Origin of the sequence: Protofrankia sp. BMG5.30 (genome assembly GCF_001983005.1) — a bacterium.
Lineage (GTDB): Bacteria > Actinomycetota > Actinomycetes > Frankiales > Frankiaceae > Protofrankia > Protofrankia coriariae.
Genome location: NZ_MOME01000010.1, coordinates 230685 through 345128, shown reverse-complemented (window position 1 = coordinate 345128; position 114444 = coordinate 230685). Strand labels below are relative to the sequence as shown.

The window sequence follows — 114444 nt, the reverse complement described above, 5'->3', positions numbered from 1 at the left end:
CTGATGGTCCGGTTTGGCCGCGCCGAGTTCCAGGGCCAGCTCTTCCATCGCATCGAGGTCGTCAGCGCGGAAATCCAGGTGGAACTGTTGTGGCACGTCCTGACCCGGCCACTGCGGAGCCCGGTATCCGTCAACCCTCTGGAATCCCAGATCACAGCCGGAGTCGTCCGTCAGAGCGACGAACTCGTCCGTACTGAAGAGTTCGCGCATCCCGGTCAGTGCACCGTAGAAGCCCGCCAGCGTCTGCGGGTCGGCACAGTCCAGAGTCACCCCTCGCAGTACAGCGCCTGGCACCATTCGCTCCTTCGCGTCCGCGCGTCTGTCTCCGTGACCGCCGCTGCACGCGATCACCGGCCACAGCCACACCGTACTCGCCACATCCACCGCTGAAGTAGCGGTTTACCCCTGCCTCAGAGCAACGGGTGGCTGTGACCGGCGCTTTCGATACACGCCCTAGGCGTTCAGGGCGCCGGCGGCCAGCAGCGCGAACAGCGCCACGCCGACGGCGACGCGGTAGGTGACGAACGCGTCGAAGGTGTGCCCGGCGACGTATTTGAGCAGCCACGCGATCGAGGCATAGGCGACGGCGAAGGACACCAGCGTGCCGACGGCGACAGACGCTACGGACACGCCGCCGCCGACGGCGTCCTTGAGTTCGTAGAGTCCGGCACCGGTCAGCGCCGGGATGGACAGGAAGAACGACAGCCGGGTGGCCGCGACCCGGTCGAGGTCGCGGATCAGCCCGGTGGAGATGGTGGCGCCGGAACGGGAGAACCCGGGGAACAGCAGCGCGAGGATCTGCGACGATCCGAGGATCATGGCATCGGGGAGTGAGATGTCGTCCTCACCTCGTTTGTGGCGTCCGAACCTGTCGGCGAACCACATCAGCGCGCTGCCGGCGAGCAGCGAGCCGGCGACGACCCACAGCGACGCCAGTGGCCCGTCGATCAGCGGTTTGGCGGCGAGTCCCACGACGACGACAGGGATGGTCGCGTAGATCACCCACCAGGTGAAGGTGTAGTCCGGGTTCTGTCGGGCCCGCGGGCTGGCCAGGCCGCAGGCCCAGGCTGTGGTGAAACGGCGGATATCGGCGAAGAAGTACACCAGGACGGCCGCGATCGCGCCGACCTGGATGATCGCGGTGAACCCGATCACGGACGTGTCGTCGACGGGTATCCCCATCAGCCCCTCGGTGATCTTCAGATGGCCGGTCGAGGAGATCGGGAGGAACTCGGTGACTCCCTCGACGATGCCGAGGAGGGCGGCCTGGCCGACGCTGATCGCGCTCATGTGATTGAAATCCCTGATGGTCCAGGTGCGGCGGCATGCCCGCACGGTCGAGTCGTCGGCGGTCACACGCTGTGAGATTCGCCCTGTCGTCGTCGCCCGTCACCCGTGCCGGTCCGAGCGTGACGACCGCGACGGCAGACAGTAGGCCGCGGCGCATGTGAGGACGATGTGAGCGACGGGCCGTCACGCCGCGCGAGCGAGTGTTGCCGGGCGTCGACGTCTGGCTGGAAGCCTGCCGGTCGCCGGTTCCGGGGTTCGGCTTCCGTGCCGGAATGATGACGTTCGGTTCACATCATCTTCACATGACAGGGCGCCTATCGTGCGGTCATGCGGGTGCTGGTGGTGGAGGACGAGACGCGGGCCGCCGCGCTGCTGCGCCGGGGCCTGGTGGAGGAGGGATTCGCCGTCGACATCGGCTCGGACGGCGTCGACGCGGTGTGGCAGGCCAGCGAGGTGGCCTACTACGTGATCGTTCTGGATCTGATGCTGCCGGGGATCGACGGGTTCGAGGTGTGCCGGCGCCTGCGGGCGGACGGTCGTTGGGCGCCGGTGCTGATGCTGACCGCCCGCGGAGAGATCGCCGACCGGATTCGCGGTCTGAACGTCGGCGCGGACGACTACCTGCCGAAACCGTTCAGCTTCGGGGAGTTGGTTGCCCGATTGCGGGCGCTGATGCGGCGCGGGGCGGTGGCCCGGCCGGCCGTACTGGAGGTCGGCGGTCTGCGGCTGGACCCGGCCGCGCGGACGGCGAGCCGGGACGAGACACCGCTGGATCTCTCATCGAAGGAGTTCGCGCTGCTGGAGTACCTGATGCGTCACCCGGGCGAGGTTCTGACCCGAACAGTGATCATGGAGTACGTGTGGGACTTTGCCTCTGACGCCACCTCCAACGTGGTCGACCAGTACGTCGCCTACCTGCGTCGCAAGATCGACAAGCCGTTCGGGGTGCCCCAGGTGGAGATGGTGCGCGGGGCCGGCTACCGGCTGCGGGCCGGCACCGGCCAGCAGCGGCTGGGCTGAGGCGTCGACATGCCACTGCGGGTCCGGCTCGCGGCCGTGTTCGCGCTCGGGACGGTGTTCGTGCTCGCCGGCGTGGGGGTGCTGTTCTACCTACAGCTCCGCTCCAGTCTCCGGACGTCCCTGGACGCCGGGCTGGCCGCCCGCTCGGAAGGGCTGCGGGTGCGGCTGACCGGGGCCGATGTGCCGCTGGACGCGACGCTGGCCTCCGCCGGCCCGCTCGGCCAGTTGATCGGCGCCGATGGCCGGGTGCTCGCGGCATCCCCACCCGCTCGGACATGGCCGCTGGTCGGCGGGGACGTCCTCGCGTCGGCCCGGTCCGGGCCGGTGCTGGTCACCGTGCGTGTCGGCGAGGAGGGCACACGGGTACGCGCCGAACCACTGACACTCACCCCCGGCCGGCGGGTGGTGCTTCTGGTCGGCTCCCCGACGAAGATCATCGATGCCGCCGAGGACCGGGTCCGCGACGTGATGGTCCTCGCGAGCGTGCCGATGGTCGCGGTGTCCGCGCTTGCCGCGTGGGTCCTGTCCGGGGCAGCGTTGCGGCCGGTGGAACGGATGCGCCGCCAGGCCGCCGCGATGGGGGTCGCCGACACGGGCGGACGTCTCGAGGTCCCGCCGACCCGGGACGAGATCGCCGCGCTCGCCGACACCATGAACGACCTGCTGGACCGGCTGCACGCAGCGCGCGCCCGGGACCGCGCCTTCGTCGCCGACGCGGGCCACGAGTTACGCACCCCCCTGACGATCCTGAAAGCCGAGCTGGAGCTCGCGTTACGGCCCGGACGGAGCATCGGCGAGCTCACCGAGGCGGTGTCCGGCGCGGCGGGCGAGACCGATCGCCTCATCCGGCTGGCCGAGGCGCTGCTCGCTCTCGCCCGCTTCGACACCGATTCCGGCCAGCTCGTCCACCGGGAGCCGGTCTGCCTGGCGGACCTGCTCCGCCAGGCCGTCCGCGCGGCCACACCCGCGGCGCACATGAAGGGAGCACGTCTGCGGCTCACGGTCGAAGGGCCGTTGCTGGCCGATGTGGACCCCGACCGGGTGCGCCGGGCCGTCGACAACCTGCTCGGTAACGCCGTCCGGCACGCGCCTCCCGAGACCGAGATCGAGGTCAGCGCCGCGCTGTCACCAGAGGAGACCGTCACCGGGACCGGTCCGGCCGCTGTCCTGCTCCAGGTCCGTGACCACGGCCCGGGGTTTCCAGCTGACTTCCTGCCCCGCGCCTTCGACCGGTTCAGCCGTGCCGACGCCGCCCGGACGCGCGGCGAGGGTGGCGCTGGTCTTGGGCTCGCCATCGTCGCCGCGATCGCGGCGGCCCACGGCGGACGGGCCACCGCGGCCAACCACCCGGACGGCGGTGCGCTCGTCACCCTCGTCCTCGCCACCGATCGGCTCCTGGCTGGTTGGGACGGAACCTCGAGCGACGGACGTCCAACGTCCCCGTGTTCCGAGTCGTCAGATAGACAAGGATGACGATGACAAAATCGGAAATCTTCACCGAAGTCGATGTCGCCGGTGGCGGCCGGCAGGTGATGAAGAAGCTACCAGAGATCACCCTGGCCTTCTGGGTCATGAAGATTGCTGCGACGACCCTCGGGGAGACAGCAGGTGACCTGTTCGCGCAGACCCTCGGGCTCGGCTACTTCCTGACGACGACGGCACTTTTCCTGATCTTCGTAATCACCCTTGTCGTGCAGCTCAGGTCCAGGCGTTACAATCCGTTCTTCTACTGGACGGTCATTCTTTCCACCAGTACGGCCGGCACCACGATGTCCGACTTCATGAACCGTGACGCCAGCGCGAAGTACCTGGCCAAAGGGGCCAGTTCGCTGGGTTGGGGGCCACAGGGCCTGGGGCTGGGATACTCCGTCGGCGCGGCGATCCTGGTCTCGTTGCTGGTCGCCATCTTCATAGTGTGGAAGCTCACCGGGCTGACGTTTTCAATTCGCGACATCGATACCTTCCGGGGAGAGATCCTGTTCTGGTCGGCCATCCTCGTCTCGAACACTCTCGGAACCTCCATGGGAGACTTCCTGTCCGACAGTTCAGGGCTCGGTTATGCCGACAGCGTCCTGCTCATCGTCGGGCTGCTCGGTCTGCTGCTCGCCATCAGACATGCGTCCGCGGTATCGAACGTGACGCTGTTCTGGCTTGCCTTCGTGCTTACCCGCCCCCTCGGCGCCACCGCCGGTGACTTCCTCACCAAGCCGCTCGCCAAGGGCGGCCTCGACCTCGGGACTCCCGGGTCGTCGGCAGTCCTGCTCGCGGTCCTGTTCGGCCTCATGGCCCACGCCCATGTCCAGGAACGACGCAACGTCGTCGGATCCAACTCCGGCACCGTCGCGGCGAATGCCTCCTGACGGCTGGGCCCGCCATCACGGGTGGCCGACGACGGGTCCTGGACAGGACGGCCCCCGGCAGGGCGGCCCTCGGCCCGCTGGGCAGGCTCCGAGCGACAGCCACGAAAACCGGCGTGACACTGGCGAGGTGACGTTGACACGGAGGGTCGACACAGCGGCTCGTCCGGTTCCCTGCCGTGGGCCGGCGGGGCGGCCGAGGCGACCGGCATCCATCCCGGTCGCGCTGACGGCGGCGCTCGTTTACATCGTCCTTCTCGGCGGGTGCGGCGGTGGCACACCGGCCGCGGACGGCCGGCGGGTGCCGGGCCGTGCCGTGAGCACCGCCGCCGGCCCAGTGGGTGGACCGCTGTCGGCGGCGGGCCCGGCCGGTGGGTTCGACGTCCACGCCGAGAACGCCAGGCCCGGCAGCGACTGCGGTCTTGCCCGGCTCGGCTACAACCATGCGGTGGAGGGCTGGCTCGACCGCGCCAGCGTCCGGCCCGGGGACAGCGTCCGCCTGTTCGCCTCCACGACCGCTGCCTCGCTCAATGCCTCGGTGTTCCGGATCGGCTGGTACAGCGGTCGGACCTGCCGTCTGGTGACCGAGGCCGGGCCTTTCCCCGGCCGGGTGCAGGCTCCTGCCTCCCGCGACCCGAAGACGAACACGGTCACCACCTCCTGGCAGCCGACCACCACGTTCGACACGGGCGGCTGGCCGCCCGGCGCCTATCTGATCCGGCTGGACGACGCCGACGGGCTCCAGACGTATGTTCCGTTGACGGTCCGCAGTCCGACGACCGCCGGGCGGCTGGTGATGCTGAGCGCGGTCACCACCTGGCAGGCGTACAACGCCTGGGGCGGCTACAGCCTCTATCACGGCCCAAAGGGCTTTGATGACCGGGCCCGGGTCGTTTCGTTCGACCGGCCGTACGACTATGGTGACGGCGCGGCGGACTTCACTGGCAACGAGGCCCCCGTCATCATTCTCGCGGAAAAACTCGGCCTGCCCGTCGCGTATGCCACCGACATCGACCTGCATGCCGATCCGCGGCTGTTGGACGGCGCGCACGCGGTCATTTCCATGGGGCACGACGAGTACTACTCACCCGCGATGCGGGACGCGTTGACACGAGCCCGTGACCACGGGGTGAACCTCGCCTTTCTGGGGGCGAACGCGGTGTATCGCCGTATCCGGCTCGGGCCGACCGCCTCCGGGCCCGACCGGCTGGAGACCGCTTACAAGGTCGCCACCGAGGATCCGCTGTACGGTGTGAACGACTCCGCCGTGACCGCGAACTGGCCCGCCCCACCGGCGGCCGCTCCGGAGAGCGCGCTCACTGGCGGCATGTACCAGTGCAATCCGGTGCACGCCGACCTTGTCATTCAGGATCCCGGGCACTGGTTGTTCGCCGGCACGGGGGTGACCGCCGGTACCCGGATCCCGGGGATGGTCGGGTCCGAATACGACCGGGTCGACCTTTCGTATCCGACACCATCGCGGATCGAGGTTCTCGCTCATTCACCGGTCGTCTGCCACGGCCGGCCCGACCACGCCGACATCAGCTACTACACGGCCGACTCGGGCGCGGGGGTGTTCGACTCAGGGACCAGCGCGTGGGTGTGCGCGGTGACCGACGTGTGCGGGCCCGGGGCGACCGGCCCGGCGGTGCGGAATTTCGCGACCACCGTCACAACCACGTTGTTGACGACGTTCGCGCAGGGTCCGGCCGGGCGGTTGCATCCGGGCGGGCGTTCCGTGCCGGCTGACGACGCCGGCGCGCCCGGCCCAAATACGGGCAACGAGCGTTAGGGCTGCCTGATGGGTGCTGGTCGATGCCGAGCGGTGATGTCGGCGTCGGCGAGGACCGCGTCGAATGGTGGGGTGAACTGCCCGGCCCGGTCACGGTGGTGTCAGGAGGTATCCGACGAGGGCGCGTTTGAGCTCGTTGGAGGCCTCGGGCCGGGCGGCTGCCGGGGCGGCGAGGATCATCGGCATCAGGGCCTGCACGATGTGGATGCAGACCTCCGCGGTTCGCGCCCGCTCGCGGGGGGTCAGGGTGGGGGCAATCGCGGCGACGACATCCTCGGCGCGGTCGCACATCGCGCCGTGCAGCGGTGTTGTGATCCTGGCCAGGTCGGGGGAGATGCCGGCCCCGCCGAGCAGGGCCTTGGCGGCCGGATTCGCGGCGTGGAACGCGACCAGCGCCTCTATCAGCTGGTCGATCGTCTTCGAGGCCGCGGCCGGGTCGCCCGGGCCGATGGCGAGGGCGTGGTCGTAGATGGCGTTCAGGTCGTCGACGTAGCGGGCGGTGAGGGCCTCGGCGATCGCCGGCTTGTTGGGGAAGAACTGGTAGAGCGAGCCGGGTGAGATCTTGGCGGCGGACGCGATCGCGTTGGTGGTCGTCGCGTCGTAGCCGGCCGCTGTGAACAGGGTCGCGGCGGCGTCGAGGATCGACGCGATGCGCCGCATGCCGCGGGCCTGGCGGCGGGGGCCGTCCTCGGTCATCCATGCTCCGTTGCCAAATACGAGCATCGGCTCGTATTCTGTGGATCGCGAGTGTTCGCTCGTATCCAGGATAGGCGAAGGGGTCCCCTGTGACCGTTGACCACGATCTTCTCGGCAGGACCGCGGTCGTGACCGGTGCGTCCAGCGGTATCGGCCGCGCCGTCGCCCAGCGTCTCGGCGCGGCGGGCGCCACCGTCTATCTCCACGGCCGCACCCGCGCGCCGATGGAGGCCACCAGCCTGGCGATCGAGGCGGCCGGCGGGCACGCCCATATCGCCACGTTCGACGTTCGTGACTCGGTCTCGTTGCGCGGCCTGTTCAGCCAGGCGGCCGCCGACACCGGCCGGTTGGACATCGTGGTCAACAACGCCGGCCTGGCCACCCGCGAACCGGTGCTGGCCGGCGACGACGAGACGTGGCGGGCGCTGTTCGAGGTCAACGTGATCGCGCTCCTGGTGGGCACCCAGGCCGCGGTCCAGCAGATGCGTCGRCTCGGGCACGGCGGCCACATCGTCAACGTCTCCTCGACCAGTGCGCTCGAGTCCGACGGCGGCGTCTACGGGGCCACCAAGAACGCCGTGAACCACCTGACCCGAGTGCTGCGAACCGAGCTCGAGGACGAGGACATCCGCGTCGGGACCGTCRCTCCCGGCCCCGTCGCGACCAACATCGTGCGCAACTGGGACCCGCAGACCGTCAAGGGCGTGGTCGCCTTCTCGGGCCTCGACGTCGACGTCAGGCCTGGTGAACGTCTCCCGGACGAGGTCCTCGACGCCGCCCAGGCCGCGCTCGAGCGGCTGATCGCCAAGCCGGGCGACATCGCCGAGGCCGTGCACTACATCGTCCGCCAGCCCCTGCGTCTCAACATCGCCGAYCTCGTCATCCGCCCGGCCAAGCAGCTCACGTTCTGACCACCGGCCAGCGGGCCGRCCTGCCAGGGGACGGCCGGCCCGAGCAGGACGGGATCGCGGTTCGCACCGTGGTCGGTCACCATCGGAGGGTTCGTGTCCGAACCCCTGCCAGTAATCTGGCGGGGGTTCACCTTTTCCGCGGCAGGTGAGGGCAGTGCTGAAGCCTTACGCACTCGGAGGCCCGAGTTCTTCGAACCACAGGGCAGCCTGCGGTTCGCCTTCACCCGACAACGCTCGCGGGGGCCAGGCCGAGCATTCCATCAGGAGGGCACGGACATGCGGCAGCGCACTCTCGGTCAACAGGGTCTGGTCACCTCGGCCCTCGGGCACGGAGCGATGGGTATCTCGCTTGCCTACGGGCCTGGCGACGAGGGGGAGGGCATCGCGGCCATCCAACGCGCCTACGACCTGGGCATCACCTTCTTCGACACCGCCGAGCTCTACGGGTGGGGCGAGAACGAGAAGATCGTCGGCAGGGCCGTCGCAGGCTTCCGTGACGACATCGTGATCGCCACGAAGTTCGGCTTCACCCGCAGCTACGGCACGGACAGCCGGCCCGAACACATCCGCGAGGTCGTCGACAACAGCCTTCGCTACCTCGATGTCGACTACATCGACCTCCTCTACCAGCACCGGGTGGACCCCGACGTGCCCATCGAGGACGTGGCGGGCACCGTCGGGGAGTTCGTCCAGGCCGGCAAGGTGAAGTACTTCGGTCTCAGTGAGGCCGGGCCGCAGACCATCCGCAGAGCACACGCGGTGCAGCCGGTCTCCGCGCTGCAGACGGAGTACTCGCTCTTCGAGCGCGACGTCGAATCGATCTTCCCGACGTTGGCCGAGCTCGGCATCGGCTTCGTGGCCTACTCCCCGCTGGGCCGAGGGTTCCTCACCGACGCGGTGAAGCCCGCCGGGCAGTACGACAGGACCGACATGCGCAACGCCGACCCCCGCTGGCAGCCGGGCAACTTCGAGAAGAACGTCGAAGCGGTCCGTCAGCTCACCGAACTGGCCGCTGCCAAAGGCGCGTCCGTTGCCCAGCTGGCCCTGGCCTGGCTGCTCGCTCAGAGCGAGAACATCGTGCCCATTCCCGGGACGCGCAGCCCCCGGCGTGTCGAAGAGAACGCGCGCGCCACCAGCATCACACTCACCGAAGCGGACCTCACCAGAATTCGGGAAATTCTCCCCACCGGCGGTTTCGGCGCCCGCTATGCCCCGGGACGGATGCCCACCTGGACCTGATCCGAACCCTCGCGGACCCGGTGAAAACGCGGTGTGCCGCCGAATCACCCGCTGGCGGGGAGCTCCGAGGCCGGTGCCGAGACGGGGAGGGCGTACAGCGCCGCCGAGGTGAACGAGCTGGTCGCGACGGTGCTCAAGCGGCGTGGGTGACATCCCTGCCGTCTTCGACGTGAACGTGCTGAGTCGGCTCCGGAGACGACTCGAAGGCCGCGTGACTGTGCCGGACGAGTTCCCGCAACGCGGGATTCTTCCCCGTCTTCCAGATCAGAGTCAGCAGGGCGGGGGAAAGGATGTCATCGACAGGTAAAACAGTCACGCCGTCGTGGCGGGTGGCAGCCATCGACTCGCTGAGGATCGCGACGCCGAGCCCGCGAGCGGCAAGATCTGTGATGGCTCCCGGGGCGCTTGCCTGGAGCGCGATGGTCGGTTCTATTCCCATGGCCGAACATGCCTGGTCGAACACCGCACGGATTCCCGTTCCCGTGGGCAGGCACACGAGAGGGAAGGCTGCGATATCCGCCAGGAACGTCCGGGGACGCCCGGCGAGCGGATGATCGTTCGAAACGACCGCGACCAGCCGGTCACTGATGATCGGTAGCGTTTCCACGCCCTTCGGCGGGGCGCTGCCCGTGCCGACGAGGGCCATGTCGGCCACCCCGGTCCGCACGCTCTCGACGAGCCGGTCCGAACTGTCCTCGAACAGGGTGATCTCGACACCGGGATGGGCCGTGTGGAACGAGGTAAGCGCGTCGAACAGCGGGGTGACGGTGCAGGCCGTGACCATGCCGACCACGATCCGGCCCCGGATCAGGCCGTTCACGTCGTCCACCGCCTGCCGCAGAGCGTTGACCGACGCGAGCGCGTCACGGGCGTGTCTGAGCGCGGCCGCTCCGGCGGCGGTCACCGTGCRCCGGCGACCAGATCTGTCGAGGAGGACGGCCCCGAGTTCGTGTTCGAGCTGCCGGATCTGGGCACTGACGCCGGATTGGCTGATGTATACCCGCTCGGCCGCACGGGTGAAGTTCGCCTCCTCGGCGACCGCGACGAAGTACTCAAGCTGCCTGAGTTCCATATCTGTGGATTCTAGCTTCGAGCAGCGACAGATGTTGGACTTCTGGCGCCGGCTTGTGTTCACTGAAAGCGAGAGCTTCCGGCCTCGTATTGATATGAGATCGTGTCGAAGGGAGCGTTTATGTCCGCCAAAGAGAAGGCACAAAAGCCAGAAGACCTTACGCGCCTGTTTGTGGAACGCGCCAACGAAGGGGACGCCGCGGGCCTTGCGGCGCTCTACGAGGAGAACGCGGTCATAGYCTACCCACCCGGCAGCCAGACGGTCGGCCGAGCCGCTATCCAGGCCCTGTGGGAGAAGATCCTGGCCAACGCCCCCCGCTTCGAGCAGGAGCCGTCGCTGCCGACCCTCACAGCTGGCGACATCGCGCTCACATCCACCCTGGCCAGGGACGGCGCGGGCGCTCGCGCGCAGGTGGCCCGCCGGCAGCCCGACGGCAGCTGGCTCCGTCTGCTCGACCAGCCCGAGTTCGTCACACCGGCTCCATAGTGCAGGAACCGGTGCTGCCCGCTCCGATTCGACGCGCATGGGAGGAACGCGTCGACCTACGATGATTATCTGTTTGCGGCGTGCGGCGGCGCGGGTGTTCTTCGCGACATGATCGGAACCATCGGGCGGTTCACCGATGGCGACCTGCACCTGCGCTCGCCCCCGCACCGACGCCGGCCGGTTCGCTGGTTCTTCCACGGCTGGCGTCAGGAGATCCTCGCGGACGAGCCGTGAACGACTGCCTGATACATCAGCCCGGTCATACCGGCTCTGCGGGGCACACGTTTTCTTTTTGGTTGCGGCCGTCACGCTGGATGATCACATCTGCCGGTCTGGCCACGACGGATCGTCTCCAGGGCTTCCTCCCGGAGCTACCTCGGACCGGTCAGGCCGTTTCCGGCCGTCCCACGAGCCGCGAACCGGGCACGGGAAGAGCCCGCTGGCCGAAAAGCAGGGGCATTGAGAAGCCGGTTGTCGCTACTGTGGCAGAAGGGAGTTTCTGGCAGCCGGTTTCGGCGGGTGAGATACGAGTCGGTGAAGCGTGCGGTGACGGAAGGACGATGGTGAGCGACGATCGTGACGAGTTCGCCTTTCTCGCCGAGGATGCGGCGGAGGTAGGCGCCCCGGCCGGCCTTCCGGCGGTACGCCGCGTTGGTGTCACGACCGCGGCCGGCGCGGTCAGCGCGCTGCTCTGGGGTGACTCTCCGGATCTCACGCTGCTGCACGGGGGCGGCCTGAACGCCCATACCTGGGACACGACGATCCTGGCGCTCGGCCGGCCGGCCCTCGCGGTGGACCTGCCGGGCCATGGTGACTCGGCATGGCGCGATGACTTCGACTACGCTCCGCGTCCGAACGCGCGGGCCGTGGCCACCATCCTCGACGCCGTCGCGCCGGGGACGCGGCATACCATCGCCGGCCAGTCACTGGGAGGCGTTACCGCGATCGCCCTGGCCGAGTCGCGTCCAGATCTGGTCGAACGCCTGGTCATCGTGGATGTCAGCCCTGGGCTGCGCGCCGAGGATGCCACCCAGGTGGCCGACTTCCTCGCCGGGCCGCAGGTGTTCGGCTCCCGTGAGGAGATCGTGGAGAAGGCCCTCGCCGCCGGGATCGGATTCTCGCGGCGAGCGCTCGCCAGAGGCGTCGCGCTCAACACCCGGGTGCGCGACGACGGCACGATCGTGTTCAAGCACCATCTCGCCGACCCTCCTCCCGGCGCACGGCTGAACATCGACTTCCGCTACCTGTGGCCGGTGCTGGAGAACACGACGGTCCCGGTGCTCCTGGTCCACGGCACGCACGGGTTCCTCGCTCCGGAGACGGTAGGCGAGTTCCGTTCCCGCGTCCCACGGGCCGAGATCGTGGAGATCGAGGCGGGCCACAACATCCAGGAGCATCAGCCGGCCGCGTTGGCCGCCGCGCTCGCCAGCTTCCTGACCGGGTCGGCAGCCTGAGCTGCCGCTGCCGGCGTTGGTCAATATCRCCTGCCAGTTCGTCCGGCTCGGGATCGCCATGTACGGGGGACGGTGCGCCCACGGTGTGTGGTTCACGGGTGTGGCTGCTTCGCGGAGGGGCGAACGGAGGCCGGCCAGGCGTGCCGTGCCGTCGGCGAATATGTGTCGGGGTGACCGGCAGGTAGGGCCGGGTCCCGATGGCGCGCAGCGGGACGCGCGGCTGTCATTCCGTGCACAGCGCCAGATAGTTCGCTTCACGAATTATATCGATACCCGGATGTTATCCTGGTCGCGTGGGTAAGCAGGATTATGGTCCGATCGGGATTGCGACCGCGCTGGTGCGGTCCTCGTTTCTGGTGAATGCCGTGTACGCCGAGTCGAGCCGGGAGCATGGCCTCACCCCCCAGCAGGGGCAGTTGCTGTGCGTGCTGATGGCACAGCCATACGGCATGGGCGAACTGGGCGCGATACTGGGGCTGGCCAAGTCGAGCCTCACTGGCCTGGTGGACCGCACCGAGCGCAACGGTCTGGTTCAGCGCGAACCGAACCCGCAGGACTCGCGTGCAGTGCGGGTCGGGCTCACCTCGCAGGGCGGCAGGCTCGTACGGGAGTTCTATGCCGAGACCTGCCGGCGGATCGAGAAGCTGTCGGCGGGACTCAGCGCCACTGACCGCGACACGCTCGCCAGCCTGCTCGGTCGCGTCGTGCTGGACAACCAGGTTCCGATGGTCTTCATAGAACCGGATGAAGGAGCCCCCGCCGCTCGCAGGTACTGATCCGGGCTGTTCGCGACAGCGGCCAGGCGGTTCCCGTGATGTTGGAAGAAGCTTCTCCGCATGTGGAGCCGGCGCCCACCCGGCGTGACAGGCGGAGGAGCCGGCCGGCCCGGACCCGCAAACGAACATCAACACGAACGTCAGCGAAGGCTGGTGGCCGGATCGGAGGATCTCGTGGCCACGGCGTGACGTCGAGGCCGGGGCCACGATGCCGAGCCCGGCGGGACAGGGGTTGCAGTTCGTACTACGAACTACTATCGTTCGTAGTACGAACTAAAATTTCTGTCCGTAGGAGCGTGAAATCATGGGTCGTACCGTCGCGGTCATCGGCGGAGGTTACGGGGGTTCAGCGGTCGCCAAAGCGCTGGACTCCGATGCCGACATTGTCCTCATCGATCCCCGGGACGCGTTCGTCAACTCGGCGGCCTCGCTACGCGCGCTGGCTCGGCCCGACTGGGCACCGAACCTGTTCTTCTCCTTCGACACGCTGCTCACGCGGGGCACGGTGATCCGCGACCGAGCGGTCTCAGCGGACCCGGTCGGCGTCACCCTGGCCTCAGGCCGGCGTGTCGAGGCGGACTATCTGGTTCTGGCCTCCGGCTCCAGCTACCCCTACCCGGCCAAGCCCAACRCCGGCTCCACCGCCACCGGCGAGGCGCTGGACGACCTCCGCCAGACCCACAAGGAACTGATCGATGCCGAGAGGGTGCTGATCGTCGGTGCCGGGCCGGTCGGTCTGGAGCTGGCCGGGGAGATCAAGGAGGTCTGGCCACACAAGCATGTGATCATCGTCGACCCGGCTGAGCGGCTTCTGCCCGGCTTCCAGCCGGAGGTACGCCAGGACCTGCACCGCCAGCTCGACGAGCTGGACATCCAGCTGCGGCTGGGCACCGGCCTGGCAGCGCCGCCGACGACCGAGCCCGGCCAGGCCGAGACCTTCACCGTCACCACCACCGGCGGTGACGAGATCACCGCCGACATCTGGTTCCGCGCCTACGGAGTGCGGGTCAACAGCGACTACCTTGCTGACGGCCGGCTCACGCCCCGCACACCGCAGGGACAGGTCCCCGTCACTGAGACCCTCAACGTCCACGGGTACGATCATGTCTACGCGATTGGCGACGTCACCGATGTCGCCGAGGCCAAGATGGCCGGGTACGCGATGCGGCACGCCGAGGTCGTGGCGCGGAACATCATCTCTCAACTGCGTGGCGAACAGCCCACGGCCATCTATCGGCCCCTGCCCTACCCCATGATCCTGCTCCCGCTCGGTCGGCGTGGCGGTGTCGGCCAACTGCCCACACCCGATGGTCCGGCTGCCGTCCCGGCGACGACGGTCGCCGAGTACAAGGGCGCCGACCTGTTCACCGGCCGCTTCGCGAAACAGTTCGGTATCGCCTGAACCTGTCCCGTAACTGGTGAGCCATGTGAATCCGTAGCGCTTCATCACCGTCGCCCGGGCTTCGGTCCGGCGGGTTCACCGGCAGCCCCCCGAATGAAAGGCAGGGCAGTGTCCATACAAGAGGTCGTCTTCGGGTTCGGCGCGCACAGCGGCATCGACGACGTGCCGGAGTTGCTGCGGGCGGCTCAACAGGCCGACCGTGACGGGCTTGACATCTTCTCGCTGTCGGACCATCCCTACGTCGGCGACCGGTTGGACGCGTACGCCTCCGTCGGATTCATCCTCGGACGTACACGGCGGATCTCAGGCCTCGTCAACGTCACCAACTTGCCGACCCGGCCCGCTCCCATGCTCGCGCGGACGGTGACGTCGCTGTCTGCGCTTTCCGGCGGTCGCATCGTGCTCGGGATGGGCGTGGGCGGGCTATGGGATCGGATCTCCGACATGGGAGTGCCGCGGCTTTCACCGGGCGATGCCGTAGACGCCTTCGAGGAGGCGATCGTCCTGGTCAGGTTGTTGTCGGGTGGCGGTCCGGCGGTCACCTATCGGGGCAGGCACTATCAGGTGGAGCAGATCGAGCCGGCGCCGGTGGCCGCGCCTGACGTGTGGACCGGATCGGTCGGCCCGAAATCCCTGGCCGCGACCGGCCGGGTGGCCGACGGCTGGATTCCCGGCCATGCGGCGGACTGGCGCAGCGAGCGATACCGGGTGTCGCGGCCGGTTATCGACGAAGCAGCGGCGGCCGTGGGCCGCGATCCGCGCGAGATCCGCACGGTCTTCAATTTCCCCGGACGCATCACCGACCGGCCGCTGGCCGCCACACGTGATCACACCGGTCGCTGGATCGGTGGTTCCGTAGGCCAGTGGGTCGAGGAACTGACCGAGGCCGTACTGGAGCATGGCGCGGCCGGCTTCGTGCTCTTCTCGGCCAGCGGCGGCGCGCAGGATGTCGTCTCCCTCGGCCGCTGGGCCAGCGAGATCGTCCCGGCCGTACGCGAAGCGATCGCGAAGGGAAACGACTGAAAAGCTGTTCCGTCGATGCGTGGTCGGTAAGCGCCGGCCCCGAGCAGGCCGGTGAGCCTTGCCCCGTAGCCACTGGCTGCGGGGCGTTGTCCGCAGCAGCGTGTGTCCGTGATGGTCGTCAGGTGGTGCGGCGCTGCTCGGCGTGGAGGGTGGTGGCCCGTCCGCCGTCCGTGTATGGCATGCCGTCGTATCACCGCAACACCTCGGACGAGTCCGAGCGCCGCGTTGTCGACCACCTGCGCGAGTACGGGACGATCTCCAGTCAGACGGTCCAGAACCTGCTTCTCGTCGGCATCCAACGGGCGAGCGTCGTCCTCCGGTCGCTCGCCGAACGAGGAGTGATCCAACGGACGGCGGGCTCCCCGAGCCGGAGGCCGAGCGTCCGCTACGAACCGGGCCCAGCATTCCCCACCAGGAAGCGGCGGCACTGGCCAGAATTGTTCCGTCGCCGCTTTTTATATCCTGAAACGGGCGGAGTCAGGACGACGGCTGAGCGGCCGGGAAGATCCCGTCGCCTGGGTGGCCATGATTCGGGAATGTACAGAGTTTTCGTGTCATCCGATCGAAAACATGACTCGATCCGTTCGAGTTCCCGTGTTTTGCGGGCTGCCCATGGGGTAGAAGGCGCTCAGGTACGAATATTGCTGAAACGTCAATAACCAGGAGGAGCGAACAAATGGTGACACAGACCCCTGAGCGGACACTCGGCGCGATCGCGCAAGGCGATTCCCCGGTGCTTGAAGAGCTCGTTCAGATGCATCTGGACACGCTGGAGAGGTCGGGCCTCGACGAACGTACCTACCACCTTGTCCGGCTGGCCGCGCTCGTCGCCATGGATTCGGCACCCGTCTCCTACCTGATGAATCTCGCCGTTGCCCGGGACGCCGGGCTGACCGCCGCCGACGCCCAGGGTGTGTGTACCGCCATCGCACCGATCGTCGGGAGCGCCAGGGTCGTGTCGGCGGCCGGGAGCGTACTGCGTGCACTGGGATTCGAGGAGGCTCTTCCGAAGAATTAAAGTCCGAAGAATTAAAGGCCGTGGTAAGGAGCTGCTTCGTTCGGGTAGTGGATCAGCATCGACGCTCCTCGCCAGGGACGGCCGCTCACCAGGGTGAAGTGGATTACGAAGCAGCTCGCGGACGCAAATGGTAATCTGCGGGTCGAATCTTTCGGGCAGGGGTCGCGCGGGAGGCTACTCGAGCCGAGCCCCCTGCTCTGGTCCGGCAGAAGCCGGAGATTCTGATCGCTGGTTCGGACTACAGCATTCGAGCCTTTCGTATTTCCTTGAGCGCGCCTCCTCGGCACGAAACGCAGTGCCGGAAAGGGCACATTTGTCACATCGGTGATGGAAACGTTGGAGAAGTTCTACGAAGAGGTGGTACAGAACCTGCGCGAATGGCGTGACTCCACTGATCCCGGCTCGGTGTCAGGTAGTGCTGCCGGTATCTCGGCGGGAAAAAGATAGCATCCACCGCACGAGTGGACACGCTGTATTCTCTGAGGGGATGGTCGGTGTTCGGGGTCCCGAACACCGACCATCCCCGTTCGTCTTTGTTATCTCGTGGTAGCAGCGCCCCGCGGACCAACCCGTCCTCTGGCCGGCTGTCTCGAGCAGTTCTGCTGGGCACCGCAGGGCCTGATCGCGCCTGATGCTCGATTGGCCAGGTGGGCTGATCGTCCGTGTGGGCGTTCTCGTCCGATGGTCATGATGTCGGTCAACTTTCCGGGTCTGCTGTGGGCAGGCGGGTCTGGCCCACAGCAGACCCGGTATCACCCGATGGTCCGGGAGAGGATCGCCGGATCGCTCTTGTCAAAAGGCGGTCGACCGGGTCCCTTCGGCGCCTTGCTGTATGGGTGTTGCCCGACAGATGATCTTCATATTCATGATCCAGAATGACTCTGAGGCGGCGCCGTCTCGGTTGTGGATCGTGGGATCGGTCGTCGGTGTCAAAGAGTCGACAGTGCGGAGAGTGACCAGGGCTGGAGAGCGGCCCGCGCCGAGGGATGGTCGGTGTCGGAGAGTAGTCAGCGCTGGGAAGTCCTTGGTTTCGGAAAGTAACTGATGCGATCGGCTTCATCGTCGACGGCATCCTGCGGCGGGCTGGCGGATGGCGCTGAGTCAGCTTCTGGATGCGTCGCGTCGAGCATGGCCCCGGCGTCCGCCCGACTGGTCGATGATCGCCGGTCGCCCGCAAATACCCCTTGCATTGTGTATRCATTATGCCTAGTCTTCCGGACGTAACGAAGGTCACACATCGGGTCTGACCTGCACATCGGCTGCCAGTCGGCATCAGAACTTGGAGAAGCGGTTGTCGCCCGATCGTGTTGTCGGACTCGCCACTGCCAGGTCGGCGCATACCGACGGCTGTGGTCATGGCGTCATCGATGGCTTGCCCATCGCGCCGCGGTGCCCCTGGGGGGAGGAGGTGCCTGATGTGCTGGATGATCGACGCGCAAGCAGTGCCCGTCCGCACGCTACTGGACGCGACGGATCCCGACCCGGCCCCGGTCTAGCCGGATCCGTGGTGTCGTCCTGGCCGTGCCGCCCGTTGCCGGCTCCGGGCCGGTGCGTCATGGGACGCCGGTCACGGCAGGGCGCGATCACGCCCCGCCATGGGACGGCCGTGGTCACGGGGCCCGGGCCGGTGCGGCCGCGGACTGCCCGCCACAGCGAACTGAATGCATGACCGGCTGACCGGCGCTCCCGCCGCGGCTGTCCGCGGGTGACCAGCCGTTTTCGGTGAGTAGAACGCGAAATTCCGAACACCGACTGATCACCGGCCGTACGCCGACCGCGTGTCCGGGTAGCCCAGTTGTCCACCAGCGGATCGCGACCATGCCACGGCGACCCGCACCGTAGCGATCTGTGCCAATAGCGACCCGTGCCGTATCGAACCGTGCCGTATCGAGGTGCCGGCACCCGTCCGAAGCCGACGCTGGCGACCTGTCGTCAGCGACGTCGACCACCCAGGGTCGACCACCCAGAAAGGTGAGCCGCAGAAATGCCGACGACCCATAGCGCATGTATCGGAGAACCCACCGGCAGATCACGCTGGTCCGCCGGTCGTATGCGTTTACGTCTCATGCTGGTCGCCTGCGTCGCATTAGCCACGGCTGCCACCGCCTGCGGCAGCTCGTCCTCGGACGAGAACCCCGGGCCGTCCAGCGGCTCCTCGTCGGTGGCCGCGGGCAGTGAGGTCGAAAAGGCCAACGCCTTCATCAAGACCTATCTCACGCCGCCGACGAAGATCTCCATCACCGCGCCGCTGAACTCCGCGCCGGAGGCGGGCAAGACGCTGGTGTACCTGCAGTGCGAGCAGCCGCAGTGCCAGGTGGTGGGTGTCGGCGTGCAGGCCGCCGCGGAGGCCGCGGGCTGGCAGTTCAGGAGCATTCCGTTCCAGTCGACGAACCCGTCCACGCTGACCGCCGGCCTCACACAGGCGCTGCGGTACAACCCCGTCGCGGTGTCCGTCGTCGCCGAGCCGTACCCGCTCTGGTCGAGCAGCGTTCCGCAGTACCAGCAGGCCGGAGTCCCGCTCATTCCCGTGTTCGTCGGCCCCACGGACAACAATCCGACGCTCATCGCCAACGTTTCGAATCCCGACTACTCGGCGCTGCAGGGCCAGCTCCTGTCGGCCTGGTTCATCGCGGACTCGAACGCCGAGGGGAAGGTGCTGTCGGTGAGCATTCCCGACTACCCGTACCTCGGGGCGGTGTCGGCCGGGTTCGAGGCCGCTGTTGCCAAGGACTGCTCCAAGTGTGAAGTAACCAAGATCAAGGTCGGTGTCCCGGACGTGGGCAGCGGCGCGATCAACAGCACCATCGTCTCGGCGCTGCGCAAGGATCCCTCCATCAAGTACGTCGTCGTCTCGAACGTCGCGTTCGTCCACCCGCTGCCCGCCGCGCTGAGCGCCGCCGGCCTGAGCGGCAAGGTCAAGATCGCGGGCTGCTGTGGGACCAAGACGGACGAGGAAGGTCTGAAGACCGGGCAGTTCGCGGCGGTCACCGGCACCGGCGCCTACTACGCGGGCTGGCTCGTCGTCGACGCGGCGCTCCGCCACAGCCAGGGCCTGCCGATTCCCCCGGAGTCGGGCTTCCCCTCGCTTGGCCTGCTGACGAAGGACAACCTGGTCCAGCCGACCGACAGCTATGACGTGCCGGCGGACTACGCCGACCAGTTCAAGGCCCTGTGGAAGCTTCGGTGAGTGCACGATCTGAGTCCGTCGCGGATCGCGAGCCGTCTGCGCTCGCGGTCCGCKGCGTCTCCAAGACGTTCTTCGGCAACGCGGCCCTGTCCGGCGTCGACATCGACGTCGCCGCCGGTGAGGTCCACGCGCTGCTGGGTGAGAACGGCTCGGGCAAGTCCACGATCATCAAGATCCTGGCGGGGTACCACCGGCCCGACCCGGGCGGCGAGATCCTCGTTGCCAGCCGTGCCCTGGAGCCGGGCYCGCCGGACTCCGCATATGCCCTTGGCTGCCGGTTCGTCCACCAGGACCTGGGCCTGATCGACTCCCGTTCGATCGCCGACAACCTCGCGCTGGTTGCCGGGTTCCCGCTGAAGTGGGGCACCGTCCGGGACGGGGAGCTGCGGCGTATCGCACGTCGGGACCTCGCCCGCGTCGGGCTGGATCTCGATCCGGATCTCCTGGTCGGTGCGCTCTCGCCCGCCGAGCGCACGGGTGTCGCGGTGGCCCGCGCGCTTCGGGATGACGCGTCCGCGCCGCCGGTGTCGCTGCTGGTGCTCGACGAGCCGACAGCCACTCTGCCCGACGCGGAGGTGCAGCATCTGCTGTCGATGGTGCGCACGGTGGCGAACCGCGGGGTCGGGGTTCTCTACGTGACGCACCGGCTGGAAGAGGTCTTCCAGGTGGCCACGACGATCACCGTGCTCCGGGACGGCCACCGGGTGGCTCGGGTCCCGGTCTCCTCGGTGAGCCGGGCGGAGCTGATCTCCCTGCTCGTCGGCACGGAGTTCGACGACGTCCACCGGGTGTCGGCCGAACTGCCGGTGGAGCACGACGAGCCGCTGCTGGTCGCCGACGCGCTCTCGGCCGCCCCGATCGACCGGATCTCGCTGGAGATACGGGCGGGTGACGTCGTCGGGGTCGCCGGAATCACCGGCTCCGGGCGGGAGAGCCTGCTGTCGGTCCTGTTCGGGGCCCATCCCAGACAGGCCGGCACGGTCCGCGTCGGGCAGACGAGCCTGCCGCCGTCACGGCCTGATCTGGCGATGAGGGCCGGCGTCGCGTTCCTCCCCCCGGACCGCAAGACACAGGGCGGCTTCCTCGACCTGAGCGTGCGGGAGAACATGACGATCAGCGATCTCGGGCCGTTCTGGCGTCGTCTGCGGCTGTCGCGGCGCCAGGAGAAGACCGAGGTGACGAGCTGGATCGAGCGTCTGAGCGTCAGGCCGCCGGCCGCCGAGGCGCCGCTGTCCTCCCTCAGCGGCGGCAACCAGCAGAAGGTTCTGTTCGCGAAGTGGTTACGCCGTTCACCGAAGGTGTTTCTGCTGGACGAGCCGACGCAGGGCGTGGACATCGGCGCCAAGGCGGAGCTGCACCTGGAGATCCTGGAGGCCGCGAGAGCCGGTGCCGGCGTCGTCGTCAGCTCGTCGGACACCGACGAGCTCGCGGCGCTGTGCCACCGGGTGCTGGTCCTGCGCGAAGGGCGGATCGTGACGTCCCTGGCCGGCAGCGCCGTCACGGCGGCGGCAATTTCACACGCGTGCCTCGGAGCAGACCTCGGGGCGGGCGTCGGAGTGGACGATGGGGGGATTTCATGAGCGCGACAGACGGGCGCAGGTTCAGCTTCGGTCTGCAGAGCTACAGCGGGCTCTACCTGTGGGCGACGTTCATCATCGTGTTCGGGGTCTGGAAACCAGATCTCTTCCTGACGAGTGCCACGTTGCACTCGGTGGCCGCCGCTCAGGCGGTGTCGGCGATGCTGGCCCTCGGCCTGCTCATCCCGCTCACCGCCGGTGTGTACGACCTGTCGGTCGGCGCGGTGACCAACGTGTCGGCGGTGCTCGTGGTCACCCTGCAGACCGTGCACGGCGTAAGCATGGGCCCGGCGATTCTCGCGGCGATCGCCACGTCGGCCGCGATCGGGACGGCGTCCGGGTTCATCGTCGTCAAGCTGAAGGTCAACTCCTTTGTCGCCACGCTCGGTATGGCGACCGTCGTCGCCGCCATCCAGACGATCATTTCGGGTGGGACACAGCCGTTCCCGCCGTCCGGTTCGGCGTGGACCAGCTTCACCCAGCAGACCGTGCTCGGTTTCCAGATCATCGTCCTCTACATGCTCGTACTGGCGTTCGTCGTCTGGTGGGTCCTCGACCACACACCGGTGGGCCGCTACCTGTACGCGATCGGGGGYAGTTCGGAGGCCGCGCGGCTGACCGGGATCAGCGTGGGCCGCTGGACGTGGCTGTCGCTGATAGCGTCCTCCACCATCGCCGGAACCGCTGGGATCTTCTACGCGTCCCTGTCCGGGCCGTCCCTGACCTTTGGTCAGGCCCTGYTGCTGCCGGCGTTCGCCGCGGTCTTCCTCGGCTCGACACAGTTGCGGCCCGGCCGGTTCAACGTCTGGGGCACGCTGCTGGCCGTCTACGTGCTCGCCACCGGCGTGCAGGGCCTGCAGTTCGTCACCGGGGTCCAGTGGCTCAACGACATGTTCAACGGTGTCGCTCTGCTCGCCGCGGTGTCCTTCGCGGTCTGGCGGCAGGGGGCGAAGGGCCGGCGTCGTGAGCGTGCGACAGCCACCGACACACAGGCCGAACACCCTGTCGACGCGGACGTCAAACAGCCGGTCGGGTCCTGACGTCCCAGGTGCAGCGACACCCGGCCGTCATGGCAGCCGGATGCGCTATGACGGCCGGAGGTCCCGGAGAGCTCTGGGACGGCGTAGGGCGCGACGCGATCGGTCGCGATCGGTCGCGATCGGTCGCGACAGGTGATGCGTCCCCGGCGAGACCGGGAACAAAGCCGTGCTGAATGCCCGTGCCGTCCGCCGGGCCCCGACGTTCGCCGCGGGCATCGGGGCCCGGCGTTATCCGGTCATCTTGGCCATCGGGGCGCGCGTGCCAACGGCGGAGATTTTTCTGATATCCGGGGACCGATGCGGATCGTTGGTCCGAATCAGGTCGTCGTTGTGGAGTTTCATCGCCCTCTCGAACGCGAAGCGATTGCGGGTGCGGATCGCCTCGATGATGTCGGAGTGCACGTTCAGGCTGTGCCGGAGCATCGCTTCGTGGCCGTCGATGAACGTCGCTCGGCTCAGCGTCGCCTCGAGCAGGGCCACCACGCTCTGGTGCATGCCRTCCAGCACCGGGATCCGCGCGGCGGTGACCAGCGCACGGTGCATGCGCATGGTGCCCTTGACGTAGCTGTGCGCGTCCCGGGCCGAGGCCATGCGGTCGTAGGCGTCCTGGATCGCGTCGACGTCACCGGTGGTCGCGCGGTCGAAGGCGACGGCGGCCAGACCGGCCTCCAGATGCATCCGGGCCTCGAACAACTGGAGGGGATGGGTACCGGAGTCGTRAAACCACAGATCCATCGCCCCCAGCCGGACCTGTGGGGGCAGGCTGGCGACGAAGATGCCGCCGCCGGCGCCCGGACGTACACCCACCAGGCCCCGGTTGCGCAGGATCCGCAGGGTTTCGTTCATGACCGTCGGACTGATGCCGAACCGTTCCATGAACTCGGCGCGCCGACCGAGGTGCGCGCCGACCGGCAGCCGTGCCTCGAGGATCTCGTCCTCGATGTCAGCGGCCACCTGCTCGGCGCGCGATTTGCGAGCAGCCGAATCAGGTCGTCGTCTGGCCACGGGAACCTCTCCTCGGACGTGGCGATGTACCGCTCGAGCAGCTGATGTAAAGGACAAAATTATATACACAATATCTTATGTCAGGGGAGGCCTCCGCGCACCTGAGGAGCGGGAATGAAGCGCCTATATGATACGTAAACCCGTTTCGGCGGCGGTGCGCGGCCGCGTGGGGCGCGCCATCCGGAGGAGCTTCGGGCCTGCCCCGCGGGAGGTCCTGTGGGAGGTCCCGTGGGAAGTCCTGCGGGGGGTCGAGGCGGGGGCGAGGCGGGGGTCGAGGCGGGCCAGGGCCGCGGTAGGGCCGTGGGCCGCCCTTGTTGGGCCAGATGATCGATAAAGGGGCGAGTCGTACGGCGAGCGGGCTCGACGGCGGCCCGGCTGTTACGCGCGGCATCGCGGGAGTGGAAGACAGCGGCCCGGCCGGCGGACGGGAAGCGGCGGCCGCCACGGCGAGTTTTTCCTGCCGGTCCGCCGCTCACGGGCCGACCGCTGGGAAGCCCTACCAGTCAGATTACCCAGGGCATTCTACCGGTTTCAGAAGAATTTCCCGGATTTCATCGGTGTGGACGTATGGTCCGAAGAATCTGCCACCCGGCGGGCGTCCGGGAAGTGGGTGTCGGTGGTGCGTTTCCGGGTGCGGCATCATACTTGTGGACACCGGAGCCGCCGGCCGGATGGCGGGACCGTCGGACGCAGGAGGAAGCATGGCTGCCATCGATCTCAACAAAGTGTTGGACAAGGCATGGGCGGACAAGGAGCTGCCGGAGATCCTGGCCGCCCCGGTGTCAGCACTGAAAGGGGTTTCCGACCGTGACGGCGAGCTGCTACGAGAGGCATTCAACATCAGAACGGTGGCCGATCTGGCCGATCTGAAGTATTTTCGCTGGGCTTCGGCGCTCGCCGCGCTGAACGTCTCGGCCAAGTAAGCCGACCCCGGGCCACGAATCCAGACAGCCGCCGGCCGGGTAACCCGCCGGCCGATAATCCCGCACGGCCGTTGTGGCCCGAACTGTTCCAGGGCCGGTACGGCCGTGCCGGGTCGCGCCATGTCGGCTGTCCCATAATGTCGGCTGTCCCATAATCCTTGTCATCCCCTCTGTGAACCGTGCTCATCCGTACACCGTGCTCATCCACGCTGCCCCGCCGGCTACCCGGCCGGGACAGTGCGCCGCCGGCTGTCGTCTGTTCGTCCTCCGCTGTTCTCCGGATGTCCCTCGTCCGTCGCGGAGCGAGGGTGGAACAGATGGATCAATGAAAAGTTTCCGATATCTCCGGTAGCGTCACGAATATTTTCACCGTCAGGAATCTTCTGCTCTCCCGCGCCGTCCGCCGGTGATCGCGGCCGGGCCGGTCCGCCGCGTTTGCCGATGTTCTTGTGACGGTGGCCACGTGTTGATGATCATAGCCGGCGGGATCGTGCACCGAACAACACGACCGGGCGCCGGGCGGGGCGGACGGGCGATGAATGCAACCGGATGCCCTCGTGACCATTCATCCGGACACCTCTGCGTGTGGCGGGGCCGCGCCGTAGACTCCGGCTCGTTTGGCCGCGTTGTGTCGCGCTTCCTCAACAGGTCGAACATCGCCAACAGGTCGAACATTGCTCTTCGTGGTGACTCACGGTCGACCGATGGGCCGCCTGGCGACTACGGGATGTGGTTATGAGCGAACCCTTACCCTTAACGCGACTCCGTATCCGATGGAAGGCACTGACAGTGACCGTCGTAGAGCCTCTCCGGAGAAGCCAGCGCGACCAGCGTCTACGTACCTGGCTGCTCCAGGGCCTGGCCGAGCGGTCGCGGCAGCACGCAGGACCGCACACCCAGCCATCGGTCGAGCATCGGCTGCACCCGTGGTGGCGTGTGATGTGTCTCACGGGAGTGGACTACTTCTCCACCCTTGGTTACCAGCCTGGCATCGCCGCTCTCGCCGCCGGCAGCCTCAGCCCGGTCGCGACCCTGATTCTCGTGCTGCTCACCCTCTTCGGGGCACTGCCCGTCTACCGCAAGGTGGCGTCGGCAAGCCCCCACGGTGAGGGCTCCATCGCGATGCTGGAACATCTGCTGCCGTGGTGGTCGGGGAAGCTGCTCGTCCTGGTCCTGCTGGGGTTCGCCGCCACCGACTTCCTCATCACGATCACCCTGTCGGCCGCCGACGCCACCGCACACCTCATTGAGAACCCGTACGCTCCGCACTTTCTGCACGGCCACAACCTGCTGGTCACGCTGGTGCTGCTCGCCCTGCTCGCCGCGGTGTTCCTCAAGGGCTTCACCGAGGCCCTCGGTATCGCGGTCGCCCTGGTCATGGTCTATCTGACGCTGAACCTCGTCGTCGTGCTGGCCGGCGTGGTCCAGGTGCTGCGCACCCCGCACGTCGTCGACGACTGGCGCGCCCTGATGGTGGCCGAGCACCCGAATCCCCTGCTGATCATCGGGGTGGCGCTCATAGTATTTCCCAAGCTCGCGTTGGGCCTTTCCGGTTTCGAGACCGGGGTGGCGGTGATGCCGCTCATCCGCGGGGACGCGTCCGACACCGAGGAGCGTCCCGCCGGGCGGATCCGGGGAACCCGGCACCTGCTCACCACGGCGGCGATAATCATGAGCGTTTTTCTGCTGGCCAGCAGCATGGTGACGACCCTGCTCATCCCGAAGGCGGAATTCGAGACGGGCGGTGCCGCCAACGGCCGCGCCCTGGCCTATCTCGCCCACGAACTGCTGGGCAACGTCTTCGGGACCTGTTACGACGTCAGCACCATCGCGATCCTGTGGTTCGCCGGGGCGTCCGCGATGGCGGGGCTGCTCAATCTGGTGCCCCGTTATCTGCCGCGTTACGGCATGGCCCCGCACTGGGCGCGTGCGGTCCGCCCGCTGGTCCTCGTGTTCACCGTGGTCGCGTTCGTCGTCACTGTGCTGTTCCGGGCCAGCGTCGACAAACAGGCCGGTGCCTACGCGACCGGCGTGCTCGTCCTCATCACGTCGGCGTCATTGGCAGTGACGCTGGCCTCGGCGAAACGGCATCGGCGCGCGTACACCGTCGGGTTCGCGACCATCTCGACGGTTTTCGTCTACACCACCATCGCGAACATCATCGAACGACCGGACGGTCTGATCATCGGATCGTTCTTCATTATGGCGATCATTGTCGTGTCGTTCGCGTCGCGTGGGATACGCGCGTTCGAGCTGCGCGTCACGGACGTCCGCCTGGACGACACCGCGACACGGTTCGTCACCGAAGCCGCCAACGCCGGTGAACTGCGGCTGATCGCCAATGAACCGGACCTGCGCGACGCCGCCGAGTACTCCGACAAGGAGCGACAGGAACGTCGCGACCTGCACATCCCCGTCGGGGATCCGCTGCTCTTCGTCGAGGTGACGGTGCCGGACGCGTCCGAGTTCGAAAGCGAGCTGGACGTCCGGGGTGAGGAACGTCACGGCTATCGGATCCTGAAGCTGACGAGTACCTCGGTGCCGAACGCGATCGCGGCGCTGCTGCTGTACCTGCGTGACCTCACCGGCGAGCGACCACACGTCTATTTCGAGTGGGGCGAGGGAAATCCGCTGCTCAACCTGTTGCGATTTCTCTTCGTCGGGGTCGGCGAGGTCGCACCCGTCACCCGCGAGGTGCTGCGCGAGGCCGAGCCCGAACCGGCCCGGCGGCCCTTCGTCCACGTCGGCTGACACCCGTGGCGGCCGGTCCGCGACTGGCTGGCCGGCTGGTCGCATGACCAGCCGGCCGATTACGGACAGTCGGTACGGCTGATCGTGATCACCGCGTCCGGCGCAGGAGGAAGCGGTCGCGCAGCCGCGGTGGCAGCCGGGCGACGGCGGCGGCGATGTGGGCGTCCCGGCCGACGAGATAGCGGGTACGGGGCCGCTGGGTGGTCAGAGCGTGCACGATCACCTTCGCGACCTCCGCCGGGGGGATCCCGGCGGCCTCGTTGCGCTTCGCGCCCGCGCGGGCGGCGGCGATCTGCTTGCCGTACAGCGTGTCGACCGCCGGGGGCAGCGTCGCGAACAGCCGTTCGGCGGATACCGCCGCCGACTGCCAGATCGGTGTGGTGACCGCGCCGGGCTCGATGAGAATGACGTCGATTCCCCAGGGCGCGAGCTCGATGCGCAGCGTGCCGGTGAGCGCGGCCAGCGCGAACTTCGACGCGGTGTAGGCACCGAGCAGCGGTGCGACGATCCGGTCGCCGACCGAGCCCACGTTGACGATCCGGCCGTGCCCGTCCCGCAGCAGCGGGAGTACCGCCTGGGTGACGGCCACCTGGCCGACGACGTTGACATCGAGCTGGCGGCGCAGCTCCGCCGGGGGGAGGAACTCCACCGGCGCGGCGACCGCGATACCCGCGTTGTTGACCAGGCCCGCGAGGCCTTCGGCCCCGACAGCGTCGCGGATGGTGACAGCCGCCGCTGCCACCGCCTCCGGATCGGTGACATCGAGTTGGACGGGCACGACCCGCTCGCCGAGTTCGCTCTTCAGCGCGGTCGCGTCCTCCTCCCGGCGTACGCCGGCGATCACCTGTCTGCCCTGGCCGGTCAGGTGGCGCACGGTCGCCGCGCCGATCCCCGTCGACGCTCCGGTGACCAGGACAGTCCCCGGGGAGGTGGTCATCTGCGGTCCCTTCTGGATGTTCCGTTGCGGGCCCGCGCTCGAACGAGCCCGCCTCGTGCGGACCCGCCGCGAGCGGGAGCAGGCTCTGGGTGGGTGGTGTGGTGCGCCCTGCGGGCAGGGTAGTCCCCTGACGACGCTTACGGAAGATTACTGCCAGACCGGTGGAAGCTTCATCGCTCTCTGTATCAAAAATGGTTACGAATAATCCGTCCCGGTATATCTGGGTCCCGCTGCCGGGGTCCGGTAGCGGGCGCCGGTACCTGGACGGAGCGGGTGCCGGGGAGCCCGCTGGTCAGTTCGAGGGAAGGTCGGGCGGGCCGTCGGGCTCGGTCTGCTCGGCGAGGAAACGCTCCAGCGCCGCGGCGAGCTCGTCCGCGGTGGGTAGCTCCTCGTCCTCGGCCGCCGGAAGATCACTTTCTGTCCGGCCCTGGATGAACGTGTCGTACTGTTCCTCAAGGGCAGTGACCAGCGCCGCGGCCTCACCGCCGTTCGCCAACTGCCGGTCGATGTTGCTGCGGACGGCCGCCGACGCGGAGCGCAGCCCGTCCAGCGGGAGCATCAGGCCGGTCGCCTTCGACAGCGAGGTGAGCAGGCTCTCGGTGGMCGCCGGATAGTCGGTCTGCGACAGGTAGTGCGGGACATGGGCGGCGAACCCCATCGCGTCGAGGCCGTCGCGCCCGCGCAGGTACTCGATGAGATGACCGGCGCTGCCAGGGGCCTGGACCCGCCGCACCCACGGCTCGTACCCGATGATGAGATCCCGGCGGGTGGCGTGCGCGGTGACGCCGCACGGGCGGGTGTGCGGAACGGCCATCGGGATCGCGTTGAGGCCCACGGTCAGCCGGACACCCAGGCGCTCGGCGAGGATGCCAACAGCGGCGATGAACCGCTTCCACTGCAGATCGGGCTCTGGGCCGGACAGCAGCAGGAAAGGCGTCCCGGCGCTGTCGTCGACGAGGTGCAGCCCGAGCAGTGGTTCGTCGTAGTGCTCCCAGTGATCCTCGGAGAAGATCATGAATGGACGGCGGGAACGGTAGTCGAGCAGCTGGTCGACGTCGAAGGTCGCGACGAGGCGGTTGTCCAGCGTCGTCAGCAGATGGTCGCGGGCCAGCCGGATCGCGCCACCCGCGTCGACAACACCGGTGAGGGCCTCCACCAGCACCGGTCTGCCGATTTCCGGCAGATCGTCGGCGACCTCATACAGCTCACGAGGGTCGAGCACTGGTCGGAGCCTCCTCACGGAAGTCTGTTGGCCGCTTCACCAAGGATGAAGCGACGACGGTGCCGATCTGTTCCTGCCGTGTGACGTCTCCTGAAAACCTGGCGGAGCGCTCGCGGTAAGTATCGCAGCCGGGCCCGTCCGGGCGGGCGGGGCCGTGGCGGGAGATCGTGACCTCACTCCGCGTGAGCTCCGGCTCTGCGCGCTGCCGCGTCCGCGCTCTGTGTGCTCCCGCGTCCCATGTGTTGCGGTGGGCAGGGTGGCCCACCGCCGCCGCCGGGCACGGCGGGGAAGGCAAGGCACTGCAGAGAAGGCATGGCACGGCAGGCACGGCAGGCACGGCAGGCAGGCAGGCACGGTAAGGCAAGGAAGGCACGGTAAGGGAGGCCCCATGCGTGACGCGCTGCCGGAGCTGGCTCACTGGTGGGCGGCGGGGACGCCGTTCGCGCTCGCCACCGTGGTCGGGACCAGCTCGTCCGCGCCGCGTCCGCCCGGCGCGGTGCTGGCCGTCGGCACCGGCGGGGATGCGGTCGGCAGCGTCTCCGGCGGCTGCGTCGAGGGCGCGGTGTACGAGCTGGCCTGCCAGGTGCTCGCCACGGGTGAGCCGGCGCTGGCCACGTACGGCCCGGACAGTGGCGATGACCTGGGCGGTGACAGCGGGCCGGGCGGTGGCGGTGAGCTGAATGGAGGCGGAAGGCCGGGCGGTGACGACGTGCTGGCGACCGGGCTGACCTGCGGTGGGACCATCAGCGTCTTCGTGCAGCGCATCGACCGTCGCGGCGCGCCGGAGTTCGGCGACGTGGCGGCAGCGGTGGCCGCGGCCGAACCGGTGGCGGTGGGTACCGTCGTCGACTCGGCCACCGCGCCGGTGCGGCCGGGAGCCCGGCTGGCGGTCTGGCCGGACCGCGTGGCCGGCACCCTCGGCACCGACGGGCTCGACGCGGCCGTCGCCGACGACGCCCGGGGAATGCTCGCGCGGGGGCACGGCGGACGGCGTGACTACGGGCCGCGCGGCCAGCGGGGCCGCACCGAGATCGGCGTGTTCGTGCAGGCGTTCGCGCCGCCCGCCCGCATGCTCGTGTTCGGCGCGGTCGACTTCGCGGCCGCGCTCACCCGCGTCGGGACGTTTCTGGGGTTTCGCGTCACCGTGTGTGACGCCCGGCCGGTATTCGCCACCCGTGAGCGTTTCCCGGCGGCCCACGAGGTGGTGGTCGAATGGCCGCATCGCTATCTCGGGCGGATCACCGTCGACCCGTCCACGGCGATCTGCGTGCTCACCCACGACCCGAAGTTCGACGTGCCGCTGCTGATGGCGGCGCTGCGCACCCCGGCGGGCTACATCGGCGCGATGGGCAGCCGGCGCACCCATGCCGACCGGCTCGCCCGCCTGCGGGCCGCCGGGCTGACCGAGGCGCAGCTGGCCCGGATCCGGGCGCCGATCGGTCTCGATCTCGGTGGCAGCACGCCCGAGGAGACCGCGGTGTCGATCGCGGCCGAAATCGTCCAGACGCGCTGGGGCGGAAGCGGCCGGCCGTTGTCGACGACATCCGGCCGTATCCACCCCATACCGTGACGCGCCGGTTGCTCGACGTGGATCGGTGGCGGGACCGGATCGACGGTGGACTGTCGACAGTGAACATGGACGAGTAAACATGGATAACGGTGGATATAGACAGTGGGCGAGGCGTCGGGCAGTGACTGGTCAGTACCAGATCAGCGCGTTCGCGTTCGACATCGTCAGGCCAACGATCCACAGTGCGACGTCGATGACGCCCAGGACGAGCCCGGYCGTTGCCAGGCGCCCGCCGCCACGTCGCCCACGCACCCCGAAGGCGATCGCGGCGATCCCGAAGATGATCCCGAGGAAGAACAGGCCGATGATCCCGCAGACCAGGCTGATGATCGAGTCCCGCCGAGCAGTCGGGGTCCTGGTTGATCCCGGTGTCTTTGTTTGTCCGTAGCGCACCCCTGTTCCGTTCCCACCGAACGCCGCGGAACACACCACGCATGCCGTCCTGCCCGGACCGGGCACGGTCCGGGACCCCTCGTCCGGGTCCGTGGCCAGCCCGGGGGCCTGGTCACCATCCGGACGCCGGTGCGTGATCCCGCTGTCGTGCCGGTGTTCGGCAACTGGGGAGCCAGGCTGCCAGCTGGCCTCGGGGCAGCTCTGGATCAGCGGCTACCCGGGCCCGCCGTCGACGGCCGGCCGCCGCTCGGTGGCCAGTCGGCYCAGGATCGCCGGCAGCGGGCCCGAGTGGACGACGGTCAGCGTCCGGGTGGCCCTGGTCAGTGCCACATACAGGTCGGCGAGACCGCGCCGTGAACCATCAATGATCATTTGAGGCTCCGCCACGACGACCGCGTCGAACTCCAGGCCCTTGGACTCCGCGACGGTGAGCACCGCGATCGGGGCGGCCAGCACGTCCGCCGCGCCGATGGGGACGGCCGGGGCGACCGCCGCGCCGACGGAGGCGGCCGCTGGCGCGGCCGCGAGCGCCGCGCGGACCCGCTCGGGCAGACCAACCGGGCAGATCACCGCCACTCGGCCCTCGCCCACTGCCTCGGCGGCGCGCAGCGCCCACGCGGCTGCCGCGGCGACCAGCGCACCGCCGCCGGGCTGGTCGGCATCGACAGCCACCGCCGTCGGCGGCGCTCCGATGGCTCGTATGGAACGCGGCGGCCTGGCAGAGGGATCCTGCGCGACGAGGACGTCAGCCGCCACGTCCATGATCTCCATGGGTGTGCGGTAGCTGACGCTGAGCCGTTCCAGCCGCCAGCGATCGCCGATGTGCGGGGCCAGCGCCTCGGCCCAGCAGCCCGCCGCGGCCGGGCCCGAAGCCTGGGCGAGATCACCGACCAGGGTGGCCGAGCGCATCGGGCAGCGCCGCCACAGCAGCCGCCACAGCATCGGCGATACTTCCTGCGCCTCGTCGACGATGAGATGGCCGAAGGTCCACGACCGGTCGCCGCTGGCATGCTCCACGGCGCTGCGCCGTCGGTGAGGGCCGTACCAGCGTTCGGTCATGCCCGCGGTCATCGTCTCCACGTCGACCGCCCCGGTCAGGCCGAGCCCGTCAAGGACCTCACGGGCGTACTCCCGCTCGGCCTGCCGCTCCTGTGTGGCTGCCCGCTCGGCCGACTGCGCGGTGTCGACGTCCGGATCCCCCAGCAGTTCGGCGGCCTCGTCCAGCAGCGGCACGTCCGCCGGCGTCCACGGGGCGTCGGCCGGACGGCGCAGCAGGTGACGCTCGTGAGCGGTCAGTTTTGCCGCGCGCGCCGCCGGGGCGAGCCGGGCCGGCTCGGCGAACAGGTCGGCGAGCAGACGCCGCGGGGTCAGCCGTGGCCACAGCGCGTCGAAGACCGCCCGCACGGCCGGGTCGGCGCGCACGTACCCGGCGATCTCCTCGCGTTCGTCGTCGTCGAGCAGGCCACCGGGAAGATTCGCGATCACCTGGTCGGTGAGCACGGCCGTCAGTTCACGGACGAAGATCCTCCGGGCTGGATTGTGCGGGCGGCGGCTGCGCCGGGCCCGGGTACGGGCGTTCTCCACGGTCCGCCGGGGCAGGTGGAGYACGGCGCCGTCGTAGCGGACGTCCACCCCCTCCGCGGGCACGTGCTGACGGTTCTTCACCGCCTCGGCCACCAGCGTCGCCATCCGCAGGTCACCCTTGAGCGCGCTGACGCGGGCGTCCTCGTCACCGGTGGCGTCGACGCCGGGGAACARCCGCCCCGGGGTGGCGAAGACCACACCCGTCTCGCCGAGTGAGGGCAGCACCTGCTCGATGTAGCGCAGGAACACCGGGCTCGGGCCGACCACCAGTACACCGGAGCGGACGAGCCGTTCCCGCTCGGTGTACAGCAGGTAGGCGGCCCGGTGCAGGGCCACCGCGGTCTTGCCCGTACCCGGCCCGCCGTCGACGACCAGGACGGATCCGGCGTCGGCGCGGATCACCCTGTCCTGTTCGGCCTGCAGCGTCGCGACGATGTCGTGCATGTGGCCCGAGCGGGGCGCGGACAGCGCCTCCAGCAGCGGGGTGTCACCGCTCGCCCCGGCCACCTGGGCGGCGTCGGCGGCGGTGGGGTCGAGCACGTCGTCGGTGAAGCCGCATAGTTCGCGCCCTTTGGCCCGCAGGTGGCGACGCTGCAGCAGTCCGTGCGGGTCGGCGAGGGTCGCCCGGTAGAAGGCGGTGGCCACCGGGGCCCGCCAGTCGATCAGGATCGGTTCGTGTTCGGTGTCCGACAGGCCGATCCGGCCGATGTAGACGCGCTGATGGTCGGTGCGGTCCATGGCGCCGAAGCACAGCCGTTCCTCGGCGGCGTCGAGCCGGTCGATCCGGTCGGAGTACGCGTCGGCGAAGGCCTCCCGCTCCACCCGGGACTGCGGCGTGCCGGTGCCCGCCGTCACCAGCACCGCGCGCAACTGCTCACGGGCCTGGTCGCGCAGGTCGTCCAACCGGTTGTACAGGACGTCGACATACGCCTGTTCGCGCGCGAGTTCGTGCTCGTACGTCGTCGGCACCTGTGATCCTTCCGGTTTGTGGGCGGTGAGCACACCCGGCCGCGCAGCCGGGCCTCTGACCGGCAGCCGCTGGCGGGCATCCGCTGACCGGCATCCACCGGCCGGCATCCACGAGTGGAACGCGAGCGGAACGGAACATGGATCCTACGACCGGCTGCCTCACCAGCGCCCGGCGGGCCGAAAAAATCTCCCTGCCGCTGCGGCCGGTGCGCCGATGTCCGGCCGCACCATGCGTGCCCGAAGCATGCGTGCCCGAAGCATGCGTGCCCGAACTATGCGCACCCGACTATGTGCACCTGCTCGGACGGCACACCGCTGAGCAGCGCCGCGTCCCGGACGGCCTGCGTCCACGCGTGCGGACCACAGACGAACACGTCGTGGTCAACGATACCGGGGACGATCTGGCGCAGCGCGACGTCGTCGAGCAGGGCGGAGAAGCGTTCCGGCAGCCACGACGAGCGGTCCGGGCAGCGGTGCCCGGGCAGGTAGATCACCCGGATCCCGCGCAGCACAGCCAGCATGTCCAGTTCGTAGCGAAAGGCTGGGCTCTCTTCGGTCACGGCCCGGTAGATCAGCACGGCCTCGGTGGGGGAGCGGTCCTCCTCGTCAAGAAGCGCTCTGATCGGGCCGATGTCGACGCCGCAGGCCATCACGGTCAGCGGTCGTGGGCGGCGGCCGGCGGGCGGCACGGCCGGGTCGACGCCCGTGCCCGGGGCCAGCGTCGCCACGGCCAGGTCCAGCGTTGTCGTGGTCATGGTGTTCGTCCTCCATCGGCTCAGGAAGTCCAGGGCCTGTCCGGGTGTCTGCCGGAGCAGGGTGCGGTACGAGCACGCGGAGAAGAAGCAGAAGAGCATGGTCACGGCTTTCGGCTCCGCGTGATCCTTTAATGATCCTTTGGTGATTCCGCTGGTCCGCTGGGTCGCGCCGGCCCTGCCCTGCCCGGCGGGGTCCCTGCGGCGCGCCACCATCCACGGTGGGCCGGCGGACTTCACCGTTGCTGAATCCAACCTGTGAGGTTGCTGGGAGTTCACGTCGCCGTCAGGGGAGGTGGATGTGCTCAGATAGAACAACATCGGACGATCAACACGGAGCGGACGTATGAGCGGTGAGACGATTGTCGATCAGTTGGTGAACCTGCGTGACCTGGGTGGGCTGCCCACCAGCGACGGCAGACTGACCCGGGCCGGTGTGCTCTACCGCAGCGAGGCACCCCTGCACGGTGACCGGCCACCGTCGAACGGTCTGGCCTGGCCGCCTCGCACGGTCGTCGACCTGCGCTCGCCGGTAGAGCAGGACGGTCCGCACCCGCTGACCTCGGAGGCGACCGACATCCACCTGGTTCCGCTGCTGGGCGACGTCGATCCCCACGATCCGACATCCCAGACCACTACGGCGCTCGCCGGYGGTCTGCGCACGCTCTACCAGTCGATCATCGTTTCCGCTGGCTCACTGGTGGTCAACATCCTTCATCTCGCGGCCCGGACACCCGCTCCGCTGCTCGTCCACTGCGCGGCCGGGAAGGACCGGAYCGGTCTTGTCGTGGCGGTGCTGCTGCGTGCCGCGGGCGTCAGGGCGGACGCGGTGCTCGCGGACTATGYGATCACAGCCACGAACATGCCCGCGGTGCTGCGACGGATGGGTGACAGCCCGCTGCTGCCGGGCGGGGGCAGGAACGCGCGCGATCTTGCCAGGACGTCGTCTTCGGCCGTCGAACAGGTGCTGGGTGTCATCGACGGCCACGGCGGTGGCGTGGCGGGCTGGCTGGCCGACAACGGCGCGGATCCGGACGCGGTATCCGCCTGGAAGTCCCGTCTGCTGTCCTGACCGTCCCTGTCCCTGTCCTCCGGCCGACCCGGCTTCGGTCCCGTCCAAACCCGGCGTTGCCGGTCTCGCAAAAATTCGCTGGGTATTCTCCGATGCCCTTTTTCTCGTCCTTACCGTTTTTCTTGCCGGTCATCGCCGAACGGTCGCGGGCCCACGTGGTGGACCGTCTGCCCGGGGACGGGAGCATGGATCTCGATTGTGAAGGACGCGGTCGGACGGGCGCCGTGCGGCCAACTGGCCTCGATGGCCGCACGGACCTCCGGCGCCCGCCGGTGGTGGGCGGTGGGCCCCATCATCACCAGATTCAACAGGTCGTCCGGTGACAGGGACAGCTCGAGGTCGAAGGTCAGCTTGTCCTGTCGGACGAAGAATCCGGCCAGTTTCGCGCGCAGCCGCTCGGATTTTCTTTCGTCCACGGTGACCAGGCCGAGCGGGCCCACGATTTCGGCAAGATGGCGGGCGGTGGGTGTCACGATGGCCAGCCGTCCGTCCGGGCGCAGGACGCGGTGCATCTCCGCGACATTTCGTGGCGCGAAGACGTCGAGAACAAGTGTCGCCGTCGCGGTCCGGATGGGTAGTGGGTCGCGTACGTCCGCGCCGATGGCGCCGATGCGCGGATGAGCCCGGGCCGCCCGTCGCAGTGCGTAGCGTGACGTGTCTACCGCGATACCGACCGCGTCCGGAGCGGATCGGAGCAGATGCGCCAGGTAGTAGCCGGTACCGGCGCCGACATCGACGACGACCGGTGCGCGGCCGGACGTACCGTTGTCCTTGTCCTTGTCCTTGTCCTTGTCCTTGGCCACGGCCACGCCGCTGTCCTGGGGCGCGCCGCTGGCCGCCTGACGACCGTGGCTGGCAGCGGGTGCGCCCACGAGTCTGCTCGCGGGCTGGCCGGTGAGCCCGTCGGTGATCTTGTCAGTGAGCCTGTCGGCGAGCCGATCAGCAAGCGCGGTGTAGTGGCCGGCGCCGAGGAAGGCATCCCGCGCCYGCACCATGTCCGCGCTGTCGCCGTGGAGCGCCTTCGCCCGCCCGGCAGTGAGCGTCAGGTAGCCCGCCCGGGCGAGGTCGTAGCCGTGACCCGCCGGACAGCGCACCTGCCCTGGCCCCGCGGTCAGCCCCTGGTGACACATCGGGCATGTGAGATGGGCAAGAACGGTATGAATCATGCCGGGCCCGCCGTCATCATCGGCCGCATGGTAACGACAGTACGTGYCTGGTGAGCCGGAACGATCGACCGTCGACCCGGCGGTGCCAAGGACGGTGGGCGTCCGAACGGTAAGGGCGCCAGAGCAGCGGAGCTACCAGATCAGTAAGGGCACAGCAGCGAGGGTGGTGAGGTGGCGTGATCAACCGTTCTGGCGGTCGTTCCTCCGGCTCGGTGACCGTCCCGGCGGCCAGCGCTGTCATCGGATCCCGGTACCGCGCGCCCGAGCGGGTGGGCATCGTGGGTGCCGGCATGGTCGGCCTGTCCACCGCGTGGTTCCTTCAGGAGCACGGGGTCCAGGTCACGGTACTCGAACGTGATCATGTTGCGGCCGGCTCGTCCTGGGGCAACGCGGGGTGGGTCACGCCGAGCCTGGCCACACCCCTGCCGGAACCCGCGGTGCTGCGTTACGGCGTCCGCGCCGTGATGAGCCCGGCATCTCCGGTGTACGTGCCGCCACGCGCGGATCCGCGCCTGCTCCGCTTCCTCGCCGGGTTCACGCGCAACAGCACGGCGCGGCGGTGGCGGGCGGCGATGGAGCACCTCGTGCCGGTCAACCGCAGGGCTTTCGAGGCCTTCGACCAGCTGGCCGCCGGGGGAGTGCGGGTGCCGACGTCCTCGGCCGAGCCGTTCCTGGCCTGTTACCGCAGCGCACGTGAGCGGGAGACGTTGGTCACCGAGCTCGCTGAGATCCGCGCGGCGGGCCAGAAGGTCGACTTCGAGCTGCTCGGCGGTGCGCAGGTGCGCGCCCTGCAACCGGTGTTGACCGACGAGATCAATGCCGCGGTCCGCATCGACGGCCAGCGTTTCTGCGACCCTGGGCGTTTCGTGGCGGCGCTCGCCGACAGCGTCCGGGTACGCGGAGGTGAGCTGCGGGAGGGCGTCGATGTCCGCGGGATCCGTGACCGTGGTGCTGACATAGCCGTGGAACTCGCGACGGGGGAGAGCGCCTTGTTCGACGCGGTCGTCGTCGCCAGTGGCGCGTGGCTGAGCGAACTCGCCCACCCGTTCGGAGTTCGCCTCCCGGTGCAGGCGGGGCGGGGGTACAGCTTCAGCGTGGCAGCCCATGCCGTGCCCGCGGGCCCGCTGTACTTTCCGGCCCAACGGGTGGCCTGCACACCGTTGGGCGACCGATTGCGCATCGCCGGGATGATGGAGTTCCGAGAGCCTCGGGCGCCGCTGGACCAGCGTCGGATCACCGCGATCGTCGACGCGGTCCGCCCCCTGCTGGCCGGTGTTGAGCTGGCCTCCCGGAGGCAGGAATGGGTCGGCTCGCGTCCCTGCACGCCTGACGGTCTTCCGGTGATCGGCCGGACGACGTCCCCACGGCTGTTCGTGGCCGGCGGGCACGGTATGTGGGGTATCACGTTGGGGCCGGTCAGCGGACAACTGGTGGCGCAGGCACTTGCCACCGGCCGTCTGCCGGCGGAACTCGAGCCTTTCGACCCGCTACGCTGATCCGCGCCCGCGCCCGCGCCCGCGCCCGCGCCCGCGCCCGCGCCCGCGCGGCCGATGGTGGCGGTCTTGAAAACCGCCACAGCCTCGCGCCCGCGCCCGCGGTCCGCCGCTGCCTGGCCTCTGATCCGCGCCCGCACCCGGCTGGCTGATGGCCGTCAGGAGCAGTTCGCTGGAGCAGATGGCCGATCACGGAATGTTTACTTTCTGTGATCAGTTCATCTCAGCCTGCCCCCTTGGGCAGGCTGGTCAACTGGCTTCGCTCCTGTTGGAGGTCCGCCTTTATGTACCAGCTGGTTTCTCGGGATGGACGATCGGGTTTGCTCCTGCTCGGGTTCCGTCATCGCGCGCCAGCCTGCTCCTCGGGTCGGTCGATCATCTGGGCGGCCGATTCTCGCGGCTTTCGCGACGCGGGAATGTCGTTCCCGGCCGATCTACCGACTGTAGCGTGTCCAATTCGCTTTGTGTCCATATGAATACCACCGGCAATGTGCGTCAGGCCGAAGTCGTCGGTGTCATACCGTGGATACGGTACGTGTTTTGACAACACCGGTGATGGATGCAACTCTGCCTGAGTGGTGTGGCGTGGGGCCGCACCGTCGGTGGATGGTCGAATGACCGGGCACCGCGCACCGAGGAGTGGAYGGACCATTGACGGCGCTGCACTATTCATCTTTCAGGCATCGGAGCGCTACCGGTCGTCGGCGTGTCCAGGCTGATCCGATCCGTTGTTCCGGTAATGCCGCCCAGGTCGTCTGTGATGAGGGGCACCGCTGGTGGGCCGTCCGCTGGTCGCTTGTCGGCCTGCTCGCCGATGGCCCCTTCGAGACGCGGGCAGCCGCACTGGAACGGGCGAACAGCTCACCTCAACTGTGACGACATGCGACAGCCGTCCTGTCCGGGGCGGCTTCCGTCGACCTGTCGGTAACCGATTCTCCAAAAATAACTAAATGATATGCCGTATTTGACTACCGGCCGGAAACGACACGATCATTTTTTCTCGCGTTCGAGATCCGTATCTCGTGGCAGGCTGGCTGGGCCGCGGCATGCCCGGTTGCCCGGGCCACGGACGGGCCAGCGGTCGTGGTGTGCYGACAACCTCGCCGGTCAGCCGAGCAGATCGAGCACGGTTGTGGCGACCGGGCCGTTGGTCAGGTCCTGGCTCGTCTCCAGCAGGTGCGTACGCCACAGCTCTTCCGCGGCCCTGGCATCACGCGCCTCGATGAAGTCCACGACCCGCTCGTGCTCGAGGAGGCGCCGACGGCTGGCGAGCCGCTGTTCGGCGCTGCGTTCCGGGTTCGGGTGGGACAGCGTCGCGAGATCGAGAATGTGACGCAGCATCCCTGACAGCACCGACAGYGTCGTGTTCCCGGCAAGCTCGACCAGCAGGACATGGAAGGCGAGATCGGCCTGCAGGTACTGGCCGGGGTCGTCGCTGCTGACGGCGGCCGCTGTCTCGCTCACCRCCAGCCGGAGCTTGTCGAGGTCTTCCTGGGTACGGTTTGCCGCCAGCAGCGCCACGCACGGTGGTTCGATCACCGCGCGAGCCTGGTGGATGTCGGCAAGGGTCGTCCCGCGGTATTCCAGGACCAACGCGGCGTAGCGAGCCGCGATGTCTCCGTTCGGGGTGTGTACGCGCGCGCCACCATGCGCGCCGCGCCTGACCGTGATCAGGGCTTCGGATTCCAGGACCCGGAAGGCCTCGCGTAGCGTCGGCCGGGAGACACCGAACTGCTCCATGAGGGTGGCCTCGGGCGGGAGGGCGTCGCCCTCGACGAGCTCTCCTCGCACGATGCGGCGGCGAAGGTGTGCAGCGACGAGCTCGGCGGTCTTCGGGACCCGGACCTGCTGCCCGATCGCGACCACCGTGCCGGCCCTGCTAGTAGCAGGCATCGCCAGCTCTTGTACAGCCATCGTGGGCGCCTCCGTCGACGACGAACAGGTAGGTCTGTGTAAACGTGGAACTGGTGAACCAGGTGGGGTAGGTACAAATGTTGTTGGTGCTTGAGGTTACCAATGGGTCGTCCGGTTTCCCTAGAGAGCCTTGACACATTTGGGGTCTGGATGTTGTCCGCTAGTAGCCTTTGCCTTGTCCTGGTGCGGCCTCGGGCCGCGGGTGTGGGCTGGACGGTCGCGGTGCCGAAATGTCTGAGTACCCTTCTTCCAACTACTTTTGGCCCCGTGCTATAAGCCGGTCGGGACGTAGGCGTCTGCCGCTGGGCCAGCCGCCACCTGCGACCGCCGCTCGCCGCCGGTTGTCGTCATTGCGACATATCACCGTTGTTGACACATGGGACGTGGTTGACCGGGTGAAGCGCACGGCGCTGCCTGTCGCCTCCCGGACAGTTCCTCCCACGGGCGCTGGTCGATAGTTACCAGTTGATCCAGTGGGCTTCAGTGGCCGCTGTGGTCAATCGATGGCCATGGGTTGCTCAACCCATGGTTGTTGCTTGGTTGATTCGTGGCAGGAGATCGTTCGGCTCACGGCTGGGCTGCCGGCTTGTCGGGCCGGCGGATCCCCGGCGTTACCGGGTGAAATTGTTCGTGCTGCTTCGGATGTGCTGGCGGTGCGACGTTTCCGACAGGGAAACGGATGCGTTTTCGGGCTGCTCCGAGAAGATCCGGCTCTCTTCGCATCCCCGCGGGTGCCGTATGCGGGACGTTACTTCTTGTCGCGTGACTCGGCCTGCTCCCGGGCGGCCGTCTCGGATGCGGGCGCGCTGCCACCGAGATGAGCCGGCAACCACCATGGCGATTCACCCGGGGGCGGCGGTGGATAGTCACGCTGGGCATCGGTCAGCAGCTTCAACACGGCATCCGAGAGCAGTTGGGTGCCAGTCGCCGCGGGTGTGAGCTCGGTGGGCGGAATCGGTTCGCCGACGATGATCGAGACCGGGGTGCCGCGGGCGGCACGGAAGTTGCGTGGCCGCCCCTTGGCCAGAATGCGCTGGCTGCCCCAGATGGCTACCGGCAGCACCGGGACGTTGGCTTCGACGGCCATCCGCGCTGCCCCGGTCTTGAAGGGCTGGAGGCAGAAGCTGCGGCTGAGCGTCGACTCGGGGAAGACTCCCACGAACTCGCCGGCCCGCAGCGCCGCTACCGCGTGGTGGTAGGAGCCCGAGCCCGATGACCGGTCCACAGGGATATGACGCATCCCACGCATGAGGGGTCCGGCGATCGGGTGGGAGAAGACGTCGTGCTTGGCCATGAAGCGGACCAGGCGGCGGTGGGAGCGCCAGAACGGGATGCCAACGAGGGCGAAGTCCAGGTAGGAGACGTGGTTGATGATGACAACGCATCCGCCCGTAGCCGGTACGTGTTCCTGGCCCCGGACGTCGATCTTGAGATCGAGAGCCTTGAAGAACCCGAGCGCGAAGCGGATCACTGGCTTGTAGACGAGTTCCGCCACCCGCTCCTGCCCTCCGACCTATCTGTGTTGTCCCAACTGTSCCATGTTGGGATGATCGATTTCGACCGGCCACGGAAAGTGGCTGGCTGATCGTACCGTGAGTCGTCGTGGGCCGTTGGAACGCCATGCCGCTGGAAGGGCGGGCAGGTCGTGCCGGACAGGCACCCGACGATCGTTTTCCGCAGCATTGCATACTCAGGTCCACCTGAGCCACATCGGCATCCCAGAGGCCGTCAGCGGCACCAGTTGGACACGATCGGATGGGAGACGTACGACGCCTGACGAGTGGACGCATCTGCTCAGTTCGGGGGATCCGCCRCGTTGGACGGCGCTGGTAGGTGCTGTGATCGCCTTTGTTGTGGTGTTCGACAGCCGGTTGTGGCCGCTGGCCCGGCATGTGATCACCATTGCCCATGAGGGAGGACATGCGCTGGCCGCGGTCGRCAGTGGCCGGCGGCTCGGTGGTATCCGGCTGCATTCCGACACGTCCGGTGTGACCGTGTCGGCTGGGCGGCCGACCGGGCCGGGTGTCGTCGTCACGGTCGCGGCCGGCTATATCACGCCTTCGTTGCTCGGCCTCGGCGCCGCCGCCCTGCTTGCGGCCAATCAGGTGAGTCTGATGCTGCGGCTGAGTGTCATCCTGCTCCTGGGGGTGCTCGTCGCCATCCGCAACGCCTTCGGTGTGTTGTCCATCGTGCTCAGCATCGGGACTGTCGTGGCGGTGTCGGTCCTGGCGTCGGACCGTCCCCAGCAGCTGTTCGCCATGTCCATCACCTGGTTTCTCCTCTTCGGAGGACTGCGGCCGATCATCGAGGTGCAGCGGACCCGCAGCCGGGGCCGTGCGCCGACGTCGGATCCGGATCAGCTGGCCCGGCTGACCGGTATGCCCGCGGGACTGTGGGTGGTCTTCTTCGCCTCGGTCTCCCTGTTCTGCCTTGTCATGTCGGCCGAATGGCTCGTGTGGTAGCAGCCCGTATGACGGCAGCCCGTATGGTGACTGTGCGGCGCAGGAATACCGCGCTCCGCGCCCGGCCAGCCATGCTTCCGACGGACGTGGCCCTGGTGAGCATGGCTTCGGCGGATACGGCTGTGCCGGGTACAGCCTCGGTGGGTACAGCCTCGGTGAGCGGTTACCGCCGGCGGCCGTCCGATATTGGGCGGTCGCGGATGGGCACCATGCGGTACGGACGGTTGTCTGGCACACTGCGAACACATGTGCGGTCGCTACGCCAACGCCCTGGGTGGGCAGCAGCTCGCAGAGTCGTTCTCCGCATGTGACGAAACAGGCGGCGTACAGCCGAACTTCAACGTCGCGCCGACCGCTTCGGCCCCGGTGGTCGTCATCCCGCCGGGCCAGCAGCCGACACCGACCTCCCGGCTGCGGCTGGCGCGCTGGGGCCTGGTGCCCTCGTGGGCCAAGGATGCCGCCATCGGCAACAAAATGATTAACGCCAGGGCAGAGACGGTGGCGACCAGACCCGCGTTCCGCGCCGCGCTGCGGGCCCGCCGCTGTCTCGTCCCGATCACGGGTTACTACGAATGGCAGCGGACCGAAGGGGCCCGGCGCGCGCAGCCGTACCTGGTACGCCCAGTCGACAACGAACCTGCCGCGCTCGCGGGGCTGTACGAGCTGTGGCGCCCGCCCACGGGCGGTACGCTCGCGACCTTCACCATCATCACCACTACGGCGCCGGCCGGTCTGGAGTCCCTGCATCCGCGGTCGCCGGTCGTCCTTCCCCCGGTGGCCTGGTCGCACTGGCTTGATCCTGTCCTGGCCGATCCTGCGGTGCTGACCAGCATGCTCGGGCCCGCGCCAGCCGGGGTGCTGCGTGCCTACCCGGTCGACACCCAGGTCGGCAACGTGCGTAACAACGGTCCGCATCTGCTGGAGCCGGTCACCCTGGCCGACGACGTGGACGGAGCGGGTTCGCGGGCCGTCCACCCCGGTGCGGTCCCGATCGACCATGATTGACTTCCGTCCGCGGGCCACCAGCCGGATGACGCGCTCCAGGTGCGTCCGTGAGAGCGTCCTGAAGCTGCCGAAGAGGCTCCTCACGCGGCCCACCGCCAGGACGCGCTGATCCGCGGGCCGCAGGAAGCGACTTTCGGGACCGCATGCTCCCAGTCGGCCTGGCAGCGGCCACCCATCACCAGAAGATCTCCGGACGCGGGGAGCAGCGTCCGACCGGCACCGCCACCGCGCGGACGGAGCCGGAAGGGGCGCCGCGCCCCCAGCGTCACGATCGCGATCAGGGTGTTACCGAGCCTGCGCAGTTCACGGTCGCGATGGAACGCGACGCTGTYGTCGCCGTCGCGGTAGAAGTTGAGCCCGACCGAGCCGAACGGCACCTGATAATGCGCGCACAAAGAGCTACATATCGTGGCCAGGATGGGGTGGGGGAGAGGCTCGGTCGCCTTGTACCACCGTGACAGTCGTGGATCGTCCACCATGCGCTCGTACATCCACCGTCGACCCTGCCGCCAGGGGACCTCGCTGGCGAGGGTCCCGTAAAGGTCGTCAGCGCCGCGCAGCCACCCCGGCGCCACGTCGACCCATGACGTCCCGTCGAGGCGGATGCGGCTGAACGTGGGGTTGATGGAGACCGCGGGGTCGCCGCTGGTCAACAGGCTGCACTGGAGGGGCATAGAGATACAATACCCGAACATACGTTCGATATCGAGCGTGTCGGGCAGGCCAGCCGTCGTGCGCCGCGCTCTGYTTGCCGCGCTCTGGTTGCCGAGCGTCTGGCAACGCGGATGACCGGAGCGGCCCCGTGGTGCCCGATGCTCGGCGGGGCCGCTCCCGGGGTGTCAGGCCCGTGACTCCCGGCGGGCCGCGAGAGCGAGCGCGATCTGGCCGATGCCATGCACGATCAGCTCGATCCCAAATAGCACCGCCAGGATGAAGACGGTGGCCGCTGGCCACGCCAGGGCGAGAATGCCGATGCCCATCGCCAGGAGGCCGATGAACACACCCCACCCCCATGAGCGTCCGTGCCCGCGCGCGTAGCCGGCCATGGCGATACGCGCGACGCCAGCCACCAGCAGGCAGATTCCGACGATGAGGGCCACCGCCCGCAAGGTGACACCCGGCCAGGCGAGYACGACGATCCCGCCGATCACGAGCAGGACGCCGAAGAAGCTGGCAGTCTCCTCGCCCGCACGGGCTGTCGCGACCATATCCATGATCCCGGCCAGCACCAGCCCAGCGCCGATCAGGATCGCCAGTGTGCGCGCGGCGGCGAAGGGGTGGGCGACCAGGAGCACGCCGAGAACCGTCACCGCGATCCCCAGGAAGAGTCCTGCCATCCAGACCGCGCTCGAAGCTCCGCCGTGGTGGCGGTGCGTCTCTGCCGTCGTCATCATGATCGCCATCTCCAGGGCCGCTCATACCTTCCGACCTGGACAAGGGGTTCCCCGCCCTGGACAAGGGGGTTCCCCGCGTCGGGTGCCGCCAGTCCTCGATACCGGCCCTGGCCGGCGCCCGCTCCTTACCGCTACGGTCCTTCTCCGATACTCAGCGGCGTCCCGGCCGTTCGTGTCGCGCCCGCCCGCCGCCCGCCGGCCCGGTGACGGGCGGCTCCGGCCGGGTGCACCGGATATACCGGGATGCCCTGGCCGGAGCGGTGCTGCCGGCCCGTCGGCGGCCTCGCGCGGTCCTGGATTCTGGATCGAGGCAGTTCCTGACCACCACGCGGCCACCGGTCATTGGCCCTGCGCAGTTCTGATCAGGACGTCCTGATGGCCGAGATGTCAACGTCGATCTTGACTGTGTCGCTGATGAGGACACCCTCGCCTCCAGCGGCGCGTTCCAGGTGAGGCCGAAGTCCTTCCGACTGAGGGAGGACGTGGCGGCGAACCCCACCCGGCTGTTGCCGAACGAGTCCACCGCGCTGCCCTGGAACTCGACCGCCACCTCGACCACATGCGTGGTGCCGTGAATGGTCAGGTCGCCGGTGACCACATAGCTGTCCGGATCGTCCCCTGGTTTGATGCCCGTGCCGGTGAAGGTGATCGTCGGATACGTGTCAGCGTCGAGAAAGTCGGGGGAGCGCAGGTGGGTGTCGCGGTCGGAGTTCCCGGTGTCGATACTGTCGGTGTTGATGCTGATCGTGGCATGCGAGGCCGTGGGCCTGGAGCCGTCGAGGTGCAGGGTGCCYTCGAAGGACCTGAAGCTGCCCCGGACGGTCGCCACCATCGCGTGTCGGACGGCGAAGCCGAACCGACTGTGAGCGGGGTCGATCGTCCAGGTGCCGGTGAGGTTCTCGATGGCGGTGCCCGGTACGGTCATGATGATCTCCTCTTCAGGCCTTCTCCTACGAGTCGTGTTCCCGCGAGCGGGTTCTTCCCAGGACTTCGCAGACTCTGCTCACATGATCATTTTCATGCGGCCCCGAAGTCAGTTGTGCGGGCAACAATCTATTCCCTGGAGGCGCTGGCCGTCGATCGCTTCGCTCCCGGCCCGGAGCCATGGCTGCTGTCGGTGAGGTCGGCTCCCACCGTGTCGTCCGATGCGTCGGTCCGGGAGATGGCGGTCGATCCGCGCAGTTCGGCCTCCCGGAGGAACAGACTGATCGCGAATGCTGCGATCCCGATCGGAACGGCCACCAGAAAGACCCGGCCGAGTGAGTCGGCATAGGCGGTTCGTACCGCTTCACGTATCGGTGCGGCCAGCCCCGCGACATCGCGCGGAGTTGAGACAAAACGGTTGGCGGCGGCATTTCCGGGCTGCGCGCCGGGTATTCGCAGGGCGATGTTCGTGGCCAGTTGGGTGGTGAGCACCGCCCCCAGGGCGGACGCGCCGATGGCGCCTCCCATGGTGCGCAGGAATGTCACGCTGGAGGTCGCGGCGCCCATGTCCCKCGGATCGACAGAATTCTGTACGGCCARCAGGACGTTCTGCAGGAGGAAGCCGAGGCCGAGCCCCGTGACAAACATCCACAGGCCGAGCTCCAGCGCGCCCGTGTCGGCGCTGACACGACTGAGCAGAAAGAACCCGATGGTGACCCCGACCGTGCCCGCGACGACAAACCGCTTGTAATGCCCGGTAGCGCTGATCAGCCGRCCGGACCCGATGGACGTCAGCAGAATACCGGCGAGCAGCGGGAGCATTCGCAGCCCGCTGACGGTGGCACTCGCGCCATGGACGATCTGTAGATACTGCGGGAGAAAAATAATCGCCCCGAACATGAAGGTACCGGTGACAAGGCTCAGCAGAGCGCACACCGTGTAGATGCTGTTGCTGAACAGCCGTGGTGGGAGAATGGCTTCCGGCGCCACTCGTTCACGCAGCGCGAAAGAAACGATCAGTACGACTCCCGCGGCGATCAGCGCGGCGATCTGCCAGGAGAGCCAGGCGAAGCCCTTGCCTCCACTCTGAGTAGCGAGCAGGATGGCGCTCAGACCCGTGACCAGCAGGATGGCGCCGGCCCAGTCGATGGCCGCCCGGCGTCGCCGGAACGGTAGTCGCAACGTCCGGTTGATGACGACGAGCGCGGCGAGCCCGACCGGAAGGTTGACGAAGAACACCCAGCGCCATGACCCATGATCGACCAGGAAACCGCCGACGAGCGGGCCGAGAATGCTCGACGCGCCGAAGACCCCGCTGAAGTATCCCTGGTAGCGCCCCCGTTCCCGGGGTGCGACGATGTCGCCGATGACGGCGAAGGCCAGGGAGATGAGGCCGCCGGCACCAAGGCCCTGTAGAGCGCGAAATCCGACGAGCTGGTACATCGACTGGGCAAGCCCGCACAGTGTGCTGCCGATCAGAAAGATCGTGATGGACAGCTGTAGGACGGTTTTGCGCCCGTAGAGGTCGCTGGCTTTCCCGTACAGCGGGGCGGAGATCGTGGAAGTCAACAGGTAGGCTGTGACCAGCCAGGAAAGCATGTCACTGCGATGGAACTCACCGACGATGGTCGGCAGTGCGGTCGCGACGATGGTCTGGTCCAGCGCTGCGAGCAGCATACCCGTCATCAGCCCGATGATGATGGCGACGATCTGCCGGTGGCTCAGGTCCGTACCGGTGTCGTCTGGTGGATTCCGGTTGCGGCTGACATTGTTCCCGGTAGTCGTCATTCATCCTCCGTCAGGCGGACCGCTCAGGTGATGCCGGCACAGTGAGAACGCAGGGCGGCCACGGGCATTCGAGGCAGGTCGCAACGGGATGTATCCCACGGCTCGACATTTCGCTACTTGATTGTGCGATACAACTATACGTGATCATTTCAGTTGGGCATCGGGTGTGTTGCTGCGTGTCGACCGTGGTACCGAACATAGCCGGTTTTGTCCGTCACTTGCCGTGTCCTGTGGACAGAGCATGGTTGTCCACAGATGCGGGATACACGATGTACCGCCACGACACGGGGTCCTACCGTCACGGGCATGGCTGATCTTTCTTTTGTCCCCGACATCCGCGCCGCCACCCGCTCGGGTGTGGCTGCCGTGGTTCGGCCACGTGTTCCGGTGACCCATGCCCCGGTCACGGGAGAACACGACAGTCTGGAGCCCGACCGGCCGTACCCCGCCAGCCCGGATCCGGTCGCTTCCGACGGGGAACCGAGCCGTGTCGGGCCGGACTCCCGTCCGGGGGAACCACCCGTGTTCGGCGAGCACAGCCGGTCGTCCCGGTCCGACGCGGCCGGCACGGCATCCGTCGATTCCTCCTTCCTCGACGAGATACTGGCCGAGCGTGCCGGCCCCGGCGGCGGGGAGCGGCAGACGATCATCCAGCGGGTTGGATCCGGCCTGGCCGGACGCCTGCCGCATACTCTGCGCGGCGGGCTGGTCGACCCGGCCATCCGTGGCGCGTTGCTGATCGCGCTCGTCGCCCTCGTCGCGGCGCTGGCGGCCGGCTGGTTCGCCTGGCGGGGCAGACCGGTGCCCGTGCTGGCCCTTCCGCCGGCGGCACAGGTGACGGACCTCGCGAACCCGGGGCACGGCACGGTGGCCGGCGCCGTGGCGACGGCGGCACCGCCGTCGTCTGCCGCCACCGGGAGCCCACAGGCACAGGTCGTCGTCGACGTCGCGGGCAAGGTCCATCATCCCGGGGTGCTCACCCTGCCGGGAGGATCCCGGGTGGTGGACGCGGTGGCCCGTGCCGGCGGGGTGCTGCCCGGGACGGACACCTCCGGCCTGGCGCTTGCGCGTCGCCTGGTGGACGGCGAGCAGATTCTCGTGGACGGCCGCCCTGGACCGGCGCCACCCCAGCCCGCGGGCGGTGCCGCCGGAGGTGACAGTGGCGGGGGCTCGCCGGGCGCCGCGCCCGGGGCGCCGGTGAACCTCAACACGGCCACGGTCGAAGCCCTCGACGCGCTGCCCGGCGTGGGCCCTGTGCTGGCCCAGCGGATTGTCGAGTGGCGTGCGGCCCACGGCGGTTTCGCCTCCCCACGGCAGCTGGGGGAGGTGACCGGAGTCGGTGATCAGCGGCTCGCCGACCTTCTTCCGCTCGTCACCGTCTGACGGTCAGTACGCAATGGAGAACGTGTCGGTTCGCCGGTGGCCGTGTGGCATGGAGCACGAACATGACCGTTGTTGGTCACGATCCACAACGTCAACCGCCCGACCTGCGCCTGGTTGCTCCGGCCCTTGCGGCCTGGGCGGGAGCAGCGGGCACCGGGCTGGCCGTGCCACCGGTGGCTGTGCTGTGGATCGCCGGGATGTTGCTGTGCGTGACACCGCTGTGCGCGGTGACCCTGCTCCGCCGCCGGACGGTCCGGCGGCCGGTGGGCGCGGTTCTGGCATGTCTGGCCTGTCTTGCCGCGGGTGTGCTGGCGGCGGGTCTGCCGGCCCGGGCCCGCGCGCTTGGTCCGCTCGTGGCTCTCGGCGCGGCCCGGGCGGCCGCCGACATCGAAGGCACGGTGACCGGCGACCCGCGGGTCAGCCAGGGGGGCAACGGCAATCTCGTCATCGTCCCGGTGCGGGTGGAGCGGCTGGCCGCGGACGGGCACGATATCCGGCTGCGGCAGCCGGTACTGGTGCTCGCGACCGCGTCGGACTGGGAGGATCTGCTGCCGAGCCAGCATGTCAGCACCTCGGGGAAGCTGGCGCCGCCGAGGGCAGGCGACACCGTCGCGGCTGTCGTCTTCGTCCGGGCCGCGCCGGCCTCGGTCGGCCCGCCCTCATCGGTGCAGCGGGCGGCCGGTCAGCTGCGGGCGGGTCTGCGCGACGCCGCGTCGGGGCTTGCCGGCCCGCGCCGCGGGCTGCTGCCGGGTCTTGTCCTCGGCGACACGAGCAACCTCGACGACGAGGTGCGGGAGGACTTCCGGACCGCCGGGATGTCACATCTTGTCGCTGTTTCCGGGGCGAACTGCGCGATCATCATCGCCGCGGCGACCGTAGTCGTCCGGCGCAGCCGGTTGGCCCCGTGGGTGCAGGCCGGCTGGGTCGCGATGGCCCTGGTCGGTTTCGTCATCCTGGCCCGGCCGTCACCGAGCGTCCTGCGTGCCGGTGTCATGGGGCTGATCGGGATCGTCGCGGCCGGCAGCGGACGGCCACGGCTGGCCATGCCCGCGCTCGCGGCCACCGTGCTGGTGCTCGTCCTCAGCAGCCCCGATCTTGCTCGTTCGGTCGGTTTCACCCTGTCGGTTGCCGCCACCGCCGGCCTGGTGATCCTCGTTCCGGGCTGGCGGGACGCACTGGCGGGCCGGTTGCCGAGGTGGCTGGCCGAACCGCTCGCGGTCGCCGCGGCGGCACATGTCGCCTGCTCGCCGGTCCTCGTCGCCATCGGCGGCGGGGTCAGCCTGGTAGCCGTTCCCGCCAACATGCTCGCCGAGGCCGCGGTCGCACCAGCGACCATCCTCGGGGTCCTCGCCACGGTGGCGGCGGTCGTCCACGATCCGCTGGCCCGGTTCCTGGCGACCCTCGCGGGTGTGCCGTGCGGATGGTTGATCACGGTGGCGGACGTCGCGGCGCGCGTACCCGGCGCGGAGATCGGCTGGCCAGCCGGCCCGGCCGGCGCCGTGGCCCTCGTCGCCGCCACGGTCGTGCTGCTCGCGACCGTCCGTCGGCGCCGTGGGCGTCGTGTCCTCATCACACTGTCCGTCATTACTTTGGGTGTGCAGGTGATATTAATGTCACGTATTGTCGGAATCTGGCTCACACGTTGATGGCGGATCGTAATCATTTGATGTTCCTGACCAGGTCGTGCGGTCCGGGTACCGTCCTTGTGACATGCTCGCCAGCGTGCCGCCGACATCCGCGCCGCCACGGTTGGTCCTTGTCTCCGGTGACGAGGAACTGCTCGTCTCCCGCGCTGTCCGGGACGTCATCCACGCCGCCCGGCGCCACGACCCGCAGACGGAGATCGTCGACCGAGCGCCGGGTGAGTTCACCGAGAGCGATGTGGTCGATCTGGCCAGCGTATCGATGTTCGGCGGGCTACGGGTGGTCGTGGTCCGCGGCGCGCAGGAACTCGCGGATGATCTACGGGAGGCGCTGCTGGCCTATCTCGCCCGGCCGCTGGACGACGTCGTGCTCGTCGTCGTCCACAGCGGTGTCGTACGCAACCGCAAACTGGCGGAGGCGATGAAGTCGGCCGGTGCGACGGTCGTCACGGCGGCGCGTATCACCCGTCCCCGGGACCGCCACGACTTCGTCGCGGCCGAGGTCCGCCGTCTCGGCGGCCAGATCAGCGCGGGCGCGGTGAAGGCGCTGGTGGACGCGGTCGGTAGCGATCTGCGCGAGTTGGCGATGGTATGTGATCAGATGGTCGCGGACGCCGGTGGGACGATCAGCGAGGCCCTGGTTGCCGGATACCGTCGCGGCCGGGCTGAGGCCACCGGTTTCGCGGTGGCGGACGCCGCGATCGCGGGAGACCTGCCCGAGGCCCTGACCGTGCTGCGCCAGACGCTTGCGGGCGGCGTCCCACCCGTCCTTGTCGTGAGCGCCATGACCACCGGGCTGCGTGACCTGGCCCGGGTCGCGGCCGCCGGCGGTGGCTCCACCTGGGAGCTGGCCCGCAGCCTCGGCATGCCCGACTGGAAGGTGGAACGTTCCCAGCGGGCGGCCCGCGGCTGGAGCGACGAAGGGCTGGCCTACGCGATGCGCGCGGTCAGCGCCGCGGATGCGGCCGTCAAGGGCGGCGCCGTGGATCCGGTCTACGGGCTGGAAAGGCTTGTTACTCAGATCGTGTCGGCCCGTGGCCGTCCGGCGGGAGCCCGGCGGTGACGTTGCGTGCGCCCCAGCCCGATCAGGAGGACTCCTCCGGCCCGAACGGAGACGACCCGGACGAAGCCGGCCCGAACGGAAGTGATCGGGACGGAGGCGGCGAGGACGGCCAGGACGGGGAGGAAGAGGAAACGGACAGGGGTGCCCAAGACACGGACGGAGCGGCGCAGGACGACCAGAGCCGGGGTGATCCGAGCCGGGGTGATTCGGGGCGGGGTGGTCTGAGCCGGTGTGATCTCAGCCAGGGTGATTCGGGGCGGAGCGCCGCTGAGTACCGGATCGGCCCGGAGCGGGGAAGCACACCGATGTCGGAACCAGCGTCATCCTCGGTCACCAGCGACCCGGTCGGGCGACCGCACAGGTTCCTCTCCACCAGCCGCACCCTGRCCGGCAGCAGCCTGCTCGGTGTCCTGATCGCCCTGGCTGATCTGGCGAGCGCATGGGTGATCGTGGTGCTGCCGCTGACAGCGGCCGTCATGGCGGCCTACAACGACGCAATCAAGAAGATGCTGGCCGCGGACGACACACGGAGCCGTCCCGCGGAGAACGAACCGCCGGCCTCCGGAACGCCGCCGGACTGACAGCACGGATTCCGGCGCTCCTCGGAAGCCATCCTGGGAGATCCGGCATGCCGCGGGTTTCCCCGGCCGCCATCAGAACGTCGACGTCCCTGGCAGCCAGCCGGTAGCACCAGGTACCGGTAGCACCAGGTATGTGTACCGGCTCTCCGGGCTGCCCGCAGGATACCGACGAACCTGTGGGAGGTTGGGCGGACGGGCATCCCACGGACAGACGCCTCGCGCCGCCCGCTCAGCCGAACCGGCCCGGCTCCGGTCGGAGCCCGGTCGGGGAAGGGACGGGCGGACGGCGTACGAGTGGACGCGTCGGACGGGTGGCGTCAGACCTTGGTCAGCGAAGCGTACCGGGTGGCCAGCGCCGACTTCTTGTTGGCGGCCTGGTTCGCGTGGATGACGCCCTTGCTCACGGCCTTGTCCAGCTTGCGCGACGCGATGCGCAGCTCCAGGCCGGCACGCTCCTGGTCGCCCGCCTCCACGGCTTCCCGGAAGCGGCGGATGAGCGTCTTCAGTTCGGACTTCACGGCCTTGTTGCGCAGCCGTCGCTTCTCGTTGGTGAGGTTGCGCTTGATCTGCGACTTGATATTGGCCACGCGAAAGAACCCCTGGTCGTCGAAGTCGAATCGGTATGAAAGTCGGTTGAGCCCCGGCGTCGGCCCAGGACTGGCCTGCTCGCGACTGGCCTGCCGGCGTCCGGCCGGTGCGTGGATGGCACCGGGGAAGCCGGGTGGCCCCGGGAAACATCGGTAACCTTACCAACTTACCCACGAACGGTGTCGGAGGGCGTGCCAGTGGCGCCCACCGGCCGGGACTGACCGCGGTGTCCGGGGGCTGTTGCGGCGGGTGGGTACCGATGTGACCATCGGCGTCCGACGGGTGAGTCCGGCACACCAGGGCCGCGCCGGGCCTGTGTCGGGCCATGGTGCGCCGGGCTTTGCGCGGCCAGCGCCCTGGCGCGTCAGTGCTTGCTGCGCCGGGCCTTGCGCGCCGGCGCTCTGGTACGTCGGTGCTTGCTGCGCTGGGCCTTGCGCGCCGGCGCTCTGGCGCGTCAGTGCTTGCTGCGCCAGGCTTTGCGCGCCAGCGCTCTGGTACGTCGGTGCTTGCTGCGCCGAGCCTCCTGGTATGCCGAGCCTTGCGTGTCAGKGCCTGGCACGATGACACAGTCCATCCCGACGAAACGAGAAGACTCCGCGTGCCCCCAGCCTCCGACCCCCGTCGTATCAACCAGGCATYGGTCGACCAGGCGTCGATCCGCAACTTCTGCATCATCGCTCACATCGACCACGGCAAGTCGACGCTCGCCGACCGGATGCTCGGTGTCACCGGTGTCGTCGAGGCTCGTAACATGCGTGCCCAGTATCTGGACAAGATGGACATCGAGCGCGAGCGCGGCATCACGATCAAGGCGCAGAGTGTCCGGCTGCCGTGGCAGGCCGACGACGGCCGCGACTACGTCCTGCATCTGATCGACACTCCTGGCCATGTCGACTTTACCTATGAGGTCAGTCGGTCGCTTGCGGCCTGTGAGGGCGCGGTGCTGCTCGTCGACGCGGCTCAGGGTATCGAGGCGCAGACGTTGGCAAACCTGTACCTGGCGCTGGAGAACGACCTGCAGATCATCCCGGTTCTCAACAAGATCGACCTGCCGGCCGCACAGCCGGAGAAGTACGCCGCCGAGCTGGGGCAGATCATCGGCTGCGACCCCGTCGACGTGCTGCTGGTGTCGGGCAAGACCGGCCAGGGGGTGCCCGAGCTGCTCAACGAGATCGTCCGGCGGGTCCCCGCGCCGATGGGCGACCCGGACGCCCCCGCGCGAGCCATGATCTTCGACAGCGTCTACGACACCTACCGGGGTGTGATCACGTATGTGCGGGTGGTCGACGGCCGGCTGACCGCCCGGGACCGCTGCCTGATGATGTCGACGCGGGCGAGCCACGAGACCCTCGAGGTCGGGGTGATCTCGCCGGAGGCGATCCCGCGGGAGGGACTGTCCGCCGGGGAGGTCGGCTACCTCATCCCGGGGGTCAAGGACGTCCGGCAGGCCCGGGTCGGGGACACCGTGACCTCGGCGGCCCACCCGGCCCAGGCGCCACTGGCCGGTTACCGTGACCCGCGTCCGATGGTCTACAGCGGCCTGTACCCGATCGACGGCAGCGAGTATCCCGCCCTGCGGGAGGCCCTGGACAAGCTGCAGCTCAACGACGCCGCGCTGACCTACGAGCCCGAGACGTCCGCGGCGTTGGGCTTCGGTTTCCGCTGCGGCTTCCTCGGGCTGCTCCATCTGGAGATCGTCCGGGAGCGTCTGGAACGGGAGTTCAACCTCACGCTCATCTCCACCGCGCCGAACGTGGTCTACCGGGTGGTCATGGAGGACGGCAGCGAGACGATCGTCACCAACCCGAGCGACTGGCCGGCGGGAAAGATCTCCGAGGTCCACGAGCCGGTCGTGGATGCCATGGTGCTGCTGCCGTCCGACTTCGTCGGCCAGGTCATGGAGCTCTGCCAGGGTCGGCGCGGCACGCTGGACGGGATGGACTACCTGTCGACCGACCGGGTCGAGCTCAAGTACCGGCTCCCGCTCGGAGAGATCATCTTTGACTTCTTCGACGCCCTGAAGTCGAAGACCCGGGGGTATGCCAGCCTCGACTACGAGCCGGCCGGCGAGCAGGTGGCCGACCTGGTCAAGGTCGACATCCTGTTGCAGGGAGAGACCGTCGACGCGTTCTCCGCGATCGTCCACAAGGACAAGGCGTACGGCTACGGGGTCGCGATGACCTCCCGGCTGCGGGAGCTGATCCCGCGCCAGCAGTTCGAGGTGCCGATCCAGGMCGCGATCGGTAGCCGAATCATCGCCCGGGAGAACATCCGTGCCATCCGCAAGGACGTGCTGGCCAAGTGCTACGGCGGTGACATCACCCGCAAGCGCAAGCTGCTGGAACGGCAGAAGGAAGGAAAGAAGAAGATGAAGACCATCGGCCGCGTCGAAGTCCCGCAGGAGGCATTCATCGCGGCCCTGTCCACGGACGCGTCCAAGAGCGGGAAATAGTCCTGCCGTCCGTGGCCGGGCGGTGACTCCGGCCGGCCGTCTCTCGGCCGCCGGCGCGGCCGTGACCCTCTCGTCTCCGCGGGGTTCCTCCCGGAGCCGGCGGCTGCGCGAGCCGGTCCGGGAGGCCCGGGCCCCTGGGCGGTTCGGGTTGCCTGTTCGGGCAGCTCAGGGGGTTCGTGCGGACGAGGGGGGTAGTCGGATGGGTTCGGTGGCGGGTTCGTCATGGCCGGCGGGACCGACCGATCCGGCCAGGGTGCCGGATCGGTACTCCGTCGCGTGAGGGGGGAGAAGATCCTCGATGTTGTCGAGGACACCGCGCACGGCGTCGTCATTCATGTGATTGAGTTTTCCGGACGCGGGACCACGAACTCACGACGCTTCACCTATATTGACCAGTCGATTATCAATGTCAGGTCAACGTCACTGCCGGCTGGTGCTCCGGTGGGGTTCCAGGCCCATTCGACGGGCGTATTGGACGGTTGAATCCGACAAATCCGATAACTGAATACAAAGATCATGAGGCGGCTGTCGTCCGAACGTCCGGTGGGTGGGACGCGCGATCGCCGGAACGGCAGGTGGGTGTTGAGGGCAGGCTTGGAAGCGGGCTTGAAGGCAGGCACAGCGTTGCGAGTCGGGCACACTATGGCCATGCCGCACATCTCGACGGCCGTGTCAGYCCTCGGCCAGCCCAGCGCAGCCGGTCCCGGTGAGCCGGACAGGCCGGACAGGCCGGCAGGCCCGGTTCACGCGGGAGGCCCGGCGGGCCCGCGGGGCACGGGCTCCCCAGCCGCTGACGGCAGCCTCCAGGCGTGGGATGGCGTGCTCCCGGCGCGGGCCACGGACACCCTTGGCAGCCGCCCGTTCGGGGTCTACGTGCACGTCCCGTACTGCGCGACCCGCTGCGGCTACTGCGACTTCAACACCTACACCGCGACCGAACTCGGGCCGGGGGTCGCGATCGGCACGTTCGTGGAGACGCTGGCGGCCGAGTTCCGCCTGGCCCGGTCCGTTCTCGGCCCGGCCGACGTCGCGGTCTCGACGGTCTTCGTCGGCGGCGGGACGCCGACCCTGCTGCCCGCCGAGGACCTCGAGCGGCTGCTCCGGATGATCGACGCCGAGTTCGGCCTCGCCGCCGGCGCCGAGGTGACCACGGAGGCGAACCCCGAGTCCGTGGACGCCGGTGCCCTGGAGCGGCTGGCCGCCGCCGGGTACACGCGGATCTCGTTCGGGATGCAGAGCGCCCGTCCGCACGTGCTTGCCGCGCTCGACCGCCGGCACACCCCCGGACGCGTCCCGGACGTGGTCAGCTGGGCGCGCAAGGCCGGCTTCGCCCACATCAACCTCGACCTGATCTACGGCACTCCCGGCGAGTCCGCCCGGGACTGGCAGGCGAGTCTGGACGCGGTGGTCGCGCTCGATCCCGACCATGTCAGCGCGTACGCGCTGACCGTCGAGGACGGTACCCGGCTGGCCCGGCGGATCCGGCGCGGCGAACTGCTCCCGCCCGACGACGATCTCATGGCGGACCGCTACCAGCAGGCCGAGGAGACCCTGACCGCGGCCGGCCTGAGCTGGTACGAGATCAGCAACTGGGCGCGTGGGCCCGCCGCTCACAGCCGGCACAATCTCGGCTACTGGCGGGGTGCCGACTGGTGGGGTTTCGGGCCGGGAGCTCACAGCCACATCGGGGGTGTCCGCTGGTGGAACGTGCGCCATCCGGCCTCCTACAGCGCCCGGCTCGCCGCGGGCGCAAGCCCCGCGGCGGCCCACGAGGAGCTGGACGCCGCCGCCGCGCGCATGGAACGGGTCATGCTCGAGGTGCGCCTGGCCGAGGGCCTCGTGGCCGAGGAGCTCACCCCCGCGGGGCGGTCCCAGGCCGCCCGGCTCGCCGCCGACGGGCTGGTGGATCCCCCTGCGCTGGCGGCGGGACGCGTCCTGCTGACCCTGCGCGGCAGGCTGCTCGCCGACACCGTCATACACGCTCTTCTATCGGACTAGCCGCGGCCGTCACCGGGAAACACTCCTCAAGCTCCCGGTGGCGGTGACACATTTGTCCGTCTCGCCTGGTCGCCAGGACGGCTACAATTGGCACTCGCGGCAATCGAGTGCCAGAGCGTCCCGCCGGCGGGTTTCTGGCCTCGGCGGCCTCGGTGGCTTCGTGTGGTCGTCGCTGACCTCGCCCGGCGGCTTCAGCGTGGCAAAGGGGTGATACGGCGTGCTGGAGGAACGGCGGCTGGACGTACTTCGAGCCATCGTTGAGGAGTTCGTGCTCAGCAACGAACCCGTGGGCYCCAAGCTGTTGGCCGAGCGCCACCAGCTCGGGGTGTCTCCTGCTACTGTCCGTAACGACATGTCCGCACTTGAGGAAGAAGGCTACATCACCCAGCCGCACACCAGCGCCGGCCGGATTCCCACGGACAAAGGCTACCGCCTCTTCGTCGACCGGCTGTCGGGGGTCAAACCGTTGTCCCGGGCCGAGCGGCGGGCCATCCAGAGCTTCCTGGAGGGCGCGATCGATCTCGACGACGTGGTCCGGCGGTCGGTCCGGCTGCTCGCGCAGCTGACCCGCCAGGTCGCGGTCGTGCAGTACCCGTCGCTGTCGTGCAGCGGCGTCCGGCACATCGAGATCGTGACGATCACGCCGGTGCGCCTGCTGCTCGTACTGATCACCGACACCGGACGGGTCGAGCAGCGGGTCGTCGAAGTACCCGAGCCGGTGGACGACCCGACCGTCAGCGAGCTGCGCACCGTGCTCAACGCGGCGCTGAACGGGCGCCGGCTGGCGGACGCGCCCGAGGCGGTCGCCAACCTGCCGGACGAGGCCCGGCCGGGGCTGCGTCCGCACCTGAACATGCTGATCACGGTTGTGATGGAGGCGCTGGTCGACAAGCCGGAGGAACGGATCGCTCTGGCGGGTACCGCCAACCTGACGCGTTCCGCCATCGACTTTGCCGATACGCTGCGTCCGCTTCTGGAGGCTCTGGAGGAGCAGGTCGTTCTGTTGAAACTGATCGGCGAGGTACGGGACCTCGATACCGTCACGGTCCGTATTGGCCACGAAAACAACGTGGATGCGTTGCGTTCCACATCGGTGGTAGCGACAGGGTACGGTCGCGGGGCGTCCGCGTTGGGTGGCCTGGGGGTGGTCGGTCCAAGGCGGATGGACTATCCGGGAACCATGGCGGCCGTCCAGGCCGTCGCCAAGTATGTGGGTGATCTCTTGGGTGCCGACTGATGGCCACCGACTACTACGAGGTGCTCGGCGTACGCCGGGACGCCTCGAACGACGAGCTCAAACGGGCCTACCGCAAGCTTGCCCGCGAGCTGCATCCCGACGTCAACCCCGACCCTGAGGCGCAGGCTCGCTTCAAGGCCGTGACCGCGGCCTACGAGGTCCTCTCCGACCCGGAGAAGCGCCAGATCGTCGATCTCGGCGGGGATCCGCTGGCGCCCGGTGGGGGAGCCGGCGGGTCGTCGTTCGGAGCCGGCTTCGGCGGACTCRGCGACATCATGGACGCCTTCTTCGGCGGCGGCGCCAGCCGTGGGCCGCGTTCGCGGGTGCGCCGGGGCAACGACGCGCTGCTCCGTCTTGAGCTCGACCTCTCCGAGACCGCCTTCGGGACGACCCGGGACATCACCGTGGACACCGCCGTGGTGTGCGGTACCTGCTCCGGGGACGGCGCGGCGCCGGGCAGCCATCCGGTGACCTGCCCGGTCTGCCACGGGCGCGGGGAGATCCAGCAGGTCACCCGCTCCTTCCTCGGGCAGATGGTCACCTCCAGGCCGTGCACCCGCTGCGGCGCCACCGGGACGGTGATCGAGCACCCGTGCCGGGAGTGCGGCGGCGACGGCCGGGTCCGCAAGCGGCGCAACCTCACCGTCAAGATCCCTTCCGGGGTCGAGGACGGGATGCGCATCCGGCTGTCCGGCGAGGGTGAGGTCGGCCCGGGCGGCGGCCCCAACGGCGACCTCTACGTCGAGGTCCAGGAGCGCCCCCATCCGGTGTTCACCCGGGAGGGCGACGACCTGCACTGCGAGCTGCGCGTCCCGATGACCGCCGCCGCGCTCGGCACCACCTGCACGCTGGACACGCTCGACGGCAGCGAGACCATCACGGTCAAGCCCGGCACCCAGCCCGGCCACGTGATCACCATGAGCGGTCGGGGCGTCCCGCACCTGCGTTCGGTCGGACGCGGCCACCTGCACATCCACGTCGTGGTCGAAACACCGACCAAGATCGATGCCGAGCAGGAGCGGCTGCTGCGCGAACTGGCGAAGCTGCGGGACGAGGAGCAGCCGGCGGTCATCTCCGGCGGCAACGGCTCCGCCGACGGCCAGGGCTTCTTCTCCCGGCTGCGCGGCTCCCGTGGCACCCGGTAAGCGTGACCGTCGGTGACCCTCGAAGGGCCTGAGAGCTGACCGCACCCCTGTTCCACCAGGTGTCGGTGCCGGACGTCGCCGAGCTGACGCTGGCCGGTGCCGAGGGTAGGCATGCGGCTACGGTACGGCGGCTACGCCCCGGTGAACGGCTGGATGTCACCGACGGGCGTGGCGTGGTTGCCGAGTGCACGGTTGTGCGCTGCCGGCGGGACGAGCTCGACTGCGCGGTGGAGCGCYGGGTCGTGCACCCGGCGCGGCTGCCCCGGCTCGTGGTGGTCCAGGCGCTGGCCAAGGGCGACCGCGGCGAGCTCGCCGTCGAGCTCATGACCGAGGTGGGGGTCGACGAGATCGTCCCCTGGGCAGCTTCCCGCTCGGTCGTGCGCTGGGCGGGGGAGCGGGGCGCCCGTGCCCATGACCGCTGGTCGGCGACGGCCCGGGAGGCGGCGAAGCAGTCGCGGCGGGTGTTCTGGCCACGGGTCGCCGCTCCCACCGACACCGACGCCGCCGCCGCCCGGCTCGCCGCGGCCGAGCTCGCCGTGGTCCTGCACGAGGAGGCCGCCGAACCGTTGACCCGGGTGCTCGCCGCGGCGACGACGGCCGCTACCGGGTCCTTCGCCACCGCGACGGCTGCCGCTGGGCCGCCCGCCACCACGGCGTCCGTGGCCGGGCCGGCCACCGCTGGGTTGACCGCGACCCGGGCGCCTGCTGCTCCGCCGGACGCCGTCCCGGCAGCGGAGATCGTCGTCGTGGTGGGCCCGGAAGGCGGAATCACCGACACCGAACTGGAAATGTTCACCGCGGCCGGGGGGTGGCCGTCCAGGCTCGGTCCCACCGTGCTGCGGACGTCGACCGCCGGCGTGGTCGCCGCCGCGGTCGTTCTCTCCCGCACGTCCCGATGGGAGCGTTAGATCATGTACCCGGTGTGCCCGCGGCCGGTGTCCCACCGGCCTTCGTTGTGCCTGTCGTGCCGGCTGTTGTGCTGGTACGGCCAGTGCGACGACCGGCCCGGCGGCCGGCCCGGGAGGTCCAACAGGCCCGAGGATCGCTACACTGAAGGACCGTACTGACTCATGTCGTTCGAGAGGTCCCGTGGCCGGCGCCGGCCGCAACCCATGACCGATTCCACCTCCCAGTCCGACCAGCGGACCGTTACGCGCATCGTCGTTCCCGGTGCGCACAGCATGGTGAGCCTGCTCGGCCACCAGGACGAACTGTTGCGCGTTGTCGAACAGGCGTTATCGTCCGATGTCCACGTCCGAGGCAATGAGATCACCATCACCGGTCCTCCGGAGGAGAACGCGCTGGCGGCCAGRCTCTTCGCCGAGCTGATCGCCGTGCTGGAGTCCGGGGCCGAGCTCACCCCGGCCCACGTGGACCATTCGCTGTCGATGCTGCGCAGCGGCAGCGAGGAACGCCCGGCCGAGGTGCTCACCCTCAACATCCTCTCCAGCCGGGGCCGGACGATCCGGCCGAAGACGCTCAACCAGAAGCGTTACGTGGACGCGATCGACGCCCACACCATCGTGTTCGGCATCGGCCCGGCCGGTACCGGCAAGACGTACCTGGCCATGGCCAAGGCCGTGCAGGCGCTGCAGTCCAAGCAGGTGAACCGGATCATCCTGACCCGGCCGGCGGTCGAGGCGGGGGAGCGGCTCGGCTTCCTGCCCGGCACCCTCTACGACAAGATCGACCCATACCTGCGCCCGCTGTACGACGCCCTGCACGACATGGTCGACCCGGACTCGATCCCGCGGCTGATCCAGAACGGCACCATCGAGGTCGCGCCGCTGGCGTACATGCGCGGGCGGACCCTCAACGACGCGTTCATCATCCTGGACGAGGCGCAGAACACCTCCGTCGAGCAGATGAAGATGTTCCTCACCCGCCTCGGCTTCGGCTCCAGGATCGTTGTGACCGGGGACGTCACCCAGGTGGACCTCCCCAGCGGCACCCGCAGCGGCCTACGGGTGGTCCGGGAGATCCTCGACGGCCTCGACGACGTCCACTTCGCGGTCCTGACCAGCACGGACGTGGTGCGCCACCGGCTGGTCAGCGAGATCGTCGACGCCTATGCCCGGTGGGACGCGGCAAGCGCGCCGCGACCCCGACCGGCCCAGGCCGCCCGCCGGGACCGGCGGTGACGGGCACGCCGACCGGCGGGCCGCGGCGCGCACCGGCTCGCGGACCGGCTCGCGGACCGGAGCGCATGCCGACGATGATGGGCCTGCCGACGACGATGGGCCGCGTACGGCGCGGCGCCGGATGAGGATGGATCACTGATGGCCGTGTTCGTGGCGAACGAGTCGGGTGTCGAGGCCGACGAGGTCACCCTTACCGCGCTCGCCCGGTTCGTGCTGGACACCATGAAGGTCAACCCGCTGGCGGAGCTGTCGGTCATGCTGGTGGAGCAGACCGCCATGGAGGAGCTCCACGTCCGCTACATGGGTGAGGAGGGCCCGACCGACGTGCTGGCCTTCCCCCAGGACGACGCGTTCGACCCGTCCGCGCCGGACTCGGGCGAGGACGACCCGACCCTGCTGCTCGGCGACGTCGTCCTGTGCCCGGAGGTCGCCCGCCGGCAGGCGGCCAAGGCGGGGCACTCGACCGAGCACGAGATGCACCTGCTGTGCACGCACGGCATCCTGCACCTGCTCGGTTACGACCATGCCGAGCCGGACGAGGAGCGGGAGATGTGGGCGGTGCAGTCCCGGCTGCTGACCTCCTGGGCCTCCGCCCGTGCCGCCGGCACGCACTGAGCGTGCCTGGAGAGCGCCACGCACTGGGCGGGCCGGAGGAGCGCCGCGCACTGAGCCTGCCGGGGGAGCTGACAGGGCGGACCAATGGGCTACGGTGATGTTCCACTTCTGCTGCTCGCGGTGCTGGCCACGCTGTTCGCGGCCGGGATCGGATGCATCGACGCCGCGCTGACCCGGGTCTCCCGGGTCGCGGTCGAGGGATTCGTGCGCGCGGGGCGCCCCAGAGCCGCGAGCCTGGCCACGATCGTCGCCGACCCGGGGCGCTACCTGGCGCTGCTGCTGTTGCTGCGGATCGTCGGGGAGATGGTCGCCGCCGCGTGCGTGACCGTCATCGCGGTCCACACCTATGGTGCCGGGTTCATCGCGGTCGGTTTCGGTGCGCTGGTCGGGACCCTGTTCGCCTACATCTTCGTCGGGGTCGTGTTCCGGACGCTGGGTCGCCAGCACGCCCCGGTGATCGCGCTCGCGACCGCCGGGCTGACCAGCTGGCTCGGCCGGATGTTCGGGCCGCTGCCACGGCTGCTGATCGCCTTCGGTAACGCCGTCACCCCCGGCCCCGGCTACCGCGACGGCCCGTTCGCCACCGAGGCGGAGCTGCGCGACCTCGTCGACCTCGCCGAGGAGAACTCCGTCATCGAGCGCGGCGAGCGCGACATGATCGCCTCCGTCTTCGAGCTCGGGGACACGCTGGTGCGCGAGGTGATGGTCCCCCGGCCGGACATGGTCTACATCGAGTCGGTGAAGACCGTCGCCCAGGCGATCTCGCTGGCGCTGCGCAGCGGCTTCTCCCGCATCCCGGTGATCGGGGAGAGCGTGGACGACGTCGTCGGGATCGCCTTCCTCAAGGACATGGTCGGCCGGGAGCGCGAGGGCTGGGACACCCGGCYCGTCTCCGACGTCATGCGGCCACCCGCGCTGGTGCCCGAGAGCAAGCACGCCGACGTCCTGCTGCGCGAGATGCAGGCGTCCCGGACCCACATGGCGATCGTCATCGACGAGTACGGCGGGACCGCCGGGCTGGTCACTATCGAGGACATCCTCGAGGAGATCGTCGGTGAGATCACAGACGAGTACGACGCCGAGATCGTCCCGGTGGAGTGGATCGACGACGACACCGCCCGGGTGACCGCCCGGCTCGGCGTGGACGATCTGCGCGAACTCTTCGGCACGGACGAGCTGCCCGGCTCCGAGGACGTGGAGACCGTCGGCGGGCTGCTGGCGAACGCGTTGGGCCGGGTACCGCTGCCGGGGGCGACGGCGGCCGTCGGCGTGGTCACGCTCACCGCCGAGAGCGCCGCCGGCCGGCGCAACCAGATCGGTACCGTGGTGGTGCGCCGGTCGTCCGGGCAGGCCGGGGACGCCACCGCTGGTGGGTCCGCGTCCACACCCACGGGCGACACGGCCGGTGGCGGCCCACCCCGGGGCGACGGGCCCGGGGACTCCAGGGCCGCCGGGGGTTCCGGGGGCGAGGCCGCGTACGCGGGCAGCCACCGGGCCGACAGGGAGCAGGGTGGCGGTGACCGGACCGGTAAGAATCGTACGGACGGTACGAGCGGGACGGGTGGTACAGGCAGTACTTTTAGTACAGATAATGACATTGTGGGTGCTGCCGGTGGCGGTGGCGGGCGCAGRCAGGGCAGTGACGCGGGTGCCACCGGCCCTGTCACGCACCGTGCCGCTTCCGGGGTGCGCACATGATCTTCGATGAGGCAGGGGCAGGCGGCGTGTCAGAGCTGGACCTGGACGCACAGGCCGACAACGCACAGGCCGACAACGCACGAGTCGACGGTGCACGGGTCGACGCACAGGTCGACGCTGCGGGGGCCGACGACAGCGCGGACAGCCGCCGGGCCGACAGCGGGCCCGACGCGCCCGCCGCCGGGGACGCCGTCCCCGGCGGCCGCCCGGCCGTCGTCCGGGTCGCTCACGACTCGCTGTCGGCCGAGGACGCCAAACTCGTGATCCTCGCCCGGTCGGCGAGGCTGCGCGCCTATGTCCCCCGGGGCGGTACCGCGACCGCCGAAGGCGCGGCCGTCCGGGACACCGACGGGCGGACCTACGTGGCGGCGACCGTGGAGAACACGCGGGAGCGGCTCACCGTGTCCGCGCTCACCGCCGCCGTCGTCGCGGCGGCGTCCAGCGGAGCGCGCCGCTTCGAGGCGGCGGCGATCGTCTCTGACCGTCTCACCGGACCGTTGGCGGGTTCCGGGCCGGACACCGCGGACACCGCGAGCGCGCCCGACGTCCCGGCTGCGGTGGGCGCGGCCGGAACGTCGGCCGCCCCGGGCTCGGGCGTGCCGGGCGTGCCGGGGGCCGACGATCTGCTGGTGCTGGGCGAGTTCGGTAGCGGCGTGCCGGTGTTCCTCGCCGGCTCCGACGGGGCGGCCCGGGGCCGGGTGACCACCTAGTGGCCGCCTCGGCGGAGGCCGGAGCACAGTTCCGGTCCGGATTCGCCTGCTTTGTCGGACGGCCCAACGCGGGCAAGTCGACGCTGACCAACGCGCTCGTCGGCTCGAAGGTCGCCATCACCAGCGGCCGTCCGCAGACGACCCGGCACGCTGTCCGCGGCATCGTGCACCGCGACGACGCCCAGCTCGTCCTGGTCGACACCCCCGGCCTGCACCGGCCGCGGACCCTGCTCGGCCAGCGACTCAACGACGTGGTCCGCGCGACCCTGTCAGAGGTGGACGTGGTCGCCTTCTGCGTCCCCGCGAACGAGGCGGTGGGCCCGGGCGACCGGTTCATCGCCGGGGAGCTCGCCCGGCTGCCCAAGCGGACACCGCTGGTCGCGGTCGTCACCAAGAGTGACCTGGTGTCCGATCGGGACGCCCTCGGCGCGCAGCTGCTCGCGGTCTGCTCGCTGGCGGACTTCGTCGACGTGGTGCCGGTCAGCGCGGTGTCGTCGTTCCAGGTGGGGCTGCTCGCGGACGTGCTGGTCAGCCGGCTGCCGCCCGGCCCGCCGCTGTACCCCGACGGGGAGCTGACCGACGAGCCCGAGCAGGTGATGGTCGCCGAACTCGTCCGCGAGGCCGCCCTGGAGGGCGTGCGTGACGAGCTGCCGCACTCGCTCGCCGTCGTCGTCGAGGAGATGATCCCCCGTGAGGACCGGCCGGCGGACCGGCCGCTGCTCGATGTCCACGTGAACGTCTACGTCGAACGGCAGAGCCAGAAGGCGATCGTCATCGGCGCGAAGGGCGCCCGCCTCAAGGACGTCGGCACGCGCGCCCGCACCCAGATCGAGGCCCTGCTCGGCACCCCCGTCTACCTGGACCTGCACGTCAAGGTCGCCAAGGACTGGCAGCGCGATCCCCGCCAGCTGCGCCGGCTCGGCTTCTGACAGCCGGCCGGCCGCGGCCGCGCGTCCGAGGAGACGAAGAACTTGACCCCGGACCGGCGTCGCGAGACATTCAACAAATGGTTGTTTTGTCTGTTCGGAAATGAGCGCGGACGCAGCCCCCGGTGACGGGGTGAAGGTCAGGCGGATCGACCACGTGGCGATCGCCCTGCCGGACATGGCCGAGGCGGCGCCCCTGTTGTTGGACACGCTCGGTGGCGTGTTCATCAAGGGCGGTGACAACGACGAGACGGGAATCCGTCTGGCGCACATCGGCTTCCCCGGTTTCAAGATCGAACTCATGCAGCCGCTCAGAGCGGACTCGATCCTCTCCGAGAGCCTGCGGCGCAAGGGGCCGGGGCTGCACCACGTGACGTTCATCGTCGACGACGTCACCGACACCGACACCCGCCTGCGCGCTCGTGGCTACGCCACGGCGGGCCTCGACACCTCCTCCTCGGCGTGGAGCCAGACCTACATCCGCCCGAAGCTCACTTTCGGCGCGCTGCTGCAGTTCGTCGCCACCGACCTGGACTGGCACACCCCGACCGAGGAGTACACCTTCGAGGACGTCCTCGCGGCAAAACTCGTCTGGCGCGACTACGTGGCCTGCTTCCGCGACACCCAGCCCGAAGGCGTTTCCTGACGCCCAGCCATGGAAGACCACCCGACGAACCGTCCACCGCTCGACGGAACCTCCCGAGCCGTAGGTGAAAACTGTGGCCAGAGCAACGTTTTCCACCTACGGCCGCGGAAGTTGTAGGTGGAAAACGTCGTTGTGACAGCGGTTTTCACCTACAAGGCGGCGGGTATGGACCATGCGCGTTGTCCGCCGCCGACGACGACAGCCRTACCCTGCGGATTACCGAGGCGGGCGCCGGCCATCCCAGGAAAACGGACATCCACTCCCACGCCAGGCGGTGAGGCTCTGGCGCATTCCCCGGTCGGTCAGCGGCGGCGGAACCAGCCGCGCGATGACGAGCCGGATGGCGGCTGTGAGGGAAGGGGATCCGGCAGAGCGACGGGATGCCAGCCCTCGGGCAGCGGCAATGACGCGTCGTCAGGCAGCCGGCGGATAGCCGGATCATACGGATCAAGCTCGTCCAGGTCGAAGCGAGCATTTCCGATTTTCCACTGAAGCGACTCGCTCGCTGTGCCACCGAACTTGTAGGAACCGTCGCGCACGAACACGGCCCACGCGTCTTTGGTGGGCCCGAGCAACGTGGCGATCAGAGTACCCGTGTCGGCCCGCCAGAGCCGTACGGTGCCGTCGTTCGATCCGGAGGCGATGACGGATCCGTCCGGGGAGAACCGCACGGACCATACCGTGCTGATGTGCCCCTGGAGGGTGTGCAGGGGCTCGCCGGTGGTGGTGTCCCACAGCCGCACCGTGCGGTCGCCGGCCGCGGCGGCGATGGTGGATCCGTCCGGGGAGAAGGCTACCGACGACATCCAGCTTGTGCGGTTGCCGGTGAGGGTACGCAGACGTCGGCCGGTGGCGATGTCCCACAGGCGTACCGTGCAGTCGTTCGATCCAGAGGCGATGGTGGTTCTGTCGGGGGAGAACTCCACCGACCGTACCGGGCCGATATGGCCGGTGAGTGGCGGCAGGGGCTCGCCGGTGGTGGTGTCCCACAGCCGCACCGTGTGGTCGCCGGCCGCGGCGGCGATGGTGGATCCGTCCGGGGAGAACGCCACCGACGACACCCACTGGGTGTGGTCGGCGAGGATGCGCTGTCGGCGGCCGGTACGGACATCCCACAGGCTGACCGGCCCATCCTGTGTTCCGGTGGCCAGGAGCGTACCGTCCGGGGAGAAGGCCACCGCTGTTGCGTCCACAGTGTTTCTGGGCGAGGTCGTGGGAAGCGGGGCCAGGTGTGCGCGGTCACGACCGGCTACCGCGGCATCAGCCAGCTCGGGCCTGCTACCGAGGTGCTCGGGCTGTCCTCCGAGGACGGCCGTGCGGTGCCAGCGGCTGCCCGTTATGACCGCGGCGGTGAGATCCACCGCGGTCAGCCGCCCGTCGGACAGGTCCGCGTCGGTGAGGTCCGCGCCGCGTAGGTCTGAACGATCGATTCGAACGTGGTCGAACCGCGTTCCGCGGAACGCGGCCCCATCGAGACGGGAGTCGCGGACTTCCGCTCGGGTCAGCCGCGCTCCGGAGAGGTCCGCGTGGGCGAGGGTGGCGTCCTCGATGGTGGCGCCGGTCAGGTTCGCCTCGCGCAGGTCGGCGCCGGTCAGGTCGGTGTGGGCGATCCGGGCGTCGGTCAGGTTCGCCCCGTGCAGGTCGGCGCCGGTCAGGTCGGTGTGGGCGATCCGGGCGTCGGTCAGGTTCGCCCCGTGCAGGTCGGCTTCCCGCAGGTCCGTCCGGTGGGAGAGGTCCTGACCGGCCAGGTCGGCGTTGGCGAGCTTTGCTCTGGTGCGTAGTTGGATGCCCAGCCGGCGGGCCACGCGTACCGCGTTCGCCTTCGCCTTGGCTGCGGCGTCCGGGTCGTCGACCACGTCCTGGGCCCAGCTGCCGGCCCGGTCACGGCCGGTGAGGTCCGCGAAGAAGTCGGCCATCAGCTCCGACATCTCCCGGGCCCCCAGCAGCTCCTGCGCGCTGCCCGCGGCGAACTGGCGGGCGGCCGCGGCGGCGACCAGGTACTCCATCACCGAGGAGTGGATGAACGAGAACCGGCCGTCGGCGTCCCGCACGAGCAGGGTGCCCGAACCGATCATCTGGGTCAGCTCGTCACCGGTGAGTCTCGCCGGGTTGCTCATGCTCGCCAGCACCGCGGCGGCGGTGGCCGTCAGTTCTTCCACGCCGATGTGATGTTCGGTGGTGCCCCAGAGGGTCAGCGCCAGACGGGTGGCCGCGTCCAGCCGGTCCTTCCTGGACAGTGAGGGTGACGCTCCGCGTTGGCGGGCGCGTCGTTCCTCGTGGTCGAGCCAGGCGTCGACGAGCTCCCGGTACAGGTCGGCGGGGCGGATCGTTCCGTCGCCGCCGCGGGCCTGCCGCAGGCGCTCGTCGTCCAGGGCCGTGATGAAGGACAGCATCCGGGGATTGCGCGAGAGCCCCAGCAGGTCGCGGATGCCGCGGATCAGCGTCATCCGCTCCGTGGCCCGCCGCTCGGCCGTGGCCCGCCGCTCGGCMTGGGCTCGTCGTTCGGCCTGGGTTTGGCGTTCGGCCTGGGTCTGGCGGTGTGCCGGGTCGGTCGTGCGCACCGCCGGATCCCAGGTGTACCGCTGGAGCAGGAAGCTTGCGATCTGGGTGTCGGTGAAGTCCTCGATCCGGACGATGCGCCGGCCCGGGATCAGGTCGACCCGTTGGGCGAGGGCCTTGAACACCTGGTCGTCGGTGAGGAAGTACTGCGTGCGGCTGGTCAGCACGATCTTCGCCTTGTCGTGCACGGCAGCCAGCAACGTGCCGAGATGTTCGGCCGCACGGTCGTAGGTCACCCGCAGGGCCAGCTCGTCGAACCCGTCGAAGAGCAGGACGACCCGGCCCGCRCGCAGCATGTAGCGAAACCCCTCCAGCTCGATGCGGGTCTGCCCGCTGTTCGCCAGATGGGCCGCCACCAGCGTGTCCAGGTCGTGCGACTTCTCCAGCCCGCGTAACTCGATCAGCATGGGGGTCACGTGCGGCAGTTCGGCGGGCAGCCGCCGGGCCAGTTCGCGCAGCAGGAAGGTCTTGCCCCGGCCGAAGTCACCGAGGATCAGCACGAACCGGGACTGGTCGGTGGTCAGCCAGCCCGCCACGTCCGCGAGCGCGTCCTGCGACAGCGGGCGGTCCGCCACGTCTAGGCGGGTGCCGCGCTGCGGCACGTACAGGGCCGGCGGGTAGATCTGATCGGACTCCAGCCTCCCGGTCTGCCGGTCGAGGTAGCCGCGCAGGTCCAGCACACCCTGGTACTCGGGCATGCTCAGCAGCCGCACACCCGCCCGTTCGGCCTGCGCGACCAGCTCGGGGTCGGCCTGGTCGTCCCCGCAGTAGACCAGGTCGCAGAACAGCGTCGGGCTCGCGGCAAGATAGCGTCGACGGATCGTCCGGACGAACTCCTCCACCGCGCCCGCGTCGGCGTTGCCGTTGATCAGGCCGATCACACGCTGCTCCACCACCTGCCCTTCGGCGCGCCAGACCCGCAGGTGGGCGGAGATCTCCCCGGCGGCCTCCACCCGCTCGACCCTGGCGGTCGGGTGGCGCAGGCGGGCCACCTCGGCGGCGTCGTCCAACAGGTCCCGGGGGCGGTCACGGACCCGCGCGGGTGGCAGGGGCGTCCCGTCGAGGCCGGTCGGTCGGTATGGCCACTGCCCGTTGTCACCGTCGTCATGGCCGTCACTGTCACTGTCACTGTCACTGTTACCGCCGCCGTCGTGACTGGTGCCTTTTCGGGCCGGTGGCTGGGGAAACACGACGTATGCCGAGGCGAGATCGTGGGGCGTACGGACCGGCTGCTGCCGGCTGGCGGGGCCCCGGCCACCCGCGGGGTCCTGGCCAGGCGTGAACCGGGTGAACCCCGTCCGATCGATCCGGATCACCTGGTAGGGCAGCCGGCCGCCACCCTGTTCCAGCGGGAGCGCGGGCAGACCTGAGGGGAGCGTGCGCGCCTGCCCGCCCCGTTCGTTCCCGCCCTGCCCGTGCAGAAGCAGGTTCAGGCGCGGGGCGAGAGCTCGGTCGAGTTCCTCGGTGTCCCGCAGTTCGCTGTTGTGCGGTGCCGCCGCGGAGACCGGGTCGTGGTGTACGGCGCCGATCCGCAACCAGCCCTCCCACGCGGGCTCAAGCAGGGCGTCGGCGACACTGTCGAGCTGCCCGGTGCCCAGCCATCCATGGCGCACCAGATGCGACTGGGCCATCGTCGAGTTCAGCCCCGCCACCACGACCTTCAGGTCGGGCATGGCGAAAAGCGACCATTCTTCGCCGACCTGGAAACCGACGTCCGCGGCCGGGCCGTAGAAACGGCGCAGCAGCCCGTTGAAGAACGTCCATTTCGGCCAGTACGGCGCGACCGGCTCCTCGTCCATGCCCTCCTGCTGGAGGAAGTAAGCTTCGCAGAGTTTCTCGTTGACGTCATGACTRCCCGGGATGACCGCGAACCGGTTGTGGTTGAGGCGTAGCCCGTCGGCGAGCCCGGCCAGGACGTCGTACGCCTGCTCGAATTCGCGTTTCGCGCCCGTTCCGGTGATGTCGCCGGTGATAATGACGAGGTCCGGACGTAGCTCCTTGGTGCCGGTGCCGGTGCCGGTGCCGGTGCCGGCGGCGAGCCTGCGCAGGTCGTCGGACAGCCAGGTGACCAGCTCCGCAGGCGTCCAACCGTCCGTGGGCGGTGCGGGTAGTCGCATTCCTGACAGGTGCAGCATGGTGACGGAATGTTCGTCGGTATCCCCCGAAAAGCCTTTCGGGGAGTTTCCCGGAAAGGTCGGTGCGGTGCTGCCGCCGCCGGTGCCGGGAAAGATGGGAGCGGTCGTGGGTTTTCCTCGTCCGGTGATGGACGCGGTGATTCCCCGGATCAACTCCTCGGTCGCGGTGTTCTCGTCCCTGCCGACCAGGTCGATATAGGTGCGTGAACGCAGAAGGCCGTCCGGCTGGCATTCACCGACCCGTATCGGAATGATTCTGCGCGTAAACCCGTCCGGATCGTCCGGCCAGACCGCCAGCCATTCGGCGTTGCCATACCGGGAATCGCGCAGGTACGTCTCCGACAGTACTGGCACCACCCGCGTGGACGCGGGCAGCACGCGATGCATGCGGGTCGTCCAGTCCGATCCGGGTACGAGGTCCCACGCCTGTACGAACACCCGGGTAGGACGGTTGTTGATCTGGATTTTTTTCTCCAGATGCCAGGCGATCCACTCCGCCCATCTCCCGTCCACACCGGTGTAGCTGATGAAGAAGTCGAACCCGGCATCGCCGCCACCGGCCGCATCATCCCCGTTGCTCACAGGTCGAGAATGCCACTGTGTGCCATTGATCGTGCCGTCCGGGTTGACTGTGCCGCTCGGGTCGTGGGTTAAGGTCGGGTGGACGGCTGTCGTGCTCGGGGATGCGAGGGCGACTGATGCGAGGGCGGCTACGGCGGGAGGGCTGCGCACACCGGCCCGGCGGGAGGCGGTGGTGGGCAGGGGAGCGCGGCGGGTGATTCCGCTGACTCTGGGCTGGGCCGAGGTGCCGTATTCGATGTCCGTGCACGGCGCTCCGGACGACGTCCGGTTGCGTGAACCCGTACCGGCGCTACTGGTCGAGGCGGACGGCGTCTGGTTGCTGATCGACACCGGCTTCAACCCCGCGTTCGTGCGTGACAAGGCCCTGTGCCGCCGTTTCCACCACGACACCGGCGTGGCCGTGTGGCTCCCGGCCGGGGACGGCGATCCGCTGGAGGCCGAGCTCGAACGGGTCGGGCTCGCTCTCGAGCGAGTCGACGTGGTTGCCGTGTCCCACCTCCACAACGACCATGCTGGGGGACTGCGTCACTTCGCCGGGCGGAGCACGCCAGTGCACATCCAGCGCCGCGAGCTCGACCACGGCCTCAGCACCCATCCGGCGGCTCTGGAGGCAGACGGCATCATCCGTATGGACTTCGACCACCCGGCGATCACCTGGCAGGTGGCGGACGGCGACATCGAGATCGTGCCAGGGGTGACCGCGGTCCTCACCGCCGGGCACACCCCCGGTCATCAGAGTTTTGTCGTCGAGCTGGACCCCGCGGTGGGCGGTGGTGGGTACGTCTTCGCGTTCGATGCCGCGGATCTGCAGGAGAACATCGACCGTGAACGGCCCGTCGGGGGCACGATCGACGTTCCGCCRGCAGCGACCGTTGAGCCGATCCGGCGGCTGAAGGCGATCGCGTCCGAACGCGGCCTGCGTCTGGTACCCGGCCACGACCCTGTCGCCTGGCCTGCGCTGACCGCCGAACTCTCCGCGCCGGCCGCCCGCGACCCCCTCGTCAACCGGCCTGACGGCGCCGTTCCACCGACGCTGTGCTGACCACGTTGATCGCGTTGGACTGACAGCGCGTTGGACTGAACAGCTGGGTCCGGTCAGGGATCCGCGGTGGGGCTGCCGGCAGCGTTCAGGGCGGCGTCCAGGATGGCGTCCCGGTTGGCCAGGATGAACTCCCCGAGTTCCGGTGGCAGCAGCGTGAAACCGGCGAGGTCCTCGCCGCGCAGGTCGATGCGTTCGATCTCGTAGCCGCCCTTGGCCGGGTTGGTGAACTCCGAGCCGGTACGGGCGGCGAGGTCCATGGCGACCAGCCGGCAGACGAAGAAGTGCTGGACGACGATGCCGGGCCGGCGGCCRTCACGGTCGCTGCCCACCTTCGGCGCCCTCGGCGCGCTGGTGAGGAACACCTGCTGGACGCGGTCGACGGTGGCGCCGAGTTCCTCGGCCAGTTCGCGGTGCAGGGCCGCCTCGACCGAGGCGTCCTCGGTGTCGACCCCGCCACCGACCGTGGACCAGTAAGGCGCCACACCGGGCGGTGTCCGGCGGAACACGATCAGATGCCCGTCATTGTCGATCAGGATCGCGCGGGCTGCCCGCCGTACGATTCGCACCGGTCCATCATCGCCTCCGCACCGGTGTCGCCGATATCCGGACGCTCCCGGGCCGTTCCGGGCATACGGTGGAGGGAGGAAACACGGCGAATGCGGACAGTGATGACGGCGGTGTGTCCAACTCCGCCCGGGGCCGGGGCCGTCGCGGTTCGGTCCCGCATCGATCTTCTGACCTGGCCGCGGCCGGCACGTGTCGCGATCATCTCGACCGTGCCCTGCCCCCTTACCGGAATGCGTGCAACCATGGGCAGGTGCCGGTCTATCGAGATGAAGGTGTCGTCCTGCGGACGACGCCGCTGGCCGAAGCCGACCGCATCATCACCGTTCTGACCCGGCGGACCGGGCGGATACGCGCGGTGGCCAAGGGGGTGCGTCGCACGTCGTCCCGCTTCGGCGCGCGGCTGGAGCCGGGTACCTACGTCGATCTCCAGCTCTACGAGGGGCGCTCTCTCGACACCGTCACCCAGGCCGACATACTCAGCCCGTACGGCGCGGTGATCGCGTCGGACTATCCCCGGCACACCGCGGCGGCGGTCATGTTGGAGACCGCCGAGCGGCTGACCAGCGAGGAACGCCAGCCGGCGATGCGGCTGTTCCTGCTCCTCGTCGGTGGTCTGCGCACGCTTGCCCAGGGCGAGCGGGCACCGTCCCTCGTCCTGGACGCGTTCCTGCTCCGGGCGTTGACCATCGCCGGTTACGGGATGGCTCTGGCGGACTGTGCCCACTGCGGTGACCCTGGACCCCACCACGCGTTCTCCGTCCCGGCGGGAGGCGTAGTGTGCCCGGAATGCCGACCGCATGGAGCGGTGTCGATGTCCCCGGCCGCCGTGAAGCTGCTGTCCGATCTGCTCACCGGGGACTGGGACCGCGCCGGGATAAGCGAGGCCCGTACCCGGCGCGAGGCCGGCGGATGTATTGCTGCCTACCTTCAGTGGCATCTCGAATACGGGTTGCGCACATTGCCCCATCTGGAGCGGGTGTGAACAGGACCGGGCAGCGGGCCGCGGGCATTCTCGACACAGCCACCGTCGACAGGACCACTGACAGGGCCGTCAACAGGCTCATTCACAGGGCCGCTCACAGGGGCCCTGACGGGGCTGACAGGACTGACGGGCCCGACAGGGTCGCCAAGCCGTCCAAGGCCGTCCAAGGCCGTCAACAAGCAGGAGGGGGGTCAAGCCGGTGAATCCGCGTAACGGGGGGGCTGGGCAGTTCCGGGCGCCTCACCCACATCCTTCCGGCGCATGCCCGCCGGAAATTCCTTCCGCGTTGATCCCACAACATGTCGCCATCGTCATGGATGGTAACGGTCGGTGGGCAAAAATGCGCGGCCTGCCGCGGACGAAGGGCCACGAAGCCGGTGAGGACGCTCTCTTCGACTGTGTGGAGGGGGCCATCGAACTCGGCGTCCGCTGGCTGTCGGTGTACGCCTTCTCCACCGAGAACTGGAAACGGTCGCCGGACGAGGTCGCGTTCCTGATGCGTTTCACCGACGGGGTGTTCGGCCGGCGCATCGACGACATGGACACGCTCGGGGTCCGGGTCCGGTGGGCCGGTCGGCGTCCACGGCTGTGGAGCAACGTCATCCGGCGGCTGGAGACGGCCGAGGAACGCACCCGCGGGAACGATCGTCTCACCCTGGTGATGTGCGTCAACTACGGCGGGCGGGCCGAACTCGCCGACGCCGCCGCCGCCATCGCCCGGGACGTCCGCGACGGCCGGCTGCGGCCGGAGCGCATCGACGAGAACACCCTCGCCCGGTATCTCGACGAGCCGGAGATGCCCGACGTCGATCTGCTGATCCGTACTTCCGGGGAACAGCGGCTGAGCAACTTCCTGCTCTGGCAGGCGGCCTACGCGGAGTTCGTGTTCGTCGAACGGCTGTGGCCGGACTTCGACCGGCGTGACCTGTGGGCGGCGTGCCTCGACTTCGCCAAGCGGGACCGCCGCTACGGTGGTGTCGTCGCACATCCCTCCGGAGTCTGATCCGGGCCTGCCCGGCCGGCTGTGACCGGTCGCCGCCGCGGCCCGGCAGGAGCCCGGCAGGGCCGGCCGGACTGATAGAACCGTCCAGTGGTTGTCGTCACCCGGCTACGGGTCCCAGCGGAGGAGGCTGTCACCTTCCGTGAACGGGCAGAACGGACGCTGGCGGTTCTCGCCGCCGCGCGAGGCTACCGTTCGGCTCGGCTGGGGCGAGCCGTGGACGACCCGGAACTCTGGGTGATCACATCCGAGTGGGACGGGGTGGGTGCCTGGCGCCGGGCCCTGGCGGCCTTCGACGTCCGGGTGGAGCTGACGCCGCTGATGGCCTATGCCGTCGACGAGCCGGGTGCGTTCGAGGTGCTGCTGGCGCATGACGCCGCCGGCGGCCCGGTTCGCCGTGGTGGCTCCGACCTGGCGGCGGACGCCRCCACCGCCGGGCCCGGTGACAGGCCGTCGGGATGACCAGCCCGCCGCGGGCGAGGCCGTACCTGCCCGATCATGATCACCGTTTGGCCCGTAGGCTGGGTGCYCGACTCCCTCAACGGCACCTGATCCTCTTCAGCGGGCCGACGGCCCTGCGCGTCGCTGGCGGCGCGCGGGGGAACACGATCGCGTCGCCGGCGGTCCGCTGGAACGTCAGCGGGCCCARCCGCCCCGCGGCCGGCCGGTCCGCCAGGTTGTGCCGGGGGGCAGGTCGAGGACCCCGCAGCCCATGTCACCGACGACACCGGGCAGAAAGGAAGGGAGCGCCCGCGTGGCCAGTGCATCCGACCGCATGGACACCATCGTCAGTCTGTGCAAGCGCCGGGGGTTGGTCTTCCCCTCGAGCGAGATCTACGGTGGCCTGCGGGCCTCGTGGGACTACGGTCCGCTCGGGGTCGAGCTGAAGAACAACGTCAAGCGCGCCTGGTGGAAGGCCATGGTCCAGGGCCGGGAGGACGTCGTCGGCCTCGACTCGTGCGTGATCCTCGCCCGCGAGGTCTGGGAGACCAGCGGCCACGTGCAGGTCTTCGTCGACCCGCTGACCGAGTGCCTGTCCTGCCACAAGCGGTTCCGCGCCGACCATCTGGAGGAGGCGTTCGAGGCCAGGCGCGGCCGGCCGCCGACGGCGCTCACCGAGATCGCCTGCCCGAACTGCGGGTCGCGTGGCACGTTCACCGAGCCGCGGATGTTCAACGGCCTGCTCAAGACCTACCTGGGCCCGGTCGAGGACGCCTCCGGCCTGGCCTACCTGCGCCCGGAGACGGCCCAGGGCATTTTCATCAACTACGCGAACGTCCAGGCGACGGCCCGGCGCAAGCCACCGTTCGGAATCGGCCAGATCGGCAAGTCGTTTCGCAACGAGATCACCCCGGGTAACTTCATCTTCCGGACCCGTGAGTTCGAGCAGATGGAGATGGAGTTCTTCGTCCCGCCGGGCGAGGACGAGACCTGGCACCAGTACTGGATCGACGAACGGACGAAGTGGTATCACGACCTCGGCGTCCGCCCGGAGAACCTGCGTCATTTCGAGCATCCGAAGGAGAAGCTCTCCCACTACTCGAAACGGACCGTCGACATCGAGTACCGTTTCGACTTCGTCGGGCTGGAATGGGGCGAGCTGGAAGGCATCGCGAACCGGACGGACTACGACCTGTCCGTGCACGCGAAGGCGTCCGGCGCGGACCTGACCTATTTCGAGCAGGCCACCGGCACCCGTTACACCCCCTATGTCATCGAACCGGCGGCCGGAGTGGACCGCGCCACCCTGGTGTTCCTGCTGGACGCCTACGCGGAGGACACCGCGCCCAACACCAAGGGCGGGGTGGACCGCCGGGTGGTGCTCCGGCTGGACCGGCGGCTCGCGCCGGTGAAGGCCGCGGTGCTGCCGCTGTCGCGCAACGCCGACCTGTCACCGGTCGCCCGCGACCTGGCCGCGGCGCTGCGCCGGCACTGGAACGTCGACTTCGACGACGCCGGCGCGATCGGGCGTCGCTACCGCCGGCAGGACGAGATCGGCACGCCGTTCTGCCTCACGGTCGACTTCGACTCGTTGCAGGACCAGGCGGTCACCATCCGCGAGCGCGACAGCATGGCGCAGGAACGCGTCGCCATGGACCAGGCGGTCTCCTACCTCAACGCCAAGCTCGGCCCCTGCTGACTCCTCCGGCCGGTCACCCGCCCGGGACCCTCCGGGGGAGTCAGGTCGGACGTGGTCGTGCCGGCGGGATGGTCATACCGGCGGGCTCGGCGGGCCTGGCAGGTCCGGCGAATCCGCCGGGCCCGACGGATTCGGTGGGCCCGGCAGGGCGAGGTCGGTGGAGCCGAACCGGTCCGCGAGGAAGCGGCCGTGGGACAGCAGTCTGGCGGTGTCCCCGGCCGCCGCCTCGGTGACGTCCCGTACGCCCCTCTCCAGCAGGCTCATCTGGTCGACGACGACCTGGCGCGGGGTACGTCCGTCGTCCAGCCGGTGCGTCTCGGCGTACCGGGGTGGCAGGCCGAGATACACCTCCAGCGCGGTCGGCAGGTAGTCGTCGATGGTCCGCACGATCACGAACGTCTCGGGCGAGCCCGCACGCAGCAGGTGGGGGCGGTCGAGCACCTCCCGCAGCGCGTCGACAACCCGCGCCGCGGCCGCGGTGACCTCGGCCGGCGCATGGGCGGCCAGAGCCAGTAGCTGCGCGTCGACGGCCCTGCGAAGCTCGGCGACGCGCAGCCGGGTTCCTGCCGGCGCCGCCGGACGGGGAGCCGGTGCCACCAGGGCGCCCACCGCGTACAGAGCGGCGACGACGAACGGCCACTCCGGCAGGCCGACCACGCCGGTGACGGTCAGTCCCAGTCCGCCGATCGCGGCGGYACAGCCGGCGATGTTCTTCAGCGATCCGAGCCAGGCCAGCACCCTCTCGCGGGGCCCGCTGGCCGGYGGTGGCGATGGCGGCGGTGGATCAGGCCGCGGCAGCCGGATCGCCGTCACCATGCTCTCCAGGGCGGCGCTGCGGTATCCGTCGATCGTGTCGATCGTGGCGTAGATGTTGGCGAACGCCTGCTGGAGGGTCTGCACCGACACGGTCGAGGACGCCGCCTGCTCGTGGATCTGGCCGGTCTGCTGCCGCAGCAGCTCCGAGGTGCCGACGATGATGCGCTCGGTCGTCTCGTTCAAYGCGGAGATCTGGTCGAGTACCAGCTTCTGGTTGGCCAGCGCCTGCGCGACGATCACCGCGGTGCGCAGCGCCGCGACGGTCGTCGTGCTCGCCTGGTCCACACCCTTGATCAGTTCGAGGTTGTTGCGCCGGACCATCTCCAGCGCGAGGTAGCCCTGCGCGCTGACCGCGAGCTGGGTGAGCAGGTCCTGGTGTTTCTGCCGCACGTAGAACAGGACGTCATCGCGCAGCGTCCGAGCCCGCTCCGGGTCGCTGACGCTGATCTGGTCGATCCGGGTGACAAGTTCGGCGTCGAGGTTCGCGGCCAGCTGGATGTACTCACGCAGCTTGCCCATGGTGGTCCACAGATTGTGTTTTTCCTGCTTGATCGCGGCGTTGTCCCGCCGCAGCTCCTCCTGCCCGTTCTGCAGCGCCTGCAGAATCGCGTCCAGATGTGCCTGTGACGACCGGTAGGAGGCGAAGTAGTCCCGCAGCCGGTTCCCGAACGGGATCACGCCGAGCAGCTTTTTCGGGCCCAGCAGGTTCGCCTTGGACGGATCGAGGTCGCCGACCACTCTGCGCAGCTCCACCAGGGAGGTCGACACCGACGAGGTCGCGTCGAGCGCGCCGGAGTTCATCGCCCGTGTCGGCTTGTCCAGCAGCCGGTTGGAGACCGAGGCGGACGCGCGGATCTCCTTCTCGCCCATCCGGTGCACCGCGGCGACCTTGGTGGTGAAGGCGGGGGAGGCCGGGTCGATGCCGATCAGGGCGTCGGCGAAGGCCACTGCCTGGTCGGCCAGGCGCGCGGCTGCCTGAGGGCTGATCGGGACGGCGGGCCCGGCCTGTTCAGGGGCTACCGGCGCGACGGCCGCGGGCGGCACCAGGACCAGCTGCGCGCCGGTGTCGTCCGCGGCCGGCCGCCGTGCGGGTGCCGGTGTCGTCGGTGGCAGGCTCATCAACCCGGCCCCTTCGTGTACTGCGCCTCGATCCGACTGATCATCCGTTCGGATATCTCCGCGCTCGGTGGTTCGATGACGTTGACCAGCTGCGGTACGGGGCCGCTTCCGCGTTCGGCGGCGTACTGCCGGCCGTAACCGGCGTCCGCGGTGCGGAATCCGTGCCGCACGGCGAGCCGCTGCAGTTCCGGGTCGGTCGTGAGCAGGCGCCCGACCGTGTCTCCGGCGGAGGTGAGCGGCACAACGGTGTGTTTGGCGTAGATGGTCGGACTCGGATACATCAGCACCACGTCGTTGGTCAGCGAACCGTCCCGGGCGAGCGCGTGGGCCCGGAACTGGGCCTCGTAGACCATGGCCATCGGCGTTTTCCCGATGCCGATGGTCAGGAAGTCGTCGAACGGCTCCTGGGACGACGCGTCCAGATAGCCCTGTTTGAGGAAGAGGGGCGCGAGCCGGTCCGTGATCCGTTCGGCCGCCCCGGGATCGGCGACCACGTTTCCGCCATTGCTCACATAGGAGGCGATCGCCAGGTAGAGGGCGGCCGAGTTCGACGTCCGCACGTCGGTCGAGCTGATGAGGAGGGACTTGTCGGTCCGGTAGACGTTGTTCCCGGGTAGCTGCGACCATCGGGTGTCCGCCGCCACCAGGTCGAGATACCTGCGCATGTCGAACAGGTAGTGGTCACCTTTTCGGCTGCTGACGCCCGCCGCGGTCAGCAGTTCCGCGATCGGGGCGAAGGTGGCTATCGCCATGGGCGTGAAGAAGGGTACGTAGGAGGCGCTGATCCCGCGATCGCGCCTGATGCGGTCGGCCTGTGGAGCCGTCGGCCGGGAAGGCCAGGTCGAAGCCGGCCAGGTCGCGGGTGGTGGCGATCTCACGCGATCCGGCAGAGGTGATCTCAAGCCGGTAGCCRGCACGGTCGAGGGCGGCGACCACGTCCGGATCGGAGAAGAAGGGCTGTTTCTCCGACGAGACCAGCGCCCGGACCGTGGTCCTGTTCCCGTGCGGAGCGGGCCGGGTTCGCGGGATGATGATCACAGCGAGGACGCCGATGGTGAGCAGTCCGGCAAGCGCGAGTCCAAGAACGCAGTGGCCTCGCACGGCGTCCTCCCCCTCCTTCGACGCTGTTGGTCCGGGCAGTGCTGGTACGCATCATGGTCTGTCCGCTGTGACCGGCAGGCTCCTGGCCGGCAGGGTTTGGAATATGTACGAATTTTATTCATCTGTCGGACATGGACAGAATTTCTCCTGTTTATCCGGTTGGGACGCGTCCGTCGTGAACGAATAATGATCGGGTAGTTTTCCGGCAGGGCGGCGGGGAATCGTGACGGACGACCGGTGAACGCTTCGGATATTTCCCGGCGCGGCCGGGAGCCGCCTGCGCGTGGCGCGTGGGACAGCTGGTTCCCAAAACATGTTTCAGGACGATCTGTGACGGTAGGCTGCTGGCCATCAGGGGCCAATCCGACGGACTGCCGGGCGACTTCTCGGGAGGGGGAGCCTCGGATCTGTCCGTATGACCTGCGCGAGCCGGGGTGACGTGGCATGGTCGAATCGGCGGTGGTTCGCGGGAGGCGGGACACGAGGGGGCGACCATGACCACCTATGTGTACGACTTCCACCAGGGGAACAAGGATCTCAGGGACCTTCTCGGCGGTAAGGGCGCCAATCTCGCCGAGATGACGAACATGGGGCTTCCCGTCCCGCCCGGTTTCACGATCACCACCGTCGCCTGTCGTGAGTATCTTGCGCACGGCCGGGTGCCGGCGGCGCTGCGCGACGAGGTCGACGAGCATCTGCGCGCGCTCGAACAGGCAATGGGCCGGCGGCTGGGTGACCCGGACGACCCGTTGCTCGTCTCGGTGCGTTCGGGCGCGAAGTTCTCCATGCCGGGCATGATGGACACCGTCCTGAACATCGGCCTGTCGGACGCGTCGGTATCTGGCCTGGCCAGGCAGTCCGGCTCGCCGCGCTTCGCGTGGGACTCCTACCGGCGCCTGCTGGCCATGTTCGGCAGGACCGTGCTCGAGGTGCCCGACGAACTGTTCGACGACGCTCTGGAGACGGTGAAGAAGGCCCGCGGAGCAAACAGCGACCTGGAACTCGACGAGACCGACCTGTGCGGGCTGGCGGGGACGTTCAGGACGATCGTCCGCGACCGGACCGGCCGGGACTTCCCGCAGGACCCCCGGGAGCAGTTGGACCTGGCGATCCGGGCGGTGTTCGACTCCTGGAACGGTGAACGCGCCCGTCTCTACCGCCGGCAGGAACGCATTCCCGCGGATCTCGGCACCGCGGTCAACGTGGTCGCGATGGTGTTCGGCAACCTGGGTATGGACTCGGGCACCGGCGTGGCGTTCACTCGCGATCCGGGCAACGGCGACCAGGGCGTTTACGGCGACTATCTGCAGAACGCCCAGGGGGRGGACGTTGTCGCGGGCATCCGGAACACCCTGCCGCTCACGGCGCTGGCGTCCGTCGACCGGCCCGCCTACGACCAGTTGTTGTCCGTCATGGCGACCCTTGAACGGCATTACCGCGACCTGTGCGACATCGAGTTCACCATCGAGCGCAACAAACTGTGGATGCTGCAGACGCGGGTCGGGAAGCGCACCGCCGCCGCGGCCTTCCGGATCGCCGTCCAGCTCGTCGACGAGGGCCTGATCACCATGGACGAGGCGCTGGCCCGGGTCACCGGCGCCCAGCTCGCCCAGCTGATGTTCCCCCGGTTCGCCGCGGACGGGCGGGCCCGGCAGATCGCCCGGGGCATGAACGCGTCCCCCGGCGCCGCCGTCGGGAAGGCCGTCTTCGACTCGCGGCGGGCGGTTCAGCTCGCAGCCGCCGGTGTCCCGGTCATCCTGGTCCGCCGGGAGACCAACCCCGACGACCTCGACGGCATGATCGCCGCACAGGGCATCCTGACCTCCCGCGGCGGGAAGACCTCTCATGCCGCGGTGGTCGCCCGCGGCATGGGCCGGACCTGCGTGTGCGGCGCCGAGGAGATCGACGTCGACACCCATCGGCGGCAGGCGGCCGTGCCGGGCGGCCTCGTCGTCCACGAGGGGGACGTGCTCTCGATCGACGGCTCGTCCGGCGTGGTCTACCTCGGCGAGGTGCCGGTGGTGCCCTCGCCGGTCGTCGAGTACTTCGAGGGGAAGCTGCGCGTGGACGGCTCCGACCCGCTGGTCGACGCCGTCCACCGGATCATGACCCACGCGGACGCCGCCGCCCGGCTCGGAGTGCGCGCCAACGCCGACACCGCGCAGGATGCCGAGCGCGCCCGCCGGTTCGGGGCCGTCGGTATCGGGCTGTGCCGGACCGAGCACATGTTCCTCGGCGAGCGCCGGAAGCTGGTCGAACGGCTCATCCTCGCCAACGGTGACGAGGAGGCCGATGCCGCGCTGGCCGCGCTGCTGCCGTTGCAGCGCGACGACTTCGTCGAGATCCTCGCGGCGATGGACGGCCTGCCCGTGACGATCCGGCTGCTCGACCCGCCGCTGCACGAGTTCCTGCCCGACCTTACCGATCTGTCGGTGYGGGTGGGCGTTGCCGCCGCGACCGGCGAGGCCGGCGTGGACRGTGAGGTCGTGCTGCTGGAGGCGGTCCGCCGGCTGCACGAGGAGAACCCGATGCTCGGGCTGCGCGGGGTGCGTCTCGGGCTGCTCATCCCTGGGCTGGTCGCCCTGCAGGTGCGGGCGATCGCCGAGGCCGCGGTTATCCGCCGCCGGCGGGGCGGGGACCCGCGTCCGGAGATCATGGTTCCGCTGGTGGGCGCGGTCCAGGAGCTGGAGGTCGTCCGCGAGCAGGCCGAGCGGGTGCTGGCCGAGGTCGCCGCGGAGAGCGGGATCGATGTGCCCGCGCTGATCGGCACGATGATCGAGGTGCCGAGGGCGGCGCTGACCGCCGGCCAGATCGCCGGAGCGGCACAGTTCTTCTCGTTCGGGACGAACGACCTGACCCAGATGAGCTGGGGTTTCTCCCGTGACGACGTGGAGTCGTCGTTCTTCTCCCGCTACCTCGAGCTGGGCATCTTCGGCGTGTCCCCGTTCGAGTCACTGGACCGGGACGGGGTCGGCCGGCTGGTGCGGCTCGCGGCCGAGGAGGGGCGGGCGGCCCGGCCGGAGCTCAAGCTCGGTGTCTGCGGGGAGCACGGCGGCGACCCGGACTCCGTGCACTTCTTCCACCGGATCGGGCTCGACTATGTGTCGTGCTCGCCGTTTCGCCTGCCGGTCGCCCGGCTGGAGGCCGGCCGGGCCGCCGTCCTCGCGGCTGACCAACCATCGGACACGGCCTGAAACCCCGTCGGACACGGCCTGACCGAGCCCGGCGGGCGCCAGGGTGGCCGGTTGGCCGGCCGGTGTGCCCACTGTGCGGTGGAGCACCTGCCATCCCGCGCCGATTTGGGCATACCGTGACTGCCTGTGGTTACTATCCCGCGGCCGTGGACAGCGCGGTGGCTGCACACGCGCTGGTGGGTGTGGCTACTGAGGGTGGTTGCGATCCTTGTCCTGGCCGGCGTGATGATCAGCGTTTTCACGATGATCCAGATATGGGTGGTGGGGCGTTCGGACGACCAGCACCGGTCGGACGTCCTGATCGTGCTCGGCGCCTCCCAGTTCAACGGCCGCCCGTCCGCGGTGTTCGCGGCCCGGCTCGACCATGCGCTGGCCCTCTACCGCGCCGGTGTAGCACCCCGGATCGTGACGGTCGGCGGCTCCCAGGTCGGTGACGTCTACACCGAGGCGCGGGCCGCGGCGAACTATCTGGTCTCCCGTGGCGTCCCGGCCAGTGCCGTGGTTGTGGTGGGCGAGGGCAGGGACACGCTGGGGTCGTTGCGGGCGGTGGCAAGGATCATGGCGGTGAACCGCTGGCGGTCCGCGGTGGTCGTGACCGATCCGTGGCACTCGCTGCGCTCACGGACCATCGCTCGTGATCTTGACATCGACGCGGTCACCTCGCCGGTCACCACCGGCCCGGCTACCCACGGTATTGCCACCACGCTGCGTTACATCGTTCGGGAAGGTGCCGCGTACCGCTTCTACCAGCTCTTTCACCGGGCGACCCCGGTCGGCGCCGCCCCCGGCGCGCTCTGACCCGCCGGCTGACTTCCGCGGCCCGGCCGCGCGGGAGCGGGCACCGCGGGCCGCGGCCGGGAAACACGCCCACCGGTACCGTTCGGGACGGTGGAACCCGGGGTAGAGCCCACATGGCCGCTCGCGTGGGCGGTGCCTGTGCATATCCGCTGGATCGCCTCCGGTAACGCCACCGGCTGCCTTCCAGCACTGCCCAGGCACGGATACGCAGGCGTACAGGAGGCTGGTGTGGCAACTCCCGTGTCCGAGATCGCGATCGACCCGACCGACCTCGACCAGATCCGTGAGCTGGCGCGGCAGTTGCGGGTGGACTCGATCCGGGCGACGACGTCCGCCGGGTCGGGCCATCCGACATCGTCGATGTCGGCCGCGGACGTACTGGCGGTGCTGGTCGGGCGGCACCTGCGCTACGACTGGGACAGGCCGGACGACCCGGCCAACGATCATCTGATCTTCTCCAAGGGGCATGCGTCCCCGCTGCTGTACGCGGTGTTCAAGGCCGTCGGTGTGGTGTCCGACCACGAGCTGATGACCGGCTACCGCCGTTACGGCCAGCGTCTGCAGGGGCATCCGACGCCGGTCCTGCCCTGGGTCGACGTGGCCACCGGCTCGCTCGGGCAGGGGCTGCCCGACGCGGTCGGGGTGGCGCTCGCCGGCCGTTTCCTCGACCGGTTTCCCTACCGGGTGTGGGTGCTGTGCGGGGACAGCGAGATGACCGAGGGCTCCGTCTGGGAGGCGCTGGACAAGGCGTCCTACTACCAGCTGTCGAACCTGACGGCGATCGTGGACGTCAACCGGCTCGGCCAGCGCGGCCCGACCGAGCTCGGCTGGGACCTCGACACCTACGCCCGCCGGGTCGAGGCGTTCGGCTGCCGGGCGCTCGCGGTCGACGGGCATGACGTCGCCGCGGTCGACGAGGTCCTGACCGAGGCGTCCGGCTCCGACCGGCCGGTGGTCGTGCTCGCCCGCACCCGTAAGGGCGAGGGCTTCTCCGGGACGGTCGACGCCGAGGGATGGCACGGCAGGCCGTTGCCGGCCGATCTGGCCGAACGCGCGATCGCCGAGCTCGGGGGCGAGCGTCACCTGCGCGTGCGCGGCCCGCTGCCGCCGCCGGATGCCGGCCGCCGACCGGCATCCGTGCCGCCGGCCGAGGTGCGCCTGCCGACCTACCCTCTCGGCGCCCGGGTCGCCACCCGCAGGGCGTACGGGCAGGCGCTTGCCGCCATCGGCGCCCGTCCGGAGGTGGTGGCGCTGGACGCCGAGGTCAGCAACTCCACCTACTCCGAGGACTTCGCGTCGGCCCACCCGGACCGTTTCTTCGAAATCTTCATCGCGGAGCAGCAGCTCGTCGCCGCCGCGGTCGGGCTGTCGGCGCGCGGGTACGTCCCGTTCGCGTCCACCTTCGCCACGTTCTTCTCACGGGCCTACGACTTCATCCGGATGGCCGGGATCTCGGCGGCGAACATCCGCCTGTCGGGATCGCACGCCGGCGTCGAGATCGGCCCGGACGGCCCGTCCCAGATGGGGCTGGAGGATCTGGCGATGATGCGGGCGGTGCACGGCTCGCGCGTCCTCTACCCCAGCGACGCGGCCAGCGCGGCCAGGCTCGTCGAACTCATGGCCGAACTGGACGGGGTCAGCTACCTGCGCACGACCCGGGGCGCCTACCCGGTGATCTACGGACCGGGGGAGTCCTTCACCGCCGGTGGCTCCAAGGTGCCGCGTCGGTCGGACGCCGACGTGGTCACCCTGATCGGCGCCGGTGTCACCCTGCACCACTGCCTGGTGGCGGCGGACGCGCTCGCGGCCGAGGGCGTCCCGGCCCGGGTGATCGACCTCTACTCGGTCAAGCCAGTGGACGTCGCCACCCTGACGGAGGCGGCGCGGGCGACCGGCGGCCGTCTCGTCGTGGCCGAGGACCACTACCCCGAGGGCGGCCTGGGCAGCGCCGTTCTGGAGGCGACGGCCGCGGCCGGCGTACCGGTGCGCCTCGCCCATCTCGCCGTGCGCGAACTGCCCGGGTCGGGCACCCCGGCCGAGCTGCTCGCCGCGGCGGGCATCGACGCGGACCACATCGCGGCGGCGGCCCGGACCCTGCTGCGATGACCGGCCCACCAGCGGCGCGACAGGCCCGGAGGGGCAGATCTTCTCGCTCGTCCTGGTCGGGCGTGAAAAAATTCCCGCGCCCGAGGAACGCGGCACGGGCAGCCGTCCTGGCAGGGGGCGTCGGGACAGRCCAGGAGCCGCCGTCGTACGGGCGGGGCGTCCAGGTGAGGTCAGTCGTCCGAACCGCTGGGCGCCGGCGCACCTCCGAACATCATGTCGCACATCGTCAGGTAGAGCCGGTCCGGGCGGGGCAAGAACTGGATCTTCGACAGGGCCTGGTCCTGCCCGGCGGATTCGACGATGAACTCGCCGTATCCGAGAAGTCGGCCCATCGGGTCCCGGTTGTAGGTGAGGTCCGTCACTTTTTCCAATGGCATGGTCTGCACCTTGCGGAAAAAAATCCCGGACACCTTCAGCAGACGCTTGTCCGTGACCATCAGGTGCTCGAAGTGCCAGTCGGCGACTTTCCACAGCATCCTGAGGATCATGAAGAGCGCGAACCACCAGGGCAGCGCCAAAACGTACCCGCTGGCGTCCAGGCCGTTCAACAGAATCACGAGCAGGATCACGCCGATGACGGACGCCAGGGTCTGTAGAAAGACGGTGAGCAGGATCGCCCAGTGCATCCGGACCTTCACGACCAGCCGCTCCCGGGTGGCGAGGTACTTGTCGTCCCTGGCGGTGGGGTCAGGGATCCGGATTCTCACCATGGCCATCGTCTCCCGGATCGGGTTGCTGGCTCACCTTAGCTTCACAGAACGGTGTCGGTGACGAAGTCTGACAAACCGTTACCAACAGACTCCAGTCCGTCGATGGCCCGCTCGATGATGCTGGCGGCGCTCGCGGGAAARCTCACGACGAAGAAAATGACGAACGCGATGAGACCGTATCTGACGATCTTGTCCACGGCGGGCCTCCGGGCCGAAGTTGGGCGGGCTGACCACAAAGTATCGCCGCTTCGCACCTCGGACGTACGGAAATCGCGCCTATACGCTCGGGCTTGTGGCCAAGAGGTGGTACGCCGCGTCCGACGTGGTCCGTTGGGGCGAGGAGCGACAGAAGAGTACACCGGACGATCGGACCTGGTTCGAGCGGGACCGCGCGCGTGTCCTACATTCCAGCGCCTTGCGCAGGCTGGCCGGCAAGACCCAGGTGGTGGGCCCGCTCGACGACGACTTCCCGCGCACCCGCCTGACCCATTCCCTGGAGACCGCTCAGGTCGGCCGGGGCCTGGCCCGCTCGCTGGGCGCCGACCCGGACCTGGTCGACGCGGCCTGCCTCGCCCACGACATCGGCCACCCCCCCTTCGGCCACAACGGCGAAGCCGCGCTGGACGCGGCCGCCGGGGAGTGCGGGGGGTTCGAGGGCAACGCGCAGAGCCTGCGGGAGCTGACCCGGTTGGAGGTCAAGGTCGTCGACGTCCGCGGGCGGGACGCCGGCCTGAACCTCACCCGGGCGACGCTGGACGCGTCCCTGAAGTATCCGTGGGCACGGCGGCCCGACACGCCGAAGTTCGGTGTATACGCCGACGATCTGCCGATCTTCGACTGGGTCCGCGACGGCGCGCCGGCCGGCCGGCGCTGCATGGAGGCTCAGATCATGGACTGGGCCGACGACGTGGCCTACAGCGTCCACGACCTGGAGGACGGAGTGGTCGCCGGCCTGATCGACCTGGGCCGGCTGGAGGATCCGGGACGGCGGGCCGAACTGGTCGCCTCGACCGCGCCGCGCTACCCGGTGGCGCCGGCGGCGGCGGTGGGCGAGGCGCTGGACCGGCTGCGCCGACAGCCGTGGTGGGTGACCGGGCCGGCCACCACGCCGGACGCGCTGCGCGCGGTCCGGACGATGACCAGCGAGCTGATCGCGCGCCTGTGCATGGCGGCGGTCCGCGCCACCCGGGAGGCGCACGGCGACCTGCCGCTGCGCCGTTACCACGCCGACCTGGTCGTGCCCGCCCCGACCGTCGCCGAGTGCGCGCTGCTCAAGGGGGTGACCGCCTCCTTCGTCATGGACCGCCGGGACGCGCACGAGCGCCAACGGCGCCAGCGGGAGGTCATCGCGGAGCTTGTCGCGCTGCTGCTCGCGCGCGCGCCGGAGGCGCTCGACCCGCTGCTGCGGCCGGCCTGGGCCGCCGCCCGCGACGACGCGGCAAGGCTACGGGTGGTCGTCGACCAGATCGCCCGGCTCACCGACGCCAGCGCGGGCCGTCGCCACGCGCAACTGACCGGCCGGCGCTGGCCGGCGGTTCTGTGACGGCGTCCCCGCCCTGGAAGCAGCGCTCTCACGGACTGTCTCCCGCGGCCTGCTTCGTGTGGACGGCCCGTGTGGACGGCGCCGCCCCGGCGGTGGCCGCCCGGCCCGTGGATCGCGTGGCCGGTCACGCTCCGCGCGGACGGCTCCGGGACCGGCTGTGACCCCCTGCCGCCGGCCGCGTGACGGTGCCGCGGTGCCCGGCGGTGCCGGACGCCGACCGGCGCGTCGCCGGCCCGTTGGGAGCGTCCGGGACACGGCGTGTTACATGCTGCGGTCGTAAGATCGGCACTGCGGTCCAGATGACAAGTAACATCGGGGAAGAATGCGGGTCTGCGGGGGCCCGGACAGTCTTCCGGAGGGCTGCCTTCCGGAGGGCTGACGGCCGGTGGTGACACCCGGTGGTGACACAAGGTGCTGCGCCGGACGGCCTCCGTGACACCAGCCCGCTGGCGCTCCACCCGGGACGCAGGGAGGGACGTGTGGCCGGACGCATCCGTGACGCCGATGTCGCTGCCGTGCGTGACCGCTCGCCGATCGCCGACATCATCGGCGACTACGTGCAGCTCCGCCCGGTCGGCAGCGGCCAGCTGCGGGGCCTGTGCCCGTTCCACGACGAGAAGACGCCATCGTTCAACGTCCGGCCGCAGGTCGGCGCCTACCACTGCTTCGGCTGTGGCGTCGGCGGCGACGTGATCGCCTTCGTGCGGGCCATCGACGGGCTGTCCTTCCCGGAGGCGGTCGAACGGCTGGCCCGCCGTGCCGGGATCACCCTTACCTACGAGGGTGGGGGAGTGACCAGCCGCGCGGTCACCAGCCAGCGCCAGCGGCTGCTCGACGCCCACCGGGCGGCCGCGGAGTTCTACGCCGAGCGGCTGGCCGGCGCCGAGGCCGGCGATGGCCGGGCCTTCCTCGCCGCCCGCGGCTTCGACCAGGAGGCGGCGGCGCGGTTCGGCGTCGGTTACGCGCCCGCCGGCTGGGACACGCTCACCCGTCACCTGATGGGCCGGCACTTCACCGCCGCGGAGCTCGTCCTCGGTGGCCTGGCCAAGCAGAGCAGCCGCGGCAGCCTCATCGACCGGTTCCACCGCCGGCTGGTCTGGCCGATCCGCGATCTCGCCGGGGACGTGGTCGGGTTCGGCGCCCGCCGTCTCGCCGCCGACGACCCCGGGCCGAAGTACCTCAACACACCCGAGACCCCGCTGTTCAAGAAGGCCAACCTGCTCTACGGGGCCGACCTGGYCCGGCGGGAGATCGCCCGGCGGTACCAGGTCGTCGTCGTCGAGGGTTACACCGACGTGATGGCCTGCCACCTCGCCGGGGTGCCGACCGCGGTCGCCTCCTGCGGCACCGCGTTCGGCAGCGAGCACGTGACGGTGCTGCGGCGGCTGCTGATGGACCAGAGCGAGCACCGCGGCGAGGTCGTGTTCACCTTCGACGGCGACGAGGCGGGCCGCAAGGCCGCCATCCGGGCGTTCGAGTTCGAGGAGCGTTTCGTCACCCAGACCTTCGTGGCGATCGAGCCGTCCGGGCTGGATCCGTGCGATCTGCGCGTCCAGCGCGGGGACGTGGCCGTGCGTGACCTGGTCGCCTCCCGCCTCCCGCTGGTGGAGTTCGCCATCCGCGGGAAGCTGGCCGGGTTCGACCTCGACACCACCGAGGGACGTCTGGCCGCGATCGACGCGGCCGCCCCTCTGATCAACAGATTGAAGGATCGAGGGCTACGACACCGTTACGCGGTTAATCTGGATAACTGGCTTGGTTTTCTGGACGAGGAGTTCGTGGTGCGGCGGGTCGCTGAGCATCGGCCACGAGGGGCCGCCGGTGGTACGGCGTCCCTCGACGGCCCTGCCCACGGCCAGGGCGACCACGCGGCGCGCGGCGGTCGCGCCGGCGGCCGGGCCGAGCTGCCGCGTCGGCATGACGCCGTCGCGGACGACACTGTCGTGGCGGTGGAACGGGAGGTACTCAAGGTCGCCCTCCAGTATCCGGGRCTTGCCGGCCCGGTGTTCGACACGCTCTCCCCGGAGCTGTTCACGGTCCAGGAGCACCGCGCCGTCCGTGAGGTGATCGTTGCCGYGGGCGGTGTGTGCGCCGGTCTGCCCGCCGCTGGTGACGTCCAGACCTGGGTCAAGACGGTGGTGGAGGCGGCCGGGCAGGACGAGCTTCGGCGGTTCGTCATCGAGCTTGCCGTGGAGGCGGTGTTCTGTGACCACGATGTGGACGACCGGTATGTCGATGAGCAGATGTCACGCGTACAGGAGTTGCAGGTGACCCGTCGCATTGCGGATCTGAAGTCGCGTGTGCAGCGGCTCAATCCCGTAACCGACGCCGAGACGTTCAGACGCGCATATGGTGAGCTGATCGCCTTGGAACAGCACAAGCGCCAACTCCGGGAGCGGGGCCTGGGTGCCGCGTAACCTGGGTCGATCCCGAGAAGGAAGTGACGAGATTCCGACCATGAGTCCAGCCGTCCTACCGCGCGAAGCCCAGGTGGACGAGGTCAAGGACCTCATCACCCGAGGCAAGGAGATCGGTTTCCTCACTACCGAGGACGTCACGGTCGCCCTCCAGGCGGCCGAGCTGCCACCGGAGCAGACCGACGCCGTCCTGCAGGTCCTCAACGACGAGGGCATCGAGATTCTCGAGGCGGGTGGGGAGGACGCCGAGGAGAACGACCTGCTCGCCCGGCGTCGTCGTGAGGAGGAGGAGCTGGCGCTCAAGGCGCCGACCTCCGACCCGGTGCGCATGTACCTCAAGGAGATCGGCAAGGTCCCGCTGCTGACCGCGGAGGAGGAGGTCGACCTCGCCAAGCGGATCGAGGCCGGCCTGTTCGCCTCCGAGAAGCTCGCGGCGGCCACCCGCAAGACCTCCCCGCAGATGCGCCGCGACCTGGAGGCGATCGAACGCGACGGGCAGATCGCCAAGCGCAAGCTCGTCGAGGCGAACCTGCGGCTGGTGGTGTCGATCGCCAAGCGCTACGTGGGCCGCGGCATGCTGTTCCTGGACCTCATCCAGGAGGGCAACCTCGGTCTGATCCGCGCGGTGGAGAAGTTCGACTACACCAAGGGCTACAAGTTCTCCACCTACGCCACCTGGTGGATCCGGCAGGCGATCACCCGGGCCATCGCCGACCAGGCACGCACCATCCGCATCCCGGTGCACATGGTCGAGACGATCAACAAGCTGATCCGCATCCAGCGGCAGCTCCTGCAGGACCTCGGTCGTGAGCCGAGCCCGGAGGAGATCGCCAAGGAAATGGATCTCACACCCGACAAGGTGCGTGAGATCCTCAAGGTGTCCCAGGAGCCGGTCTCCCTGGAGACGCCGATCGGTGAGGAGGAGGACTCCCACCTCGGCGACTTCATCGAGGACTGCGACGCGGTCGTGCCGGTCGACGCGGCCAGCTTCATCCTGCTGCAGGAACAGCTCGACTCGGTCCTGCACACGCTCTCCGACCGGGAGAAGAAGGTCATCCAGTTGCGCTTCGGGCTCACCGACGGCCATCCGCGCACGTTGGAGGAGGTCGGCCGGGAGTTCGGGGTCACCCGCGAACGCATCAGGCAGATCGAGTCGAAGACGCTGTCGAAGCTGCGCCACCCGTCCCGGTCCCAGAAGCTGCGCGACTACCTGGAGTAGACGACCTACGGGGTACCCTGTCACCGCCGCCGTAGTCCGGTGCATCGCCGGTGTCACCGAGTCCGCTGCTGCCGCCCCTGCTGCGTCAACGGTTGTGGGCGTCGATCGTGCTGCCGTGCCTGCTCGTCCTGGGGGTTCTGTCCTGGGAGCTGGCGGGCCGGAGCGGCCCCAGCTATGTCGACGGGGTGGTCGACTCGCGGTTGGCCCACCACTTCGGCCGGCACCCGCGCCTGTTTGAGGCAGTCGTCCAGCTGGGAGATCCGGGGAGCGTCGTGCTGGCCTCCGTCGCGCTGGCGGGGCTGTGTATGGCGTTTCGGGCTCGTCGGGCGGCCCTGCTCAGTCTGTTCGGGCCGATCTCGGCCGCGGCACTCACGGAGTGGGTTCTCAAACCGCTGATCGACCGCCGGCTGAGCGGCGGGCTCGCCTTTCCCAGCGGACATACGACCGGTGCCTGTGCGGTCGCGGTCGTCCTCGTGCTGCTCCTGCTACCCGGTGCCGCGCTGCGGCGGAGGCTTCCGGGGTTCGTGCGTGTTCTGCTCTGGTATGTGGCGGCCCTTCTCAGCGGCGGTGTCGGCGTCGGCGTGGTCGTGTTGCGCTACCACTACGCCACCGATGTCGTCGGTGGTGTGGCTGTCGCGGTGGTGGTGACCGGTGTACTGGCATGGATGCTCGACCGGCACGCCGACCAGCGGCGCCCTGTCGCGGATCCTGGCTGACGGCCGTCAGCCTCGTGGCTGTGTTCTGGCCGGCTGTGCTCTGGCCGACTCTGGCCTTGGCCGGCTGTGCTCTGGCCGGCTGTGTCCTGACGCCGGCAAATCGGTTGGAGCCACCCCGCGGGTCTGAGTGGGATAGTAGCCATCTGATGACTTAAAGTGCTGACATGGGTACTGCGCTGCCTCCTCCGCGGTACCGGAGCGTCTCAGAGTCCTGGAACGAGCCACGGACGGACGCCACCGGGCCCGCCGCCGCGCCGGGGGCAGCGGCGCGGCTGACGCGTCCGCCCGGCAGGCGGATCAGCGCGGATGGCCGACAGCCCGTRCCTGGCCGATCCACCCGCCAGCCCGTGCCACGCGCTGGCGGAGGGCTGTCCGGATGCCTCGTGCGTGGCCTCGGCGAGCTGTTGATCACTGTAGGGGCCGTGGTGGCGCTTTTCGTGGTCTACGAGCTGTGGGTCACCGACATGACGCAGGCGCACACCCAGAACCGGCTGCGCTCCRAACTGTCCCGGCAGTGGGCGAGCGCGGCCCCCACGGTAGGGCCGGGGACTTCGTCGGGGTCACGGCCGGCGGCCCCGACCCCTGGTGACGCTGTGGCCGTGCTACACATACCTCGTTTCGGCAGCGGCTACGCTCCGGTCGTCGTCGAGGGGGTGTCGGCCAGCGCGTTACGGGAGGGCCCCGGGCACTATCCGGGGACGGCATGGCCCGGCGATGTCGGCAATTTCGTCGTATCCGGGCATCGCACCACATATGGTCGCCCGTTCAACCGGCTGGACGAGCTGCGGATCGGGGAGCCGGTCGTCGTCGAGGTACGGGACCGCTATTTCATCTACCGGGTGACGGGCTCGGATGTGGTCGACCCCACACGGACGGATGTTATCCTGCCGGTGCCCGAGCAGCCCGGCGTACCACCCACAAAAAGCCTGTTGACGTTTACGACCTGCAATCCGAAATATTCAGCCAGGACCCGGCTGATTGTTTTCGGCGAACTCACCGATACCTGGCCGAAGTCGGCTGGGTCGCCACCCGAACTGACCGGGGGGTGACAGGTGTACGGATGGATCTTCCGTCATCTTCCCGGTGGATCCGCCGCGAAGGCGGTGCTGATGGTCCTGCTCGTCCTGGTGGTGGCCGGCGTCCTGCTTTTCGTCGTCTTCCCGGCCGTCGAATCCCGCCTGCCGTTCACCGACGTGGTTGTTGGCCAGTGACGGGGCGGTTGTTCGGGGGCGGCCGCGGTGACTGAAAAATACTGTTTCGGATGCCTGCCGGAGGCAGGCTGCCTCGGCCCTTCCGTCCTGGTAACCGGAGCGGATCGCGGATGCCGCGGGCCCCCGTTCACGGGGCTGTGGCGAGACACGCCGTCCGACAGTCACACTACGAAGGGTGACTGATATGGCACACTATGCTCATGGTTGGTGTGCTGAGAGGAGGAAGCATGAGATCTGGTCCGCTTCGCTGGCATCTCGCGGCGTGGGTCGCCGCGCGTGCACCCGATGTCAGAGGCGTGGATCGGGTCAGCGGGTTGATCCGGGGGACGGCGGTGTTCAACGGCTTGTTGGACGGCCGGCTCACAAACGGACTGACTTTCAGCGTGGACGACTCGCGCGACGGATCGGTGCGCGCCCTGCTCGCCCTCCAGTACCGGCCGCCGGCTCTGGCCCGAGTGTTCGAAGCCGCTCTGAAACCCGGGGACGTCTGCTACGACGTCGGAGCCAACATAGGGGTCTATGCGCTCTGGTCGGCGAATCTGGTCGGCCCCACCGGTTCGGTCCAGGCATTCGAACCGGTACCCAGAACCGCTGACCTGCTCGACAGCCTCGTTCGCCAGAACGCCCTGTCCTGGGTGACAGTAGTTCGATCAGCGGTGGGCGCCACGGTCGGCGAGGCCGGTGTACAGATCTATTCCGACGCGTCCGGCCTGGCCCACATCACCGATGCCGCCGATCCCGACATCACCGTACCGGTGACCACGCTTGACACCTACGTCGAAGATCATCCCTGTCCGAACTTCGTGAAAATTGATGTCGAGGGTCACGAGCTCGATGTGCTCCGGGGAGCTTCCAAGCTGTTGCGCAACCGCCGGCCGGTCCTTCTGATGGAGATGATTTCGGGTCATCTGGATCGTGCCGRCTCCGCCGCGGGGGAGATCATGCGGGAGCTCACCGAGGTCGGATACACGCTCTTCGGCCTGACTCCCGCCGGTATAAGAGTGGTCACCGACACCGTGCCGTCCGAGAACGTRCTGGCCCTGTGCCGCGACGTCCCCCGCCACCAACTGCTGATAGACACCCTCAAGAACACCCGGTTCCCGCGAAATCAGACGACCTGACCGTGGCACGGCATCGGGACTCGCGGACTGCCGGCGGCTACCTGAGACTGGTTCGCGAGACGGCCGCGGCAGGCGTGGCGGCGACGGCCTTTGGAACGGCCACGGGCCTGTTGACCGCTCGGTTTCTTGGGCCATCGGACCGAGGCTTCTACGCGGCTATTTCGACATATCTGATGTCCGCCGCGATGATCGGTGAGGTCGGGCTCACGGCGGCAGTGTGCTACTTTGTCGCCAATCGACCGGACGAAGCGCCCGACGTCATGCGCACGTGCTTTGCCGCGTTGCTCTCCCTGKGGCTTGTCACCGGTGCGCTGGGAATTTTTTTCGGGCCAATGATCATTGGCTTCCACGGGCCCGCGGCGGTCATGTTCCAACTGGCGTTCGCGGCTCAGCCGATAATATTCGTCGGGGGACTCTGGAGTTTTTCTCTGCAGGCTAAGGATCTCCGTTTCTGGAATATGCTACGTGTTTTCCAGCCGGCCACCTACCTGTTGGCGATCGTAATTCTTGCGGTGCTGGACAGAAGTACGCTGGGTTATACGGTCGGTAGTCTGGTCCTCACCGCGACACTACAGGCCGTGCTGGCCCGCGCGATCTCAGGACGCCACATTCCGCGGACCGGCCGGTTTCGTCGGGATCTTCTCCGTCCGCTCTTCGCGTACGGTGGAGCAAACTTCACCGCGTCCGCTCCATATCTCGTGAACTCTCGTATGGACCAGCTCGTACTGGCCGTCCTTGTCACCCCGGCTGATCTCGGGCGGTATGCGGTTGCCGTGTCCCTGAGCCTCCTGAGCTATCCGGTCGCGACAGCGTTCGGCAACGTCGCGATGCCCCGCATCGCCGCGATGAAAGGGAAGGAAAACGGGGCTCCCGGTCAGGTGGCCGCCTACGCCATCATAGGTAGTCTGGCCGTCGGGAGTGTGGGTGCGGTCGTGGTCTGCGCCGCTGCTCCCCTTGCTGTCCCGTCGTTTCTCGGGCCAGGCTATCAGCCCGCTGTCGTGCTGGTATGGATACTCGCGCCAGGTGGAGTTCTGCTGGGATGCAACCGCGTCATGGGTGACATCCTGCGTGGGCTGAACAGGTCGTTGACCATTGCGCGTTGTGAGGGTGTCGCGGCCGGGGGCACCGCCGTAGGTCTCATCATCCTGGTTCCGAGTGTCGGGGTCGTGGGCGCCGCGGTTGCATCCACCGGAGCCTATGCGGTCGCGTTTCTTCTCCTGGCGCGCGCAGTCATCCGGCTGTCTGGCCAGCCACCCGACGCCGCGAAGCGTCGAATAGGCGCGATGGCGCTTGTCGTGGGTAGCAATCTTGTCCGTTCAGCAACCAGTCAGCTCCTGCGGAGGCAGCCGTCATGACCACCCCTGATCCCGCGTACAGCCAGGCCGCCAGGGGAAAACCACTGCGGGTCGGCGTGATCGGTCCGTCGCAGCCGGACGATTTCGGGGACAACATCAGACACTGCCTCTCAGCGCTTGGCGTCGAGGCCCACGCACTCGGTCCGACAGTTCCCCGCGTGCGCGGCCGCTATGCCACCGCCTGCCTGACCACGGCACGGCGCGGCATAGCCTGGTTCGACAACCAGCTCCAACGTCGACTCGTCAGTCGAGTGGCCGATCTGGATCTTGACGTGGTCGTGTCCGTGGACGGCCGGCTGCTGCCGTCCGCGGTCGAGGCAATGCGCCGTCAGGGTGCCAGAGTGTGTCTGTGGTTTCCGGACGGAGTCGCGAACCTCGACCGTCAGCTGATGGTGCTCGGCGCCTACGACGCGGTCTTCTTCAAGGAACCCGTGCTCGCCACCCGCGGGGCGAAAGTACTGGGACTTCCCGCTTATTATCTGCCGGAAGCGTGCAATCCGACCTGGCATCTACCGCCGGCCGACGTGGTCGACCAGCCGTACCTCGCGGTTGTCGGCAACGTCTATGGCACGCGTGCGCGTCTGCTGTCCCGGCTGTTGGACCAGAACGTCCCGATCCGGATCTACGGACCACCGATACCACGCTGGCTCACCGACCGGCGACTGGCCGCGGCGCACACCGGCAGATACGTGGTCAGGGAGGAAAAGGCGAGGATCTTCCGGGGAGCCGTGGGGGTACTCAACAACCTTCATCCCGGTGAGGTCGACGGTGTCAACTGCCGCCTCTTCGAGGCAACAGCCTGTGGCGCGGCGGTGATCTGTGAAGAGCGCAAGGTGCTGCCCGAACTCTTCGACGTCGACCGTGAGGTGCTGACCTTCGCGACGTTCGAACGACTGCTGGCGCACGTGCGACGGTTGATTGCGGAGCCGGCGTACGGCCGGGCGATCGGCGACGCGGCAAGCGCCCGGTCACTTTCTGACCACACCTACCAGATCCGGCTCACCCGTATGCTGGAGATCCTCGTATGACCGTGCCGGCCAACGTCTGTGCCCAGGGTGAGCGAGAACCACTGTCCTTCAGCGGGATACTGCTTTCTGTTGCCGGCGCTGTTCTCGCGGTCCTGCTGTACCTGTTTGCCGGGATTTTTCCGGTGTCGCAGTCCACCGACATGGTGTTGCGTTCGCTGAGCGTCGTACTCGTCGCCGGGGTGGCGCTCGGGCTTGTCGCGCAGCGCGCCCCCGGAAGATGTTTCGGGCTGGCCTCGCTCCGAATGGGTCCGGTATACGTCGTATGGGTCGCGCTCGCGTTCGGGGCGGCGTCGGTGGCATGGCGAAAGCCGCCCGAGAGCTCGCTACTCGGTCAGGTATACCGAAACAGCGTTCTCGAGGGTCTGACGCTCGTAATGGTGGGCCTCGTTTTCTGGACCGTGGGATACCTGGTCGGCCCCGGTGCCCTCGCCACGCGAGCCGGGAGGAGGCTGGGCCGCCTGGCCGCACCGGGGCATGGCTTCGAGCTTCGCTTCGCCACCGTGCCCTGGGTGCTGGCCGGTGTGGCGGCCGCCGCCCGGTTGGTTCAGCTCGGCAGTGGAAACTTCGCCTACCTGGGCGACCCGGCGGCGGTCATGAACGGTTCTTCGCGATTCGCCCAGGTAATTGGCGTCCTTGCGAGCTGCGGAACGTTCAGCCTGATCGTCGCGGCAATGGATCTCGCGCGACACCGGAGCGGCCGACGCTGGTTCACTTTTGTCACCCTGCTCTCGCTGGAGATCGGCGTCGGGCTCGTCGGGGGCATGAAGCAGAGCTTTCTGCTGGCGATTTTCGGACCCGCGGTCGTCTTCGCCCTCATGGGCCGTGGATTTCCGGTCAAGTCGACTGTTCTGGCGGGGCTTGCCTTCACGCTGGTGGTCATGCCGTTCAACGCGCAGTACCGTGACACCGTCAGGACCCACACGCATGCGCTCGACACCACTCAGGCGGTCGGTGTCGCGCCATCGATCATGCGCGAGGTGCTCGATCCGAAAGACCCACGAGAAACGGTACTCGACTCATTTTCTGCGCTGCTCGAACGAATTCGTGAAATTGATGCCGTCGCTATTGTTGTCCAGCGTACGCCGGAGATTTTCCCATACCGTGACCCCGGCGAACTACTGTTCGCTCCCGTGCTTGGTCTGATACCCCGTGCGGTATGGCACGACAAACCGGTGCTGAACGCCGGCTATCGCTTCAACCAGCAGTACTGGGGGCAGGACAGCAGTATTTACAGCGCTGCCTCGATCACGCCGCAGGCAGACCTGTACGTCCACGGCGGTATCATCGTCCTGATGATTGGCATGATCTTCCTCGGCGCGATGATGCGTCTCGTCGACAAGGTCTTCCACCCATCTGTCGACCCAAGGCTCATGCTCCTTTTCCTGCCGCTGCTGCTCCTGCTCGTGAAGTCGGAGAGCGACGTGGCCATCCTGCTCGCGTCGCTGCCGACCCAGATTGTCGCCTGCGTGGCGGTCATTCGGTTTGCGTTCGTGGGGAAGAACGTCGATTCTGAAGCGGTGGTCCCGGGCGGGCCGACACGTCGGTTCTGACGGAAGGGCTTCCCGCCGGGCGAAGGCGGAGGCTGACCGCCGCACAGGAAAGTAAGTACGCCACGTCAAGAGGGTGTCCCACGCTGTCCGTACCACACAACATGGGACACCCTCTGAGGAAACGGTCAGTGAAATCCTTCACGACCGACTCCGCCGGGTGGAGTCCACGCCGGCCACCACAGCCGGTTCACCAGGTTCTACCTGGTGAACGCTCAGCCGGCCTGGTGGATCACCGAAGGCGAAGACGGCAGTGTGTTTCTGGGGTGTGTCGCCTCGAAGGGATAGACAGCTTCCTGAGGTGCCGCCGCGGGGGTACCCAGAAGATGGATCATCTTTTCGTGCCAGGCTCGGTGCAGGCAGAATGCCAGCCCCTGCCAGCCATCCCGCCAGCCGCTTCTGAACACATACATGTAGAAGAATATCGCCAGTGTCTTGAAGGGCAACAGAGGAAAGACGATGTCGCGGGCGATGGTCCGGGACAGYGGTCTGGTGTTCGTCGTCCGGTTGTCGACGAGCGCCTGCCGGAGCCGCTGGAACGGTCTGGCGGAGCTGCCCCGACGGCGCGCCTCCAGTTCCGCATAGGCGATGTGTTTGTGCAGCCAGGAGGCCAGTCCCTTGCTGTCCTGGTTGACGATGTCATGTTCGAGGGCCAGCGTTGTGCCCCTGACCGACGCGCGTTCGCTGAACTCCTCCGCGGTGGCAAACGAGGCGAACCGCCGGTCGAGCAGCCGGGCCTGCCAGCTGTTGGTGTACCACCCGCAGTGAGCCATCCACCGTCCGAGGAAGAAGAACCGGTAGCGGTGGGCATAGGCGACGCAGTCCTCCCGCCCGAGCCGTTCAGCGATCTCCTTCGCGAGTTCGACGGGAACCCACTCGTCGGCGTCGAGGAAGTACACCCAGTCGTGCCGGACATCGGGATGGCGCATTGCCCACTCGCGTTGGCCGGCAAAGCCGCGCCATGGTTCCTCCCACACGGTGGCGCCCAACATCCGGGCGATGTCGGGTGTCCCGTCGGTGGAGCCGGAGTCGACGACCACCACCTGCCCGCACCACCCGACCGACCGGACCGCCCGGGCGATGTCCCGACATTCGTCACGCGCCAGAATGACTGCGGTGACCGGTACGGACCCCGGTGGTGGCGACACCTCGACACCGGCTCTGGGAGAGACCGTATACGGGAGCGACGGCTGTGCTGGCCGCGCCGACACAGATCGAAAAATCATGATGTCGCCTCTGCTTTGTTTGTCCAGGCGATGGCCGTCCGCCAGGCAGCCCCTGAGCTCGGGAGCGGACGCTGTGCGGCAGCCTCCCCGGGCGCCCGGACCGGCAGACGGGGACAGCGCGTCTGCCGGTCCGCACGGCCCGTGCGGCGCCTGATCTGATCTTGACTATGCTGCTTTTTCCGATGTTCCGAGTAGCCAGCTGAAATAGTGGTCCGGGTCGAACGGGTTGACCGTTTCCGGTACGAAGGTGGAGTTCAGAGCGCGGTGGATGGCCGCGGCGATCTCTGTTGCTCCCTCCCGCTGGTACGGAACCAGGACAGGCCCCGCGATGTCACGGTTGTGGGCGATGTCCAGCGCCACCACCGGCACCGAGGCGAGCCGCGCCTCTGCCAGCGGGTATCCGAACGACTCGATGCGCGTCGGGTAGATCAGCGCTCGGCAGCGGTTCTGGTAATCTGCCAGCTCCCGCGGTGCCAGGCGGCCGACGAACTGCAGATGGCGGGTATGGCCGTCAAGTCCCTCGGCGGTGGCTTCCGCACGGGTCGCCGTGACGATGACCCGCAGGTCGATGCCGGTGTCGGTGACAAGCGCCGAGACCGCCTGGTCCACCAGGCGCAGTACCGTCGCCATGTTCTTCCACGGCGAGAACAGCACAGGGCAGAGCAGCAGGTGCGGTTCGCGCGGCCGCGTGGGCACGTGGTCGGGCTTTGACAGCGGGTGCGGGCGGATGGCCAGCCGGGACAGCAGTTCCGGAACCGCGTCGAGAACCCGTTCGGCCATGCTGGCGGCCGGTACGATCACGATGTCGGCGCGGCGAGCGGTCTGCCGGACGATCCGCGTCTGCCGCGACATCCGGGGGCCCAGCCACGAGCCGATGCGCTCCAGTTCAGCCGGCCGGAGAAAGTGCAGCGCGTTGCGGAGCAGCACGTAACGCGTTCCGGACGTCAGCGTGAACCCGACGTTGTTGAGTGCGATCACCCGGGCGAACCGCCCTGGTCGTTCACGGCGGGCGAGCCAGGCCGGGGTGATCGCCCGATCGCGGCCGATAACCCGGATGTTGGGGTGACCGCTTCTGGCCAGATGCCCGTCGAGCTCAAGAAGAAAACGCAGTGCGCCACCCATGCGGGCACCGGCACAGTCGACGAGGACCGGGCGGTCCACCACCGGCATCATCGCCCCCGTGACCGCGGATTCGTTCATAACGTCCACGTTCGTCTCACTTCTCTCCCTGGTCGGTTCGAAAAATGTTGTCGGTGGCCCGGGACCTGCTGGTCAGACATGTCGGGATATTTCCGTGGCCGGGCCGGGTCGATAGCGCTGATCCACCATCACGCCTTTTCCGCGGACGCTCAGGAGCGCCTGAGGAGGGACGACGGCCACCGACACCCGCAGGCGGTCGCCCACCCGCTCCTGCAGGAGGTGGCGGGCCCGGGCCAGGTCGCTGGCCGCCGGCGGCCGGGCGGCGGCCACCCGCAGCTCCACCTCGCCGCGACGCTCCTGGCGGAACTGGAACCGGTCGAAGACGGCGAAGGCGCCGTCGTGGAAGTTCAGGGCCGCGGTGGAGATGGGCTCGTCGTCCGCCCCGTAGACCAGGGACTGGTCCCAGCGCCCGCGGACGTCGGTGAGCACCGGGAACGACGAGCCGCAGACGCAGCGGGCGCCGCGCGACCCCGGGGGCAGCAGGGTGCCGGCGTCCTCGGTGTCGTAGCGCACCAGCGGCATGGCGGCGTTGGTCATCCCGGTGCCGACGATCCGTCCGTCGACGACCTCGGTGAGGCCGTAGGTGGGGGCGAGATGGTAGGCGCCCGGGCGGCAGGGGCACTCACCGGCGAACACCACCTTCTCGCTCTGGCCGTACCAGCGGACCACCGGTGCCGAGAAGACCTCCCGGAAGAGCGCCACCTGCCAGTCGAAGGCGCCCTCGCTGGCCAGCAGCACCGCGCGGACGCGGCTGAGCGCGCGGTGCGGCCCGGTCCGCGCCACCCAGTGGGCGAACGGTGTGACCGCCGACGGGTACCCCCAGACGGCCACCGGCCGGAAGTCGCCGAGCCGGTCCAGCAGATCGGCGAAGGTCCGGTCCGACAGGTGGAAGGGGGAGACCAGGAAGTGGTTGTACGTCGGCTGGAACAGGATCGGCTGGCCGGCGAAGCCTGCGCCGAGACTGCTGCCCCGGAAAGTGATCTTCGGGTCGGTCGGCCGTACTCCCGCCCGTCCCCACACGTGGGCGATGTGGGCCCACTCGGTGAAGAACGACGCGTAGGAGATCCGCAGGTCCAGCGGCCGCCCGCCGGTGCCGCCGGTGGTGACCCGCCGGGCGGGCACCCGCGGGCTGCTGAAGGAGCCGGCAAGGCCGCGGACGGTCTCCTTGCCCAGCACCGGAAGCTCGTCGAGCCGGCCCTGGAGACAGGCCTGGAGATATTCCGGATGCGCCCGGTAGTACGGCACCGACCGGCCCCAGCGCCGGTGGAAGCGGGCCAGCCGGGACACCTGCCACTGGTGGACCTCGGCCGCCTCGRCCGCCTCCAGTCTGGCGAGCGTGCGCAGGTGGCCGCGCACCAGCGGACTGGCGCAGGCGGCGTCGAACGCGGCGGCGCCGGCCCGGGACCCGAACACCGAACCCGCCCGTGCCCGGGTCATCGGGGCACCGCCGGGGGTGGCTGGTGTTCGACGTGGCCCCGCCAGGCGAAGTGTGCCTCGGCCCGCAGGACCGCCTCGACCGGCAGCGATCCGAGGCCGCCACGCCATGGATCGTGGTCAGAGACGATCTCGATGTCTCGCCAGTCACCGTGGGCCAGCGGCAGGCTCCGGCACGCGAAGGCCTGGCGGACCACCGGCACCCGGTCGGGGTCGAAGCCGAACAGGTACGTCGCGGCCGCGTCGACCGCGGCCGGCGTGGTCCCGCAGGCCAGTAACCGGGCGGGCAGCGGGTCGGGGTTCATCGGGCCGTTGCRCTGCCCGGCGATCACCCCGTCCACGATGACGATGTGCCGTCGGTCCGGATCGGGGGTGTCGGCCACGGTGCCGTCCGGCCGGCCGTACTCCAGGATCTTGTTCAGGTCGAGGCACATGCGCCACACCGTGTCGTTGCCCCACCAGTTACCGCTGCGTACCACGGTGTCACCGTCCCCGAACAGCTGGCTGCCGCCGTGGCGGGCCAGCCGCAGCACGCCACCGCCCAGGCGGGGGGAGAGCATGGCCACCCGGCGCAGCCTGGTGGCCACGGCCCGCTCGAGCGAGTGCCGGGAGCTGCGGCTGGGATGCTCGTCGCCGCCGGTGTCGGGCCGGCCCTCGGTGTGGTGCGGTAACCAGTTCTTGTCCGCGTTGATCCCGACCAGGTTCTTCAGGGCGAGGGTGATCCCGGCCTTCTTGTGGCTTTTCAGCTTGGGGAGGTTCACCACGAGGTCGGCCCGCAGGGCCGTGCCGGAGAGCAGGTACTCGTGCCGGCCGTCGCTGTGGTGGGAGTTCACCACCCGGCTGTCGTAGTCGGCGCCGTAGTAGCGGCCCGCTCCGCCGTGGTCGGCGAACTCGCTGGCCGCGGCCAGGTCGAAGGCGATCGCGCCGCCGGGGTCGCCCGGCAGGCGGCGGCGGGCCACGACGACGTCGTCGACCGTGGTCCACTCCTCCTGGCGCAGGTCGACCAGGTCGAGGCGCAGCCCGCGCTCCCGGTAGAACCGGCGCAGTTCGTCCAGGCCGAGCACGCTCACGATCGCGGCGAAGGACGAGTCGGTCTGCGGTGCGTCGGCGATCACCACCCGGCCGGCGCCCCCGACCGCGGCGAACGCGTAGTCGGCGACGGCACGCACCACGGAGCCGTGGGTGAGCACGTACCGCCAGCCCTGCGGATCCCACGGGTGATGTTCACGCACCAGATTGGGTTTGAGGACGACCGTCCCACCCGGTGGGACGAAGTCACCCAGCGGATTCCAGCGGGCGGTGTCCACGTGTGCCGCGTCCATACCGGCCAGCGCCAGGACCCGGCGGACGCCGGAGTACACCTGGTTCGTCGCCGGGCCGAGGTGCCCGTGCGGGTACTCGGGATAGGCGGTGTCCGGCGAGAAGGGCGCGACGTCCGGATATGACGCCGCCCGCGTCCGCGTGACTGCCACCCGATACTGGGAGGCGATGTTCTCAGGCATTCCCGGCTTTCCAGCCTTCTCGGTAGGAGCGCTGGCCGTGGTCGCGGTGCGCCGCCACGGCCGGGGTGGTCGGATACCGTACGTACCGGTCCTTGAAAGGGTGGTCGGTAGATAGTCAGCGATGGCGTATCGCTACTAAGAGTAGCGCTTCTGATGCGTAAAGCGATGACTGGGTCGTGTGCGTCACATCACCGCGGGTCTGGGCCCAACCATGCGAGCCCGGGCTCAGGGGTTCGACACGTGCTCCACCCTTTTGGCCGTCGACCTCGACCACCGATCCTGACTGTCGATCCTGGCCGTCGGCCGCCACGGGCTGACGACGCCGGGCGCGACAAAGGGTGGTCGGTGACTGTGTGACACATGGCCCGGGAAGTCGCGCGTCACAGGCCGTGGTAGCGGGCAGCGGAAGCGTCGCGGAACGAACGTTCCCCGGCGTTCGTGGCAGCTACTCCGGATGGTGTTCCGGCGTGCCGTCAGGCATTGGGCCGTCTGCCGTCCCTGCGAGCGACGACCAGAATGTTCTGGGTGAACAGATGGCCTCGTAGCACGCCGGTCTCCGCCGCGAGAGCGACGGAGAGCGACCCGCTGAGCGCTCGCCAGACCGCCCAGCGCAGCGCACTGCGCGCGCCGTGGACAATCGGTTCACAGGGAAGAATCTCGACGTGCGTGAAGCCGACGGTCCGGGCCACCTGGCGGGCGCTTCTGGCGGTGAACGCGGTTTCGTGGGTGAAGTCACCGTGTTGGTAGTTTCCGCCAAACGGGCTTACCGCGTTCGGTACGCGCGCGATGAGCACACCACCCTCACGCAGCCCGGCATGGACGGCATCCCAGACAGCGAGCACCTCGGGCTTGGTCAGATGCTCGAACAGGTCCGTGGCGATCACGGCGTCGACACCGCGCGCGGCCCGCAGCGCGCTCGTCGCGTCACCCACGTCGACCGCGTGGCCGAGCCCCGCCTGGCGCGCGAGTTCCACCTGTTCGGGACTGATGTCGACGCCTCGTGCCCGGTGGTAGCCGRCATCGAGGAGCTGTCGGACGATGGCCCCCTGCCCACAGCCGATGTCGATGACGTCGATGTCACGATCCGCGGGCAGATGGGCCCGGATCTCTTGGCGGAAGACCAGGTCGTCCGCTGTGGGAGCCCTGATACCGGCGTGCGTGGTGGCGTACTGGCCGTACATGCGGTCTCGCAGATTCGTGATCCTGGCGGGGATCGTGACCACGTCTGCCGGGTGGTCGGTCATCGCCGTCGTCCGTCGTCCGTCATGGTGGGTCGGGCGGCGCCGACCGCGACCGAACGACGGTTCCCGAAGGCGCTCTTGTATTCCACAGGCTCTCCCGTACGTGTGAGTGCCAACTTGATGTAGACCCGGCGGCTCGGCTACCCCGGACCGCTGGGAACGACCGAGGAGGGACCGTCCCGGCTCGCGACGCCCTGGGACGCGCCTGCCCGGGCTGTTGTCAGTCGGCTTCAGCCCCGRCTGTCAGTCGGCGCCCGGCAGCCGGGGTGCACCCCTCCTCCGCATGGCGATCCATCCATCCGGCCGCCGATCCCTGATCGGACGTCCCGCTCCCGAGCGCTCTCGGTTGTCCTGTCTGCGCCGGGTAGCCAGAGGTCCTTGGGAGCTGAGAGTAGCAGATTAGTAACTCTAAGAGTCTAACGGCGGAGATTTCGGCGTTCCTCGCCTCGGCGAGCCCTCGCTGTGACGGCCCGCGGCCTCGGGATGCGCGGGGCTGCGTCGGGTGGGGCGGCACGGGGCGRCACGGCACGGGACGGTGCTGCGGTGTACGGCGGGACCTGTGTGTCGGTGTCGTCGGTTTGGAATGGTTCTCGAGCACAATGTGTGACATGAAGAACTCTGTAAGTCGCAATCGCCATGTGCGGCAKGACGGCCGGACTGGTGACGTGCTGCTGCTCGCGCCGTCGTTGGGGCTCGGCGGCGGTATCGAGCGCTATCTCGCCACACTTGAGCAGGCTCTTGACGGATCGGGCACCCAGGTGCGCAGGGTGGATCTGCTTGCTCCCGGACGCCGTCCCAGCCTCACCGCGAAGGCTGTCTTCGCCGCCCGCGCCCTGGCCGCCGCGCGACGGCACGCGCCGATCCGCTGCCTGCTGGTGGGGCATCCCGGCCTCGTCCCGGTGGCGGCAGTGGTCACGGCGGCAGCCAGACCGCCGCGCTCGTTCGTCGCGTTCTACGGCACCGACATCTGGGGGACCAGGCCGCTGCGCCGGACGCTGCTCACCCGGCTTTCCCGAGCCCGCCCTCTGACGATCAGCAGTTTCAGCGCGGGCGCCATGCTGTCGCTGGGTGTCCCGGCGGTACTGCCACCCGGCATCGACCCGGGTTGGCGGCAGACCCTGCTGAGCATGCCGCGGCTGGCCGTGGCGGACCGCACCCCGGTGTTGCTCACCGTCTGCCGGCTGCCGCAGTGGCGGGGCAAGGGCGTGGCGGAGCTGGTCGAGGCGACCCGCCGGGTACGTGAGCGCATCGGCGCGGTGCGCCTGGTCGTGGCGGGGCAGGGCCCGGCACCCACCGACCTCGTCGACCTGCTCGCCCGGGTGGACGCCGAACTATACGTCTCGCCGTCCGACGCGCAACTGGCGCGGCTCTACGGCGCCGCCGACCTGTTCGCGCTGTGCACCCGGACCAGGGTCCGCGCGCCCAGCAGCGGGGAGGGTTTCGGCATCGTGCTGGTCGAGGCGCAGCTCGCCGGCTGCCCGGTCGTCGCGCCGGTCTCCGGCGGCTCGTCCGACGCCTATGTCGCCGGGATGACCGGCTGGTCACCGGTGGACGAGTCCGCCTCGGCCCTCGCCGAGCTGCTGGAGCAGGTGCTGGCGGACCGGGTCCGGCTGGTCGAGGCCGGCGGGCGGGCGCGCGAATGGGCGCGGACGGTGACCGATCCGGACGCTTACGCCGAGCAGACCCGCCGGCTCCTCCTCGGCCGGGACGAGCCGGCGCCGGCCGAGCGGGCTCGTCCCGGCGCCCTGGCAAGCTGACCGTCCCGCATGGTGGCGGACCGGCGACGAAGCGACGAAGCGACAAAGCGGCGAAGTGGTGAAGCGATGACGGCGTAGCGGCCCGGCGGCCGTTCTAGCCTGGTGGGACGGTGTGGCCGCGCGTGGGGACGGGCTCACGGTCGAGCTCGCCACGCGCGGCGGCCAGGTCGGCGTCCACCATCATCGCGACCAGGGTGCGGAAGTCGACGGCCGGCCGCCAGTCCAGCAGATCCCGCGCCTTGGACGCGTCCCCGACGAGCACGTCGACCTCGGCGGGCCGCAGGAAGCGCGGGTCCTGGACGACGTACGGGCTCCAGTCGGCTATGCCGACGTGACCGAATGCGGCGTCGAGCAGGTCGCGCACCGAGTGCGTCTCCCCGGTGGCGATGACGTAGTCCTCGGGGGTGTCGCGCTGGAGCATCCGCCACATGGCGTCGACGTAGTCGCCGGCGAACCCCCAGTCCCGCCGCGCGTCGAGATTGCCCAGCGCGATCTTCTCCTGTGCCCCGAGCGCGATCCGGGCGACCCCTCGGGTGATCTTCCTGGTTACGAACTCGGTGCCCCGGCGTGGGCTTTCGTGGTTGAACAGGATGCCGGACACGGCGTGGGCGCCGTACGACTCACGGTAGTTGACGGTGATGTAGTGCCCGAAGGTCTTCGCGACCCCGTAGGGGGAGCGCGGGTGGAAGGCGGTGGTCTCCCGCTGTGGGGTCTCGCGCACCTYGCCGAACATCTCCGAGCTCGACGYCTGGTAGAAGCGGACGCGCGACATCTCGTCCGAGGTGGCTATTCGGATCGCCTCGAGCATCCGCAGGACACCGATGCCGGTCGTCTCCCCGGTCAGCTCCGCCTGCCGCCAGGACAGGCCGACGAAGGAGATCGCGCCCAGGTTGTAGACCTCGTCGGGCTGAGCGACCTCGACCGCGCCGATCAGGGACGGCAGGTCGGTGAGGTCGCCCGCCAGCAGGCGGATCCCGGGCAGTGTCTTCTCGACCATGGCGACCTTCGGGTTCGACTGGCCGCGGACCAGGCCGAACACCTCGTAGCCCTTGTCGAGCAGGAGTTCGCCCAGGTACAGCCCGTCCTGGCCGGTGATACCGGTGATCAGAGCGTGTGGCATGCGGTGACACCCTCTTTCTGTTACTTCAAGTGCACGATATATTGCACATAGTAGTGAACACGCATCGTTCCGTCGTCACCGCACGTAGGGGAACAGTCTGATGTCCACCCTGATGTCCACCGAGGTCCCCACCGATCCGCGATCCCGCGGCGCCGGCAACAAGATCCTTCTCGATCTGATCCGCCGGGCGCCCGGCCGGGCACTCGACTGCGGCTGCGGCGCCGGTGACAGCGCGCGGCTGCTGGCCGGACGCGGGTGGAGCGTCACCGGGATCACCAGCGACCCGGCCGCACTGGCAGTGGCGGAGCGGGTGTGTGAAACCGTCCACCTGTACGACCTCACCAAGGGCCTGCCCTTCGCCGCGGACGGCTCCTACGACCTGGTGTTGCTGTCGCACGTCCTGGAACACCTCGCCGATCCCGCCGGGCTGCTGGCGGAGGCCCGGCGGGTCGTTGCCGGGGACGGGCTGGTGGTGGTGGCTCTGCCCAACGTCCTGCACTACAGCCAGCGGGTCAGGTTCGTCCGCGGCCGGTTCGAATACAGCCGGACCGGCGTGATGGACACCGCTCACCTGCGGTTCTTTACCTTCGACTCTGCTCTGCGACTGGTTCGCGACAGCGGTCTGGACGTGGTCACGACGCTGCCCGACGGCGGGCTTCCCTGGCGGCGGCTGCACGGGGTTCTGCCATCGAACGTGACCGGGCGTCTCGACCGGTGGGCCGTCCGACGGCGGCCGAACCTGCTGTGCTCACGGGCGGTGTTCCTGGCCCGGCCACTGCCGAGCTGGGCGGCGTGACCCGCCGGTCAGGGACCCGGCCCGCAAGGAGGCGCACCGACCGGCGGCATCGGCGGCGGTGCCGAATCCGACGGTACGTCCGGCTGCGTCCGGTCTGCCAGGGCTCGCGGCGGCGTTCATGACGGTGCTCCGTTCATGACGGTGCCTGTAGCGAGGCTGGTGACGGGAGCGTCGGCGCCGCGGGCTCCACCGGTCCCGCCAGCGCTGTGGGCGTCGCCGCCGGTTCGGCCTGACCTGCCAGCGCGCCCACCGTCGCCGTCGCCGCGGCGGCGAGGACGTGCGCCGAGGTGACCAGGCCGAGGTCCTCCTGCCCGGCCGCGCCGTCGGCGGCATCGCGCAGCCGCCGGTGGAACTCGCGCACGGCCGCCTCGTGCCCCTTGTCCTGGCGTCCCTGCCAGACGGTGCGGCCACCGACGGTCAGCGACCGGAAGTCGTCGAGGACGAGGTGCGTGTCGCCGGCCAGCGCCTCCAGACGCTCCTTGCCGACGCCGGCCGGGCGCGCGGAGGAGTAGACGATCACCGAGGCCGACTGATCGGTGTGCCCGAGCACGACCGTCACGTCGTCGGCGAGCAGCACGCCCCCACGTCCGGCCGGATGCGCCCGCACCGACACGATCTCCGAAGGGTTCAGGAACGTGCAGGTGTCGACGAAGTGGCAGACCTCCCCGAGCAGCCGTCCGCCCTGGCGGCGGTCGGCGTACCAGTGCCCGTCCGTGACCTTCCCGGCCGCGACCCGGTAGATCATGGTGAGTGGGGACGTCCGGGCGTCGAGCTGTTCCCGGGCGAGCCGGGCCGCGGGTGACCAGCGCCGGTTGAAGCCGGTGAACAGGACGCCGTCGGCGCTGCGGGCGGCGTCCGCCACCGCCCGCAGCTCGTCGAAGGACAGCGCCAGCGGCTTCTCGCACCAGACGTGCCGGCCGGCCTTCAGCGCCCGTACGACCAGGTCCGCGTGGGCGTCGTGCGGGGTCGCGATGACCACCACGTCGACGTCGGGATCGTCGATGACGGCGTCCGGGCTGCCGGCGATCCGGGTGAAGCCGGCGCGCTCCCCGAAACGCCGGGCGCGCAACCCACCGGCCGAGCCGACCGTGACGAAGCGGTCGAAGCCCGCAGCCCGGAAGGCGGGCAGCAGCACGGTGGCGGAGAAGGCGCCGGCGCCGATCCAGCCGATGCCGTAGCGCCGGCCGGCGTCCCGTGTGCTGTCGGTGTGTGCACCGTCGCCGTGTGCGCCGTTGTCGTGTGAGCTGTCGCCGTGTGCGCTGTCGCCTGCGCGGGCGGCGCGGCGTGCCCCGGCAGGCCCGGGGAGGGCGGGCAGCCCGGGGACCCGGGAGAGCCCGGCCGCCAGGGAGGACCCGGGCAGCCGCAGCGGCAGGGACAACCGGGAGGCACCGGACGGCCCCGGCAGCCCGGACAGCCCCGACAGCCGTCCCGGCTGCCCGCGCCGGGACGGCAGGACGATGCTCTCCGGCAGTGTCCGGGAGACGTCATAGTCGAAGCGGATCGCCAGGTATGGCTCGCTCCGGCTCTCGACCAGAGCATAGGCGGACGCGGCGTCGTCGACGGCGAAACTGTGTGTGACCAGGTCATCGACCTTCAGCCGGCCGGTGGCCAGCAGGTCGACGACGGCCTCCAGGTTGCGGCCCTCTGTCCAGCGGACCTGACCGGCCGGATAGTCCACCCCCCAGTCCTCGTACGCCCGCTCGTAGCGGCCGGGACCGTACGAGCGGGCGAAGCGCACCGACAGCTCCCGGTCGTAGAAGGGCGTGCGGTCGAGCTCAAGCCCGACGTCCCCGACAACGACCACGGTCGCGCGGTCCCGGCACAGCGCCGGCACCCGACCGATGAGATCCGACGTCCGGGTGGCGGYGCAGACCAGCACGGCGTCCGCGCCCCGCCCACGGGCCCAGCGCAGCACCGCGGYCGTGGTGGCCTCGCCCTGTTCACGCAGGGTGAGGACGCCGGCCCGGTCGGCCGCGGCCAGCGGCAGGTCGGCGACGTCGATGCCGGCCACGTCGCATCCGCTGGCCAGTGCGATCCGGGCGGCGAGCTGGCCGACCAGGCCAAGCCCGACGACCACCACCTTGGCGCCCGGCCCGACGTCGGCCAGGCGCAGCCCGTGCAGGGCGATGGAGCCCACCGTCGCGAACGCCGCGTCCGCGGCCGGTACCTCGGCGGGCACCGGCACGCACAGCAGACCGGGCACCGCCTGGACCTCGGCGTGGTTCGCCCAGCCGGCCCCACCGGTGGCGACGAGCTGCCCGGGCACGATGCCGGTCCCGTCGACCATCTCCCCGACGTCCAGCACGGTCCCGGCCGCGCTGTAGCCGAGCGGGATGTCCCCGCCGAGGCGGGCCCGTACCGCGCGGGCGGCCGGGCCGATCCCGTCGGCCCGGGCCCGCTGGACCACCTGGCGGACCAGGTCGGGACGGGCCCGGGCCTTGGCCACCAGCCCCGAGCGGGCGAGCGCGGTGACCGCCCGCTCCGTCCCGGGGGAGACGATGCTCGCCGCGGTCCGGACCAGCACCTCGGTCGGGCCGATCCGCGGCGCGGGGACGTCGAGAACCTCGACCGCGCCCCCACTGACCGCCTGCACCACTTGTTTCACGTCCGCTCCACCCTCTTGGCTCCCGCCTGGCCCGGCGCCTCCGGTCGGCCTGCTGCTTCCGGTCGGCCTGCTGCTTCCGGTCGGCCTGCTGCTTCCGGTCGGCCTGCTGCTTCCGGTCGGCCTGGTGCCTCTGACCGGTTTGGTGCCCCCGACCGGCCTGATACGTCTGGCTGGCCTGATATGCCTGGTTGGTTCGGTGCATCCGGTTGGTCCGCTGCCGTCGGCCGAGCTGGTGGTTGCGGCCGGGCGTCGGCCGGCCGGCCGATCTCGATGTCCGTGTGGATCTCGACGGGCAGCTCGTGATCGACGACGTAGGCGGCGGTGAGCGCCGGCACGGTGTCCTGCCAGCCGAGCGCACGGTGCGTCGGGCGCAGCTCCCAGCGGCCCGTCACGGCGGCGGCCGGGTCGTTCCGCACACGCAGGACGATCTCCCCGCTGCCGCTGCCGCTGCCGCTGCCGCTGCCGCTGCCGCTGCCGCTGCCGCTGCCGCTGCCGCTGATCCGGACCGTGTCGAGGCCGTCCACGGTGGCGGTCGCGGTGTGGGTGAGCGGGAAGAGGATCTCGACTCGATGGCCCCGCTGCCCGGCTTCCCGCTCGGTCGCCGGGGCGGTGCGCGTCACCCGGTCGGTGAGCGTCACCCGCTCCGGCCGGACCGTGAAGGTGCGTTCGTGCGACGGGCGTCCGGGCAGGCGCCGGTAGCCGTCGTGGGACGCGGTGAGGACCGCTGTGTCGCCGTCCAGCGCCATCCGGGTGATCGCCGCGCGGGCGCGGCGGCCGGCGCGGAAGGCACCCCAGACCTCGGTCGAGTCGGTGCCGTCGACGACCAGGCTCGCGTGCGCCGCGCTCGAGCGTTCGTGGTCGCGGACGGCCCCCGGATCGTAGGTCGAGGTCGCGGTGTCGACGATCAGGGGGACACCGTCGTACCAGAGCAGGAACGCGAGGGTGTCGGCGTGGGCGTGCGCGGGCAGCGTGTCCGGGCAGGCCGGCCCGACATCGGCGACGAGGTGGAAGCCGCCCGCCCGTAACACGGCGAGACCGCTGTCGGCGAGCAGCCGCGACCCGGTGCCGACGCCGGTGGTTCCGGCACTGGTGGTTCTGGCACTGGTGGTTCCGGTGCTGACGAGTCTGCCGCTGACGGGTTCGCGGTCGCCGGGCAGCAGGTGGTCCACCGCGTCGGCGGGGACGGGGTAGCCGTCGTTCAGCAGCGGCACCTCCCCGTCCGGGCCGAGTACCGTGCGTAGCCAGTCGCGCATCCGGGCGATCGCAGCCGGCAGATCGTCCGGCACTGCCGCGCCGCTCGCCGCGAGCAGGCGGACCACGTCGTCGAGGTCGGCGAGCACCTGGCAGTGGTAGGCGGGCGCCCGCTCGTAGTGACCGCCGTCGGCCAGCACCTGCCGGCGGACCTCGCGACGCAGCCTCTCGACCCACCGCCGGCGGCCAGCGGCGTCGCCGCCGGCCACCGCCAGCCCGATCAGGGCCTTGAGGTTCTTGACCAGATGGTTGCCACCGACGTCGGTCTCCAGGTGCGCCCGCAGGAAGGCCGCGTGCCGGCCGAGGTCGGCGCGGACGGCCGCCTCGGCCGCACCGCCCCGCGCGAGCGGCTCGAACAGCCCGCACAGCGTCCACGCGCGCAGGGAGGCGACATAGGGCGCCCACGCGGTGCCGGCGCCCGGCGGCACAAGCCTGCGGCCACGGCGTGTAACGAATTGTCCGCCGGGGGTCGCCGTGGCGTCCCGGCTGCTGTCGATCAGCGTGGCGGCCCGCCATGACGTGTACAGCCGGGCGAAGACGGCCCGGGCCTCGTCGCGGTCACCGTGCGCCGTCAGCGTCCAGGCCCAGTCCCAGTAGTGCAGGTGGTAGCGCCACAGCAGCGGCGCGCCGTCCTGCGCCCAGTCGAGTTCGGCCGGGTCACCGTCCGGCACACGCAGCCGGCGGGTGTGGCCGAGCAGGGTCAGCGTCCCGTCGATCAGCTCGGCCGGGTCCGGCCAGGGCGCGGCGAGGCGGCCGTCGAACGGTACGAAGGCGGGCGGCCAGCAGCCGATCTCCGGGGCGGCCAGCCGCAGCA

Annotated in this window: 90 protein-coding genes (1 of these 90 cut by a window edge); 58 read left to right on the top strand and 32 right to left on the bottom strand. The window is 69.3% G+C overall.

From position 1 onward, the window contains the following. Together BL254_RS06755 and BL254_RS06750 are read right to left on the bottom strand one after the other, a co-directional pair. A partial coding sequence (locus BL254_RS06755) for a VOC family protein (RefSeq protein WP_175648305.1) occupies window positions 1-297 on the bottom strand: 297 nt, incomplete at its 3' end. 156 nt (window positions 298-453) lie between these two features. Then, window positions 454-1290, bottom strand: a complete 837-nt coding sequence (locus tag BL254_RS06750) for an undecaprenyl-diphosphate phosphatase (protein WP_047222521.1) — start codon at window positions 1288-1290, stop codon at window positions 454-456. Window positions 1291-1617: 327 nt separating this feature from the next. Here BL254_RS06750 and BL254_RS06745 point away from each other — a divergent pair, with 327 nt between their 5' ends. The 4 genes from BL254_RS06745 (at window position 1618) to BL254_RS06730 (ending at window position 6459) form a co-directional block, all read left to right on the top strand. Next, complete coding sequence (locus BL254_RS06745; RefSeq protein WP_047222476.1) at window positions 1618-2310, top strand: response regulator transcription factor; 693 nt, start codon at window positions 1618-1620, stop codon at window positions 2308-2310. 9 nt (window positions 2311-2319) lie between these two features. Further along, window positions 2320-3783 (top strand): ATP-binding protein, encoded by a 1464-nt coding sequence (locus BL254_RS06740; RefSeq protein ID WP_076842805.1) that lies wholly within the window; start codon window positions 2320-2322, stop codon window positions 3781-3783. 2 nt (window positions 3784-3785) lie between these two features. Next, window positions 3786-4670 (top strand): membrane protein, encoded by an 885-nt coding sequence (locus BL254_RS06735; RefSeq protein WP_047222475.1) that lies wholly within the window; start codon window positions 3786-3788, stop codon window positions 4668-4670. Window positions 4671-4797: 127 nt separating this feature from the next. Then, complete coding sequence (locus BL254_RS06730; RefSeq protein WP_371390108.1) at window positions 4798-6459, top strand: N,N-dimethylformamidase beta subunit family domain-containing protein; 1662 nt, start codon at window positions 4798-4800, stop codon at window positions 6457-6459. Window positions 6460-6549: 90 nt separating this feature from the next. Here BL254_RS06730 and BL254_RS06725 read toward each other — a convergent pair whose 3' ends face one another. Continuing rightward, a complete protein-coding gene (locus BL254_RS06725) occupies window positions 6550-7155 on the bottom strand; it encodes a TetR/AcrR family transcriptional regulator (RefSeq protein ID WP_047222473.1) in 606 nt (201 codons plus the stop codon). An 89-nt stretch (window positions 7156-7244) separates the two neighbouring features. Here BL254_RS06725 and BL254_RS06720 point away from each other — a divergent pair, with 89 nt between their 5' ends. Both BL254_RS06720 and BL254_RS06715 read left to right on the top strand, forming a co-directional pair. After that, window positions 7245-8066 carry an SDR family oxidoreductase gene (locus tag BL254_RS06720; protein ID WP_076842804.1) on the top strand — a complete coding sequence of 274 codons (822 nt, stop codon included), beginning with the start codon at window positions 7245-7247 and terminating at the stop codon, window positions 8064-8066. A 276-nt stretch (window positions 8067-8342) separates the two neighbouring features. Then, a complete protein-coding gene (locus BL254_RS06715) occupies window positions 8343-9305 on the top strand; it encodes an aldo/keto reductase (RefSeq protein ID WP_047222471.1) in 963 nt (320 codons plus the stop codon). Between the two features lie 133 nt (window positions 9306-9438). On the opposite strand, the gene BL254_RS06710 is transcribed toward BL254_RS06715, so the two are convergent. Continuing rightward, window positions 9439-10377: a LysR family transcriptional regulator gene (locus tag BL254_RS06710; protein ID WP_076842803.1), complete on the bottom strand. Its 939-nt coding sequence runs from the start codon at window positions 10375-10377 to the stop codon at window positions 9439-9441. A gap of 120 nt (window positions 10378-10497) precedes the next feature. Between BL254_RS06710 and BL254_RS06705 the strand changes: the two genes are divergently transcribed. The 10 genes from BL254_RS06705 (at window position 10498) to BL254_RS06665 (ending at window position 22340) form a co-directional block, all read left to right on the top strand. Further along, entirely contained in the window at window positions 10498-10863 is a 366-nt protein-coding gene (locus BL254_RS06705) for a nuclear transport factor 2 family protein (protein WP_076842802.1), read from the top strand. 108 nt (window positions 10864-10971) lie between these two features. Then, on the top strand, window positions 10972-11097 hold the full coding sequence (locus tag BL254_RS28950; protein ID WP_256386232.1) for a hypothetical protein: 126 nt from the start codon (window positions 10972-10974) through the stop codon (window positions 11095-11097). Between the two features lie 329 nt (window positions 11098-11426). Further along, window positions 11427-12317 (top strand): alpha/beta fold hydrolase, encoded by an 891-nt coding sequence (locus tag BL254_RS06700; protein ID WP_052914478.1) that lies wholly within the window; start codon window positions 11427-11429, stop codon window positions 12315-12317. A 293-nt stretch (window positions 12318-12610) separates the two neighbouring features. Further along, entirely contained in the window at window positions 12611-13093 is a 483-nt protein-coding gene (locus BL254_RS06695; RefSeq protein ID WP_200902375.1) for a MarR family winged helix-turn-helix transcriptional regulator, read from the top strand. A 304-nt stretch (window positions 13094-13397) separates the two neighbouring features. Beyond that, window positions 13398-14495, top strand: coding sequence for an NAD(P)/FAD-dependent oxidoreductase (locus tag BL254_RS06690; protein WP_076842801.1), 1098 nt, complete (start codon window positions 13398-13400; stop codon window positions 14493-14495). A gap of 108 nt (window positions 14496-14603) precedes the next feature. Next, window positions 14604-15518 (top strand): LLM class flavin-dependent oxidoreductase, encoded by a 915-nt coding sequence (locus BL254_RS06685; RefSeq protein WP_076842800.1) that lies wholly within the window; start codon window positions 14604-14606, stop codon window positions 15516-15518. Window positions 15519-16194: 676 nt separating this feature from the next. Beyond that, window positions 16195-16536, top strand: coding sequence for a carboxymuconolactone decarboxylase family protein (locus BL254_RS06680; protein WP_047222465.1), 342 nt, complete (start codon window positions 16195-16197; stop codon window positions 16534-16536). 2050 nt (window positions 16537-18586) lie between these two features. Next, a complete protein-coding gene (locus BL254_RS06675) occupies window positions 18587-19723 on the top strand; it encodes a substrate-binding domain-containing protein (RefSeq protein WP_139342208.1) in 1137 nt (378 codons plus the stop codon). Further along, on the top strand, window positions 19720-21303 hold the full coding sequence (locus BL254_RS29070) for a sugar ABC transporter ATP-binding protein (protein ID WP_076842799.1): 1584 nt from the start codon (window positions 19720-19722) through the stop codon (window positions 21301-21303). The genes BL254_RS06675 and BL254_RS29070 overlap by 4 nt, the downstream gene beginning before the upstream one ends. Continuing rightward, entirely contained in the window at window positions 21300-22340 is a 1041-nt protein-coding gene (locus BL254_RS06665) for an ABC transporter permease (RefSeq protein WP_047222463.1), read from the top strand. Before BL254_RS29070 ends, BL254_RS06665 begins: the two co-directional genes overlap by 4 nt. 228 nt (window positions 22341-22568) lie before the next feature. On the opposite strand, the gene BL254_RS06660 is transcribed toward BL254_RS06665, so the two are convergent. Then, a complete protein-coding gene (locus tag BL254_RS06660; protein WP_083730884.1) occupies window positions 22569-23345 on the bottom strand; it encodes a FadR/GntR family transcriptional regulator in 777 nt (258 codons plus the stop codon). Between the two features lie 701 nt (window positions 23346-24046). On the opposite strand from BL254_RS06660, the gene BL254_RS06655 reads away from it, so the two are divergent. Together BL254_RS06655 and BL254_RS06650 are read left to right on the top strand one after the other, a co-directional pair. Next, window positions 24047-24268 carry a hypothetical protein gene (locus BL254_RS06655; protein ID WP_047222518.1) on the top strand — a complete coding sequence of 74 codons (222 nt, stop codon included), beginning with the start codon at window positions 24047-24049 and terminating at the stop codon, window positions 24266-24268. A 735-nt stretch (window positions 24269-25003) separates the two neighbouring features. After that, on the top strand, window positions 25004-27019 hold the full coding sequence (locus tag BL254_RS06650; protein ID WP_371390100.1) for an amino acid transporter: 2016 nt from the start codon (window positions 25004-25006) through the stop codon (window positions 27017-27019). 88 nt (window positions 27020-27107) lie between these two features. On the opposite strand, the gene BL254_RS06645 is transcribed toward BL254_RS06650, so the two are convergent. Then, a complete protein-coding gene (locus BL254_RS06645; RefSeq protein ID WP_047222460.1) occupies window positions 27108-27956 on the bottom strand; it encodes an SDR family oxidoreductase in 849 nt (282 codons plus the stop codon). Between the two features lie 292 nt (window positions 27957-28248). After that, window positions 28249-29178, bottom strand: coding sequence for a PAC2 family protein (locus BL254_RS06640; RefSeq protein WP_076842797.1), 930 nt, complete (start codon window positions 29176-29178; stop codon window positions 28249-28251). A gap of 388 nt (window positions 29179-29566) precedes the next feature. Between BL254_RS06640 and BL254_RS06635 the strand changes: the two genes are divergently transcribed. Beyond that, window positions 29567-30748, top strand: coding sequence for an XdhC family protein (locus BL254_RS06635; protein ID WP_076842796.1), 1182 nt, complete (start codon window positions 29567-29569; stop codon window positions 30746-30748). Window positions 30749-30877: 129 nt separating this feature from the next. Here BL254_RS06635 and BL254_RS06630 read toward each other — a convergent pair whose 3' ends face one another. The 3 genes from BL254_RS06630 to BL254_RS06620 all read right to left on the bottom strand — a co-directional run bounded on the left by BL254_RS06630 (window position 30878) and on the right by BL254_RS06620 (window position 34554). After that, window positions 30878-31180, bottom strand: coding sequence for a hypothetical protein (locus BL254_RS06630; protein ID WP_217699239.1), 303 nt, complete (start codon window positions 31178-31180; stop codon window positions 30878-30880). A gap of 174 nt (window positions 31181-31354) precedes the next feature. After that, window positions 31355-33694: an ATP-binding domain-containing protein gene (locus BL254_RS06625; protein ID WP_076842830.1), complete on the bottom strand. Its 2340-nt coding sequence runs from the start codon at window positions 33692-33694 to the stop codon at window positions 31355-31357. 272 nt (window positions 33695-33966) lie between these two features. Further along, window positions 33967-34554: a hypothetical protein gene (locus tag BL254_RS06620; protein ID WP_047222457.1), complete on the bottom strand. Its 588-nt coding sequence runs from the start codon at window positions 34552-34554 to the stop codon at window positions 33967-33969. A 238-nt stretch (window positions 34555-34792) separates the two neighbouring features. On the opposite strand from BL254_RS06620, the gene BL254_RS06615 reads away from it, so the two are divergent. After that, window positions 34793-35518, top strand: coding sequence for a tyrosine-protein phosphatase (locus BL254_RS06615; protein WP_076842795.1), 726 nt, complete (start codon window positions 34793-34795; stop codon window positions 35516-35518). A gap of 110 nt (window positions 35519-35628) precedes the next feature. On the opposite strand, the gene BL254_RS06610 is transcribed toward BL254_RS06615, so the two are convergent. Next, window positions 35629-36648 carry a methyltransferase domain-containing protein gene (locus BL254_RS06610; protein WP_076842794.1) on the bottom strand — a complete coding sequence of 340 codons (1020 nt, stop codon included), beginning with the start codon at window positions 36646-36648 and terminating at the stop codon, window positions 35629-35631. 212 nt (window positions 36649-36860) lie between these two features. On the opposite strand from BL254_RS06610, the gene BL254_RS06605 reads away from it, so the two are divergent. Continuing rightward, the gene (locus BL254_RS06605) at window positions 36861-38180 is read left to right on the top strand and encodes an FAD-binding oxidoreductase (protein ID WP_175648304.1); all 1320 of its coding nucleotides are present in this window, start codon (window positions 36861-36863) and stop codon (window positions 38178-38180) included. Window positions 38181-39284: 1104 nt separating this feature from the next. On the opposite strand, the gene BL254_RS06600 is transcribed toward BL254_RS06605, so the two are convergent. Beyond that, a complete protein-coding gene (locus tag BL254_RS06600) occupies window positions 39285-40091 on the bottom strand; it encodes a FadR/GntR family transcriptional regulator (protein WP_076842793.1) in 807 nt (268 codons plus the stop codon). A 748-nt stretch (window positions 40092-40839) separates the two neighbouring features. After that, window positions 40840-41586 (bottom strand): 1-acyl-sn-glycerol-3-phosphate acyltransferase, encoded by a 747-nt coding sequence (locus BL254_RS06595; protein ID WP_047222454.1) that lies wholly within the window; start codon window positions 41584-41586, stop codon window positions 40840-40842. A 343-nt stretch (window positions 41587-41929) separates the two neighbouring features. Between BL254_RS06595 and BL254_RS06590 the strand changes: the two genes are divergently transcribed. Both BL254_RS06590 and BL254_RS06585 read left to right on the top strand, forming a co-directional pair. Continuing rightward, complete coding sequence (locus BL254_RS06590) at window positions 41930-42553, top strand: M50 family metallopeptidase (protein ID WP_139342207.1); 624 nt, start codon at window positions 41930-41932, stop codon at window positions 42551-42553. A gap of 246 nt (window positions 42554-42799) precedes the next feature. Then, window positions 42800-43558 (top strand): SOS response-associated peptidase, encoded by a 759-nt coding sequence (locus BL254_RS06585; RefSeq protein ID WP_047222453.1) that lies wholly within the window; start codon window positions 42800-42802, stop codon window positions 43556-43558. An 80-nt stretch (window positions 43559-43638) separates the two neighbouring features. Here BL254_RS06585 and BL254_RS06580 read toward each other — a convergent pair whose 3' ends face one another. The 4 genes from BL254_RS06580 to BL254_RS06565 all read right to left on the bottom strand — a co-directional run bounded on the left by BL254_RS06580 (window position 43639) and on the right by BL254_RS06565 (window position 47664). Next, window positions 43639-44232: an alpha-ketoglutarate-dependent dioxygenase AlkB gene (locus tag BL254_RS06580; RefSeq protein WP_076842792.1), complete on the bottom strand. Its 594-nt coding sequence runs from the start codon at window positions 44230-44232 to the stop codon at window positions 43639-43641. Between the two features lie 165 nt (window positions 44233-44397). Further along, window positions 44398-44895 carry an HdeD family acid-resistance protein gene (locus BL254_RS06575; protein WP_235433421.1) on the bottom strand — a complete coding sequence of 166 codons (498 nt, stop codon included), beginning with the start codon at window positions 44893-44895 and terminating at the stop codon, window positions 44398-44400. A 208-nt stretch (window positions 44896-45103) separates the two neighbouring features. Then, on the bottom strand, window positions 45104-45877 hold the full coding sequence (locus tag BL254_RS06570; protein ID WP_338052709.1) for a YceI family protein: 774 nt from the start codon (window positions 45875-45877) through the stop codon (window positions 45104-45106). Between the two features lie 128 nt (window positions 45878-46005). Next, window positions 46006-47664, bottom strand: coding sequence for an MDR family MFS transporter (locus BL254_RS06565; RefSeq protein ID WP_047222451.1), 1659 nt, complete (start codon window positions 47662-47664; stop codon window positions 46006-46008). Between the two features lie 522 nt (window positions 47665-48186). On the opposite strand from BL254_RS06565, the gene BL254_RS06560 reads away from it, so the two are divergent. From BL254_RS06560 to BL254_RS25790, 4 genes are all read left to right on the top strand, one after another. Continuing rightward, window positions 48187-49047, top strand: coding sequence for a ComEA family DNA-binding protein (locus BL254_RS06560; RefSeq protein WP_076842828.1), 861 nt, complete (start codon window positions 48187-48189; stop codon window positions 49045-49047). Between the two features lie 62 nt (window positions 49048-49109). Further along, window positions 49110-50693 carry a ComEC/Rec2 family competence protein gene (locus tag BL254_RS06555; RefSeq protein WP_076842791.1) on the top strand — a complete coding sequence of 528 codons (1584 nt, stop codon included), beginning with the start codon at window positions 49110-49112 and terminating at the stop codon, window positions 50691-50693. Between the two features lie 64 nt (window positions 50694-50757). Then, the gene (holA, locus tag BL254_RS06550) at window positions 50758-51753 is read left to right on the top strand and encodes a DNA polymerase III subunit delta (protein ID WP_047222450.1); all 996 of its coding nucleotides are present in this window, start codon (window positions 50758-50760) and stop codon (window positions 51751-51753) included. A gap of 305 nt (window positions 51754-52058) precedes the next feature. After that, window positions 52059-52334: a hypothetical protein gene (locus BL254_RS25790; RefSeq protein WP_139342206.1), complete on the top strand. Its 276-nt coding sequence runs from the start codon at window positions 52059-52061 to the stop codon at window positions 52332-52334. 317 nt (window positions 52335-52651) lie between these two features. Here BL254_RS25790 and rpsT read toward each other — a convergent pair whose 3' ends face one another. After that, window positions 52652-52921 carry a 30S ribosomal protein S20 gene (gene rpsT / locus BL254_RS06540; protein ID WP_013873031.1) on the bottom strand — a complete coding sequence of 90 codons (270 nt, stop codon included), beginning with the start codon at window positions 52919-52921 and terminating at the stop codon, window positions 52652-52654. A gap of 599 nt (window positions 52922-53520) precedes the next feature. Between rpsT and lepA the strand changes: the two genes are divergently transcribed. The 12 genes from lepA to BL254_RS06485 all read left to right on the top strand — a co-directional run bounded on the left by lepA (window position 53521) and on the right by BL254_RS06485 (window position 66490). After that, window positions 53521-55374, top strand: a complete 1854-nt coding sequence (lepA, locus tag BL254_RS06535; protein ID WP_076842789.1) for a translation elongation factor 4 — start codon at window positions 53521-53523, stop codon at window positions 55372-55374. Between the two features lie 276 nt (window positions 55375-55650). Next, complete coding sequence (locus BL254_RS26900; protein WP_043603230.1) at window positions 55651-55857, top strand: hypothetical protein; 207 nt, start codon at window positions 55651-55653, stop codon at window positions 55855-55857. A 336-nt stretch (window positions 55858-56193) separates the two neighbouring features. Continuing rightward, on the top strand, window positions 56194-57372 hold the full coding sequence (gene hemW, locus BL254_RS06530) for a radical SAM family heme chaperone HemW (RefSeq protein WP_047222508.1): 1179 nt from the start codon (window positions 56194-56196) through the stop codon (window positions 57370-57372). Window positions 57373-57589: 217 nt separating this feature from the next. Continuing rightward, the gene (gene hrcA, locus BL254_RS06525) at window positions 57590-58609 is read left to right on the top strand and encodes a heat-inducible transcriptional repressor HrcA (RefSeq protein ID WP_076842787.1); all 1020 of its coding nucleotides are present in this window, start codon (window positions 57590-57592) and stop codon (window positions 58607-58609) included. After that, entirely contained in the window at window positions 58609-59754 is a 1146-nt protein-coding gene (dnaJ, locus tag BL254_RS06520; protein WP_076842786.1) for a molecular chaperone DnaJ, read from the top strand. The genes hrcA and dnaJ overlap by 1 nt, the downstream gene beginning before the upstream one ends. Window positions 59755-59801: 47 nt before the next feature. Next, complete coding sequence (locus BL254_RS06515) at window positions 59802-60662, top strand: 16S rRNA (uracil(1498)-N(3))-methyltransferase (RefSeq protein WP_256386233.1); 861 nt, start codon at window positions 59802-59804, stop codon at window positions 60660-60662. Window positions 60663-60866: 204 nt separating this feature from the next. Then, on the top strand, window positions 60867-61895 hold the full coding sequence (locus BL254_RS06510) for a PhoH family protein (RefSeq protein WP_076842827.1): 1029 nt from the start codon (window positions 60867-60869) through the stop codon (window positions 61893-61895). 138 nt (window positions 61896-62033) lie between these two features. Next, window positions 62034-62510: an rRNA maturation RNase YbeY gene (gene ybeY, locus BL254_RS06505; RefSeq protein ID WP_047222446.1), complete on the top strand. Its 477-nt coding sequence runs from the start codon at window positions 62034-62036 to the stop codon at window positions 62508-62510. Between the two features lie 84 nt (window positions 62511-62594). Continuing rightward, window positions 62595-64208: a hemolysin family protein gene (locus BL254_RS06500; protein ID WP_076842784.1), complete on the top strand. Its 1614-nt coding sequence runs from the start codon at window positions 62595-62597 to the stop codon at window positions 64206-64208. Then, window positions 64205-64918, top strand: coding sequence for a hypothetical protein (locus tag BL254_RS29285; RefSeq protein WP_371390087.1), 714 nt, complete (start codon window positions 64205-64207; stop codon window positions 64916-64918). The genes BL254_RS06500 and BL254_RS29285 overlap by 4 nt, the downstream gene beginning before the upstream one ends. Further along, entirely contained in the window at window positions 64918-65847 is a 930-nt protein-coding gene (gene era, locus BL254_RS06490; RefSeq protein ID WP_047222443.1) for a GTPase Era, read from the top strand. Before BL254_RS29285 ends, era begins: the two co-directional genes overlap by 1 nt. Window positions 65848-65947: 100 nt before the next feature. After that, on the top strand, window positions 65948-66490 hold the full coding sequence (locus BL254_RS06485) for a VOC family protein (RefSeq protein ID WP_047222442.1): 543 nt from the start codon (window positions 65948-65950) through the stop codon (window positions 66488-66490). A 302-nt stretch (window positions 66491-66792) separates the two neighbouring features. On the opposite strand, the gene BL254_RS06480 is transcribed toward BL254_RS06485, so the two are convergent. Next, a complete protein-coding gene (locus BL254_RS06480; protein WP_076842783.1) occupies window positions 66793-71766 on the bottom strand; it encodes a pentapeptide repeat-containing protein in 4974 nt (1657 codons plus the stop codon). A gap of 193 nt (window positions 71767-71959) precedes the next feature. On the opposite strand from BL254_RS06480, the gene BL254_RS06475 reads away from it, so the two are divergent. Beyond that, window positions 71960-72808, top strand: a complete 849-nt coding sequence (locus BL254_RS06475; protein WP_076842782.1) for an N-acyl homoserine lactonase family protein — start codon at window positions 71960-71962, stop codon at window positions 72806-72808. A 53-nt stretch (window positions 72809-72861) separates the two neighbouring features. Here BL254_RS06475 and BL254_RS06470 read toward each other — a convergent pair whose 3' ends face one another. After that, window positions 72862-73374 carry an NUDIX domain-containing protein gene (locus BL254_RS06470; RefSeq protein WP_047222441.1) on the bottom strand — a complete coding sequence of 171 codons (513 nt, stop codon included), beginning with the start codon at window positions 73372-73374 and terminating at the stop codon, window positions 72862-72864. Window positions 73375-73625: 251 nt separating this feature from the next. Between BL254_RS06470 and recO the strand changes: the two genes are divergently transcribed. The 4 genes from recO (at window position 73626) to BL254_RS06450 (ending at window position 77497) form a co-directional block, all read left to right on the top strand. After that, complete coding sequence (gene recO / locus BL254_RS06465; RefSeq protein ID WP_013873047.1) at window positions 73626-74357, top strand: DNA repair protein RecO; 732 nt, start codon at window positions 73626-73628, stop codon at window positions 74355-74357. Window positions 74358-74556: 199 nt separating this feature from the next. Beyond that, a complete protein-coding gene (locus BL254_RS06460; RefSeq protein WP_013873048.1) occupies window positions 74557-75360 on the top strand; it encodes an isoprenyl transferase in 804 nt (267 codons plus the stop codon). Window positions 75361-75447: 87 nt separating this feature from the next. Further along, window positions 75448-75819: an antibiotic biosynthesis monooxygenase gene (locus BL254_RS06455; protein ID WP_076842781.1), complete on the top strand. Its 372-nt coding sequence runs from the start codon at window positions 75448-75450 to the stop codon at window positions 75817-75819. 250 nt (window positions 75820-76069) lie between these two features. Beyond that, window positions 76070-77497 carry a glycine--tRNA ligase gene (locus tag BL254_RS06450; RefSeq protein WP_371390082.1) on the top strand — a complete coding sequence of 476 codons (1428 nt, stop codon included), beginning with the start codon at window positions 76070-76072 and terminating at the stop codon, window positions 77495-77497. 72 nt (window positions 77498-77569) lie between these two features. Here BL254_RS06450 and BL254_RS28200 read toward each other — a convergent pair whose 3' ends face one another. Together BL254_RS28200 and BL254_RS06440 are read right to left on the bottom strand one after the other, a co-directional pair. After that, window positions 77570-79432: a toxic anion resistance protein gene (locus BL254_RS28200; RefSeq protein ID WP_254857855.1), complete on the bottom strand. Its 1863-nt coding sequence runs from the start codon at window positions 79430-79432 to the stop codon at window positions 77570-77572. Next, complete coding sequence (locus BL254_RS06440) at window positions 79432-80184, bottom strand: hypothetical protein (RefSeq protein WP_338052708.1); 753 nt, start codon at window positions 80182-80184, stop codon at window positions 79432-79434. The genes BL254_RS28200 and BL254_RS06440 overlap by 1 nt, the downstream gene beginning before the upstream one ends. Before the next feature lie 843 nt (window positions 80185-81027). Between BL254_RS06440 and ppdK the strand changes: the two genes are divergently transcribed. The 3 genes from ppdK (at window position 81028) to BL254_RS06425 (ending at window position 86631) form a co-directional block, all read left to right on the top strand. Then, the gene (ppdK, locus tag BL254_RS06435) at window positions 81028-83727 is read left to right on the top strand and encodes a pyruvate, phosphate dikinase (protein WP_076842779.1); all 2700 of its coding nucleotides are present in this window, start codon (window positions 81028-81030) and stop codon (window positions 83725-83727) included. Window positions 83728-83916: 189 nt separating this feature from the next. Then, the gene (locus BL254_RS06430; protein ID WP_371390123.1) at window positions 83917-84525 is read left to right on the top strand and encodes a YdcF family protein; all 609 of its coding nucleotides are present in this window, start codon (window positions 83917-83919) and stop codon (window positions 84523-84525) included. Window positions 84526-84753: 228 nt separating this feature from the next. Beyond that, window positions 84754-86631 carry a transketolase gene (locus BL254_RS06425; RefSeq protein ID WP_047222436.1) on the top strand — a complete coding sequence of 626 codons (1878 nt, stop codon included), beginning with the start codon at window positions 84754-84756 and terminating at the stop codon, window positions 86629-86631. A gap of 170 nt (window positions 86632-86801) precedes the next feature. Here BL254_RS06425 and BL254_RS06420 read toward each other — a convergent pair whose 3' ends face one another. Both BL254_RS06420 and BL254_RS26885 read right to left on the bottom strand, forming a co-directional pair. After that, window positions 86802-87341 carry a PH domain-containing protein gene (locus tag BL254_RS06420; protein WP_047222435.1) on the bottom strand — a complete coding sequence of 180 codons (540 nt, stop codon included), beginning with the start codon at window positions 87339-87341 and terminating at the stop codon, window positions 86802-86804. A gap of 41 nt (window positions 87342-87382) precedes the next feature. Next, window positions 87383-87538 carry a hypothetical protein gene (locus tag BL254_RS26885; RefSeq protein WP_175648303.1) on the bottom strand — a complete coding sequence of 52 codons (156 nt, stop codon included), beginning with the start codon at window positions 87536-87538 and terminating at the stop codon, window positions 87383-87385. 95 nt (window positions 87539-87633) lie between these two features. Between BL254_RS26885 and BL254_RS06415 the strand changes: the two genes are divergently transcribed. The 9 genes from BL254_RS06415 (at window position 87634) to BL254_RS06375 (ending at window position 99501) form a co-directional block, all read left to right on the top strand. Further along, on the top strand, window positions 87634-88884 hold the full coding sequence (locus tag BL254_RS06415) for a deoxyguanosinetriphosphate triphosphohydrolase (protein ID WP_047222434.1): 1251 nt from the start codon (window positions 87634-87636) through the stop codon (window positions 88882-88884). 479 nt (window positions 88885-89363) lie between these two features. Continuing rightward, entirely contained in the window at window positions 89364-91301 is a 1938-nt protein-coding gene (gene dnaG, locus BL254_RS06410) for a DNA primase (RefSeq protein WP_076842778.1), read from the top strand. Between the two features lie 40 nt (window positions 91302-91341). After that, complete coding sequence (locus BL254_RS06405) at window positions 91342-92520, top strand: RNA polymerase sigma factor (protein WP_047222433.1); 1179 nt, start codon at window positions 91342-91344, stop codon at window positions 92518-92520. Between the two features lie 50 nt (window positions 92521-92570). Beyond that, window positions 92571-93236, top strand: coding sequence for a phosphatase PAP2 family protein (locus tag BL254_RS06400; RefSeq protein ID WP_052914464.1), 666 nt, complete (start codon window positions 92571-92573; stop codon window positions 93234-93236). 383 nt (window positions 93237-93619) lie between these two features. Continuing rightward, window positions 93620-94285, top strand: a complete 666-nt coding sequence (locus BL254_RS06395; RefSeq protein ID WP_254857853.1) for a class E sortase — start codon at window positions 93620-93622, stop codon at window positions 94283-94285. Between the two features lie 389 nt (window positions 94286-94674). Further along, window positions 94675-95568: an FkbM family methyltransferase gene (locus tag BL254_RS06390; RefSeq protein ID WP_254857850.1), complete on the top strand. Its 894-nt coding sequence runs from the start codon at window positions 94675-94677 to the stop codon at window positions 95566-95568. 2 nt (window positions 95569-95570) lie between these two features. Beyond that, a complete protein-coding gene (locus tag BL254_RS06385; protein ID WP_076842776.1) occupies window positions 95571-96923 on the top strand; it encodes an oligosaccharide flippase family protein in 1353 nt (450 codons plus the stop codon). Then, a complete protein-coding gene (locus BL254_RS06380) occupies window positions 96920-97951 on the top strand; it encodes a glycosyltransferase (RefSeq protein ID WP_047222430.1) in 1032 nt (343 codons plus the stop codon). The genes BL254_RS06385 and BL254_RS06380 overlap by 4 nt, the downstream gene beginning before the upstream one ends. Next, the gene (locus BL254_RS06375; protein WP_047222429.1) at window positions 97948-99501 is read left to right on the top strand and encodes a hypothetical protein; all 1554 of its coding nucleotides are present in this window, start codon (window positions 97948-97950) and stop codon (window positions 99499-99501) included. Before BL254_RS06380 ends, BL254_RS06375 begins: the two co-directional genes overlap by 4 nt. A gap of 212 nt (window positions 99502-99713) precedes the next feature. Here the strand turns inward: BL254_RS06375 and BL254_RS06370 are convergent, their stop codons facing one another. The 5 genes from BL254_RS06370 to BL254_RS06350 all read right to left on the bottom strand — a co-directional run bounded on the left by BL254_RS06370 (window position 99714) and on the right by BL254_RS06350 (window position 106104). After that, the gene (locus BL254_RS06370) at window positions 99714-100541 is read right to left on the bottom strand and encodes a glycosyltransferase family 2 protein (protein ID WP_235433414.1); all 828 of its coding nucleotides are present in this window, start codon (window positions 100539-100541) and stop codon (window positions 99714-99716) included. 348 nt (window positions 100542-100889) lie between these two features. Next, complete coding sequence (locus BL254_RS06365; protein ID WP_235433429.1) at window positions 100890-101924, bottom strand: glycosyltransferase; 1035 nt, start codon at window positions 101922-101924, stop codon at window positions 100890-100892. 72 nt (window positions 101925-101996) lie between these two features. Next, a complete protein-coding gene (locus tag BL254_RS06360) occupies window positions 101997-103361 on the bottom strand; it encodes a phenylacetate--CoA ligase family protein (protein ID WP_076842775.1) in 1365 nt (454 codons plus the stop codon). Further along, complete coding sequence (locus BL254_RS06355; RefSeq protein ID WP_083730876.1) at window positions 103358-104860, bottom strand: DUF362 domain-containing protein; 1503 nt, start codon at window positions 104858-104860, stop codon at window positions 103358-103360. Before BL254_RS06355 ends, BL254_RS06360 begins: the two co-directional genes overlap by 4 nt. 473 nt (window positions 104861-105333) lie before the next feature. After that, entirely contained in the window at window positions 105334-106104 is a 771-nt protein-coding gene (locus BL254_RS06350) for a bifunctional 2-polyprenyl-6-hydroxyphenol methylase/3-demethylubiquinol 3-O-methyltransferase UbiG (protein WP_076842774.1), read from the bottom strand. Window positions 106105-106766: 662 nt separating this feature from the next. On the opposite strand from BL254_RS06350, the gene BL254_RS06345 reads away from it, so the two are divergent. After that, window positions 106767-107858: a glycosyltransferase family 4 protein gene (locus tag BL254_RS06345; protein ID WP_175648302.1), complete on the top strand. Its 1092-nt coding sequence runs from the start codon at window positions 106767-106769 to the stop codon at window positions 107856-107858. Between the two features lie 94 nt (window positions 107859-107952). Here BL254_RS06345 and BL254_RS06340 read toward each other — a convergent pair whose 3' ends face one another. Then, window positions 107953-108978: a GDP-mannose 4,6-dehydratase gene (locus tag BL254_RS06340; protein WP_076842772.1), complete on the bottom strand. Its 1026-nt coding sequence runs from the start codon at window positions 108976-108978 to the stop codon at window positions 107953-107955. A 100-nt stretch (window positions 108979-109078) separates the two neighbouring features. Between BL254_RS06340 and BL254_RS06335 the strand changes: the two genes are divergently transcribed. Then, complete coding sequence (locus tag BL254_RS06335; RefSeq protein WP_052914461.1) at window positions 109079-109774, top strand: bifunctional 2-polyprenyl-6-hydroxyphenol methylase/3-demethylubiquinol 3-O-methyltransferase UbiG; 696 nt, start codon at window positions 109079-109081, stop codon at window positions 109772-109774. Between the two features lie 133 nt (window positions 109775-109907). On the opposite strand, the gene BL254_RS06330 is transcribed toward BL254_RS06335, so the two are convergent. Then, window positions 109908-112379, bottom strand: coding sequence for a bi-domain-containing oxidoreductase (locus BL254_RS06330; RefSeq protein WP_254857848.1), 2472 nt, complete (start codon window positions 112377-112379; stop codon window positions 109908-109910). Beyond that, window positions 112376-114444: the 3' portion of a heparinase II/III family protein gene (locus BL254_RS06325; RefSeq protein ID WP_076842771.1), read on the bottom strand. Its footprint extends 385 nt past the window's final position; the window shows 2069 of its 2454 coding nt (coding positions 386-2454); its start codon lies off the right edge, out of view — the gene reads right to left on this strand; its stop codon occupies window positions 112376-112378. The genes BL254_RS06330 and BL254_RS06325 overlap by 4 nt, the downstream gene beginning before the upstream one ends.

Coding starts and splice junctions, on each gene's coding strand:
- BL254_RS06750 (WP_047222521.1), bottom strand. CDS start 1,290: ATGAGCGCGATCAGCGTCGGCCAGGCCGCCCTCCTCGGCATCGTCGAG.
- BL254_RS06745 (WP_047222476.1), top strand. CDS start 1,618: ATGCGGGTGCTGGTGGTGGAGGACGAGACGCGGGCCGCCGCGCTGCTG.
- BL254_RS06740 (WP_076842805.1), top strand. CDS start 2,320: ATGCCACTGCGGGTCCGGCTCGCGGCCGTGTTCGCGCTCGGGACGGTG.
- BL254_RS06735 (WP_047222475.1), top strand. CDS start 3,786: ATGACAAAATCGGAAATCTTCACCGAAGTCGATGTCGCCGGTGGCGGC.
- BL254_RS06725 (WP_047222473.1), bottom strand. CDS start 7,155: ATGACCGAGGACGGCCCCCGCCGCCAGGCCCGCGGCATGCGGCGCATC.
- BL254_RS06715 (WP_047222471.1), top strand. CDS start 8,343: ATGCGGCAGCGCACTCTCGGTCAACAGGGTCTGGTCACCTCGGCCCTC.
- BL254_RS28950 (WP_256386232.1), top strand. CDS start 10,972: ATGATCGGAACCATCGGGCGGTTCACCGATGGCGACCTGCACCTGCGC.
- BL254_RS06680 (WP_047222465.1), top strand. CDS start 16,195: ATGGTGACACAGACCCCTGAGCGGACACTCGGCGCGATCGCGCAAGGC.
- BL254_RS06675 (WP_139342208.1), top strand. CDS start 18,587: ATGCGTTTACGTCTCATGCTGGTCGCCTGCGTCGCATTAGCCACGGCT.
- BL254_RS06655 (WP_047222518.1), top strand. CDS start 24,047: ATGGCTGCCATCGATCTCAACAAAGTGTTGGACAAGGCATGGGCGGAC.
- BL254_RS06650 (WP_371390100.1), top strand. CDS start 25,004: ATGAGCGAACCCTTACCCTTAACGCGACTCCGTATCCGATGGAAGGCA.
- BL254_RS06645 (WP_047222460.1), bottom strand. CDS start 27,956: ATGACCACCTCCCCGGGGACTGTCCTGGTCACCGGAGCGTCGACGGGG.
- BL254_RS06635 (WP_076842796.1), top strand. CDS start 29,567: ATGCGTGACGCGCTGCCGGAGCTGGCTCACTGGTGGGCGGCGGGGACG.
- BL254_RS06585 (WP_047222453.1), top strand. CDS start 42,800: ATGTGCGGTCGCTACGCCAACGCCCTGGGTGGGCAGCAGCTCGCAGAG.
- BL254_RS06555 (WP_076842791.1), top strand. CDS start 49,110: ATGACCGTTGTTGGTCACGATCCACAACGTCAACCGCCCGACCTGCGC.
- holA (WP_047222450.1), top strand. CDS start 50,758: ATGCTCGCCAGCGTGCCGCCGACATCCGCGCCGCCACGGTTGGTCCTT.
- ybeY (WP_047222446.1), top strand. CDS start 62,034: ATGGCCGTGTTCGTGGCGAACGAGTCGGGTGTCGAGGCCGACGAGGTC.
- BL254_RS29285 (WP_371390087.1), top strand. CDS start 64,205: ATGATCTTCGATGAGGCAGGGGCAGGCGGCGTGTCAGAGCTGGACCTG.
- BL254_RS06485 (WP_047222442.1), top strand. CDS start 65,948: ATGAGCGCGGACGCAGCCCCCGGTGACGGGGTGAAGGTCAGGCGGATC.
- BL254_RS06450 (WP_371390082.1), top strand. CDS start 76,070: ATGTCACCGACGACACCGGGCAGAAAGGAAGGGAGCGCCCGCGTGGCC.
- BL254_RS06440 (WP_338052708.1), bottom strand. CDS start 80,184: ATGGCGATAGCCACCTTCGCCCCGATCGCGGAACTGCTGACCGCGGCG.
- BL254_RS06420 (WP_047222435.1), bottom strand. CDS start 87,341: ATGGTGAGAATCCGGATCCCTGACCCCACCGCCAGGGACGACAAGTAC.
- BL254_RS06405 (WP_047222433.1), top strand. CDS start 91,342: ATGAGTCCAGCCGTCCTACCGCGCGAAGCCCAGGTGGACGAGGTCAAG.
- BL254_RS06380 (WP_047222430.1), top strand. CDS start 96,920: ATGACCACCCCTGATCCCGCGTACAGCCAGGCCGCCAGGGGAAAACCA.
- BL254_RS06375 (WP_047222429.1), top strand. CDS start 97,948: ATGACCGTGCCGGCCAACGTCTGTGCCCAGGGTGAGCGAGAACCACTG.
- BL254_RS06365 (WP_235433429.1), bottom strand. CDS start 101,924: ATGAACGAATCCGCGGTCACGGGGGCGATGATGCCGGTGGTGGACCGC.
- BL254_RS06335 (WP_052914461.1), top strand. CDS start 109,079: ATGTCCACCCTGATGTCCACCGAGGTCCCCACCGATCCGCGATCCCGC.